Here is a 112984-nt window from a genome sequence, read left to right as displayed (position 1 = left end):
GGCACCAACCGCATGAGCGCCCTGGCGCGCGACGGCGTGGTCAACAAGTGGGGGCAGACGCATGACATCAAGAACCTGTTCATTTCGGACGGCAGCCAGTTCACATCCAGCTCCGCCGCCAACCCTACCTTGACCATCGTGGCGCTGGCGATCCGGCAAGCCGAATACATCGCCAGCGCCATGAAACGCAAGGAAATCTGAAGCACCCGCAGCACATATAACTATAACTGGAGACAAGCATGAATCATCATATCAAGCGCCGTGCCACGGCGGCGGCGATCTGCTGCGCGTTCAGCGCCGGCGCATCGGCCGGCGTGGGTTTCGACACGGCCGACGGCTGGAAATACAGCACCGACGGCTGGGTCATCCTGCAGGCCCACAAACAGAACGGCGACAGCCCGGACACCACGGGCTTCCGCATGAGCTCGGGCACCACGCCCAGCCTGATTGCATTCAACGTCACCGCGCCCACGGTGGACGGCATGACGCTGAGCAGCCGCGTGGGCCTGTACATCAACGCCCAGTCGGGCGAGGGCAATTTCCGCAACGCGGGCAATGTGGGCAACACCGGCTCCAAGTCGCTCGATCCGCGCGAGATCTGGGCCAAGCTGTCGGCGCCGTGGGGCGAGCTGGTGTTCGGCAAATCCTACAGCATCTACCAGGGCGAGCCGGTGCTGGCCGACGCCTCGGTGCTGGCCGGCGGGCTGACCGGCTACGACAACGTCAACACCACCAACGCGCTGGCCGCCACCTTCAACGCCGGCTATATGTACACCAACTTCAACGCCGGCCTGCGCTACAACTCGCCGCAGGCCGCGCCGCTGACGTTCTCGGTGGGCGTCTACGATCCCAGCCAGGTGCGCAACGTGTTCGCCGGTTCCGGCGCCGACCGCACCAACTCGCCGCGCGTCGAAGGCGGCGTGTACTACCGCCACGAAGGCGGCGGCATGAAGCTCAAGCTCTACAGCGACTTCACCTGGCAGCGCGCCAGCCATTGCCTGACGGCGGCGGGCCTGCCCTGCATGGGCGACAAGGTGAGCACGCGCGGACTGTCGGCCGGCGCCACCGCCGACGCGGGGCCGTTCAACCTGCACCTGTCCGGCTTCAGCGGCGAGGGCCTGGGTTCGGTGCTGATGCAGGACCTGGACGCGCTGGACGCGGACGGGCGCGCGCGCAAGAGCCGGGGCATGTTCGGCCAGCTGGTGTACCGGCCCACGGCGGCGCTGTCGCTGCGCTACAGCTACGGCCGCACCCGCGTCGACGACACGGCGGCCACGCTGGGCCACCTGGCGCAGTCGCATATCGCCGGCGCCTACTACGCCGTCAACCGCTACCTGACCGTGTACGGCGAACTGGCCAACTCGCGCTTCAGCTACAACCCCGTGTTCCAGCACCGCACCGATACGGACTATGCCACCGCCGGCGTCCGCTTCATGTGGTAAGCCGCCCATAACGACAGGAGAACTCACCATGAACAAGCATCCACAGCGCCGTGCCGGCGCCATCGCAGCCTGCCTGGCCGCAGCCGGGGCGGCCATCGTGTCCGCCATGCTGGCCGCCACGCCGCCCGCCTACGCGGTGGCGCCGCCCATCGCCGGCCCGGCCGGAGGCGAGGCCGATCCGAACAACTGGACCCAGTACCACCGCACCTCGAACGCCTGGCGCTACTCGCCGCTGGAGCAGATCAACAAGGACAACGTGCAGCGCCTGAAGGCGGCGTGGATACACCAGCCGGGCGACATCACGGCCGGCCTGATCTCCACCCCGCTGGTGAAGGACGGCGTGATGTACTACGTGGCGCCGAATAACAACGTGTTCGCGCTGGACGCTGCAACCGGCCAGGCCAGGTGGCACTACCAGCCCAAGCTGGCCGCCATCGCCAGCCAGAGCTTCTACGCTACGCTGAGCCGCAGCCTGACCATGGGGCACGGCCATATCTACCTCGGTACGCTGGATGGACGCTTCGTCGCCATCGACGACAAGACCGGCAAGGAAGCCTGGTCCACCCAGCTGACCGATTTGAAGACTTGCTTCGGCTGCCTGTTCTCGTCCTCGCCCATCCTGGCGGGCGACGTGCTGATCGGCGGCAGCACCGGCGGCGACCAGCCGCAGCGCGGCAAGGTGTATGCCGTGAACGCGCTCACCGGCGAAAAGATGTGGACCTTCGACACCATCAAGGACGATCCCAAGAGCTGGCCGGACGGCACCGGCCAGGTTGGCGGGGGCGGCGCCTGGCTGCCCGGCACGTACGACGCGGCGTCGGACACGGTGTTCATCGGCACCAGCAACGCCGCGCCGGATTTCTACGGCGACGCGCGCAAGGGCGACAACCTGTACACGGCCAGCCTGCTGGCGCTGGACCCCAAGACGGGCAAGCTGAAATGGCACCGCCAGGAGATCCCGCACGACACCTTCGATTACGACTCGGCCTACGAGGCGCTGATCGTGAAGAAGGACGGCAAGGACGTCATCGTCCACCTGAACAAGAGCGGTTTCGTGTTCGTGATGGACAAGGCAGACGGCAAGCTGGAGAACGTGTGGCCGCTGAGCCAGACCTATAATTTCGTGCAGACTATTGATCCGAAAACGGGAGAGCTGGTCGGCCGCAAGGCCATGCCGGCCGGGCAGGAGACGCTGCTGTGCCCCTACCTGCTGGGCACGCGCAGCTGGAACCCCGGCGCCTACAATCCGAAGACCCGCCTGTGGTACACCAACGCGATGGAAGTGTGCCAGCGCGTGGTTCCGTCGAAGCAGGAGACCAAGGGCATGGGCATCGCCAGCCTGTACCTGGGCGTGGACAAGCTGGAAGCGGTGGCGCCGCCGGACCGTCCCGCAGAAGGCCGCCTGGACGCGCGCGACCCGCTCACGGGCAAGCTGAAATGGAGCGTGAACTACGCCATTCCCGGCCTGGGCGGCGTGCTGACCACGGGCGGCGGCCTGGTGTTCAACGGCGATCCGTTCGGCTATGTGCACGCCTATGACGCGGACGACGGCAAGGAGCTGTGGAAGTTCCAGACCGGCTCCGGCATCCGTGCCGGCATCATCAGCTACGCGGTCAACGGCAAGCAGTACATCGCCGTGCCCAGCGGCTGGGGTTCGCTGGCGCCGGGCTTCATGGCCAGCGCCTTCCCCAAGATCAAGGACCTGACCGGCGGCGCCGCAATGGTGGTGTTCGCCCTCGATTGAACGATTAGACCAGTGGAGACCCGTATGCACAACACCGTCATCCCCATGCTGTTCCTGCTGTCCGGCCTGGCCTGGGCGGCGCCGCCGGCCGACTTCGAAGCGCCGGCCACCATCGCCGCAGGGCAGAAGCGCTTCAACCAGAACTGCGTGTACTGCCACGGCAACGCCGGTTCGGGCGGCAAGGGCGCGCCGCTGCAGGGACGGGACGACCTGCCGCCGCAATACCTGTTCGACACCATCAGCAACGGCAAAACGCGCGGCGCGCTGCAGATGCCGCCGTGGAAGGAGGCCTTTTCCGCGCAGGAGATCTGGGAGCTGAGCGCCTACATCCACTCGCTGCGCGCGCGCACGCCGGCGCGCTGAGACCTCAGGGCAAGGTCAGGCGCCCGGTATGGAAGTCGTACTCGTAGATTTCGCCGTAGCGCCCCCATTCCACGGCGATTTCCAGCGTGCGCTTGGCCTTGTCGGCTTTCAGCATCTGTTCCAGCAGTGCGAGGATGGGTTCCTCGGGCACGGAGCCGTCGTCCGCCTGCACCAGCTGCGCGCGGATGCGCGCTGCCAGCGGCACGTGCTTGAGCAGCTGCTGGCCGAACAGCTCCTGCCGCAAGGCCTGGTCTGCGGCGGCGTAGCGCATGCCCAGCGCGGTGAGGGCGATGTCGCCTTTTTCCACCACGGCCAGGTCCAGCATGGCCAGCGCATCGCAGGTCGGGAACAGTTCCTCGTCCGGCAGCTCGGTTTCCTCGGCCAGCTGCGGCAGGTCGGCGCGGCCGCTGAAAGGCGCGGCGGCCACCAGTTCCAGCACGGACTCGATACGGCTGATGTCCGTCTCCGGCAGGCGGTAGTCCGGCTGCGCCGCCGGTGCAGCGGGCGCGGCGGCGGGCGCGGCGCGCATCGTCATCAGGCCGTACACTTCGTCGATCAGGGCACGCACCTCCGGCGAATCGGCGTTGCGCGGGCGCGGCAGGCCGATGGCGATTTCGTGCCGCACGCGGCCCGGATCGCTGGACAGGATCACGATGCGGTCCGACATCATCACCGCTTCCTCGATGTTGTGCGACACCACCAGGATGCCGCGCGTGGGGATGCGGCCGCTGTCCCACAGGTCCAGGATGTCGTTGCGCAGCGTTTCGCCGGTCAGCACGTCCAGCGCGGAGAAGGCTTCGTCCATCAGCAGCACGTCGGGGTTGGTGACCAGTGCCCTGGCGATGCCCACACGCTGGCGCATGCCGCCGGACAGTTCGCGCGGCAGCGCGCCGCCGAAGCCGGCCAGGCCGATCAGCTCCAGCATGGCGTCGGCGCGGCGCTCGCGCTCGGCGGGCGGCACGCCTTGCGCCTCCAGCCCCAGTTCCACGTTCTGCTGCACCGTCAGCCACGGGAACAGCGCGAAGGACTGGAACACCATGGCCACGCCGCCGGCCGGCCCGTCGATCTGCTCGCCGCGATAGCCCGCGCGGCCCTTGTCGGCCGCTATCAGGCCCGCCATGATGCGCAGCAGGGTGGACTTGCCGGAACCGGACTTGCCCAGCAGCGCCACGATCTCGCCCTTGCGCAGCGCGAAGTCCACGCCGTCCAGGATCACGCGCGGCGCGCCGTCCGCCTTGCTGAAGGATTTGCCGACGCCGGTCAGCTCCATCAGAATATGTTCAGTCATGCCAGCCTCCTTACAGTCCACGGTCTTCGGCCAGCCGGTACAGGCGGTTCCAGAAGAATCGGTTCAATACCATCACGAATATGCACATCACGCCGATGCCGAGCGCGATGCGGTGGAAGTCGCCCGCGTCCGTCATCTGCTTGATGTAGCTGCCCAGGCCATCGGCGGCCAGCGTGGTGCGGCCCCAGGTGACGTATTCGGCCACGATGCTGGCGTTCCACGAGCCGCCGCAGGCGGTGATGGCGCCGGTCAGGTAGGCGGGGAACACGGCGGGCAAAAATACGCGCTTCCATTTCAGCCAGCCTTTCAGGCCCAGGTTGTCGGCCGCCAGGCGCAGCTCGTTCGGGATGGAGGACGCGCCCGCCACCACGTTGAACAGGATGTACCACTGCGTGCCGAACACCATCAGGGGACTGAGCCAGATGTTGGGATTGAGCCTGAAGGCTACCATCAGGTAGACCACCACCGGGAACATCAGGTTGACCGGGAAAGCGGCCAGGAACTGCGCCACGGCCTGCACGCCCTGTGCCCACTGCGGGCGCAGGCCTATCCACACCGCCACCGGCACCCACAGCAGCGAGGCGAGCGCGATCAGCACCATCACGCGCAGCAGCGTAATCATGCCCAGCCAGCCGACGTGCGCCACTTCAGGCCAGCCCACGGTGCCGTGCACGAAGGCGGCCAGCTGCCACGCCGCCAGCAGGGAAGCCAGCACGATGGCGGCGTCCCAGATGCGGGGCGCGTGGCGGGCCAGCGGCCCGCTGCGGGCGCTGCCGGCGTTGCGGCTATGGCGGACCTGTGCCGCGAACGATGCAAGGGGGGCCAGCGCGGCCAGCGCGGCCATGCAGCGGCTCAGGGCGGAGGCGGCACGGTCGTTTTTGCGCGCGCGCGCTGCCGCCGGGCCGCTGGGGAACCAGCCCAGCGTGCCGCGCATGGCGCGCCAGAAGTGGTCGGTCAGCCTGCGCAGCCAGCGGCTGCGGCGGCCCCAGTCCAGCAGCCAGGAACGCTGCGCGGTGTCGCCCTGGGTGTCCTCGAAGCGGAACTTGTCCGCCCATGCCAGCAAGGGGCGGAAAAACAGCTGGTCGTACAGCACGATCCCGGCCAGCATGGCGGCGATGGCCAGTGCGATGGCGCGCCCGTTCTCGGTCTCGATGGCGACCGCGATGTAGGCGCCGATGCCGGGCAGCTTGATGTCCTGGCCGGCCACCGAGATCGCCTCGGCCGCCACCAGGAAGAACCAGCCGCCGGACATGGACATCATCATGTTCCACAGCAGGTTGGGCATGGCGTAGGGCAGCTCCAGGCGCCAGAAGCGCTGCCAGCCGGACAGGCAGAACACGCGCGCCGCCTCGTTCAGCTCCGCCGGCACGTTGCGCATGGACTGGTACAGGCTGAAGGCCATGTTCCAGGCCTGCGAGGTGAAGATGGCGAAGATGGCCGCGCATTCCACGCCCAGCAGGTTGCCCGGGAACAGGGCGATGAAGGGCGCGATGGCGATGGCCTGGAAACCGAGGATGGGCACGGACTGCAGCACGTCCAGCAGCGGCAGCAGCACTTTCCCGGCGGGGCGGTACTTCGCTGCCACCGACGCGAACACAAAGGCGAACAGCAGCGAACAGCCCAGCGCCATGAACATGCGCAGCATGGTGCGCAGCAGGTAGTAGGGCAGCCAGGCCGCGTCCAGCGCGATGGCGGTGGGCTGGCCCAGCGTGAAGGGGCGCGCCATCTGCATGGCGCCGAAACCGGCGGCAGCCAGCACGGCCAGCACCAGCGGCAGCAGCACCCAGTCCCAGCGGTTGGGGCCGGACGCCGACGCCGGCGCGGCGGCGGTCGGTGCGGTGGCGGCCGCACCGGCGCGGCGGGGGAGGAACAATTCGAACATAGGCATTCCCGGTACAGGCTGCGCGGCGCAGCCGGGTTCCACGGCGCATGCGGCTGGCCGCTGCGCGCGCGGGCGCACTGCGGCATGGCAGGACATGCGGTCAAATTTCTGTATGGGGAAAGTCCCGCGCCGGATTGCCTCCGGGCGGAAAAGACACCATCATCCGCCGGAGGCAGGATGACGGCAGGGGAAGCCTGCGTTATCTTGCCGGGGCGGAGCCAGGGCGCGCCTGGCTACAACTACCACTCGAACAAGTGCCCATGAAGGGGCTCCATAAAAACGTAAACAGGGCGAGTGTAGGCAGACACTTGCGGCTAGTCAAGATATTCGGCGCAGCCTAAGGTGGTTCTAAGGCCTTCTTAACGTCTTCTTAACATTCTTCGCATTCCATTCGTAACTTCCGCGCGTGCCGCCGCAGACTGTTGCATTCTCCCCAATCGCTGGCGCAAATAGTTGCGAACTTGCAAATCGAACAGGGCGGTCCGTAGGGAAATGTTTATAATCTTTTCAGAGCAGCCACCAGAGAGACGGGTTATGCCCCTACGCGCCAACCGCAGCACGTTCCTGCCCTTGCTTCTCGCGGGCAGCGCCGCCAGCGCCGCCGCCTTGCCGGACAGCGATCTGGCCGACCTGTCCATCGAACAACTGAGCAACATCGTCATCACCTCGGTGTCGCGCCAGGATGAGCGCCTGAACAACGCGGCCGCGTCGGTCTTCATCATCACCGGCAGCGAACTACGCCGCAGCGGCGTGCGCTCGCTGCCCGAAGCGCTGCGGCTGGCGCCCAACCTGCAGGTGGCGCGCATCGATGCGCGCAACTACGCGGTCACCGCGCGCGGCTTCAACAACGCCTTTGAAAACAAGCTGCTGGTGCTGATCGACGGCCGCAGCATCTATACGCCCTTGTTCTCCGGCGTCTTCTGGGATGCGCAGGACGTGGCGATGGAGGACGTCGAACGCATCGAGGTCATCAGCGGCGCGGGCGCCACCATCTGGGGCGTGAACGCGGTCAACGGCGTCATCAACATCATCACGCGCTCGGCCAAGGACACCCAGGGCGGCCTGGCCAGCGCCGTGGCCGGCGCGGACGAAAGGGATGGCACGCTGCGCTACGGCGGGCGCATGGAGAACGGCGGCCACTACCGCCTGTATGCGCGCTATATGGACGTGGACGACACGGAAACGGCGGCCGGCGCCAGCACGCGCACCGGCATGCGGCGCCGCCAGGCAGGCTTCCGCGCCGACATGGACTTGCTGCAGGGCGGCTTCATGATGGCGGGGAATGCCTACCAGGGCGCGCTCGGCCAGGCCGGCACGCGCGACATCCGCATTTCCGGCGCCAACCTGGTCAACCGCTACACCGGCAAGCCCAGCGACGACTCCGAGCTGCGCCTGCAGCTGGTGCTGGACCACACCGAGCGCAACCAGCCGAACAATTTCATCGAGCGGCTGGACACGCTGGAGCTGGAGGCCCAGCACGGCGTGCGCTCCGGCGCGCACAGCCTGGTGTGGGGCGGTGGCTACCGCCACAGCTGGGACGACGTCACTCCGATCGGCTTCGGCTTCCTGCCCGGCAAGCTGGCCCTGCATTGGGGGAATTTGTTCGCGCAGGACGAAATCACCCTCGCGCAGCAGCTCAAGCTGACCGCCGGCCTGAAGGTGGAGCACAACAACTACACCGGCGCCGAGTACCTGCCCAGCCTGCGCATGGCGTGGGCGCCGGACGCGCGCCGGCTGGCGTGGGCCAGCGTGGCGCGCACCGTGCGCGCGCCGTCGCGCGTGGACCGCGACTGGTACCTGCCCGCCACGCCGCTGATCATCGCCGGCCAGCCGCGCTTTCTGGTCGGCGGCGGCAAGGACTTCGTGTCCGAGGTGGCCAATGTGGCCGAACTGGGCTACCGCGCCCAGCCGACCGCGCGCTGGAGCTATTCGGGCACGCTGTTCTACGGCCATTACGACAAGCTGCGCACTGCCGAACCGCTGCCGGTGCTCGGCTTCGAGTTCCGCAACCTGGGCATGGCCACCACGCGGGGCCTGGAGCTGTGGGGCCGCTGGCAAGCCACGCCGGCCTGGCGCCTGAGCGGCGGGCTGCTGGCGCAGAAGGTCAAGCTGGGACTGAAGCCCGGCAGCGGGGACAGCTTGACCAATGGCCTGTTCCTGGCCAACGACCCGCGCCTGAACTGGCAGCTGCGCTCGTCCTACGATGTCTCCGACGCCCAGCAACTGGATCTGACGCTGCGCTACAATGGAAGGCTGCCGCATCCGGTGGTGCCGTCCTATTACGAGTTGGATATGCAATGGCTGTGGCGTTTGCGGCCGGACCTGGACGTGGCCCTGATAGGCCAGAACCTGCTGCACGCCGCGCATCCCGAATGGGCCGCCGCGCCGGCGCGCAGCGTGTACGAGCGTAGCGCATTGCTGAAAGTGACATGGCGATTCTGATCCCTGCCGGCGCCGCCGGCCTGCTCCTGCTGCCTTCCGCGCGCCGCGCCTGGAGCGAGTCCATGCGCGCGCGCTGGCTGACGCTGGCCTGCTATCTGTGCCTGGCCCTGAGCTGCCTGGCCAGCGGCGCCGACGCGCCGGTGGCGGTGCCTGCCGGCGTGGAACGCAACGTGAAGGCGGCCTTCCTCTACAAATTCCTCGGCTACGTCGAATTCAGCAACGGCCAGGAAGCGGCCGGGCCGCTCACGGTGGGCGTGATGGGCGCCGACGACATCGCCGCCGAGCTGTCCCGCATCACCGCCGGGCGCACCGTGGGCGCGCGCGCCGTGGCCGTGCGCCAGCTGCGCGAGGGCGAGGCGCTCACCGGCCTGCACATGGTGTTCATCGACAGCGACGTGGCGCGCCCGCTGGCGGTGCTGCGCGCGGCCCAGCAGGCCGGCGTGCTCAGCGTGACCGACACCGACGACGGCCTGCAGCAGGGCAGCGTCATCAACTTCCGCCTGGTGGAAGACCGCGTGCGCTTCGAGGTGTCGCTGCCGGCCGCCGAGAAAAGCAATCTCAAACTCAGTTCGCGCCTGCTGTCGGTGGCCTACCATGTGAAAAAAGGCGGTTCGTGATGCTGGCCAGCCTGAAGCCAGGCACGGTACGCGGCAAGCTGATCCTGATGGCCCTGGCAACCACCTTCGCGGCGCTGGTGGCCTCGTCGGCGGCCATGCTGCTGTACGACCTGGACTCGTTCCAGCAGTACTGGGTGGACGACATGACCACCCAGGCGGAGATCGTGGCGGCGGTCAGCACCTCCGCGCTCAGTTTCAACGACCAGACGGCGGCGCGGCAGAACCTGTCGCTGCTGCGGGTGCGCCCGCAAATCCAGGCCGGCGCCATTTACGCCGCCAACGGCGCGCTGTTCGCCGCCTATGCGCAGTCGGTGCAGGATACGCCGGTGTTCCCGGCCAGGCCGGGCCGGCCCGGTTACGCCATCGAGAGCGGGCGGCTGGTGGTGAACCATCCCATCATGGAAAACGGCGAAGTGATCGGCACGGTCTACCTGAGCGCGCGCTACCGGCTGATCGAGCGGGTGCGCAGCTACGCGGCCATCCTGGGCGCGGTGATGGTGTTCAGCCTGCTGCTGGCGGCGCTGGTGGCGAGCCGGCTGCAGCGCGGCATCACGCAGCCGCTGGCGGCGGTGACCGGCGTGGCGCAGGAGGTGATGGAAAAGCGCGACTTCAGCCTGCGCGTGCCGCTGTCGGGCAGCGGTGAAATCGGCACCCTGGTGGCCGCGTTCAACAATATGCTGGCCGAAGTGGGCCGGCGCGCCTACGCGCTGCAGGAGGCCAACCAGACGCTGGAACATGAGATGAAGGTGCGCCAGGGCGCCGAGCGCGCGCTGTTGCAGGCTGACCGCCGCAAGGACGAGTTCCTGGCCACGCTGGCGCACGAGCTGCGCAATCCGCTGGCGCCCATCCGCACCGGCCTGGACATCATGCGCGTGAACCCCGACGACCAGGCGGCTGGCAACAAGGCCCGCGTCATCATGGAACGCCAGCTGAAGCAGATGGTGCGGCTGGTGGACGATTTGCTGGACGTCTCGCGCATCAACACCGGCAAGCTGACGATACGTCGCGCGCCGCTGCAGCTGCATTCCGTGGTGGGCGACGCGCTGGAGCTGGTGAAGCCTTATCTGGCCTCGCTGGGACACCAGCTGGAGGTGGAGCTGCCGCCGCCCCCGGTGTACCTGGACGGCGACGCCACGCGCCTGGCGCAGGTGCTGTCCAACCTGCTGAACAACGCCGCCAAGTACACCGACCGGGGCGGCAAGCTGTCGCTGCGCGCAGCGCTGGAGCAGGACGTGCTGAAGATACGCGTGCGCGACAACGGCATCGGCATCGCGTCCAATATGCTGGGCGAGATCTTCGACATGTTCGTGCAGGCCGACACCTCGCTGGAGCGCAGCACGGCGGGGCTGGGCGTGGGCTTGTCGCTGGCGCGCAAGCTGGCCGAACTGCACGGCGGCAGCATCGAGGCCAGCAGCGCCGGGCTGGGGCAGGGCAGCGAATTCACTCTGACCCTGCCGCTGATGGCGGCGCCGGCCGACAGTGCCACGGCGGCGCCCGGCGCGGGCGGCGAAGGGGCGCGCTGCCGGATACTGCTGGTGGACGACAACGCCGATTTCGTCGACGGTATCGGCGGCCTGCTGCGCGCTGCCGGCCATACGGTGCGCGTGTGCCACGAGGGCATGGAGGCACTGGAGGTGGCGGAGCTGTTCGCGCCGGACTTTGCCTTCCTCGACATCGGCCTGCCGCAGTTGAACGGCTACGACCTGGCGCGCGCGCTGCGCCGCCTGCCCGGGCTGCGCGACACGGTGCTGGTGGCCGTGACCGGCTGGGGCCAGCAGAAGGACAGGCAGCTGGCGTTCGAGGCGGGCTTCCAGAGCCACCTGGTGAAGCCGGTCGGCTTCGAGCAGATCGTGGCCATCCTGGACAGCGCAAAATGCGGTTGCTAAAGTTTATCCATTCGGCAATACTGGCGCTGTCCAATTTAATAACTTTGTCATGCTGAAAAAATCCCTGTGTGCTGCGGCGCTCGCGCTGGCTACCCTGCAAGGCGTGGCGGCTGCCGAGCTGCCTTCCTATCCCTTCATCCACGCGCGCGGCACCGGTTTCATGTACGTGCAGCCGGATATCGGGGAGATCGATTTCGACGTGTCGGCTTATGACGCGAACGCGGAAGCGGCGGTGGCGGTGGTGCAGGAGCGGGTGCTGGAGATCCGCGCGCTGCTGGCGGAGCAGGGCGTCCCGGACACGGACCTGGAGGTGCGCGACATGCGCCGCCAGATCCGCAAGGCCGGCGCGGCGGTTTCGGAGCCTGAGTACGACATCAAATGCTCCATCCATATCGTGGTGCGCGAGCTGGGCAAATGGCGCGAGATCATGATGCCGCTGCTGAAGAAGCAGAACCTGGACGCCTTCGCCGCCACCTTCGGCGTGAAGGAGCGCAGCAAGGTGGAGGCGGAGCTGATGGAGCAGGCGGTGCGCGAGGCGACCGCCAAGGCGGACGCCATGGCCAAGGGTTTCGGCAAGCGCGTGGGGGCGGTGCAGGGCGTGTCGTCGGACGAGATCAAGAACCTGACCCGTTCCATCGGCCTGGCGCCCGCGGACTGGCCGCGCACCAGCAACAGCGCGAACACCAGGCGCAACGAGCAGGACCCGGCGGACCTGCTGATGGTGAGCGCGCTGAAGATGGCGCAGTCGGTCGACGTGCTGTTCCGCTTCAAGTAAGGACCATGGCGCGCAGCAGGGCTGTCGCCATCGCGCGCGCCGCTGCGCCCCCCGGGGCGCGGGCTTTGGTGCTGGCGTCCCTGCTGGCGCTGGTCCTCGGCGGCTGCGCAGGCGGCCTGTCCGGCGCCAGGCGCCCGGCCGCCAAGGACGCCGCAGCGGTGCCCGGCGCCGCAACCTTGGCGGCCAGGGCCCAGCAGCCTGGCGCGGCGGCAGCCGCTTCCCGCGCGGCCGCAGGCCCTGCAGCGCAGCCCCGCGCCGCTGCGCCCGGCAACGCCTCCCGGCCCGCGCAGGCCGGGCCGTCCGCCGACCTGCCTGCGCCCGGCGCCGTGGCAGTGTGGCTGACCACCGGCGACCAGGCCCGCCTGCTGCAACGCCAGCCGGACCTGACGCTGGGAGAGCTGCCGCGCGCGCTCACGCCCTGGTCGCCCGGCGTGGAGACGGCCGGCCCGCTGCCGGCCGCGCCGCTGGCGATCGACATCGACCGCAGTGCGCGCCGCCAGCAAATGTCCGGCTTCGGCGCCGCGCTGAGCGCCTCGTCCGCGTGGCTGCTGGCGGAAAAGCTGGACGCCGCGCAGCGCCGCTCGCTGTTGGCCGAACTGTTTGGCCCACCGCCGGGCATCGCCCTCAGCGTGGCGCGGCTGCCGCTGGGCGCCAACGAATTCGCGCCCAGCCAGTACAGCTACGACGACCTTCCCCCCGGCCAGACCGACGACGGCCTGGCCCAGTTCTCCATCGACCCGGACCGCGCCTATCTGCTGCCCCTGGTGCAGGACGCGCTCGCGCAGAACCCCGGGCTGGAACTGATCGCCAGCCCCTCCAGCGCCCCCGCCTGGATGAAGACCAGCGGCAGCCTGCTGCAAGGCACGCTCAAGCCCGACGCCTTCGACGCCTACGCCCGCTACCTGAAGCGCTACGTGGACGTGTACCTGGAAGAAGGCATCCCCATCCACGCCATCACCGTGCAGAACGACCCCGGCGCCGAACCGGCCGACACCCCCGGCATGCGGCTGGACGATGCCGCCCGCGCGCAGCTGATCGGCAAGCACCTCGGCCCGCTGCTGGAGGACGAAGGCCCGCTGATCCTCGAATGGGACGGCAACCGCGATACGCCGCAGTCCGCGCTCAAGGTACTGGCCGACAAAGCCGCCGGTCCCTACGTGGCCGGCGTGGCGTGGCACTGCTACGCCGGCGGCGTGGACGCCCAGGCCGGCGTGGCCGCCGCCCATCCCGGCAAGGACAGCTACCTCACCGAATGTTCCGGCGGCGCCTGGGCGCCCGCCTGGCGCGACAACCTCACGCACTTCGGCCGCACGCTGGTGCAAGGCGCCGCGCGCGGCGCGGCCAGGGGCATCCTGTTCGGCAACCTGGCGTTGGACGGGCAGGGTGGCCCGCGCATCGGCGGTTGCCGCGGCTGCCGCGGCGTGGTCACGGTGGACGGGGGCGCCGTCACGCGCAATCCCGAATACTACGCCCTGGCCCACGCCAGCCGCTTCGTGCGCCCAGGCGCCTGGCTGCTCGGCGGCGCCCAGGCCAGGGACGGCCTCGACACTGCCGCCTTCGAGAACCAGGACGGCAGCCTGGTGCTCATCGCCGTCAATTCCGCCGCCGAAGCGCGCACCTTCACCGTCCGCGCCGCGCCGCAAGCCTACAGCGCCACGCTGCCGCCGGCCAGCATCGCCACCTATGTCTGGCGGGCTCAACCTTAGCTCCCCGCACAGCGGCAGGACGTGATTCGGCGTAGAATCGGCGCTTAGCCCAGAGGAGCGCCATGCTGTTCGATTTGACCGACTTACGCCTGTTTATCTGCATCGCCGAACTCAAAAGCCTCACCCGCAGCGCGGAGCGCATGCACATGTCGCTGGCGGCGGCCAGCAACCGCGTCAAGGAGCTGGAGGCGCGCTTCGGCACGCGGCTGCTGTACCGCGAGAACAAGGGCGTGCAGCTGTCGCCGGCCGGCGAAACGCTGCTGGCGCACGCGCAGCAGTTCATGCAGCTGGTGGAGCGCCTGAAAAGCGAGATGCAGCAATACAACAACGGCATCAAGGGCCACATCCGCATCTTCGCCAACACCACCGCCGTCACCGAATTCATGCCGGAAGTGCTGGGCCGCTTCCTCGGCGTGCATCCGCAGGTGAACGTGGCGCTGGAGGAAAGGCTGAACCAGGACATCATCCGCGGCGTGCAGGAAGGCACGGCCGACATCGGCATCGCGGCCGGGCCGGTGCAGGGCGCGGGGCTGGAGATCATCCCGTTTTCCACCGACCGCCTGGTGCTGGCCACGGCGCAGGACCATCCGCTGGCCGGGCGCGGCCAGATCGGCTTTGCCGAAACGCTGGACTACCAGCACATCGGCCTGCACGAAGGCAGCACCTTGCAGCACTTCCTGGCGCGCGCTGCGCACGAGGCGGGGCAGCGCCTCCAGCTGCGCATCCAGGTGCGCGGCTTCGAGGCCATGTGCCGCATGGTGGAGAACAATGTGGGGATAGCGATCCTGCCGCATTCCTCCGCGCTGCGTCTGAGCCGGGGCATGAAGCTGGCGCTGGTGGAACTGACGGAACCGTGGGCGGTGCGCGAACGCAGCGTAGTGGTCCAGAAGCTCGACGCGCTGCCGCTGTATGCGCGCGAGCTGGTGGATTTCATTTGCAACATGGAGCCTGCGGACGGCGGCTTGCGCGGCGATGCCGCTAACCCGCCCTACGCAAACGAAAACGCGAACGCGAACGCGTAGGGCGGGTTAGCCGCAGGCGTAACCCGCCGGCGCCCCCGCGCCTTACTTGCCTTCGGCGGCAGCGGCTTCCTTGTTGAAGGTCGCGATCAGCTCCTTGCCGATGCGGTCTTCCATGGTCTTCTGCACCGGCAGCAGGGCGGCGCGCCAGGCGGCCTTTTCCTGCGGCGTCAAGGTGTACACCTCGGTCTTGCCGGACTTGCGGATGGCGTCCAGCGCGGCGTCGTTCTCCTTCTGCGCGATGTCGTTGGCGTACTTGGTGGCTTCCTTCATGGCGCCGTCGAGCGAGGTGCGGATGTCGGCCGGCAGCGCGTCCCAGAATTTCTTGTTCACGATGACGGCGTAGCCGATGTAGCCGTGGTCGGAGACGGTCAGGTGCTTCTGCACCTCATGCACCTTCTGGGTGTAGATGTTGGACGGCGTGTTCTCGCTGCCGTCCACCACGCCGGTCTGCATGGCCTGGTAGACCTCGGAGAAGGCCAGCACCTGCGGATTGGCGCCCAGCGCCCGCATCTGCGCGTCCAGCACCTTGGACGACTGGATGCGCATCTTGGTGCCCTTGAAATCGGCCGGCGTGCGCAGCGGCTTGTTGGCGGTCATCTCCTTGAAGCCGTTGTCCCAGAACGCCAGGCCGACGATGCCCTTCGATTCCAGTTTCTTCAGCAGCGACTTGCCGACCGGGCCTTCGTTCACGCGCGCCAGGGCCGCCTTGCTCGGCAGGATATAGGGCAGGTCATAGACTTCGAATTCCTTCACCCCCAGCGGGCCGAACTTGGACAGCGAGGGCGCCAGCATCTGTACCGATCCCAGCTGCAGCGCCTCGAGCTCCTCCTTGTCCTTGTACAGCTGGCTGTTCGGATACAGCTCGATCTTCACGCGGCCCTTGGTGGCCGCTTCGGCCAGCTCCTTGAACTTCTGGGCGCCTTTGCCTTTCGGCGTATCGGCTGCGACAACGTGGCTGAACTTGATGACGATGGGGTTTTGCGCGTAGGCGCTGGCCGCAAAGACGGTAACGGCGGCGAACAGCAGGGATTGCAGTTTCATGGTATCTCCTTTGATGAAGGGCTCTTGATGGCCCTTTGCGGGTTTTAATGCGGGGTTAGTGCAAATTCTTTCGCGCCGCCTCGGAGGCGATGCGCTGCGCCAGCAGCAGCACTGGCTTGTCTATCATCTTGCCGTCCACGGCCACCGCCGCGCCGCGCGCGCTTTCGGCGGCCGACAGCACGCGCTGCGCCCATGCCACTTCCTCGCCGGACGGCAGGAAGGCGCGGTTGACCGCGTCCAGCTGGCCGGGATGGATGCACAGCTTGCCGCCGAAGCCCATGCGGTGCGCGTGGCGCGCGTCTTCCTCGGTGGCGCCGCCCTCGATGGCCAGCGTCACGCCGTCCACCGGCGCGCGCAGGCCGGCCAGGCGCGAAGCGAGCACGATCTGCGAACGGAAGAAGGTCAGCTCCTCGCGGTCGCCGTGGATGCCCATATCCAGCTTGAAGTCGATGGAGCCGAACAGCAGGCGCTGCACGCGCGGCGCGGTGACGATCTGGCTCATGTTGGCAAAGCCGGCGGCGGTCTCGATCAGCGGGAACAGCGGCGCGCTGGACGAGGCGCTGGCCACGTCGGCCACGCGCTCGGCCTTGGGCAGCACGATGCCGGCGATGCCGGGGCGGTGGCACAGGATCAGGTCGTCGCCGAAGCAGCCGGAGTTCACGCAGTTCACGCGCACCAGCACCGGCACGTGCGGCGCGCGGCCTTCGGGGCTGGACAGCCAGTTCTCCAGCGCGTCGCGTGCCGCGCCCTTGGCGCTGGGCGCTACCGCGTCTTCCAGGTCGATGATGACGGCGTCCGCGCCCGAGGCGCAGGCCTTGGCGAAACGGTCGGGCCGGTCGCCGGGGACAAACAGGAAAGAATGGGCCAGGGCCAGCCTGGCGTCGGGTGGGGCAGCATGTACGGCAGTGCTCATAACAAGTCTCCCATATCGGTAATGCGGCTTATGGACCAGATTTTGTCGGCCAGGGCGGCCATTTCAGCCGGCGTGGCGGCCCCGCTGAAGGCGGCCAGGCGCGCGGCTTTATCTTCCAGCTCGGTGCGGCTCAGGGTGTTGCCGGGGTCTCCTTTGGGTTGGTCAACGCGGCCGGGCAGCATGCGGCCGTCCGTGGTGTGCACGATGACCTTGCCTATCCAGCGCGCCGGGTAGGCCTGGTCAACCTCCGTGTCGAGCACCATGTGTACTTTGCCACGGAATTGGACAACGCGCTGGGCATTGAAGCTGGTATCGAACTCGGTCAGCCCGGCACTGCCGAATTCGGCGATCAGGCCCAGCACCGTGCCCATGGAGAATTTGGCCTGGTGCACCGTTTGCGGGTTCACCACGGGTCCCAGCACGTCGATGGCGCCCTGGTGCACCAGGCAGTCGACGCGGGAGATCTGGTCCGGCGCCAGGCCGTGCTCGCGCATCACCAGCTGCAGCGCGTCGGCGGCCGGATGGGTGTGGCGGCAGCTGGCGTGGAACTTGAACGAGGTTTCGGCCAGCGTCCAGCGGAAGCCGAGGCGGTCGATCAGCCTGGCCGGATCGGCGCCCTGCGTCATGCCGGCGCCCATGCCCTGCGCGCCCTCCAGGATGCGGCGCGCGCCGGTAAAGCCGGCCTGTGCCAGGTAGGCGGACATCAGGCCGTCGCTGGCGGCTTTGGCGGTGTGCAGCTGCTTGGAGTCGGCGGCGTCGCGCAGGAATTCCCATAAGCCGGCCGCTTGCGTGCCGGCCGAGCCGAAGGCGTGCAGCATCTGCTCCGGCGTGAGCTTGAGCAGGCGGCCGGCTGCGGCAGCGGCGGCGATGGTGCCGGCGGTGCCGGTGGTGTGGAAGATCTTGTAGTGCGGGCGGCCGAGGAATTCGCCGACGCGGATGCCCACCTCGTAGCCCGCCACCACGGCGGTCAGCAGCTCGCGGCCCGAGCTGCCCAGCGACTGCGCCACCGCCAGCGCGGCCGGAAAGACCACGGCGGCGGGGTGGAACACGGAGCCGTTGTGGACGTCGTCCTGCTCCGCGTAGTGGGAGGCGGCGGCGTTCACCATGGCGGCGAACATGGGCGTGGCGTGGGTGCGGGAGATCAGGATTTCGCATGGGCCGGCGTTGGGTGCGCCGCCCATCTGTTCGGCGTAGCGGGCGATGGTTTCAACCGGACGCGCGCCCTTGCCGGCCAGCGCGGAGCCGGCCCAGTCCAGCATCAAGTCCTCGGCGCGGCGCAGCACGTCGTGCGGAATGGTTTCGAATTGCAGCGTGGCGGCGAAGGTGGCCAGGGCCAGGCTGGGGTGGTTGATGGCGTTCATGGTGTCTCCGGTGTTGGCGGGTTACGCTTCGCTAACCCGCCCTACGTGCTGTCTGTTGTCGCGAAAAATCCGTAGGGCGGGTCAGGCGCCAGCCGTAACCCGCCGCTTTAGACGGCGTGGGCGGCATGCAGGGCGGCGATGGCGTCGGCGCCATAGCCCAGCTTCGCCAGGATCGCGTCCGTGTGCTGGCCCAGGGCCGGCACGGCATCCATCCGCGCCTCATAGGTGTTCGGCACGCCGGGCGGCAGCAGCGCGGGCATGGGGCCGGCCGGCGTGCCGACTTCCACCCAGCGCTCGCGCGCTTTGAGCTGCGCGTGCTGCCACAGGTCGTGCATGTCGTTCATGTGCGCGTTGGCGATCTGCGCGCTGTCCAGCCGTTCGATCACCTGCTCGGCCGTCAGCCTGGAGAACACGTCGACGATCATCTGGCGCAGTTCCTGGCGCGCCGCCGTGCGCACCGCGTTGGACGAGAAGCGCGGGTCTTTCGCCAGTTCCGGCTGCAGCAGCACCTTGGTGCAGAACAGCTCCCACTCGCGTTCATTCTGCAAGCCCAGCATCACGGTCTTGCGGTCGCCGGCGGGGGAAGGGGCCGTAGGGATAAATGGTGGCGTGCGCGGCGCCGGCGCGTGGCGGCGGCGAAGCGCCGTCCATCGCGTAGTACAGCGGATAGCTCATCCACTCGGCCATGCTCTCGAGCATGGACACGTCGATATTGCAGCCCTGGCCGGTCTTGCCGCGCTGGATCAGCGCCGCCAGGATGTTGGTATAGGCGTACATGCCGGCCGCGATGTCGGCGATCGAGCAGCCGGCCTTGGCCGGTTCGTCCGGCGAGCCGGTGATGGACAGGAAGCCCGACTCGCTCTGGATCAGCAGGTCGTACGCTTTCTTGTCGCGGTAAGGGCCGTCCGCGCCGTAGCCGGAAATGTCGCACACGATCAGGCGCGGATACTTGTCCTTCAGCGCGTCGTAGGACAGGCCTAGGCGCGCGGCAGCGCCGGGCGCCAGGTTCTGCACCAGCACGTCCGCATCGGCCAGCAGCTTGTCGAGGATGACGGCGGCCTCGCCGTGCTTCACGTCCAGTGTCAGGCTCTCCTTGGAGCGGTTGGTCCAGACGAAGTGCGAAGCCAGGCCGCGCGCGCGGGCGTCGTAGGCACGGGCAAAATCGCCCACGCCGGGGCGCTCGACCTTGATGACGCGCGCGCCCAGGTCGGCCAGCTGGCGGGTGCAGAACGGCGCGGCAATCGCGTGTTCCAGCGTGATGACGGTGATGCCGTCGAGTGGACGCATGGTGCTCTCCTCAGAACGAGCGTGGCATGCCGAGCACGTGCTCGGCCACGAAGGACAGGATCAGGTTGGTGGAGATCGGCGCCACCTGGTACAAGCGCGTTTCGCGGAACTTGCGCTCCACGTCGTACTCGTGGGCGAAGCCGAAGCCGCCGTGGAACTGCAGGCAGGCGTTGGCCGCTTCCCAGGAGGCGTCGGCCGCCAGCATCTTGGCCATGTTGGCCTGCGTGCCGCAGGGCTGGTGCGCGTCGAACAGCTCGCAAGCCTTGTAGCGCATCAGGTTGGCCGCTTCCAGGTTCACATAGGCTTTCGCGATCGGGAACTGCACGCCCTGGTTCTGGCCGATGGGGCGGCCGAACACCACGCGCTCGTTGACGTACTTGGTGACCTTGTCGATGAACCAGTAGCCGTCGCCGATGCACTCGGCGGCGATCAGCGTGCGCTCGGCGTTCAGCCCGTCCAGGATGTACTTGAAGCCCTTGCCTTCCTCGCCGATCAGGCTGTCGGCCGGGATTTCCAGGTTCTCGAAGAACAGCTCATTGGTTTCGTGGTTCACCATGTTCAGGATGGGCACCACCGACATACCCTGCGCCATGGCGTCCTTGATGTCCACCAGGAAGATGGACATGCCTTCGGACTTCTTGGTCACTTCGGCCAGCGGCGTGGTGCGCGCCAGCAGTATCATCAGGTCCGAGTGCTGCACGCGCGAGATCCACACCTTCTGGCCGTTGATCACGTAGCGGTCGCCCTTTTTCACGGCCGTGGTCTTGATCTTGGTGGTGTCGGTGCCGGTGGTCGGTTCGGTCACGGCCATCGACTGCAGGCGCAATTCGCCGCTGGCGATCTTGGGCAGGTAGAACTCCTTCTGCGCCTTGGACCCGTGCCGCAGCAGCGTGCCCATGTTGTACATCTGGCCGTGGCAGGCGCCGGAGTTGCCGCCCGAGCGGTTGATTTCTTCCATGATGACGGACGCTTCCGTCAGCCCCAGCCCGGAACCGCCGTATTCCTGCGGGATCAGCGCGGCCAGCCAGCCCGCCTTGGTCAGCGCGTCCACGAAGGCTTCCGGATAGCCGCGCTGCTCGTCGATGTCGCGGAAGTAGGACGACGGGAACTCGGCGCACAGTGCGCGCACGGCGTCGCGGATGTCCTGGTGGTCCTGGATGGGGGTGTGCATGGTGTCTCCTCTTGTACTTTCAATTCAAGCTAGTTTGGCTTCGGCCTGCATGGCCAGCTCGCCCTTGCTGTTGGCTGCCCACAGCGTGACGGTGCCGTCGCCGTTCTGGCGGCCGTTCACGGTGAACGGCGCAATGTCGAACAGCGGCGAGACGGCGCGGAAGCTGAACGCGGCCACGCGCGCCTGCGGCAATTCGGCGCGCAGCAGTTCCATCAGCAGCGTGGCGATCAGCGGGCCGTGCACGATCAGGCCAGGGTAGCCTTCCACTTCGGTGACGTAGCTGCGGTCGTAGTGGATGCGGTGGCCGTTGAAGGTGAGGGCGGAGTAGCGGAACAGCAGCACCGGGTCCGGCGTGATCTTGCGCGTCCACTGCGCTTCGCCCGGCGGCATTTTCGGCGCGGGGCCGGCGCTGCCGGGGGCGGGCATGTCGCGGTAGACGATGTCGTGTTCTTCCGTGATGGCCAGCTGGCCGTCATGGCGGATGTCGTGGCGCACGGTGACGAAGGTAAGCTGGCCGCCCGCGCCGCTCTTCTGCGCCACGTCCAGGATGGTGGAGGTGCGGCTGATGGCGGCACCCACCGGCACGCTGCCGGGGAAGGTGAGGCGGCCGCCGGCCCACATGCGGCGCGGCTGCGGCACCGGCGGCAGGAAGCCGCCGCGGCGCGCATGGCCGTCCGGCCCCAGGCCCGATTGCGGCGCGATGGTCCAGAAATTGATCCAGTGCCATAAAGGCGGCAAGGGTGCGCCGTGCTGCGGCGCGCTCGGATAGTCTAGGGTGGCAGCCAGCGCGGCTACCGCCTCGGGCCGCACCACGTCATGCAGCGTTTCCGTTTTGCCAGTCCACTGCTGCAGCAAGGTAATGTCGTTGGTGTCCGGTTTCATGGTGGGCTCGTCAAGATTGAAGCGATGAGCCAGTGTAGGCCGTGCCCCGGGTAGCCACAATTTGCCATTTCGGAAGGGGGGCTTCGTTTCTGCTTGAGGCGTGCCGCCCGCTACAGGAAAAAGAGGAGAACGCCATGAGCCGTATCGTCAGCGCATTTATCCGCGCCCACACCACGCCGGAACCGGACGTGCCGCCGCCGGAGCCGGAAAAAGACCCGCCGCCGGACAACACGCCCTTGCCGGAAACGCCGCCCATAGAAGAGCCCACACCGAAGCAGCCCCCGATGAAGGCCGGCTGAAGCGGGGCGCCGCCGGGCGCGCGGGCGCTTGGGCCGGTGAGCCAGCGCCGGTGAGCTTACTCCGGTGAGCCTACTCCGGTGCGCTCTTGCCGGGCTTGGGCGGCACGGTCTTGATCTGTTCGTCAGTGTCGCGCTCGGCCGGGGTTTTCTCGCCGCTGCCGATGTCCGATTCCTCCGTCATGTGGCTGCCGCCGCGTTCCGCATCGCCGCTGCCGGGCTTGGGTGGGGTTTGTTGGTTCATTTTGGCCTCCCGTTGTCAGTGGCTTAGCCTATCAGGCAAGGCGCCCTTGCGGCGCGCCGTAGCGTGACGGTCAACATTGGCCGGCGAGAAACGCCGTTGCTGGCTAGCTACATATTTCGGTGTTTGTGCCCGCCGTCACAGTACGGTCACGAATCTGTTCATATAATGAATCATCGACATTCGGTTTATTGATCTCGGAGGCCATCATGGGCAATTCCTTACACAATAAAATTTATCTTGGCCGCCGCCATGTTGCCCTGAATGCCCTGAGCACCAAGCGTGTACAGGCGCTGTTGCTGTGCACCGCAGTGGCTTGCGCTGCCGTGGCATGGTTCGCCGTCCAGGTACTGAAGTAAGCAAAGCCTGCTGAACAGGGTCGCCGGGCGCAAGTCCGGGGCCGCATTGCCTTGCCCTGAAGCTACAGGGCGCGTACCATGAGGGCCGCAAGTCTCTTTTGGAATTTAGGCAATGAAAAACGAAAAACTCTCCGCCGATGAATACGACGCTCTGAAAGAGGTCGCACGCGGCCTCAAGCTGGGCGAGCGCGTCAGCGCATGCATCGGCCGCAACACCAAGCGCCTTGCCGGGCTGAAGATGTTCAGCATCGCCCGCAACGGCCATATCACCCTGACCGACAAAGGCCAGCAAGCGCTGTTCCTGCGCCGCTGCGTGCTCGGCCTGCGCGCGGTCGCGGCCGGCGGCGACGTCAAGCTGGACAACGATGTGGCCACCTTCCTCGGCAAGAAAGCCCACATAGTGGCGCGCGAAGGCGGCTACGACATCACCGACAAGGGCCGCGAGTCGCTGGCCGACATCGAAGCCCAAGGCATCTGATTCCTCACTCTGAAAGTTCGCAATGGATAGCGCAATGCACTGGTCGGCCCACGAGCTGACGATGACCGTTCTGATGACGCCCGACATGGCCAATTTTTCCGGCAATGTGCATGGCGGTACCATCCTGAAATACCTGGACAGCGTGGCCTACGCCTGCGCCAGCCGCTACTCCGCCAGCTATGTGGTGACGCTGTCGGTGGACCAGGTGATGTTCCTGCAGCCCATCCACGTGGGCGAGCTGGTGACCTTCCTGGCCTCGATCAACTACACCGGCACTACCTCGATGGAAGTCGGCATCCGCGTGGTGACGGAAAATATCCAGCAGCGCCTGGTGCGCCACGCGAACAGCTGCTACTTCACCATGGTGGCGGTGGACAAGGACCGCAAGCCGGTCGCCGTGCCGCCGCTGGTGCCCGAGACGGACGAACAGAAAGCCCGCTTCGAACAAGCCAAGCTGCGCAAGGCGGCACGCCAGCAGGTCACGGCCAAGCGCAAATAGCAGCAACCCGCCCGCCGTTTGCATTTCATCAATGCAGCATGGCCGGGCGCGGCACTAGACTGGGCGGATGCCGAACACCGCCCCGCCTGCCCGCTACGACTTGTCCTGGTCGCGTTGACGCATGCTTTCCGGCCCTTCATAACGTTCTTTTTCCCCCAACTCTGTAGCCAGATCGACTGGTCGGCACGGCCGCGTTTCCGCGACAAGGAGCTGGCGGCCGTCGGTGTCGGCGATGCGCCGGACGTCATGGTGGCCGACAAGCTGGTCGAAGTCGGATTGCATGGCGGCAGCGTGCAATGGGTGCTGATCCACATCGAGGTGCAAGCGCAACGCGACACGTCGCTGGCGAGCAGGGTGTTGAACTACAACTATCGCATCTCCAGATCGGCTCTACGCGGCCAAGTGGCGGTTGGCCAAGCTACTGTATGAACATGGCTGGAGCAAACGGCGCATAATCGTCTTGTTCAAGGTGATTAACTGGATGATGACCTTGCCCGAGCCACAGCAAGCGCGCTATTGGCGGGATGTCGTCCGGTTGGGAAAGGAGCGCAAAATGGAGCTCAACATGAAGCGTCCGCTCGAATGGGTGACGCCGTTGGAGGAAATGTTGATCGCGAAGGGAGTGAAGCAAGGGCTGGAACAGGGTCGGAAGGAAGGTGCTGCGGCGCTGCTGGAGCGCTTGCTCGCGCGGCGCTTCGGGCCGCTGCCGCGTACTGTCCGGAGCAAGCTGGCCAAGGCCAGCCAGGAGCAATTAGCAGCCTGGAGCGATGCGCTGGATGAGGCGCAGTCATTGAAAGAGATATTTCACTAACTCAGGCGGCCAGCGTCGAACTTGCCGAGTCCAGGTGGCGGCCCTGGCGGGCCATTTGTTCGAACAGGTCCGGCGCCACCGGACGGCTGAAGTAGTAGCCCTGGATGGCGTCGCAGCCGTGCCGCTGCAGGAAGTCGAGCTGTTCGCGGCTCTCCACGCCCTCGGCCACCACGCGCAGTTGCAGGTTGTGGGCCAGCGCGATCACGGACACCACGATCGCCGCGTCGTCCGGGTCGGTGACGATGTCGCTGACGAAGGAGCGGTCGATCTTCAGCACGTCGATCGGGAAGTCGCGCAGATAGGACAGGCTGGAATAGCCGGTGCCGAAATCGTCGATCGACAGAGTCACGCCCAGCGCCTTCAACTGGTGCAGCAGGCTCACCGCCTGCGCCACATCGTTCATGAACAGGCTTTCGGTCAGCTCCAGCTCCAGGCAGGCCGGCGGCAGGCCGGTGTCGGCCAGCACGCCGGCAATCATCTGCACCAGGTCCGGCTGGCTGAACTGGCGCGCCGACAGGTTGACCGCCATCTTCATCGGCGCGTGGCCGTGGCTGTGCTCCAGCCATGCCTTCGCCTGCAGGCAGGCCGTGCGCAGCACCCAGGCCCCGATCGGCACGATCAATCCGGTTTCCTCCGCCAGGCCGATAAAGCGCGCCGGCGACACCAGCCCCAGTTCCGGATGCTGCCAGCGCAGCAGCGCCTCGGCGCCGATGATGCGCCCACTCTCCAGGTCCACCTGCGGCTGGTAGTGCAGCGCAAACTCGCCGCGCTCGAGCGCCTTGCGCAGCGCGTTCTCGATGCGCAGCCGTTCCTGCGCCTCCTCGTTCATGGCCGGCTCGTAGAACTGGAAGCTGTTGCGGCCCAGCTTCTTGGCGGCGTACATGGCAATGTCGGCGTGCTCGATCAGGTGCTGGGCGTTGCCGCCGCCATCGTAGGATGCCACGCCGATGCTGCAGGTGACGAAGAATTCCTTGCCTTCCAAAATGACCGGCTGCGCCACCGCCTGCATCACGCGCTGCACGATGTCCGGCGACAGCGTGGCCTCGTTCGATTCGCCCAGGATGGCGACGAACTCGTCGCCCGACAGGCGCGCCACGGTGTCGCTGCCGCGCACCGCCGCCTGCAGGCGCTCGGCCACGGCTTTCAGCAGCAGGTCGCCCGCCTTGTGGCCCAGGCTGTCGTTGACGAACTTGAAGCGGTCCAGGTCGATCAGCAGCACCCACATCGGATGGCTGCTGCGGTTGGCGTAGGCGATGGCCTGGCTCAGGCGGTCCTGCAGCAGCACGCGGTTGGGCAGGCCGGTCAGTTCGTCGTGGTGGGCGATGTGGTGGATACGCTGCTCGGACAGCTTGCGCTGCGTGATCTCGCTGCCCGTGCCGCGGTAGCCCTTGAACTCGCCGCGCGCGTCGTACACCGGTTCGCCGCTGGTGTTAAACCAGCGCACGATGCCATCGTCGCCGGTGATGGCGTATTCCAGGTTGGAGAAGGGCAGGCGCGCTTCCAGCTTTGCGATGTGGTCGCGCCCCCAGCGCGAGGTGAGCATCTCGGGCGTGCTGTCCCAGCGCGTGCGGCCGATGAAGCGGCCCGGGTTGATGTGGCCCTTCTCGAAGAAGCCGTCGGTGATGCTGGTGAAGCGGAAGAAGGCATCCTGCTCCCAGTACCAGTCCGAGGACAGCGCCAGCAGGCGGCGGAAGCGTTGTTCGCTGTCGAGCAGGGCACGCTCGGTGTGCTTGCGCATGGCCACGTCGGCCGCCAGGCGCTCGTTGGACTGGCGCAGCTCGGCGGTGCGCGCGTCCACCAGCATCTGCACGCGGCGCGAGCGCAGCACCAGGCTTTGCACCAGGGCCGCCATCAGCGCACTGAACAGCACGCCCCCCAGCAGCGTGCACAGGGAGCCCAGGTGGGTGTCGATGAAGGGCTGGGGCAGGGCGGTGACGCGCACTTCCCAGGGTTGGCCCAGTACGGTGTAGGTCTGGCGATACAGCGCATGCTGGTGGAAGGCGAACCAGCGCGCCAGCGGGTGGCTGGCTCCGGGCGGCTGCGGCAGCGCGCCGTGGCTGAACACCAGGTTGGACGCCTGCGCGGGCGCGCCGACGTAGACGCGCAGCGCCAAGCCGCTGTCCTGCAGCAGGCCGGCCGATTCCAGTATCTTGTTGACCAGCGATGGTGCGCGGATCACCGTGGCGGTGTCGCCCAGCCAGGCCGCCTTGCGCTCCATGGCGGTGTCGACCGGCGCGCCGGAACGGTACACCGGCATCATCATCACCAGGCCCGGCTCGTCGCCCTTGGACTGGGCCAGTTTGAGCAGGCCGGTGGAATGCGGCTGGCCGGTGGTGAGAATGTCGTCGATGGCCGGCGGCATTTGCGGGCTGTAAGCGGAGTCCAGGCCGAAGGCGCGCTCGTTGCCCTCCAGCGGCTCGAGGAAGTGCACCACGTCGTAGCTGGCGCGGTCGCCGGCCGGGCGCAGCTCGCCGCTGTCATGCTCGGTGATGGTAAACCCAGGGAATTCGCGCCGCATCTCCGCCTCGTACGCCGGGCGTTCGGCCTGGGTGACGACGCGGTGGTAATTGAAGGCCTGGATGAAGGGATATTGCTGCAGCAGCGGCGCGGTGAAGTTGCGGAACTGCTGGCGGCTGACGGGCGCGGCCGCGATAAACAGTTGGTTGGTCACTCTCAGCACTTGCACCGCGTCGTTCAGGCCGCGCTGGATGGCGGTGGTGCGCAGGTTGGCGCGCTGTTCGAAGTCGAGCTGCATCTTGCCGTATTCCAGCTCGCCGACCGCGCCGAACAGGATGCCGGAGATGACCAGCCCCGCGCCCAGGGTGCACGCCGCCGCGACGGTCAGGGTGGATTTGCGGCGACGTGTCATTGCTTGTTCCTGTACGGTGAATTCGGCGGGGGTGGGGCCGCCATTAGTTTGTCACAAAACTTGCCGTTCGGCATAATTTCGAACAAAATTAATTCTAAACGACAACGATTGTTTCTATTTGATAATGTTGTACTGGCGCTGACTACACGGCGCGCAGCCAGCGCAGGCGGAACACGGTCCAGTGCGCCAGCAGGCGGTGCGCCACGCCCCAGGCAGGGCCGCGCCGGTGGGCCGCCCGCTGCAGGGCGCGCTGGGCAGGCGTGGCCGTGGCGCCGGCAGGCTTGATGGCGAACAGCAGGCGGTTGTTGCCGGCGATGCCGTGGAAACTGCCCACGCGCTGCTGGAAGCAGGCGCGCAGCCGGCGCAGCACGGCGGGGTATTGTGGGTCGTAGCTGAATACATTGGCCACCAGCACGCCGCCCGGGCGCAGCGCGCGCCAGCAGTCGGCATAAAAAGCCGCGCTGCCCAGCGCGGGCGGCAGGCCGTCCTCGTCGAAGCCGTCCACCAGCAGCACGTCGGCGGCGCCGCGCAGCGTGGCCATGTAGCGGCTGGCGTCGGCGTGGACGACGCGCAAGCGCTCGTCGTCCGGCGGCACGGCGAACTGCTCGCGCAGCGCGATCACGTCGGCGCGCAGCTCGATCACGGTGATGCGGCTGTGCGGCAGGTAGCGGTGGCAGAACTTGGCCAGCGAGCCGCCGCCCAGGCCGACCAAGACGATGTGCGCCGGGCGCGGCTGGAACAGCACGAAGCACATCATGGCGCGCGCATAGCTGAGCACGAGCCGGTCCGGGTCGGCCAGGCTCATTTCGCTTTGTACCATGCCGGGCTGGAATTCGAGCGTGCGCAGGCCGCGGCGTGTGCTCACGCGCGGCGGTGCCGGCTCGGTGGCGGCTGTGTGGTGCAGAGTGGCGGGCATGGCTTGCTGGCCTTGTTGTCTACCGTCAAGTTCTGATAAGCTCAGGGGATTGTAGCGGAGAGCATGCGGCCGCGCATATTCATTTACACGCACACTAATTCTAGGTACATTGCCGACATAGGCAGCGGCCACCGTGGAGAGAGCACACCATGTTTTTAGATCACCCGACCATTACCGCCACAAACAGCTTCACCGAACCGGACCGCATCGAGCGCCTGGGCCGTGTTTATGGCTATGTGGCGGCGCTGGCCGATATCGCCGGCAAGTCCGGCTTCATCGAGAAGTTCACGCAAATCCATGACCACAAGGGCACCCTGATCGTGTTCTGGCACGACGCTCCCACCGAGGACGAGAAGGAATTCTTCTCCAAGGCCTGGGCCAGCAAGATCGGCGACGGCAGCACCAACGTCGAGCACGAAGTCTAAGCGGGGCCGCAGGCGCGGCCCGGTGTCCCCGACATGGATATAAAAACCTTGGTACTGGCGCTGGCGCTGGGCAATCTGAGCCTGTGCGCGGCGCTGTTCTTTTTCGAATACGAAAGCAAGAAGTCCCTCAGCCTGTCCACCTGGGCGGTCGCCAAGCAATTGCAGGCGGCGGCCTGGTTCCTGCTGTACTTCCGCGGCGTGCTGCCGGACATGCTGACCGGGCCGCTGGCCAATGTGCTGCTGTTTGCCGGCATGGCGCTGGACGCCGGCGCGCTGTGGGAAGCGGCCGGCCGGCCGGGCTGGCGCCGCCTGCTGCTGCCGGCGCTGGTCGGCGCGTCGTTCGTCTATCTGGCCTGCCATGTCATGGAGGTGGAGCCGGGCGCGCGCGCGGCCGCCGGCTTCCTCATTGTCAGCGGCTTCTTCCTGTCCGGCGTGGCCGCGCTGGCCGTGGCCTGGCGCGGCGGCTCCATGCTGCGGCGCTACCTGGTGGTGACCATGGCTGGCCTGAGCGTGCTGGTGGCCGGACGCGGCCTGCTGGCGGCCACCCATCCCGAAGGCTGGTCCTGGGTCGGGCCGCTGGTGCTGCAGGGCGTGGGCTTCGGCGCGCTGTACCTGATGATGCTGACCAATGCCTTCGGCTACCTGCTGCTGTCGCGCGAGAAGCTGCAATCGGAGCTGGCGCGCCTGGAAGTGATCGATGCGCTGACGGACGTGCCGAACCGGCGCGGCTTCTACCAGGCGCTGGCGCCGTGGATGGCGCTGGCGCGCCGTCCCGGCCTGCCCACCGCGCTGATCATCCTGAACCTGGACCAGTTCAAGCGCGTCAACGACAGCTACGGCCACACCGTGGGCGACGTGGTGCTGAAAGCCATGGTCGACATCTGCAAGAAGCAGCTGCGCGACAGCGACCTGATGGGCCGCCTGGGCGGCGCCGAATTCGCCATCCAGCTGCCGCGCACCTCGCAGCAGGACGCGGCCATGGTGGCCGAGCGCATCCGCGCCGCCATCGCCAGCCAGCCGGTGCGCGCCGACAAGGCCATGATCAGCCTGAGCGCCAGCATGGGCGTGACCACCATCCGCGCCGACGACAGCACCGTCACCCTGTTCAAGCGCGCCGACGGCGCCCTGCAGCAGGCCATGCTGGGCGGCGCCAACAAGGTGGTGGAAGCGCCGGACGTGACCATCGCCGAGGAAGTGTAGCCGCCCGGCCTCGCGCACGGGACAGACTGTCATCATCGCGTCACAATCGAGCCGTACTGTGGTAGCATTTTCATATAAACAGTATAAATCGATGCTGGAATCAATACACGGACCCACACCTGGAGCAAGTAGCATGTACGCAGCGGTAGACCTGGGTTCCAATAGTTTTCGGCTTGCCATCGGCAAGCATGACGGCGACGAGATCCGCGTCGTCAAATCCGCGCGCGAGCCGATCCGGCTGGCGGCCGGCCTGGACGCCTCCGGCAATCTGACCGAGGCGGCCATGCAGTCCGCCCTGGGCTGCCTGAAGAACTTCCGCCAGGTGCTGGCCGGCTACGACCTGGAGGCGGTGCGCGTGGTGGCCACCTCCACCATGCGCCTGGCGCGCAATTCCGCCGCCTTCCTGCCCGCCGCCGAACAGGCCATCGGCCACCCCATTGAAATCATCTCCGGCGAGGAGGAGGGGCGGCTGATCTACATGGGCGTGTCGAACGCGCTCAACCTGCCCGGCGAGCGGCGCCTGGTGATCGACATCGGCGGCGGCTCCACCGAGCTGATACTGGGGCGCGGCAGCGATATCGAGCGGGTGGAGTCGTTCTCCATCGGCAGCGTCAAGCAAAGCCTGTCCTTCTTTGTCGGCGGCCGGGTGGATGCGCCGTCGTTCGAGGCCGCCATCCTGTCGGCGCGCAGCCATTTCGAGGACGCCGCGCCGCCTTACCATCCCGAATACTGGAAAAAGTGCTATGGCTCGTCCGGCACCATCCGCGCCATCGCCGAGATCATCGAGAAGAACAAGCTGGGCAACGGCGTGACTGCGGTCAGCCTGGAGGCGCTGAAGAAGCGCTTCATCGCGGCCGGCCACGTGAGCAAGATCGACATGCCGGGCCTGCGCCCGGACCGCGCCAGCACCATCATCGGCGGCCTCGCGGTGCTGATCGCGCTGGTGCACGAGCTGGGCGTGTCCAGCCTGACCCCGATCGAGGCCGGCCTGCGGGTGGGCGTGATGTGGGATTTGCAGCTGCGTTCGACCAAGCGCGACCGCCGCGACCAGTCGGTGCGCGCCTTCCTGCAGAAATTCCAGGTGGACGAGGGCCGCGCCAACCGCGTGGCCGAATACGCCGTCGCGCTGTACGCGCAGATGAAGCCGCTGACCGACAACTACACCCGCTTGCTGTCCTGGAGCGCGCTGCTGCACGAAGTAGGGATGGTGGTGTCGCAGACCGGTTATCACAAGCACGCCTGCTACATGGTGGAAAACGCCGACCTGCCGGGCTTCACCACGCGCGAGCAGAAAACCATGGGCCGCCTGATCGTGGCGCAGAAGGGCAACCTGCGCAAGGTGGGCGACGCGCTGACCGACAGCGACTTCGCCAAGGCCGTGGTGGCGCTGCGCCTGGCCATCCTGTTCATGCACTCGCGCATAGAGATCGATTTCACGGAGCTGAAGCTGCGCATGAAAAACCGGATTGAACTGGAAATGCGGCGCGAGTGGGTGGCCGACCACCCCACGGTGTCCTACTGGATGGAAAAGGAGCAGGAGCTGTGGGACGAAGTGGGCGTGGACTTCAGCATACGGACCAACGCCTGACCATGGCGCGCCGCTACCGGGCCACCCGGGCCATCCGCTCCCTGGCCGTCCTGGCTGCCCTGGCATGCGGCGTGGCCTGCTTGCCTGCGCCCGCGCTGGCGCAGCCGGTGGAAACCGTCACCCTGTGCTTCGAGCGCGCCAACGTCGCGCCGTGGCGCACGGAGCAGCAGGGAGGCTTGAACTTCGAGCTGCTGCACATGGTGGAGCAGCGCCTCAATATCCGCTTCGATTTCCAGAGCGTGCCGTGGAAACGCTGCCTGGCGCAGCTGCAGGCCAACGCCTACGACGGCGCTTTCGCCGTCAGCTACATGCCGGAGCGGCGTGCGCTGGGCGTGTTCCCCGGCGCCGCAGGCAGCAGCACCAGCACCAGCACCAGCACCGGCGCCGACAGCGCCAGGCGCATGCACGTGGACCGCTACATGCTGTTGCGCCGCAAGGGCAGCGCCGTGGAGTGGGATGGCAAGGCGCTGCGCAAGCTGGACGGTCCGGTCGGCTTCCAGCTCGGCTACTCGGTGGGCGACGTGCTGCGCGGCCTGCGCGTGGAGGTGGACGAGGGCAGCCAGCGCGCCGACGAATTGGCGCGCAAGCTGATCGCTGGCCGGGTTGGCGCGGCGGCGCTGGGTGGCAGCGACACCGCCGCCGTCATGCGCGGCCCGATGGCGGCGCAGCTGGAAGTGCTGCCGCTGCCCCTGATCGAAAAGCCGTATTTCCTGGTGCTGTCGCACAGCATGGTCGAGCGCCGCCCGGCACTGGCGCAGCGCATCTGGAGCGCCATGGCGCAGGCGCGCAACAGCCCGGCCTACCGAAAGCTTGAGAAAGCCGCCCTGGAAGGCGGGGGCGGCTGATGCGCCAGCGCCTGCTCAAGGCCTGGCGCGAGGACATCCTGCTGCGGCTGGCGGTCGGCATTTTGCTGGCCGTGGCCCTGACCACCGCCCTCTACACCACCTACGCGGCCCACGTGCAGCGCGCCGAGGCCGAGCAGCACCTGCACGAGCGTGCCGAGCACCTGGCCAGCGTGCTGGCGCAGACCCTGGCGCGGCCGCTGTTCGACATCAATAGCGCGGCCGTGGCCAGCGTGGTGGACGCCATGCAGGCCACCCCGGAAGTGGTGATGCTGCGCGTGCTGGCGCCGGGCGGCGAACAGCTGGCCAGCTTCGACACCGAGCGCGCCGGCCGGGCGGCTCCGGCCGGCGGGGGCGCGGCGGCCGACGCCATCACCGTGCGCCGCAAGGTTGAATTCCGGGACGCCAGGCGCAGCTACCCGGTCGGCACGCTGGAGCTGGCGTTCTCGCGCCAGCAGGTGGACTTGCAGCTGCGGCGCCAGATCGCCCACAGCGTGATGGCCAACCTGGTGCTGGCGCTGGCCATCGTCATTTCCATCCTGCTGGTCGGGCGCAAGGTGATCCGGCCGTTCACCGACATCCAGAATGCGCTGGAAAAGCTCACCGAGGGCGACGTGGACATCACGCTGTCCGGCATCCAGCGGGTCGACCAGGTGGGCCGCCTGTCCAAGGCCGTGCACAGCTTCCGCGACACCCTGACCCGGCTAGGCCAGGCCGAGCACGAGCTGCGTGAGCTGAACAGCCACCTGGAGCACAAGATTGCCGAGCGCACCGCCGAGCTGACCCGCACCGCGCAACTGGCCAGCGACAGCCAGAAGCAGCTGGTGAAGGCCAACGAGCTGGCCGAAGCGGCCAACGTGGCCAAGTCCGAGTTCCTGGCCAATATGAGCCACGAGATCCGCACGCCGATGAGCGCCATCATCGGCATGGCCTACCTGGCGCTGCGCACCGGCCTGACGCCCAAGCAGCACGACTATGTGAACAAGATCCATCGCGCCGCCATGTCGCTGCTGGCCATCATCAACGACATCCTGGATTTCTCCAAGATCGAGGCGGGCCGGCTGGAAGTGGAGCAGGTGCCGTTCTTCCTGGACGACGTGCTGGCCAACGTGGCCAGCGTCACCAGCCAGCGCGCGGCGGACAAGCAGCTCGAATACCTGTTCCACGTGCCGCCTTCCATTCCGCGCCACCTGGTTGGCGATCCGCTGCGGCTGGAGCAGGTGCTGATCAACCTGGTCAACAACGCGGTCAAATTCACCCCGGCGGGGGAGCTGGAAATGAGCTGCACCCGGCTCGATGCGCCGCCGCCCGGCCGCCCGGACCATACGGCGCTGCTGCGCTTCTCCGTGCGCGACACCGGCATCGGCATGACACCGGAGCAAGTGGGCAAGCTGTTCCATGCCTTCAGCCAGGCCAACGGCTCCACCACGCGCGAGTATGGCGGCACTGGACTGGGCTTGTCGATTTCGCAGCAGCTGGTGGAGCTGATGGGCGGCGAAATCACGGTCGAAAGCACGCCGGAGCGGGGTTCCGTCTTCCGCTTCGACCTGGAGTTCCCGCTCACCGTGCAGGGCGAGCGTGCCGTGGCGGTGCCGGCTACGCTGAGCGGCGTGCGCCTGCTGCTGGTGGACGACAGCCCGGTGGCGCTGGAAATCCTGGCCGAAGCCATGCGCGCGCTACCGCTGCGGACCGACACGGCAGCCAGCGGCGCCGAGGCGCTGGCCTGCATCGCGGCGGCCGACAGCGCGGGCGATCCGTACCGGCTGGTGCTGAGCGACTGGAAGATGCCGGACATGGACGGCATTGAGTTGTCGCGCCGCGTGCAGCAGGATGGCGCGCTGACGGCGCGGCCCGGCATGGTGCTGGTGACGGCCTTCGGGCGCGAGGAGGTGCAGCCGGAGGCGGAAGCGGCGGGCGTGATCGGGTTCCTGTTCAAGCCGATAGGGCAGTCGGCGCTGGTGGATACGCTGGTGACGCTGCTGGCGCCCGGTTTCAAGCAGCGCGGCGGCGAGCGGCGTTCGGACCTGCCGCGCCGCATCGGTCCGCGCCGGCAGGCGGAGCAGGCCGACAGCGAAGCCGTGCCGGGCCAGCGCTACACCGCGCGCGTGCTGCTGGTGGAGGATAACGCGGTGAACCAGCAGATCGGGGCCGAGCTGATGGCGACGCTGGGCATCTGCGTGGACATGGCCGGCAACGGCGAACAGGCCCTGGAGATGCTGCGCGAGGGCGGCCCGGAGGCCTACGCCATGGTGCTGATGGACCTGGAAATGCCGCTGCTTGACGGTCATGCGGCCACGCGGCGCCTGCGCCAGGACAAGGCGTTCGACGCGGTGCCCGTGGTCGCCATGACCGCGCACGCGTTGCCGGACATCCGCGAGCGCTGCTTGGCCGAAGGCATGCAGGATTACATCACCAAGCCGGTCGAGCCGGAGCGGCTATATGCCGTGCTGGCGCGCTGGCTGGGCATCGCGCGCCTGGCGCCGGCCCAGGCGCCGTCGCCCGAACCCACCCTGGCCCCCGGTGCCGCCCAGCGCTACCGGGCAGCCGGTGCGGGGGCCGCAACCGCGGCCACAGCCACAGCCACGGCCACGGCAGCCGCCGCAGCGGCCGGTGCGCCCGGTGCCGCCCCGCAGGCTGCCGTACCGCAGCTCGAGGGTATCGACTCGGCGCGCGGCCTGCACTACGTGGCCGGCAACGCCGCGCTCTATCTGCAGCTGCTCGACAGCTTCCGCCAGAACCAGCGCAGCGCGGCCGAGGACCTGCACGCCGCCGTGGCGCGCGGCGACGCAAGTGCCGCAAGTGCCGCCGCCCACAGCTTGCGCGGCGTGGCCGGCAATCTCGGCGCCACCGTCCTCGAGCGCACCGCCCGCGATCTCGAGGCCGTGCTGGCGCAGTTCGCCCCGGTGCGCCGGCCGGCACCGGGCCACCCGGCGCCGCCCGCCGCCGCGCCCGCTGCGTCCATCGATTTCGCTGCCGTCGCCCCCATGCTGGCCGCCGTGGAACGTGCGCTGTCCGGCGTCATCCACGCGCTGGACCGCCATTTTGAATCAGCCCCGCTCGTCCGGCCGGCAGGCGCCGGGGACGCGGCCGCCGGCCAGGACGCGGCGGACGCCATCGCGGCGCTGCGCAAGCTCCAATCCCTGCTCGCCGAATTCAACGGCGACAGCACCGACTACTTTGATAGCAGCCGTCCCGCCCTGGCCACGCTGCTGTCAGCGGCAACAATGGACCGCCTGGCCGGACACATGGCACACTATGACTTCGCCGCTGCCAGCCAATTGCTGGCCGCCGCCGTACAACAACTGGACCCTGCATGAATACCAAACAGACCGCCCGCCAAACCATCCTGATCGTCGACGACACGCCCGACAACATCACGCTGCTGTCCATGCTGCTGAAGGACAAATACAATACCAAGGTTGCCAAGGACGGCGCCACCGCGCTGCAAATCGCGGAGACCTCCACGGTCGACCTGGTGCTGCTGGACGTGATGATGCCCGGCATGGACGGCTACGAAACCTGCCGCCGCCTCAAGCAGAACCCCGCCACCGCCGACGTTCCGGTGCTGTTCCTGACCGCCAAAAGCCAGCCTGAAGACGAAGCGCTCGGCCTGCGCCTGGGCGCGGTCGACTACCTCACCAAGCCGGTCAGCCCACCTATCCTGTTTGCGCGCGTGGCCACGCACCTGAAGCTGCGCGCCGCGAGCCAGCAGCAATCCGGCCAGATGTCGCTGATGCAGGACGCCACCATCATGGCCATGGCCACCATGGCCGAGACGCGCGACAAGGAGACCAGCAACCATATCCGCCGCACGCAGAACTACGTGGCCGCGCTGGCGCGCAAGCTGCAAAGCCACCCGCGCTTTGCGGCCGAACTGACGGACGAGAACATCACGCTGCTGTACAAGTCGGCGCCGCTGCACGACATCGGCAAGGCCGGCTTGCCGGACAGCATCGTGCTCAAGCCGGGCAAGCTGGATCAGGATGAATTCGAAATCATGAAGCTGCACGCGGTGCGCGGACGGGGACACGATACGCCAGGTGGAGGAGTACATTGGCGGCAGCAACGGCTTCCTCACTTATGCCCGGGAGATTGCGCACTCGCACCAGGAGAAGTGGGACGGCTCGGGCTACCCGGAAAAACTGGCGGGTGAGGCGATTCCCCTGTCGGCGCGCCTGATGGCGGTGGCGGACGTGTACGACGCGCTGATCTCCAAGCGCATCTACAAGCCGCCGTTCAGCCACGCCGAGGCGGTGGCGGTCATGCAGGATGGACGCGGCACGCATTTCGACCCCGATATCCTGGACGCGTTCGTGGAGATTGCCGGCACTTTCGCGGAGATTGCCAGCAAATTCACGGACGCGGAAGAAGTTGCGGATGAGCAGGCTCCTTAAAAATAGTATATATTGTTTATATTGTTCAAAATCCAGGAGTGAAAATGAGTAAAACCCTTAGCGCAGCCAAACCGGCCGCACGCACTGCAAAAGCCGCCGCGCCAGCCGCCGCTGCGCCGAAAGCCGCCGTCGCCAAGGTCAACGGCGCCAAGCCAGCCGCGCCGCGCGCAGCGGCAGCCAAGGTCGCCGCACCGAAGACTGCAGCCGTGAAAGCCGCCGCGCCCAAGACCGCTGCCGCACCGAAGGCCGCAGCACCGAAGGCAGCCGCACCGAAGGCAGCAGCACCGAAGGCCGGCGCCAAGGCCGCGCCATCCAAGGCCGCCGCGCCGAAAGCCGCTGCTGTACCGAAAGCCGCCAAGCCTGCCGCACCGAAGACCGCCGTGAAAGCCGTTGCCCCTAAAGCTGCCGCCCCTAAGGCCGCCGCCAAGCCCGCCGACCCCGCCAAGGAGAAAGCCCGCAAGGAAAAGCTGGTGCGCGACAGCTTCACCATGCCGGAAGCCGAATACGCCGTGCTGGGCCAGGTGAAAAAGGCCGCCCTGAAAGCCGGTTTCGAGATCAAGAAAAGCGAACTGCTGCGCGTTGGCGTCGCCCTGATCAGCAAAATCGACATGGCCACGCTGAAAAGCGTGCTGGGCTCGCTGCCGCAGCTGAAAACCGGCCGTCCGAAAAAGGCCTGAGCCGTTGTATGTAACCAAAGTGACATGACTTTGTCACGGTCCTGAAGTATTCCCGGGCTACGCTTGCTTCGTCTCAACTCACAAGGACGAAGCATGCAACAGCCTATCTTACAGACGGAAATCCGCACTGCCTCCGCCAAGCTGTCGCTCAGCATGGCCAGCACGGCCGAGGAACTGCGCGAAGTGCAGCGTCTGCGCTACAAGGTCTTCATCGAAACGATGGGCCTGACCGCGCTGGCCAGTGAAGACGGGTTGGACAGCGACGAATTCGACGAACACTGCGATCACCTGATCGTGCGCGACACCAACACCCTGAGCGTGGTCGGCACCTACCGCCTGCTGAGCGCCGCGCGCGCCCACAAGCTGGGCCGCGTCTATTCCGAAAACGAATTCGACCTCAGCCGCCTGAACAATGTGCGCAGCCGCATCGTGGAAGCGGGCCGCGCCTGCATCCACCCGGACTACCGTGGCGGCAGCGTCATCATGCTGCTGTGGTCCGGCCTGGCCGAATACATGCGCCGCGAGCGCTGCGATTTCCTGGCCGGCTGCGCCAGCATCAGCCTGGCGGACGGCGGCCACAATGCGGTGGGCGTGTACAACGCGCTGGCCGCCAAGCACATGGCCCCGGCCGAGTACCGCGTCACGCCGCACCTGCCTTTCCCCTACAGCAAACTCGAAGCGGCCCAGCATCCGCAAGTGCCGCCGCTGCTCAAGGGTTATATGCGCTCGGGCGCGTGGATCTGCGGCGAACCGGCCTGGGACCCTGATTTTGAAAGCGCCGACCTGTTCCTGCTGATGCCGCTGGCGAACCTGGACAGCCGCTACGCGCGCCACTACGGCGTGGAAGGCTGACCGGTGGACCAGGCAATCAGCCTGCGCTGCGCGGTGCTCAGCGTGAGCAGCCAGCACGGCGCCGTGCGGGACGGGGCAGGGGAACTGCTGGCCGCGCGCGCCGAAGCGGCCGGCCACCGCGTGGTGCGCCGCGTCTGCATGGGCGACGGCGTGCACGAGGTGCGGCAAGTGCTGAGCGACTGCATCGCCGACCCCGAGATCCAGGTGGTGCTCAGTTCCGGCGGCAGCGGCTTCGTACGCCGCAACGCCGTCCCGGATGCGGCCGCTAGCCTGCTGGAGCAGGAAATACGCGGCTTCGGTGAATTGCTGCAGCACTTGGCCTACAGTGCGGTCGGCAGCACCATCGTGCAGTCGCGCGCGCTGGCCGGCTATGCCAATGGCACGCTGATCTTCTGCCTGCCCGGCGTGGTGGGCGCCTGCGCGCTGGCCTGGGACCGCATCATCGGCGCCCAGCTTGCCGTGCCGCCTCGAAAAAAGTGCTTGCAGACGGCCTGATCAAGGATTATAGTGATTGTACTGATCGGTACATAGGGTACCGATCGGAACAACCTCACTACAGAAAGGTCTGCCATGTCCACTCGTCCCCCACTGCCGCCGTTCACGCGTGAAACCGCCATAGAAAAGGTCCGCCTTGCCGAAAACGGCTGGAATACCCGCGACGCCGAAAAAGTCGCGCTCGCCTATACCGAAGATAGCTGGTGGCGCAACCGGGGCGAATTCGTGCAGGGCCGCGCGGCCATCATCGGCCTGCTCAAGCGCAAATGGACGCGTGAACTGGACTATCGCCTGGTAAAAGAATTGTGGGCGCACGACGGCGCCCGCATTGCCGTCCGCTTCGCCTACGAATACCATGACGACTCCGGCCAGTGGTTCCGCGCCTACGGCAACGAAAACTGGGAATTCGACGAGAACGGCCTGATGCACCACCGTCACGCCAGCATCAACGAAGCGCCGATCAAGGAGTCCGAGCGCAAGCTGCGGTGGGACGCCAGCGGCCCGCGCCCGGCGGACTATCCCAGCCTGACCGAGCTGGGCTTTTAATCGAGAAGGAATGCAATGGCAAGAATGATCGCAGAACGGGCCGACGTGGTGCCGCTGCTGGCGGAAGTATTCCGCGCTTACGGCTTTGAAGGGGCCAGCCTGGCCCGGATAACCGAAGGTACCCGGCTGGGAAAGGGGAGTATTTACAACTTCTTTCCGGGCGGCAAAGAGGAAATGGCGGACGCCGTGCTGGGCGAAATCGACGCCTGGTTCCGCCTGCACGTGTTCGAGCCATTGCAGGAGAGCGCCGACGCCGGCGCCGGCATCGCCAATATGTTTGCCGAGGTGGAGCGCTATTTCCTGTCCGGGCGCAAGGTATGCCTGGTGGGCGTGTTCGCGCTGGGCAATGAGCGCGATCGTTTCGCCGTCAAGGTGCGCGACTATTTCGCGGCCTGGATAGACGCGCTGTCCAGCGCGCTGGTGCGCACGGGAAAAAGCGGTCCCGAGGCGGCCGCGCTGTCCGAAGAAGTGGTGGGCGGCATCCAGGGCGCACTGGTGCTGGCGCGCGCATTCGACCGGCCGGACGTGTTCCTGACGACGATGCAACGCCTGCGCATGCGGCTGAGCAATTGAAGTTATGCAAGAATCGGGAATTGGACAAACAGGAGGGGTAACAGCAGGGGCTGGGCTGTTGGTTGGCGCCGGTGACCGCGATGCCGGCGCCTGGCATTGCACGACTGGAGCTGAGTCAGTGCATCGAGGCAGTCGATAGATCTTTCAGCTCACGTATGCTTAATTCTGATTTCTCGTGCATACGCAGCAAAATGGTCGCTCCAACCGCCAGTTTTCGGTGGCGGATTTTGCTGATGATGGGAGGCTGCACTTCGAGGACGCGGCACAGTTCGGCGTCATTTTTGAGGTGCATCTTCTCAATCAGCGTATCGAGCAGCTTGTTGGGAACGAAGCTGGAGGGTTCCAAAGCTCTGGCTCGATTCATTGCTTCGATCAGTTCCAGTTTTTTTTGCCGCACGCTCATTTTTTCCTCCTTAGTTAGAAAAACGTGGATAGATTGGCGTCTCCTGGCTTGTGTTTTACCGCCCAAACGGCGTAAACATGGCGGATCAACTCAACTATTAATAACCAAGCAAGTTGTATGTATGATACTGCAACGGTAGATTATTGGTAGGTCTAGGACAAAAAAAATTCTTGTTTATTGCGCAAACCGGTTGACGGATGTTGTTTCTTGTAGTCCCGAGCTGGTCAGCACGAGCGTGCGGTCGGCCATGGCGGCGGCGGCGTGGGAATGGGTCACCATGATCGTGCAGGCGCCGCTGGATTTGATCTCATTGCGCAGCAGCAAAAGTATGCCGTGCGCGGTGTCGGGATCGAGGTTGCCGGTGGGTTCGTCGGCCAGCACCAGCCCGGGCCGGTGCACCAGTGCGCGCGCGATCGCCACACGCTGCAGCTGGCCGCCGGACAGCTGGTGCGGGTAATCGCTGCCGCGTCCCTGCAGGCCGACCGCGTCCAGCATCTCCAGCGCGCGCTGCTGCGGCTGGCCGTTCAGGAGCAGCGGCAGGGCCACGTTTTGCAGCAAGGTCAGGTGCGGCAGCACGTGGAAGGCCTGGAAAATAAAGCCCATCTTCCGGCGCCGCAAGCGCGTAGCGGCGTCGTCGTCCAGCGCGGACATGGCCACGCCGTCAAGCACGATGGGCGGCGCGGCGGTGGCATCCGGCTGGTCCAGCCCGGCGATCAGGTTCAGCAAGGTGGACTTGCCGACGCCTGATTCGCCCATGATGGCCACGAACTCGCCCGCGCGGAAAGTCCAGCTCAGATTGGCCAGCACAGGGCGGCCGGCATAAGTCTTGGACAGGTTGCGCAGGACGAGCATGGATTCCTTGACAGTAAGCCTAACGGGTGAGGGCGCGCCGGGTGGCGAAGCTGGCCGCATCCACCAGCGCCACCAGCAGCAGCATGGCGATGATGACGGTGGCCGCCGCCTGCATCTGGAACAGCGACAAATGGTATTTCAGCATTTGCCCCAGGCCGCCCGCGCCCACCACGCCGAGGATGGCAGCGGCGCGGATATTGTTCTCCCACCGGTACAGCGTGTAGGACAGCATCTGCGGCAGCGTTTGCGGCAGCGTGGCGTAGAAAAAGGCGGCCATCGGCGAGGCGCCGTTGGTGCGCAGGCTTTGCTCCGGCAGCGGGGCGGCGTTTTCCAGCGCGTCCGCGAACAGCCGTCCCAGCACGCCGGCGGTGTGCGCGGCCAGGGCCAGCGTGCCGGCGAACGGCCCCAGGCCGGCGGCAATCATCAGGATGGACGCCCACACCAGCTCCGGCACCGAGCGCAGCACGTTGAGCATCACGCGCACGGCGGCGCGCGCGGGCCGGCCGAAGCGGCCGGCGCCGGGCAGTGCGAGCAGCAGCCCGCCCGCCACCGCCAGCAGGGTCCCGAGCGCGGACATGGCCAGGGTTTCCAGCGTGGCGTTGGCGGTCTTGATCAAAAAGGGCACGGCCAGTTCCGGCGGCGCGAAGCCGGCCAGGAATTCGCTGCTGCTGCGCAGCGCGTCCGCGCTGAACAGCGCGGACCACTTGAGCGGCAGCGTGGCGAAGCTCGCTGCCACCAGCACGGCCAGGGCCAGGGCCATCAGCCAGCCGGACCAGGAGCGGGCCGGCGCGGCCGGCATGTTCAGGGGCGCGTCCATCATCCGAGTCGCCTCCGCAGGTATTTCGACACCAGGTCGGCGGCCGCCACCAGCAGCACGAACACCAGCAGCATGGACGACACCTCGCCGCCGGACAGCATCTTCATCGATTCGTCCATGCGCTGGCCCAGGCCGCCGGCGCCGACAAAGCCCATCACCACCGAGCCGCGTATCGCGCATTCCCAGCGGTAGACGGTATAGGACACCAGCTCGGACGCCGCTTCCGGCAGCGCGCCGTACAGCAGCGCGGCCAGCCTGCCGCTGCCGTTGGCCAGCAGCGTGTCCGCCGCGTGGGCTTCGGACGATTCCAGGATTTCGGCGTACACCTTGCCCAGCATGCCGCAGTAGGTGAGGGCGATGGCCAGCACGCCGGCCGTCGGCCCCAGGCCGACGATGCGCACGAACAGCAGCGCCCACACCAGTTCGGGCACGCTGCGCAGCAGAATCAGCAGCCAGCGCACGCCCTGGCGCAGCAGGCGCGAAGGCAGCGCCATGCGGCCGCTGCCCAGGCGCGAGATGGACAGGCGCTCGGTCACCAGCAGGGTGGCGGGAACGGCGCCGATCAGCGCGAGCGTGAGCCCGGCGGTGGCGATGGCGATGGTCAGCCAGGTCTCGCGCAGCAGCATGGCCAGGAATTCGGCGTCGTGCGCGGGCGGCACGAAACCGGCCAGGAAGCGGCCGGTGGCGCTCAGGCTTTGCCAGTCGAACAGCAGCGAGGGCTTGAATTCGCTGGCGACGACCATAGGCCACAGCACGATGAGGGCCACCACGGCCAAGGTCACCCGGCCGCGCCAGGCGGGGTCGGGGTGGCGCTCGGAATAGGGAACAGCGGGAATATTGCGCATACAGGCTTTACAGGCAGGCGCCGATGGCCAGCTTCTCCGGCGATTCGTGCACCGAGGGCGCGTTGGCCGGCGGCTGCTCGCCCAGGTACAGTTCGGCGATCATCGCTTCGGTGACCTGCTCGCGCGGCAGGTCGAAGGCGACGCGGCCCTTCTTCAGCGCCACGATGCGCGGGAAATTGGCCAGCGCCAGGTCCACCTGGTGCAGGCTGCACACCAGCGCGGCGCCGCGTTCGCGGGCTTCCTGCTGCAGGGTGGCCAGGGTGAGCTGCGACAGGGCCGGGTCCAGCGCGGACAGCGGCTCGTCCACCAGCAGCGCTTGCGCGTCCGACAGCATCAGGCGCGCCAGGCCGCAGCGCTGGCGTTCGCCGCCGGACAGGCGGTCCACGCGGCTATACAGCTTGTCGCCCAGGTTGAAGCGGGCCAGCGCGCGGTAGGCCGCCTCCGGATCGACCGGTTTGAACAGCGAGCGCAAGGCGGTCCACAAGCTCCAGTGCGGCAGGCGCGCGGCCAGCACCGCCGTCACCACGCGCTGGCGCGGCGGCAGCGGCGGCGTTTGCGGCGCCAGGAACAGGCGCGCGCGCAGGCGGTGGCGGGCCGCATTGTCCAGCGCCCACGGGTCGGTGCCAAAGGCCGTGTAGCGGCCGCCGTCGTCCGACTGGGGCTGGTGGTTGCACGCCAGCGTGGCCAGCAGCGTGGTCTTGCCGGCGCCCGAAGGGCCGATCAGCGCAAGCTGCTCGCCCGGCGCTATGGCCAGGTCGATGGCGTGCAGCGCGGGCGCGCTGGCGGCGCCGAAATGGCGCACCGTCAGGCGCTCGAGCAGGTACAGGGGAGATGCCATGAGTCGTTTTTTTAGCTTACTTTTTCAGCAGGCCCGCGTTGACGGCAGCCGCTTCGATAGCGGTGTAGTTCTCGGCCTTGGTCGGGATGAATTTGGATGCGCGCTGCAGGTCCAGGATGGCCTTGTCTTCAGGCTTGGACGGGTCCAGCGCCAGGAAGGCTTCGGTGATCTTCTTTTTCATTTCCGCCGGCATGTCGGCGCGCACGGTCCAGTTGTAGTCGAAGTAGCCCGGCGTGGTGTAGAACACGCGCACGGCGCTCGGGTCGACCTTCTTCTCGGCCACCAGCTTTTCCCATACGGAGATGTTCAGCGCGCCCGCATCGACCTTGCCGCCGGCAACAGCGGCCACGGTGGCGTCGTGCGCGCCCGAGAAGGCGATGCGCTTCATGTCGGTGTCCGGGTTGATCTTGGCCGCCAGCAGGAAAGAGCGCGGCATCAGGTGGCCGGAGGTGGAGGACTCGGAACCGAAGCTCAGGGTCTTGCCTTTCAGGTCATCCAGCTTGTTGATGGACTTGTTGGTGGTGACGAACACCGAGCGGAATTTCTCATCTTCGGCGCGCTGCACCAGCGGCACGACCTGGCCCTTGCTGCGGTCCTTGGCTTGTACGAAGGTGAAGCCGCCGAACCATACCATGTCCAGCTTGTGGTTGATCAGGCCTTCCACCGAGGCTGCGTAGTCGGTCACCGGGGTGAACTCGACCTTCATGTTGAGCTTTTTCTCCAAGTACTCGCCCAGCGGCTTGAACTTGCGCTGCAGTTCGGTCGGCGCTTCGTCCGGAATGGCGGAGACGCGCAGGACCTGCTGGGCAGGCGCCTGGGCGGCGGCGAACAGCAAGCCGGCGGCCATCAGGGATTTGACGAGGTTCAGCGGAGAAAATTTCATCGGGAAGGTCCTATTTTCAAATTTGTTAAGTAGATAACGCAAGTATGCACGGCTGGGGCGCCGCGGCGCCTGAAATGTGATATTCAGCTATGATAGCAAAACTGTCATCGGCAGCAGGCCCGGTGATGGCCGACCAACTTGACTGAGCACACTATGCCTATGTCCCGTACTGCGACGATCCGCGTGATTTCGCCTGATGTTCCCAGCCGGCCAGCCAGCGTTCCGCAGGGCAGCCCAGCCACCGTCGCCGAGATCAGCACCGGCTTGCTGGCGCAGCGGGCGTACACGTCGCCCAAGTATTTATACGATAGCCTGGGCTCCAAGTTGTTCGAGGCGATTTGCGAGCTGCCCGAATACTATCCCACGCGCACCGAAGCGTCCATCTTTGAGCGCCACGGCGCCGAGATTGCGCTGGCGGTGGGCGCCGGTTCCACGCTGATCGACCTGGGCGCGGGCAATTGCGCCAAGGCGGCCAGCCTGTTCCCGCTGCTGCACCCGGCGCAATATGTGCCGGTCGATATCTCGCGCGATTTCCTGCTGGAGGCGGTGAACCGGCTGCAGCAGCGCTTCCCGCATATTGAAATGACGCCGCTGGGGCTGGATTTCTCGCGCAGCTTCCATTTGCCGGTGAGCGTGCGGCCGGAGCGGCGCGTGTTCTTTTATCCAGGTTCATCGATTGGCAACTTTGCGCCGCACGAGGCGATCGCCTTCCTGCGCCGCATGCGCGCCAACGAGCAGGGCGACGGCGGCCTGCTGATCGGCGTGGATCTGATCAAGGACGGCGCCGTGCTGGATGCGGCGTATGACGACGCGATCGGCGTCACCGCGTCCTTCAACCTGAACATGCTGCGCCACCTGAACCACCTGATCGGCGCCGACTTCGACGTGGCGCAGTGGCAGCACCGCGCCTTCTTCAACGCCGAGGAGAGCAGGGTGGAGATGCACCTGGAGGCGCGCGAGGCGCTCACCGTGAACTGGCAGGGCTACGAGCGCAGCTTTGCGCGCGGCGAGCGTATCCACACGGAAGACAGCTACAAATACACGCGCCGCAGCTTCATCGACCTGCTGCAGGAAGCGGGATTTGCCGCCACGCGCACCTGGACCGACGACGCGGAGTGGTTCGCCGTGGTGCATGCCCGCGCCATCGGCGACTGAGGCGGATAAAACCATGCACATGACCGACCCGGCGCACTGGATTGCGCGCTACAACACGGTGCGCGAGCGTTCGCTGGCGCTGGCGGCCCCCTTGTCGGACGAGGACTGCGGCGCGCAGTCGATGCCGGACGCCAGTCCCATCAAATGGCATCTGGCGCATACCACCTGGTTCTTCGAGACTTTCATCCTGGAACGCATGGAAGCGGATTTCGCGCCCTTCCATCCGGCGTTCAGGGTGCTGTTCAATTCCTATTACAACGGCATCGGCGAAAAGCATCCGCGCCCGCAGCGCGGCTTGCTCACGCGGCCCGGACTGGCGGAGGTGAAGGCCTACCGCGCCAATGTGGACGTGCGCATGGCGCGCCTCTTCGCAGGCGAGCTGCCGGCGCCGCAGCGCGAGCAGCTCGAGATGCTGGTCACGCTGGGGCTGGAGCACGAGCAGCAGCACCAGGAGCTGATGCTGACCGACGTGAAGCACCTGCTGGCGCAGAACCCTCTGCATCCGGCCTACGTGGCGCGTGCCGCCGCGCCGGCGGGCCTGGCAGTGGCCGCAGCCGGCGGCGCCGCGCCCGAATGGGTCGCCTTCGACGGCGGCTTGACCGAGATCGGCCACGCCGGCAATGGCTTCTGTTTTGATAACGAGTTGCCGCGCCACCGCCAGTACGTGGCGCCGTTCGCGCTGGCATCGCGCCTGGTGAGCAATGGCGAGTACCTGGCTTTCATCGAAGCGGGCGGCTACCAGACGCCGTCGCTGTGGCTGGCCGAGGGCTGGGATTGGGTCTGCACGCAAGGCGTGCGCAAGCCGATGTATTGGCAGCAGGACGAGGCAAGCGGGCGGTGGTCTGAGTTCACGCTGTTTGGCATGCTGCCATTGGACCCGGAAAGCCCGGCCACGCATTTGTCGCTGTTCGAGGCCGACGCCTACGCGCACTGGCGCGGAGCGCGCCTGCCCACGGAAGGCGAGTGGGAGTTTGCGGCGCAGCAGCTGGCGGTGGAGACCGGCGAACTGCATCCGGCGGCGGCGCGAGTGGGCGCAGCGTCCGCGTCCGGCACCGCGCCGGCGGGCGGCCTGCTGCAGATGTTCGGCCACTGCTGGCAATGGACCAGCAGCAGCTATGCGCCTTATCCCGGCTATGAGACGGCGCCGGGCGCGCTGGGCGAGTACAACGGCAAGTTCATGTTGAACCAGTACGTGCTGCGCGGCTCGTCGTGCGTGACGCCGGCCGGGCATGCGCGCGCCAGCTACCGCAATTTCTTCCCCGCCGGCGCACGCTGGCAATTCACCGGCATCCGCCTGGCGCGGCGTTAGCCGGGCATGGCGGGTTACGGCGTTTCGCCTAACCCGCCGGCAGTCACGCGGCGCGCCGCTCCAGCAGCGCGCGCTCGGGCTGGCGCACGGGCACGTGCACAGCCGCTTCCTCCAGCCGGAACTGGCTCACCACTTCCTGCAACGCCCCCGCCTGATCGTGCATGGCCGCCGCCGCCGCTGCGGCTTCTTCCACCAGCGCCGCATTCTGCTGCGTAGTCTGGTCCATCTGGCCGATAGCCACGTTGATCTGCTCAATCCCGTCCGTCTGCTCGTGATTGGCCAGCGTAATCTCGCCCACGATATCGCTGACCCGCTGCACGCTCGCCACCACCTCATCCATGGTGCTGCCGGCCTGCTCAACCAGGCGTGCCCCCGCGTCCACCTTGGCCACCGAATCGGCGATCAGCACCTTGATCTCCTTCGCCGCGCTGGCCGAACGCTGCGCCAGGTTGCGCACCTCGCTTGCCACCACCGCAAAGCCGCGTCCCTGTTCACCCGCGCGCGCCGCTTCCACGGCCGCATTCAGCGCCAGGATATTGGTCTGGAAGGCGATACCGTCGATGACGCCGATAATGTCCGCAATCTTGCGCGAGGACGCGTTGATCGACCCCATGGTATCGACCACCTGCGACACCACGCTGCCGCCGCGCAGCGCCACTTTGGACGCGCTCTGCGCCAGCGCATTGGCCTGGCGCGCGTTGTCGTTGTTGTTGCGCACCGTCGTGGTCAGTTCTATCATCGACGACGCGGTTTGCTCCAGCGCGCTGGCCTGCGCCTCGGTGCGGGACGACAGGTCCATATTGCCGCTGGCGATCTGGCTGGAAGCGCTGGCGATGGCGCCGGTGCCGCTGCGCACCTGCCCGACGATGCGCGCCAGGCTGCCGTTCATGTCGTCCAGCGCCTCCAGCAACTGGCCCGCTTCGCATCGCGTTTCGGCCTTGATCCGCGTGGTCAGGTCGCCCGCCGCCACGGCGCGCGCCACTTGCAGCGCATGGCCTATCGGCGTGGTGATCGAACGCGTGACGCGCCAGGCGAACGCCACGCCCAGCAGCAGTGCCAGCGCCCCCAGCGCGGCGATTGTCTTCCCGGCCGTGTCGATATAGTCCTTCACCTGCCCGCCGTGTTCAGTGACGATGCCGCGCTGAAGGTCGTTTAACTGCTTGACGCTGGCTTGCAGCGTGGCCAGCAGCGGCAGCGTTTCGCGCGACATCAGCTGGGCAGCTTCGTCGCGCTGGCCGGCGGCGATCAGCTTGCCCACCTTGCCGAACGATTGCACGTACTGCACGCGGTGCGTCCGCACGCTGGCCAGCAGGGCTTTGCCTTCGGGGAGATAGACCAGCTGGTCCAGCAGTTCCAGCGCGTCGGAAATGGTCTTCTTGTTGGCGTCGATCTCAGCGTAGATGCGCGCTTCGGCCGCCTTGTCCGTGGTGATGAAGAGTTCCAGCACCAGCGCCGAGTTGGCGCGCGTGGTGGCGGCAATGGTGGCGGCGGCATCGGCCTTGCGCCAGTCCTTGTCCACCATGGTGGCATTCAAGTCCCCGATCTGCCAGAGCCGTTGCAGCCCGATCCCGATCAGCGCCACCATCAGCAGGAGGACTACGCCAAATCCCAGTCCAAGCCGGGCGCCGATCTTCAGATTCGCCAGTTTCATGCCGTCCCCTCCCCGAAATGTTGCAGTGCAAAAATAGTATAACAACAAAAGCGCGGGGCGGCGGGGGGCCAAATGGGAGAGCTGTGGCGGCGGAGCCTCAGGGCTGTTGCTTGTCCAGCACTTCGGTGATGGCGGCGAGAACGGCTTCCGGCTGCGAGAACAGGATGGGCAGGCCGGCGTCCGGCAGCGCGCGGCTGCTGCCGCGTGCGGACAGGGCGGCCAATTGCTGCGCCCGCGCCGTGGCGGCGTCGGTGGGCAGGCCGCGCGCCAGGACTGCCAGCGGCATGTCGCCGTAGGGCTTGCGCGCCGCGCGCAGTTGGCTGGCGCTGGCGGCCAGGTTGTCGATTTCCGAGGCGCGCGCGCGCCAGTAGGCGGGGTTGGCCACTTGCGCGGCCTGCGCGGCGGCCAGTTTGGGGCCGGTTTCGCCGCCCGGTGCATAGGCGCATGCCGGGCTCGCCCCCGCCTTGCCGGCGTTGGCTGCCTGCAGGCAGGCGAGGGCGCCGTCCAGCGCTGCCGCCAGGCCGGCCGGTTCCTCGTCCGCCGGCGGCTCCACCAGGACCAGGCCGGACAGGTTGCCGCGTCCGCGCGCGGCGAACTGCTGCGCGATCATGGCGCCGAAGCCGGCGCCCACTACGACGAAGGGACCATCCATGCGCGCGTTCTTGAGCAGGAAGTGCAAATCCTTGGCGGCGTTGCCGACGCTGGCGGCGCGCGTGGGCGGGTCGCTGAAGCCCATGCCGGCGCGGTCGTAGACGCAAGCGCGGGTGCGCTTGGCCACTTCCGGCTGCACCGCCGACCAGTCCCAGCCGGCGCGGCCCACGTCCGCTTCGAACAGCACCGTGGGCGAACCTTTGCCCATGCAATACATATTCAGCTTGCGGTCGCCCACGTCCACCTTGACCTGGCCGCTGGCGTAAGCATCCTGCCCCGCAGGCGGGGCGGCGTGGGTGCTGGCGGCGGCGAGCAGGAGGGCGGCCGCAGCCGCCTGGCGGATCGTGGGCGCGCGCATTATGCCGTGGCGTCCGCGCCGGCAGGCGCGGCCGCCGCTTCCTTCTGCTTGATCTGGCGGTTGACGGCGCTCAGCACGGCCTTGAAGGAGGCGGTGACGATGTTGCTGTCGATGCCGGCGCCGAACAGGGTCGGGCCGTTTTCCAGGCGCAGTTCAACGTAGCAGGCCGCCTTGGCGTTGGCGCCGGAGCCGATCGAGTGCTCGTGATAGTCCATCAGCTTGATGTCCAGGCCGAGCGCGTCGACGAAGGCGTCGATCGGACCATTGCCGCCGCCTTGCAGCGCCATGCTGGCGCCACGGTGGCTGAGGGCGATGTCGATCTGCACCGGCTCGTCGCTGGTGGTGTCTTCCTGCATCTTGTGTGAGCTGTAGGCGTAAGGGGCGGTCTGCTCCAGGTATTCGCGGCTGAAGATCTCGTGGATGCCTTCCGAGGTGATCTCCAGGCCGGTCTGGTCGGCCACGGCCTGCACGGCGCGGCTGAATTCAATCTGCAGGCGGCGCGGCAGCACCAGGCCGAAGTCCTGTTCGAGCAGATAAGCCATGCCGCCCTTGCCGGACTGGCTGTTTACGCGGATCACCGCGTCGTAGCTGCGGCCCAGGTCTTGCGGGTCGATCGGCAGGTAAGGGATCTCCCAAGGCGCGTCCGGCTGCTGCTTGGCGAAGCCTTTCTTGATCGCGTCCTGGTGCGAGCCGGAGAAGGCGGTGAAGACCAGGTCGCCCACGTAAGGGTGGCGCGGGTGCACCGGCAGTTGGTTGCACTCTTCCACCAGCTTGCGCACGCTGTCGATGTCGGAGAAGTCCAGGCCGGGATGCACGCCTTGGGTGTACAGGTTCAACGCCAACGTCACCAGGTCCACGTTGCCGGTGCGCTCGCCGTTGCCGAACAGGCAGCCTTCCACGCGGTCCGCGCCGGCCATCACGGCCAGTTCGGCGGCGGCAATGGCGGTGCCGCGGTCATTGTGCGGGTGCACGGACAGGATCAGCGAATCGCGGCGCTCCAGCTTGCGCGACATCCATTCGATCTGGTCGGCATACACGTTGGGCGTGCTGCACTCCACGGTCGAAGGCATGTTGATGATCATTTTCTTCTGCGGGGTCGGCTTCCAGATGGCGCTCACGGCGTCGCAGATATGCTTGGAGAAATCCAGTTCGGTGGTGGAGAACGACTCCGGCGTGTATTCAAAGCCCCAGTCGGTTTGCGGATGCTGGGCCACCAGCTCTTTCACCAGCGTGGTGCCGGTGGTGGCGATGTTGGTGATCTCTTCGCGCGACATGCCGAACACCACCTTGCGGAACACCGGGGCCACCGAGTTGTACAGGTGGACGATGGCGCGCTTGGCGCCGGCAGCCGCTTCCACGGTGCGGCGGATCAGTTCTTCGCGCGACTGCGTCAGCACGATGATGGTGACGTCGTCCGGGATGCGGTCTTCGTCGATCAGCTTGCGCACGAAGTCGAAGTCGGTCTGCGACGCGGAAGGGAAGCCCACTTCGATTTCCTTGATGCCGATCTTGATCAGCATTTCAAAGAAGCGCAGTTTCTTCTCAGGGCTCATCGGCTCGATCAGCGCCTGGTTGCCGTCGCGCAGATCGGTGCTCATCCAGATAGGCGGCTTGCTGATGATGGCGTTCGGCCAGGTACGGTCGGTCAACTGGACAGCCGGGAAGGCGCGGTATTTCGCTGCTGGGTTCTGCAACATCATGGTGGTACTCCTGAGTCTTCTAAATTTTGGAAAGCCCGGTGTCGGGCGCATGCGATGTGGCGAGGGCTGCCGGGCGGGCCACGAAGACGCTAGGCCAGGCAACCGATCGGTAGCGATAGCAGTAGCGGCGCAGGCGCAACGGCGTTGGCGGTGCGTGCGGTGCTACGGTGCGTGTGGATAGCCGTGGTGAACATCGGTGCAAACTTTCCTGGTTTTGGGGAGACTTGCGCAGCTTGTGGCCGGCGCAGGGGTACAACTTGAAACGCGATTTAAGCGCGTGCTAGTAGGCGCGGCGCTAGCGATAGGGCGCTAGGAGCCGGCAGCAGGAAAGCGGATAGGTGCAGATGCGGGAACATGGGCTTTAATGTACGAGATCGATAGCTGGGCTGTCAAGGAAATGTTGCGTGGCGCAGTATTTGACTGCGCAAGGGCTTGTGCTTACGATATTGATAATATTTCGTTTAGGTAAAATTTCTATGGCCAAGATGGCGATTGATTTGCTGGAAAAGCTGCGCCAGGCAGGCCCGGGCGGCGTGCCGGCCGGCGAACTGAATGACTTGGCGGATGCTGCCGTTGTGCGTGGCGGCTGGGACGGCAGTGTCGAGCGCGCGAGGGGCTATTTGCGTTCGCTGCTGGAGGACATGGTGCAAGCCGGCATGGTGCGGATTGCCGGCGGCGGCGCTGGGGACGACCAGCGCTGGGCGCTGGACGCGGGGTGGTTCGCGCGCGGTCCCGGCCGGATCGACGGTCCGCCGCCACCGCCACCGGACATACCGGGAGGTAACGGCAACGACGGCGGCGGCCTGCGGGAAGTGCTCGGCCACAGCCTGCTGTTCTCGCTGCCGCCGGATGAATTCGACGCGGCCATCCTGCGCGCGCTGGGAGGCGAGTGATGAGCTATTCCGCGTCAACTGTAGCCGGCGCCATGCCGGAAAAAGACACGCTGTCCTTGCTGGCGCTGAAGGTCGCGCCCAATGTGTTCGATTTGTCCAGCGGCCAGCAGCACGTCAGCATCCGCGACCAGATTATCCGCGCGCAGATGCTGGTGCGCGACTTGTGCGAAGCCGATCCGCTGGCCCATCGCATCCTGGTGGTCGGCGCGGGTATCGCCGGTGTGACGGCTGCGCTGGAAGCGGCGGCCCTGGGCAAGACCGTGGTGGTGGTGGATACGGCGAAGGAGCCGTTTTCCCTTCAGCGTAATGCGCCGCAGCGCTTTGTCGGGCCGTTCATGTACGAGTGGCCTTCCTCTTTCTTCGACGACCAAAGCTACCCACCCAGGAACAGCAGCGACTGGGGGCGGGCGTCGCCCATTACGCCGGCGTGGTCCAGCAGCAAGCCGCTCTCGGGCACGGAACTGGCCGGCCAGCTGACCGGGTGGCTGAACGGCATCAAGGGCAGTGCCGCCATGCTGGCCGCGCACTATCCCCTCTGGACGGCGCCCGACTGGTGGATGGAGGCGAGTGCCGCGAGCGTGGCCGCAGCCGTTCGGCGCTATGCCGCGCAAACCGGTGAAGCAGTGCAAAGGCGCATCGACGGCCTCGGCGGCGGCCATGTCGATGCTTGCACTATCGATCTTGTGCGGGCGGGACATGTCGAGACGCGCCATTTCATGCCGGACTATATTCTTCTCGGCGCCGGACTGGGGGAAGAAAACGTCGCGTTGCCGGACATTCCGATTACGGCAACCGGGCCGCAGCCGGTGCAAGGTCCGCGTTTCTGGGGCGCCGATCGCCTGCTGGACGCCGGCACGCCGAACCAGTGCGTGGGCGTATTCGGCGGCGGCGACGGCGCCCTCCAGGACGCGCTGCGCGCGCTGACAGGACTGGGGCATCCGCTGGACATGATCTGGCAAATGGAAAAGGATGCGGACGTGAAGCGGCTGCTGCTGAAGGCCAGGGAGCGGCTGCTCGCGATGGAGCAGCAAAGCCGCCTGATCGCCACCTGGACGGCGGGACAAGGCGCCTACGCCGGACTGGATCGCGCTTGCCGCGCTCTCGCCGTGCAGCTATGCAGGAAGCCGGCGATGCGGCGCGCGCTGCTGGCTTGTGTGCGAGCGGGCACCGGGACCTTGTACCAATTCGTGCGGGAAAGCCATTTCGGCAAGGCCTACCTGCTGAACCGTTTCCTGATGCATTTGCTGATCGCTTGCAGGGCGCGCGCCGGCAAGGCGGAGTGGCGCGGACGCATGGGCTACGAATGCCATTTCGGCGCCGAGGCCGCGCACAGTACCACGCCGCTGAGCGGCTACCGGTTCCGCACGGACCTGAAGCCCTTGCCCGGCCAATACGAAAATGCCACTTGCGGCCCGCTTATCCCGCCCTCGGGGCGGAGTTACGATTTCCATGAAGTGGCGGTGCGCTTTGGCATCACGCGCGGCACCACGCCGGGCAGCCAGATGGTGACGCTGACGGGCAAGGGCCTGACCACGCGTACCAGCCTGGCCAGAATCCCCGTGCCTTTCGTGCTGCCGCGATAGCGCGAAGTCCGCGCGGCAGCGGCAGGGGGACTCTTCAGGCCACCGTCACGCGCGCTGCGCCGGCGGCGGTGCGGCCGATGACGGCGGCGGCTTCGAAGCCTTCGCGCGCGAACAGGGCCAGCACCTCGTCCACGCTGGCCGGGTCGCAGGCCACCAGCAGGCCGCCGGAGGTTTGCGGGTCGGTCAGCAAGGCTTGCTGCGCCGGGGTGATGGCGGCCGACAGCGCCACGTCCTTGCCGTAGGCGTCCCAGTTGCGGCCGGAGGCGCCTGTGAAGTAGCCGTCCGTGGCCAGCTGCTCCACGCCGGGCAGCAGCGGAATGCTGGCCATGTCCAGCTGCGCTTCCAGGCCGGCGCCGCGCGCCAGTTCCAGCAGGTGGCCCAGCAGACCGAAGCCGGTGACGTCGGTCATCGCGTGCACGCCCGGCATGGCGGACAGCGCCTGGCCGGGTTTATTGAGCTTGGTGGTGTTGGCGATCATGGCGGCGTAGCCGTCGGCGTCCAGCTTGTCCTTCTTCAGCGCGGCCGACAGCACGCCCACGCCCAGCGGCTTGCCCAGCACCAGCACGTCGCCCGGCTGCGCGCCGGAGTTGCGCTTGACCTTGGACGGATGCACCAGGCCCAGCACCACCAGGCCGTAGATCGGCTCCACTGAATCGATGGTGTGGCCGCCGGCGATGGGGATGCCCGCTTCGGCGCAGATCGATTCGCCGCCCTTGATGATCTGGCCGATGGTTTCGATCGGCAGCTTGTTGACCGGCATGCCGACCAGGGCCAGCGCCATGATGGGCGTGCCGCCCATGGCGTACACGTCGGAGATGGCGTTGGTGGCGGCGATGCGGCCGAAGTCGAACGGATCGTCCACGATGGGCATGAAGAAGTCGGTGGTGGCGATCAGCGCCTGCTCGTCATTGAGCTTGTAGACTGCCGCGTCGTCCGACGTTTCGATGCCGACCATCAGTTCCTTGGGAACCGGGAAGCCGTGGGTGTTTTTCAGGATTTCCGACAGCACGCCAGGGGCGATTTTGCAGCCGCAGCCGCCGCCGTGGGAAAAGGAGGTGAGTTTGATAGGTGTCTGCATAATGCCCGCCACAATATCACAAGGGCGCCATGGCTTGCAGGCGGCCGCCGTCGGTCCCGCTTCGGTTACAATCGGCCATGAGTTCACTTCATGCATCATTCCGCAACGCCCGGCCGGAACAACTGGCGGACGCTTTGCAGCATGCCAGGGCTTACACGCTGGCGCTGTTCGACTGCGCGGCGGCGGCCGGGCTGGACGCTGCCGTCCGCGTGCCGCAGCTGCGCAGCCTCAACCCGCCGCTGTGGGAGCTGGGCCGCACGGCCTGGTTCGCCGAATGGTTCATCCTGCGCCAGGCCTCTTCCAGCCACCCGGCCGACGCCGAACCGAACGCCTTGCTCAGCAAGGGCGACGACTGGTTCGACGCCAACACCGTGCCGCACGGCGCGCGCTGGAACCTGGACCTGCCCAGCCCCGGTGCGCTGAAAACCCTACTGCCACGAAGTGCTGGACCGCGTGCTGGACCAGCTCTCGCGCTGCGGGAGCAGCGACACCGAGCTCTATCCCTACCGGCTGGCGCTGGCCCACGAGGACATGCAGGGCGAGGCCATGCTGTCGGCCCTGCAGACGCTGGGCGTACCGGTGCCGCCGGAGCTGGCGCGCGACGAGCCGTCGTGGCCGCAGCAGTCCGAGATCGGCTTCCCCGGCGGCACGCTGCAAATGGGCAGCCCCGGCGGCGGGGGCTTCGTGTTCGACAACGAGCTGCGGTCCCACGCCTGCTACGTGCCGCCGTTCCGCATCGACTCGGCGCTGGTGAGCAACGCCCAGTACGCCGACTTCGTGGCCGACGGCGGCTATGAGCGGCGCCAGTTCTGGAGCCCGGCCGGCAATGCCTGGCTGATGCGCCAGGAACGCTCGGCGCCGCGCTACTGGCAGCGCGACGGCGGCTTCTGGCGCACCATGCGCTTCGGCCACTTGAGCACGCTGTCCGGCCCGGAGCCGGTGCGCCATATCAGCCTGTTCGAAGCGCAGGCCTATTGCGCCTGGGCCGAGCGGCGCCTGCCCACCGAGGCCGAATGGGAATATGCGGCGCTGTCCGGCCATCCGGCGTTCCGCTGGGGGCCGCTGTGGGAATGGACCGCCAGCCCGTTCGAACCTTATCCCGGCTTTGAACCGGGGCCGTGGCGGGAATATTCGGCCCCGCATTTCGCCACCCACCAGGTGTTGCGCGGCGCCTCGTTCGCCACGCCGTCGCGGCTGGGATCGGCGCGCTTCCGCAACTTCCACCTGCCGGGCAGGGACGACATCTTTGCGGGCTTGCGCACCTGTAGCTGGTAACTGCATACTGCTGTTTTTCATAACATGGGAAACAGCATGAAACAGAAGCTTATCTTGGCCGCTGCGGCAACTGCCGCCACGCTGGCCGGCGCGGCCCACGCCCAGCCGGCCCATGCCCAGCCGGCCAATGTGGTCGCCATCAAGGCCGGCCGCCTGGTGGACGTGGTCAACGGCACCGTGCTGAAAGACCAGACCATTATCGTCAATGGCGAACGCATCGCCTCCGTCGGCCCGAGCGCGTCGGCCAAGGTGCCGGCCGGCGCACGGGTGATCGACCTGTCGGCGCAGACCGTGCTGCCAGGCCTGATCGACATGCACACCCACCTCACCAGCGACCCGCTGCAGCACGGCTACAAGGCGCTCGGCGTGTCCGACGTGCGCGCCGCGCTGTACGGCGTGCGCGCCGCGCGCCTGACGCTGGAAGCGGGCTTCACCACGGTGCGCAACGTGGGAGGCGAGGGCTTCGGCGACATCGCGCTGCGCGACGCCATCAACGACGGCGACATCATCGGCCCGCGCATGCGCACGGCAGGCTACGCCCTCGGCATCACCGGCGGCCACTGCGACAACAACCTGCTGCCGCCCGAGTACAAAGTGACCGGCCAGGGCGTGGCGGACGGCCCGTGGGCGGCGCGCGCCAAGGTGCGCGAGATGGCCAAGTACGGCGCCGACGTGATCAAGATCTGCGCTTCCGGCGGCGTGCTGTCCAAGGGCGACGAGCCGGGCGCCCAGCAATACACGCTGGAAGAAATGAAAGCCATCGTCGACGAAGCGCACAAGCTGGGCCGCAAGGTGGCCGCGCACGCGCACGGCGCCAGCAGCATCCGCGAATCCATCCTGGCTGGCGTGGACTCGGTCGAGCACTCCAGCCTGATCGATGACGAAGGCATCAAGCTGGCGCGCGAGAAGGGCACCTGGCTGGTGATGGACATCTACAACGACGACTACATCCTGCAGGAAGGCGAGAGGGCCGGCATGCTGCCCGAGTCGATAGAAAAGGAGCGCGTCATCGGCCAGACCCAGCGCGACAACTTCAAGAAGGCGGTGCAGGGCGGCGCGAAGATGGCCTTCGGCACCGACGCCGGCGTCTATCCGCACGGCGACAACGCCAGGCAGTTCCACTACATGACCAAGTACGGCATGACTTCCATGCAGGCGATCCAGGCCGCCACCATCAACGCGGCCGACCTGCTGGGCTGGAAGGACCGCGTCGGTTCCATCACCGCCGGCAAATACGCAGACATCATCGCCGTCAAGGGCGACCCGGCGGCCGACGCCAGCCTGCTGACCAAGGTGAGCTTTGTGATGAAAGGCGGTTCGGTCGTCAGCTCGAAAGATTGATAAAATCAGAACTTGATTTGACAATTGCGGAGTGAAGTATGAAACGTGCGTTAACCTGGCTGCTGACTGCGCTGACAGGCGTCGTGCTGGCCGTGGTGCTGCTGGTAACGCACACTTCGCACTTCAAGCCGCTGCGGCTGGACTGGTTCTACACGCGGGTATTCGCCACCTTCGCCATGGACAGCCCGGAGCTGCTGTCTTCCCTCGGCATGCTGCCGTCCTGGCTGGACTTCTACAGCGGCCGGCTGGACAACGCCTCGCCTGCCCATGCGCGCAAGGTGCTGGCGCAGATGCGGGACGACCTGGCCGTGCTGGAGAGCTACGACCGCGAGGACCTGGACCGCGAAGGCAAGCTGTCCTACGACACGCTGCACTATTTCATGAGCATGCAAGTGGAAGGCGAGCCGTATCTGTCGCATGCCTTCCCCATCAACCAGCTGGACGGCATCCAGGCCACGCTGCCCGACTTCATGGTGCAAGTGCACCGTATCGCCAGCGTGGCCGATGCGGACAGCTATAACGCACGCCTGCGCAAATTCCCCGTCAAGTTTGGCCAGGTGCTGGAGCAGCTCAAGCTGAGCGAGCGTAAAGGCATCGTCCCGCCGCGTTTCACGGTCGAGAAAGTACTGCAGCAGCTGCAGGCTTTCATCGCCACGCCGCCGCAGCAGCACCGCCTGTACCTCAATATGCGCGACAAGCTCGCTGCGCTGCCGGCCGGGAAGGTGGACGAGGCCGCGCGCGCCAGGCTGCTGGCCGATACCGAAGCGGCCCTGCGGGACAAGGTGTTCCCCGCGTACGGCAGCCTGATCGCGCATTTTAGCTCCTTGCAGGGCGAGGCGCTGACAAACGACGGCGCCTGGAGCCTGCCGAACGGCGAGGACTACTATGCCTGGGCCGTGCGCATGCATACCACCACGGACTTCACGCCGCAGCAGGTGCATAGCCTGGGCCTGGCCGAGGTGGCGCGCGTGGGCGCGGAAATGGATGCCATCCTGCGCGGGCAGGGGCTGAGCGAGGGCAGCCTGGGCGAGCGCGTCATGGCGCTGTCGGCGCGGCCGGAGCAGCATTATCCGGATACGGCGGAGGGCCGCAAGGCCATGCTGGCGGAATACCGGGCCATCATCGACGAAGCGCGCAAGGGACTGGGCTCGGCCTTCAGCATGCGGCCACGCCTGGCGCTCAGCGTCGAGCCGGTGCCGGCCGCGCTGCAGGCCACGGCGCCGGGTGCCTATTACCAGCCCGGCGCGTTCGACGGTTCGCGGCCCAGCGTGTTCTTCGTGAACATGCGCACCATGGGCGAGACGCCGAAGTTCTCCATGCGCACGCTGGCGCACCATGAGGGGCTGCCGGGACACCATCTGCAGATCGCGGTGGCGATGGAGCTGGATGACGTGCCGTTTTTCCGCAGGGTGATTCCGTTCAGCGCTTACCAGGAGGGCTGGGCGCTGTACGCCGAGCGGCTGGCGAGCGAACTGGGTTGGGAGAAAACGCAGCTGGACAAGCTGGGGCGCCTGCGCGACGACATGCTGCGCGCCACGCGGCTGGTGGTCGATACGGGTATTCATTACAAGCGCTGGACGCGCGAGCAGGCCATTGCTTACATGCTGGAGAATACCGGCATGCCTGAGGATGACGTGACGGCGGAGGTGGAGCGCTATTTCGTGTCGCCGGGACAGGCGCTGGCCTACAAGGTGGGCATGCTGACCATGCTGTCGCTGCGCGAACATGCGCAGAAGGAGCTGGGGGACAAGTTCGACCTGAAGGCATTCCACAGCGAGGTGCTTACGCATGGCGCCGTGCCGCTGAAGGTGCTCGAGCACGTGGTCAGCGACTGGGTGGCGATGCGCAAGCGGAGCTGAGTTTGGCGGGTTACGGCTTCGCCTAACCCGCCCTACGAGGGGCGTAGGGCGGGTTAGGTGCGAAGCACCGTAACCCGCCGCACTCAGATCAGCGATTCGCCCAGCTTGGCCAGGTGCGCCGCGTAGGCTTCAGCGTCCAGCTCCTTGCGCGCCACGCCGCTGCGGAAGGCGGCTTGCGCGATCTTCGGCGTCACGCCGACCAGCAGGCGCGGGTCCAGCAGGCCCGGCACCACGTAGTCCTTGCCGAAGCGCTCGTCGCTGCGGGCCATGCCGGCCAGCGCCACCACGCAGGCGATCTTCATCTCCTGGTTGATGGTGGTTGCGCCCGAGTCCAGCGCGGCGCGGAACAGATAAGGGAAGCACAGCGCGTTGTTGATCTGGTTCGGGTAGTCCGAGCGGCCGGTGGCGATAATGGCGTCCGGCGCCACTTCGCGCACCAGTTCAGGACGCAGCTCAGGCTCCGGGTTCGCCAGCGCAAAGATAATGGGCTGCCTGGCCATCGATTTCACGTCCGCCTGCGACAGCAAGCCCGGGCCGGACAGGCCCAGGAACACGTCCGCGCCTTCGATCACTTGCGACAGCCTGGTCGCCTGCGTGTCCTGCGCCCAGGCCTTCTTTTCGCCGTCCAGTTCGCGCGCGGTGGTCAGCACGCCCTTGCTGTCGCAGACGAAGATGTTCTCGCGGCGCGCGCCCAGCGACAGCACCAGTTCCAGGCAGGCGATGGCGGCAGCGCCCGCGCCCGAGCAGACGATCTTGATGTCGGCGATGTCGCGGCCGGTCATTTCAACGGCGTTCAGCAGGCCGGAACCGACCACGATGGCGGTGCCGTGCTGGTCGTCGTGGAACACCGGAATCGACAGGCGCTCGCGCAGCTTGCGCTCGATGTAGAAGCACTCCGGCGCCTTGATGTCTTCCAGGTTGATGCCGCCGAAGGTCGGGTGCAGCGAGGCGATAATGTCCACCAGCTTGTCCGGATCGGTTTCGTCGATCTCGAGGTCGAAGGAATCGATGCCGGCGAACTTCTTGAACAGCACCACTTTGCCTTCCATCACAGGCTTGCCGGCCAGCGCGCCGATGTTGCCCAGGCCCAGGACGGCGGTGCCGTTGGTGATGACCGCCACCAGGTTGCCCTTGGCGGTGTACTCGTAGGCCAGGGCCGGATCGCGCTGGATTTCCACGCAAGGCACGGCCACGCCGGGCGAGTAGGCCAGCGACAGGTCGTCCTGGCTGGCCACGCTCTTGGTGACGGAGATGGCGATTTTGCCTGGGGCGCCGGCCTTGTGATAATCCAGTGCCTTTTGTTCGAAAGTACTCATGAAACCAATCCTTTAATATGCGAAAAACGCCTGCCCGAGCATAAGCCAGGGCAGGCGTGATAATGACTGAATGCGGCTAATAACTGATATTACCAACACTATCCGCGTGTGCGGCGTGCTTCCGGCCTGTGGATTTCACTTACTCAGCGTGCTGCTCAGCGTGTTGATCAAGGATACAGGCCACGTACTTCACGCGCTTGCAGCACGCGGGTGCAGGCCAGGATGAAGGTCGCGGTACGCAGCGTTACCTTCTTCTCTTGCGATACTTCCCAAACTGCGTTGAACGCTTCCTGCATGATGCGCGTCAGGCGTGCATTGATTTCGTCCTCGCTCCAGAAGAAGGAGGAGAAGTCCTGCACCCACTCAAAGTATGACACGGTTACGCCGCCGGCGTTGGCCAGCACGTCCGGCACGATCAGGATGTCCTTGTCGGACAGGATGTCGTCAGCTTCCGGCGTGGTTGGGCCGTTAGCGCCTTCGAGGATGATTTTGGTGCGGATCAGCGGCGCGTTGGCGGCGGTGATCTGCTGTTCCAGGGCGGCAGGAATCAGGATGTCCGATTCAATGCCCCAGAATGCATCGCGGTCCATGAACTGCTCGATGCCTGCAAAGCCTTTCACGCCGCCGGTTTCGGCCACGTGCTTGTGCAATTGCGCCACGTCCAGGCCGCCCGAGTGCACCACGGTGCCGGTATGGTCCTGCACTGCGATGACCTTGGCGCCTGCTTCGGCGAACATGGTTGCCGCCACGCCGCCGACGTTGCCGAAGCCCTGGATCGCCACACGTGCGCCCTGGATCGCCACGCCGCGCTTGGCCGCTGCCGCCTGGCCAACCACGAACACGCCGCGGCCGGTTGCTTCGCGGCGGCCCAGCGAGCCACCCAGCGAGATCGGCTTGCCGGTCACGACGCCGGTCGACAGGTTACCTTCGATCATGGCGTAGGAGTCCATCATCCAGGCCATCACCTGTTCGTTGGTGTTCACGTCCGGTGCCGGAATGTCCTTGGTCGGGCCGATGATCAGCGAGATCTCGCTGGTGTAGCGGCGGGTCAGGCGCTGCAGTTCGCCACGCGACAGGGTTTTAGGGTCGACGCGGATGCCGCCCTTGGCGCCGCCGTATGGCACGTTCACGGCTGCGTTCTTCACGGTCATCCATGCCGACAGGGCCATCACTTCGGACAGGGTTACGTCCTGGTGGAAGCGCACGCCGCCTTTGCCCGGGCCGCGCGACATGTTGTGCTGCACGCGGTAGCCTTCGTAGTGGGCGATGGAGCCGTCGTCGCGCTCGATAGGCACGTCAACGGTCAGGATGCGCTTCGGGCGCTTCAGCGTTTCTACCCAGCGCGACAGGCTGCCCAGGTGCGGGGTGACGCGGTCGATCTGCTTCAGGTACTGGCCCCATGGACCGAGGTCTTCTGGATTGAGGTAGGACGGCAGTGCGTGTTGGGTAGTCATGCTGTTGGCTCCTGGTTTTCTGAATTCACTTCGTTTGGTCGCGGTGCTTGTGGCGTTGCGGTTAGCGAAGCGAATCATAGGCCGGCGCCCTGCAAGGCGGCTAATGCTGTATGCGCATCCGTCTATGCAAAAAATGCATAACGTTACAATCGTTGAGTAAAAATTAACGTTCGGAGGCGGTCACGCGGCTGCGTTTGCCGGAGGTCTTTTGCTGGCTTTCGAGGTAGTCCCACAGCCGTGAAACGATGAATTTTCCGGGCCGCGACGGCGACGGCCGTTCGCGGTACAAACGGATTTCCATTTCGATCTGCCAGTCCTGCACGCCGCCGTCGGCGGGCGCCAGCAGCTTCTGTTTCAGCTCGCGCGTGACGGCCGATTCGGGCAGGAAGGCGATGCCGCGGCCTTCCAGCGCCATCATTTTCAGGCCTTCGGCCATGTCGGTTTCGTAGTGGTTCTCGAGATGCAGCGCGGTCTTGGTGTCGGCCAGTATCAGCTCCACCATGCGGCCCAGGTAGGCGTTGTTGGTGTAGGAGAGGAAGGGCAGCGGGTCCTTCTTGGTGCCGGGCAGCGTGAATTCGGGCGTGCGCGTCTTGTCGCAGCGGGCGTAGGCGCGCATGGCTTCGCGGCCCAGCACCAGCATGTCGTAGCGGCCGGGGTCGAGCTGCACCGGCTGGCGCGGATGGTGGTAGCACAGCAGCAGGTCGCAGCCGCCTTCCACCAGTTGCAGCACCGCGTCGTGCACGTTGAGCGCCATCAGACGGCTGTTGATGGGCGCGAAGTCCGTCTCCAGCTGCGTGATCCATTTCGGGATGAAGGTGAGCGAGAGCGTGTGCGGCACTGCCAGGTCGATGCTGTTCATGGCGGCCGCACGCTTGTTGCGCAGCAGTTCGCGCACGCCGTTGATCTGCCCCAGCATTTCCAGCGCCTGCTCGTAGAACACCAGGCCGGCCGGCGTCAGGCGGGTGGGGTAGGAGGTGCGGTCCACCAGGTCGGTGCCGAGCCAGTTTTCCAGCGACTGGATGCGGCGCGAGAAGGCCGGCTGCGTCACGTGCCGCTGCGAGGCGGAGCGGCTGAAGTTATTGGTTTCTGCCAGCGAGATGAAGTCTTCCAGCCATTTTGTTTCCATGCTTGATCCGCCGCAAATCGAGAAGTAGGGATTCTCTCATTTCTTGCCTTTTTTTCGCAATGCAGCATATACTAGATTAAGTCATACGACGACTGATCACTTGTTGTTTGTATAAATATCACCAACCTTTCTAAGGAGCAGTGGCATGAGCAAACGGATCAATCACTTCAAGCGGGCGCTGAAAAGCGGCACCCTTCAAATCGGCCTGTGGTCCGGGCTGTCGAGCAATGTGACGGTGGAGGTGCTGGCCAATGCGGGTTTCGACTGGCTGCTGCTGGACATGGAGCATTCGCCCAATGAACTGCCCATGGTGCACTCGCAGCTGCAGGCCGTGGCGCAGGGCACGGCGCAGCCCATCGTGCGTCCGCCGTGGAACGACACCGTGGTGATCAAGCGCCTGCTGGACGTGGGCGCGCAAACGCTGCTGATTCCCTTCGTGCAGAACGCCGAGGAGGCGCGCCAGGCGGTGGCCGCCACGCGCTATCCGCCGCTGGGCGTGCGCGGCTTCTCCACTGCGGCGCGCGCCTCCGACTATGGCCGCGTGGCCGACTACTGGGCCACCAGCAGCGACGATATCTGCGTGCTGCTGCAGGTGGAAACGCCGGAAGCGATCGCCAATATCGAGGAGATCGCCGCCGTCGATGGCGTGGACGGCATCTTCATCGGCCCGGGCGACCTGGCCGCGTCCATGGGCCACCTGGCCAATTTAAAGCACCCGGAGGTGGTGGCCGCCATTGAAGGCGCGGTGCGCCGCATCGTCGCCACCGGCAAGGCGGCCGGCGTGCTGATGGGCGACGAGGCGCTGGCGCGGCGCTACATCGCGGCCGGCTGCACCTACACGGCGGTGGGCAGCGACATCGGCCTGCTGGCGCGCGGCGCCGAGGCCCTGGCTGGAAAATTCAAGAACGCCGCCTGAGCGCGGCCATCAACGAGGAGAAAAACATGAGTAAAGTTGGCTTTATCGGTCTCGGCATCATGGGCGCGCCGATGGCGGCGAACCTGCTGAAGGGCGGCCACCAGCTGTTCGTCCTGCAGCGCAAGGCGCTGCCGCCGCAGCTGGCGGAACTGGGCGCGGTCGCCTGCGCCAGCAGCAAGGAAGTGGCGCAGCAGGCCGACATCATCATCACCATGGTGCCGGACACGCCGCAGGTGGAGGAGGTGCTGTTCGGCGAAGGCGGCGTGGCGCAGGGCCTGAGCGCGGGCAAGACCGTGGTGGACATGAGTTCCATTTCGCCGATCGAGACCAAGAAGTTCGCCGAGCGCATCAACGCGCTGGGCTGCCAGTACCTGGACGCGCCGGTGTCCGGCGGCGAAGTGGGCGCCAAGGCCGCCACGCTGACCATCATGGTGGGCGGCAGCGAGGAAGCGTTCAACGCCGTCAAGCCGCTGTTCGAACTGATGGGCAAGAACATCACGCTGGTGGGTGGCAATGGCGACGGCCAGACCACCAAGGTGGCCAACCAGATCATCGTGGCGCTGAACATCGAGGCGGTGGGCGAGGCGCTGCTGTTCGCCTCGCGCATGGGCGCGGACCCGGCCAAGGTGCGCCAGGCGCTGATGGGCGGCTTCGCCGCGTCGCGCATCCTGGAAGTGCACGGCGAGCGCATGATCAAGCGCACTTTCGATCCCGGCTTCCGCATCGAGCTGCACCAGAAGGACTTGAACCTGGCGCTGAGCAGCGCGCGCGCCATCGGCGTGAGCTTGCCCAACACGGCCACGGCGCAGGAACTGTTCAACACCTGTTCGGCGCACGGCGGCAAGGCATGGGACCACTCGGCGCTGGTGCGCGCGCTGGAGATCATGGCAAACTACCAGATCGGCGCCAAGCTACCCGAATAAGGCTACCCATGACATTCCAAGCTACTCTGTTGCGCAGCATGTTCGATGCCGCCGTGGCGGCGGCGCAGCCGTCGCTTTGCCTGCCGGCGCACCTGCCCGAACCGCCGCGCGGACGCACGCTGGTGATCGGCGCGGGCAAGGCCTCGGCCGAAATGGCGCGCGTGCTGGAACAGCACTGGCAGGGCGAACTGCGCGGGCTGGTGGTGACGCGCTACGGCTATGCGGTGCCGTGCGAACGCATCGAAATCGTGGAGGCGGCGCATCCGGTGCCGGACGAAAACGGCATGACGGCGGCGCGCCGCATATTGGGCATGGTGCAGGGACTGACGGCCGACGACCTGGTGATCTGCCTGATTTCCGGCGGCGGCTCGGCGCTGTTGCCGCTGCCCGACCCGGCGCTGGACCTGGCCGTGAAGCAGGAGATCAACCGCGCGCTGCTGCAAAGCGGCGCCACGATCGGCGAGATGAACTGCGTGCGGCGCCACCTGTCGGCCATCAAGGGCGGGCGGCTGGCGGCGGCCTGCCACCCGGCGCGCGTGGTGACGCTGCTCATTTCCGACGTGCCGGGCGATAACCCGGCCGACATCGCATCCGGCCCCACCTGCGGCGACGTTACTACCTGCGCCGACGCGCTGGCCATCCTGAAACGCTACGAGATCCAGGTGCCGGCGGCGGTGACGAAGCTGCTGGAATCGGGCGCCAGCGAGAGCGTCAAGCCGGGCGATCCGCGCCTGGCGCGCAGCGAGGTGCGCATCATCGCCGCGCCGCAGATCGCGCTGGAGGCGGCGGCCGAGGTGGCGCGCAAGGCGGGCATTACGCCCTACATCCTGGGCGACAGCATTGAAGGCGAGGCGCGCGACGTGGGCATCGTGATGGCGGGCATGGCGCGCCAGGTGGCCACGCGCGGGCAGCCGTTCGCGGCGCCGTGCGTGCTGCTTTCCGGCGGCGAAACCACGGTGACGGTGCGCGGCAAAGGCCGGGGCGGGCGCAACGTGGAGTTCCTGCTGTCGCTGGGCGTGGCGCTGAACGGCCATCCCGGCATCCACGCCATCGCCTGCGACACGGACGGCGTGGACGGCCAGGAGGAAATCGCCGGCGCCATCCTCGCGCCGGACATGCTGGAACGCGCCTGGAGCCTGCGCATCAATCCGCGCCTCAGCCTGGCCAACAACGACGGCCACAGCTTCTTCCAGGCGCTGGGCGCCTCCGTGGTGTGCGGGCCGACGCTGACCAACGTGAACGACTTCCGCGCCATCTACGTCGAGCCGCAGCCTTAGCGCGGGAGCGGCTTAGAAGTGATACTCCGCGCGTACCATCGGGGTACGCGCGGTAGCGCCCGGATTGCCCCGGTCGCTGTTGCCGAACTTGTTCTTCCAGAACTGGTACTCGATGCCGACCTTGAAGGTGTTCTTGGCGGCGCCGACGGCTGCGCTCATGTCGTACATGACCTGCATGTCGATATTGGTTTCGGGCTTGGTGCCGCCGCCGAATTCGTCCTTGCCTTTGCTGCCGATGAAATTCGCATAGCCTTCGAAGGACAGCGGCACGCCGGCGTTGAAGGGAATGCCCCACACCAGGTTCAGCATGGGATGCACATCGTAGTCGTAGCGCGGCGTGCTGGTTTTCGAGAAGCCGTTATAAGGCGCATTGCTTTCCCACAGGGCCAGCAGGCTGATGTCGAGGAAGCCCGGCACGTCCAGGTTGAGCGTGGGGCCGGCGACGAACATGCGCTTGCGCGAGTTGTAGCCCGCGTCGTGCTTGACGTTGAAGTCGAAGCCGGCGGTCAGGCCCAGGCCGCGCATGGCGCCCATCTTGAAATCCTTGCCGGTGACCTTGCCCAGGTCCAGCGTATGGCGGTACAGCACGTACAGTTCGCGCGCACCGTCGTCCGATCCCACGCTTTCCGGGTCGGTTTTATCGGACAGCAGCAGGTCGGCGCTGATGAAGTTCTTGCCGTAGGCGTAGCCGTTGACGTGGCTGAGGTTGAGGATGTTCTTCTTGATATCCGCCGGGTTGAACGGCTCGGCGAAGTGCGTGCCGTAGCGGTAGCTCAGCGCCGTGTCGCTCCAGTCCACCGCCTGCGCGGCGCCGGCGCCCAGCAGGGCGAAGGTGGCATAGGCGGCGAGGATGGTGTTGTTCATGAATTTCTTCTGCATGCTTCGGTCTCCCCGGGTGTGATGCACACATTGTGTACGAAAAGGCGAGCCCCGGGGAGGAAGCGTGGTTAAAGCGAGACGCCGCGTAGGCGCACACCGTAGGGCGGGTTAGCGCTCCGCGCGTAACCCGCCGGCGCCGATGCTGGCCATCGGCGTCAGCATCCACGCCAGCGCGCTGATCGCCAGCAGCAGCGCGCCGCCACCGACAAACAGCTGCGCCAGCGTGATCACCTTGAGCAGTGCGCCAATGGCCGCAGCCGACAGCGGCGCCAGCCCCATGAAGATAAACATAAAGATGCTCATCGCGCGGCCCAGCATGCGCGGCGGCACGCTGCCCTGTATCCAGGTGAAGACGGCAATCTGCATGAAGCCCGCCAGCGTGCCTGCCAGCAGCAGCAGGACCGCGCCTTGCCAGGTGGCGGTGATGGCGCCCAGCGGCGCCAGCAGCAGCGCGACGATGGCGTCGATGGCCAGCAGCGTGGCGCCGAAGCCGCCGAAACGCAGCTTCACGCCTGCGCTCGACAGCGCCATCCCCAGCAGCATACCGGTGCCGTGCGCGCCGCTCAGGATGCCGAGCGAGCCGGCGCCGTGCAGGTGCTGGCTGGCCAGCAGCGGCAGGGCCACTTGCATGGCGCCGCCGACGAACACCGCCACCAGCGACCAGTAGATGAAGCAGGTGCGCAGGGCCACGTCGCGCCATACCGTCAGCAAGCCTTCGGCCACCGAGCTGAAGATCGACTGCGGCGCGCCGGCCGGCGGCGCTGCGGCCGCGCGCATGCGCACCTGGACCAGCGTCCAGGCGGTGAACAGGAAGGTAAAGCAGTCGAACGCGAAGGCCAGGCCGATGCCGAGCGCGCCGGCCGGTGCGTGCGGCGCCGCGCCGGCTGCATGACCCGCGCCGTGCGTGGCGGCCGTGCTGCCATCGCCGGCCAGGGCGATCAGCAGGGCGGCGATGACCGGGCCGGCCAGCATGGTGAGCTGGCGCATGCCCATCATGGCGCCGTTGGCCGCCTGCAGATGCTCGGGCGGCACCACCTGCGGCATGATGGACGTGCCGGACGGGATGGCAAACGCTTGCGCCAGCCCCAGGCCGAGCGCCAAAGCGTACAGCAGCGGCAGCGACAGCAGCGCGGGCGCAAACAGCACCAGCCCGGCCAGCGCGCCGAGCAGCGCGGCGTTGGCGTACTTGGTCAGCATCAGCACGCGCTTGGGCGAGTAGCGGTCCACCAGCGCGCCGCCCACCAGCATGAACACCGCGCGCGGCACGCTCATGATGGCGATGGCCGCGCCCAGCGCGAGCGGGTCGCCGGTCATGGTGAGGACCAGCCAGGGCAGGGCGATCATGGTGAAATGGTCGCCGAAGCCGGAGATGACGCCGCCGCTGAGCAGCCAGCGGAAGTTCTTGTCGCGCAGGATGGGCGAGCGCGGGGAGCGGGGCTTGTTCATGGCTTGCGTGCCTTTCTAGCTATTGGTGAGGTTCATGCCGGCCACGCTGCCCAGCACCGCAGCCAGCGCGTCCAGCTGCGCCGGGTCCGAATTGCGTAGCAGTTCGGCGCTCACTTCGCGCGCGGTGACCAGCGCGTTGTCCAGCATCTCGTGGCCGGCGGAGGTGATGACGGCGTAACCGACGCGCGCGTCGCGCGGGTCGGGCTGGCGCGCCACCATGCCGTTCTTCTCCAGCGGCAGCAGGGTGCGCGTCACGCCGGAGGCGGTCAGGCCCTGGCGCTCGGCCAGGTCCACCCGGCGCAGGCGGCCGCCGGGCGCCTTGGCCAGGTGGTTGAGCAGCATGAAGTCGCTGAAGCTCAGGCCAAAGTGGCCGCCGAGCGCCGCGTCCAGGCGGCGCACCATGGCCGCTTGCGCGCGCGCCAGGCGCAGGCAGAAGTCGAGGGCGGCATCGCCGGTGATGTGTTCCATGATCAGTCCTTGAGTATTAATTGAAAAGTGCTTGAGTGAGCAAGTATGTGGCCGGGACGAAAAAAAAGCCACCGATATTTCGGTGGCTTTTCATTTTTTAGCGATTAACGGTCGCCGTAGCTGCGGCGGGCGCCGTCGGAACGGCCCTTGTAGCCGCCGCCGTCGCGGCTGAAGCTGCCGCCTTCGCGGTTGTAGCCGCCGCCGGTGCTGGCGCCTTCGCGCGGGTAGCCGCCCGAACCGGCTTCACGCGGGTAGCCTGCGCCTTCCTTGCGCGGTGCGCCCGGCTTGCTGAAGCTGCGCTGGCCCGGCTTGGCGCCGCGGTTGTCGCCCGGTTTCCAGCCGCCTGGACGGGAAGCCGAACGCGGAGGCGCCGTGCGCTTGGGCTCGAAACCTTCGATCGTGGTGACAGGGATCAGCTGCTTGGTGAAACGCTCGATGCGCTTCACGTTCATGCCTTCGGCGTGGTTCACCAGCGAGATCGCCAGGCCATTGCGGCCGGCACGGCCGGTGCGGCCGATGCGGTGCACATAGTCTTCAGCGAACTTCGGCAGGTCGTAGTTGAACACGTGGGTGATGGTAGGAACGTCGATGCCGCGTGCTGCGACGTCGGTTGCTACCAGCACCTTCACCTGGCCGCGGCGCAGGCTGTCCAGGGTGCGGTTGCGCGCGCCCTGGTGCATGTCGCCGTGCAGCGCGGCAGCCGAGAAACCGGCGATGTTCAGGCGGTCGGCGATGGTGTCGGCGTCACGCTTGGTGGCGGTAAACACCACGGCCTGGTCCATCGTGTCGTCGCGCAGCAGGTGGTCCAGCAGGCGGTTCTTGTGCGACAGGTCGTCCACGAAGTGCACGCGCTGGGTGATGTTCTCGTGCTTGTTGGCGGCGTTGACGATCTGGATGATCATCGGGTCCTTGGTGATGCGGCGGGCCATATTGCCCACCACGCCGTCCAGGGTGGCCGAGAACAGCATGGTCTGGCGGCTGTCCGGGGTCGCTTCGACGATTTTTTCGATGTCGTCGATGAAGCCCATGTCCAGCATGCGGTCGGCTTCGTCCAGCACCAGGATCTGCAGCTGGGAGAAATCGATCTTGCCCGATTCCATATGGTCGATCAGACGGCCCGGGGTCGCCACCAGGATTTCCGGATTGCGCGACAGCAGCTGCATCTGTTTAGGGTAAGGCATACCGCCAAGGATGGACACGGCCTTGATGCCGCGCAGGTTCACTGCATACTTGTCGGTATTGGTGGTGACTTGCAGGGCCAGTTCGCGGGTTGGGGTCAACACCAGCATTTTTGGCTGTGCAGGCTTGAAACGTGGACGCTCGCCGCGCGCTTTGGCGGCTTGCATTTCCTGATTAGGGGTCTTGCCGGCTGCAGCCGGCGGCAGTGCGGCCAGACGGGTCAGCGACGGCAGCATGAAAGCTGCGGTCTTGCCGGAACCGGTCTGGGAGGATACCAACAGATCCTTGCCTGCGATAGCGGCAGGCACAGCTTGCTCCTGCACAGGCGTAGGCTTGGTGTAGCCGGCGTCGGTCAGGGCTTTGAGTACGGACGTGTTGATACCAAGTGCTTCAAAAGTCATTCTTATCTTTCGTAAAAATCAGCGTTCATGCAAAAACGCAGAACGCAAAATAGCAACGCCAACCAAACGAAATGACTCTAACAAACTAGATTAGAAATTTCGGCACAAAAGCTTTGCGCCGGGACGGTGTCTTATTCGACACACAAGGCGGGGGGCTTTATAAGCGTCATCAGGGACGATGCGCTAAGGCTTGCGTAGCTGCTGTTATTCTAAGTGCCAACTGCAGTGTTGCAGCGCACAAGCAGCTACTATAACGCATTTCCGCCGTTCCTGCACGCTTATCTGACCTGTTTGGTAGCAAGCGCATAATTTTTGTCCGGATTTAACCCCTTTTCTTCGCCCGCTTCGTTCCACTCCTGATACCGGCCGGTCCGGGACCAGGAGAATAAGATGATGAAGCGACTTTTTGCCCTGCTGGCGCTGCTGCCGCTGGCCTTCGCCGCGCTGGCGGCCACGCCGCCGCTGATGGAGACCCTGAACGGCGAGCGGCCGGTGCGACTGCAAAGCCTGAGCATCGCCAGCGCCGTCAGCGGCGGCATGGCCGAGACCACGGTGCGCATGGTGTTTTTCAATCCGAACAGCCGCGCGCTGGAGGGCACGCTGCATTTCCCTTTGCAGGACGGGCAGCAGATCGGCGCCTTCGCGCTGGATATCGACGGCAAGCTGCGGCCGGCCGTGCCGGTGGAGAAGAGCCGGGGCCGCGAGATCCTGGAAGCGGTGGAGCGGCGCGGCATCGATCCCGGGCTGCTGGAGCGCACCGAGGGCAACAACTTCCGCTTGCGCGTCTATCCCATCCCGGCGCAGGGCACGCGCACCGTGGAGCTGAAATATGCGGAGACGCTGGCGCGCGACGGCGCGGGCTGGGTGTACCGGCTGCCGCTGGCTTACGGCGAGCGGGTGCGGGATTTCGATCTGAATGTGCAGGTGAACGGCGCTGCCTCGGCGCCGCGCAGCAGCGGCGCGCTGGGCGAGCTGAATTTCAGCGGCATGCGCAGCGGCTACCATGCGCGCCTGGCGAAGCAGGACTTCGCGCCGGGCGGCGCAGGCGGAAGCCAGGGCACGCTGGTGCTGCGCGTGCCGGCCAGCGTGCAGCCGCAGGCCTACCTCCAGGAGTTTGCGGGCGAACGCTATTTCGTGGCCGAGATCCCCGTGGCGGCGCGGCGCGCGGCGCGCAAGCTGCCGAAAGTTGTCGGGCTGCTGTGGGACAGCTCCGGTTCCGGCGCGAACCGCAACACGGATGCCGAACTGGCGGAGCTGGACCGGTATTTCAAGGCGCTGGGCCAGGCCGAAGTGCGGCTGCTGCGCCTGCGCGACCGTCCCGAGGCGAGTGCCGCTTACCGCGTCGAGCGCGGCGACTGGAGTGCGCTGCGCAAGGCCTTGCAGTCCACCGTGTACGACGGCGCCAGCGCGCTGGCGGACTGGCGGCCGCAGGCCGACGTGCATGAATACCTGCTGGTGAGCGACGGCTTGCTGAACTATGGCAGCACCAGCTTTCCCGTGCTGGCTGCCGGGCAGCGCCTGTACGCGCTCAATTCCTCGGCCAGCGCGGACACGGGCCGGCTGGCGGCGCTGGCCGAACGCAGCGGCGGGGCGCTGGTGCAGGTGCGGGCCGACCGTCCCGGTGCGGCGGCCGAGATGCTGCTGACGGACGGCCCGCAGTTGCGCAGCCTGCGCGCGGACGGCGCCAAGGATCTGGTGGCCGATCTGTCCGGTGCGCGGCAAGGCGTGCTGCGCGTGGCGGGCAAGCTTGCGCAGCCGTCGGCGCAGCTGGCGGTCACGCTGCTGCAGCAGGGCGTGGCAACGGATATCAGGCTGCCCATCGCGGAAGCGGCGCCGGTGCATCCGCAGGCGGCGCTGATGTGGGCGGGCTACCGGCTGCGCGACCTGGAGGCAGACTTCGAGCTGCACCGCGGCGCCATCCGCCGCCTGGGCGCCCAGTTCGGCCTGCCGACGCGCGAAACCTCGCTGCTGGTGCTGGAGCGCCTGGACGACTACGTGCGCTATGACGTGGCGCCGCCCGCCGAGCTGTTGGCGGACTTTGAAAAAGCGAAGGCGCGCTACGGCGCCATGCTGGCGCAGCGGCGCGGCAAGCAGCTGGATACCGTGGTGCGGCGCTTCGAGCAGAAAGTGGCATGGTGGAGCGTGGATTATTCCAAAGGCACGCCAGGCAAGCCTGCACAGGTATTGCAGCGCGCGGACGATGGCGCGGGCCGCACCTCCGTCAAGGTGACGGGCAGCAGCATAGCCAGGGTAACGGATGTCATTGTCGCGGAGGACGCTCAGGCGATGCCAGCGCCACCGCCGCCGCCGCCACTGCCTCCCGCTCCGGCGCCTGCACCGGCCCCGGCGCCGGCGGCGAAATCCGTCATTGCCAATGCCACCAATGCGGCGCCTGGCGCCGTGGGCGCCATTGCGATGAAACGGTGGTCGTCGAATGCGCCCTACATCGCCCGCATGAAAGCCGCCAGCAGCGAGCAGCTGTACGCCGTCTATCTTGACGAACGGCCGTCGTGGAGCGGCAGCAGCGCTTTCTACCTGGACGTGGCGGACATGCTGTTCGAGCGGGGCCAGCGGGACCTGGGCTTGCGCGTGCTGTCCAACCTGGCGGAACTGGAGCTGGAAAACCGCCATGTGCTGCGCATCCTGGGCTATCGCCTGCTGCAGGCGGGCGCGCCGCAACTGGCCGTGCCGGTGTTCGAGCAGGTGCTGCTGCTGGCCGGCGAGGAGCCGCAGTCCTACCGCGACCTCGGCCTGGCGTATGCCGCCGTGGGCAAGCACCAGCAGGCGGTGGACCAGTTATACGAAGTGGTGCTGCGCCCATGGGATGGGCGCTTCGCCGATATCGAACTGATTGCGTTGGCCGAAATGAACGCCATCATTGCCAGGGCGCCCAAAGGATCGGTGGATACCAGCCGGATCGACTCGCGCCTGCTAAAAAACCTGCCGCTGGACCTGCGCGCCGTGCTGACCTGGGATGCGGACAACAGCGACATGGACTTGTGGGTGACGGACCCGAACGGCGAGCGCTGCTACTACGCGCAGGCGGCGACCACGCAGGGCGGCCGCATCTCGCGCGATTTCACGGGAGGCTACGGGCCGGAGGAATTCTCGCTGCGCAAAGCCAAACCGGGCAAGTACCAGGTGCAGGCCAATTTCTTTGGCCATCGCCAGCAACTGGTGGCGGGGGCGACCACGGTCCAGCTGCGCCTGACCACGGGCTTCGGCACGCCGGCCGCGAAGGAGGAGATGATCACGGTGCGCCTCACCGGGCGCGGCAACACGGTGCTGATGGGGGAATTCGAGGTGCCCGGCAGCTAGTTCGCGGGGGGAGGGAAATTGGACGACAGCTTATCCGGCACCGGATAGGCGGGATACGCGGCGCGGAACTTCTGCCATTCGGCGAGGGCCGCGCCGCGTTCGTTTGCCTGCAGTAGCGCTTCGATCTTTTGCAGCCATGCCGCTGGCGGGGTCTCATGCGGCGCCAGGATGCGCGAGCCGGTAACGGAAACCGTGCGCGCAGGCGCGGCCAGTTCCGCAGGCCTGGCTGGTTCGGCCGGCGCAGCTTCGACTACCGGAGCCATGGGCGCGAACGCCAGCGGTGCGGGTGCGGGGGCCGGCGCCGGCGCCGGCACGGCGCGCGGAGCGGAGCGGCGATCGGTCCCGGCGTTGGCGGCCCTCTCCGATGCCGGCAATGGCCATTGCTGCGGGGATGGACGCACATTGGTGGCGTTGGCAATTACGTTGCCGGCCAGTGAGTCCGTTGCCACGGCTGCGCTTTGGGCTGGGGCTGGCTGCCCGACTGGTGCCGGCGCCAGCGGTGGCGGAGGCGGTGCTGGTGGTGCTGGCGGCGGTGCCGGGGCCGGGGCCGGGGCTGGCACTGGCGCAGGCTGCATTGCCGCCGGTGGCGCGCGCCCAACGTCCTCCGCAATCACGGCGTCTGCCAGGGCGGTTTTCGGCGCGGTCGGCGGTACGGGCTTGGCTGCATGCCGCGCGGAGCGGGGCGGGCTCGCGGTGGCGTCGCTGCTTGGCGGCGCTAGCTCAGGAGACGCCGCAGCGGGCAGAGTTTTTTGCTCGGGAGCGGGCGGGGCCGGCGGAATGGGCGACGCGGCCGGAGCGGCCGGAGCGGCGGGCGCGGCTGCGACCATGGACTCGGTCACCGGATCGTGGGTCTGCCACAGCGGCAGGGCGACGGAAATGGCGGCGACGCCGGCGGCGAGCGCAAGAGGCAGCTGCCAGCGCGATTGCCAGCGTTGCCCGCCTCGGACGCCGGCGGTGGCACCCGCTGCTGCTGCTACCGTAGTACCCGCTGCTGCTGTAGTACCGGCTACAGTGGAAGCACTGACTGGCCCGGTGGCGGGGGCGGCCGCCGGATCGTTCGCGGCAGGCAGTCCCGCCAGCTTCTCGGCGGCCAGTGCGGCAGCGATGCGGGCGTGGATCGCGGCATCCAGTGCGGGCGGCGGGGCAGGCTGGTCCAGCGCGGCCAGATCGCGCGCGAGCGCATCGTCGCCTTGCAGGAAGGCTGCGAATTCCGCATCATCGAACTGATCGTGGTCTTTGCCGCTCATGCCTGTTCCTCCTGCGCATACTGCTCGCGCAATTTCTTCATCGCATAGCGCAAGCGGCTCTTCACGGTTTCCACCGGCGCCGCCACCAGCTGGGCGATTTCCTCCAGCGACATGCCGCTGAATTGTTGCAGTATAAGCGCTTCCTTCTGTTCGGCGGGCAGTGCCTGGATGGCCGCGTGCAGTGCGCTGTTCTGCTGGCGCGACTCCATCGCCCTATCCGGCGCGGCGGAAGCGTCCGCGGCCGTTGGCGGCAACTCGTCCTCGGCCACCGCTTGCGGCTGGCGCAGCAGGTCGATCAGGCGGTTGCGGGCGATCTGGTACAGGAAGGTGCGGAAAGTCGCTTGCGGGGTATAGCTGGCGCGCGTCTGGTGCAGGCTGAACCAGCTGTCCTGGGCGATTTCATCGACCCAGTCGCGGCGCGGCGAGCGCCAGCTCAGAAAGCGGTACAGGCCGCGGCTATGGCGGCCATACAGCTCCTGGAAGGCGGACAGATCGCCTTCGCAGTAGCGCAGCATCAGGGCCTCGTCGGAAAGATCGCTCATGCCGTGCTGTGTCCTAAGCGACCTGAGCCGCATTCGGGGTCTGACCCCGAATGCGGCTCAGGCTGCTTGATGGGAGGCAACTTATTGGTAGTCGCTGGCGTTCAGGCCCATGACGTGCGAGAAGCCGCCGTCGACGTAGGTGATTTCGCCGGTGATGCCGGAGGCCAGGTCGGACAGCATGAAGGCGGCGGTGTTGCCCACTTCTTCAATCGTCACGTTGCGGCGCAGCGGCGCGTGCGAGGAGGCGAAGCCCAGCAGCTTGCTGAAGTCCTTGATGCCGGAGGCGGCCAGGGTCTTGATCGGGCCGGCCGAAATGCCGTTGGCGCGGATGCCCATCTGGCCCAGGTTTTCCGCCAGGTAGCGTACCGACGCTTCCAGCGAAGCCTTGGCCAGGCCCATGGTGTTGTAGTAAGGAATGGCACGCACGGCGCCCAGGTAGGACAGCGTCAGCACCGACGAGCCCGGCTTGAGCAGCGGCAGCGCGGCCTTGGTCATGGCCGGGAAGCTGTAGGCCGAGATGTCGTGCGCGATGCGGAAGTTTTCGCGCGTCAGGCCGTCCAGGAATTCGCCGGCGATCGCTTCGCGCGGGGCGAAGCCGATGGCGTGCACCAGGCCGTCCAGCTGGCTCCACTCTTTGCCCAGGTCGGCAAACAGGGCTTCGATCTGTTCATCGCTGGAGACGTCGCAATCGAACACCAGCTTGCTGCCGAATTCGGCGGCGAACTCGGTGATGCGGTCCTTGAAGCGCTCGCCAACATAGGTGAACGCCAGTTCCGCCCCTTCGCGCTGGCAGGCCTTGGCGATGCCGTAAGCGATGGACCGGTTGGACAGCAGGCCGGTGATGAGGATTTTTTTGCCTTGCAAGAACGCCATATTCACTCCAATTGCTACTGCTGCGATGGCACGCGCGCCCAGGGGGCGGCGTTAGCGACAGTATGGGTTGTTTATTCTAGTGATGGGTGGGAGACCCGATACCGTAAGACCGAGATTGTAGGGCGTAGCTGCCGCCACCGCAACTTTTCGTGGCTGGCATGGCGGGTTACGCGCTGTGCGCTAACCCGCCCTACGATGTCACGGCTTGCGTGGGGCGGGGACGCGCATGGCGCGTAACCCGTCCTCCGCGCTTAATTTTGCTTGGTCTTTTTCTTGCCGGCGGCGTCGCGCGAGACGCGCGCTTTCACCAGCGACACGGGGGCGTCCTTGACGGTGCCGCCCTTGGCTTGCTTGTAGTTGCTGTTGCGCTTGCCGGTGCCGCGGTCGGCTTCGAAGGCCACCACGGCGTTGTCCGCCACTTCCGGCGCGATGTCCATGTGCAGCGAGGACGAGGTTTTCGGCACCAGGATGGTGGAGCCGGCCTTGAGCACCGATTTGCTCGGGATATTGTTGGCCTGGCGTATCACTTCGGGCGTGGTGTGGAACTTGGACGCCAGCGTCTCGATGCGCTCGCGCGCGCTGGTGATCTTGTGCGTGGTCCAGCTCGACAGCGCGCGGCCCCACTGCGCCAGGTTCAGGTTGAACTTTTCGGCATTGGCTTTCGGCAGCAGGATCTGGGTCTGCTCGCCGCCGGTGATCACCGGGCGGTTGAACTGCGGGTTGAGCGCCTTGAAATCGTCCACCGACATTTCCGCCAGCTGGGCGGCGATGGCCAGGTCGATGTCGCTGGTCTTGTCGACGGCGGTAAAATAGGGCTGGTTGTCGATCACCGGCAGGTGCAGGCTGAACTGGGCCGGATTGGCCACGATGTTCTTCACCGCTTGCAGTTTTGGCACGTAATTGCGGGTTTCCGCCGGCATCAGCTCGGCCAGGCTCTCGAAATCGGTGGGCTTGCCTGCGGCCTGGTTGCGCTTGATGGCTTTCTGCACATTGCCTTCGCCCCAGTTGTAGGCGGCCAGGGCCAGCTGCCAGTCGCCGAACATGTCGTACAGGCGCTGCAGGTAGCTCAGGGCGGCGTCGGTCGAGGCCAGGATGCCGCGCCGTTCGTCCTTGAACGCGTCCTGCTTCAGGTTGTAGTCCTTGCCGGTGCCCGGCACGAACTGCCACATGCCGGCCGCGTTGGCGCTGGACAGCGCTTGCGGGTTGAAGGCCGATTCGATGAAGGGCAGCAGCGCCAGTTCGGTCGGCATGTTGCGCTTTTCCAGTTCGGTGACGACGTGGAACAGGTAGCGCGAGGCGCGCTGGGTGGTGCGGGCGATGTAGTCCGGACGGGTGCTGTACCAGGTGACGTGCTTGTGCACCAGTTCGTTGTTAATATCGGGAATGGCGTAGCCGGTGCGGATGCGGCCCCAGACGTCGGTTTCCTTGAACGCGTCTTCGCTGACGGCTGGCTTGGCTACAACTTTGGATACGGGGAGCAGTTCGGTGGTCGGCAGCTTGGCCGTGGCGGGCGTGGACAGCGGGATCAGCGGCAGGGAGCTCGACGCGGCCGCAGCGGGCGCGCTGTCGAGTGCCTGGCTGATCGCCGGTGCCAAGGTCATCAGCGCCGCCAGCAAGGAGGTGGACTTGATTCGTGCTTGCATAGTATTCCATTGTTGTCGTCGAGAAACACCGACGAACCATGAATAATGGGGCAGTGTACGTAGGTTGGCCCGGCTGAGTCAAGAAATATGTCGCCCGGATGACAGTTTCTTTGATGTAATGATGTCGGCAAATATATCGACGTTGACAGAAGTAGACGGCATTTTGCCGGAGTGCGTACAATGCGCCCTCGCCGCAAGCATTTACAAGGAAAGACCCTATGAGCAAGCCCATCGCCGACCATGACGCCGTCATCGCCCTGACCCAGAAATGGCTGGAGAAGGCCGTGATCGGCCTGAACCTGTGCCCCTTCGCCAAGGCCGTGCACATCAAGAACCAGATCCGATACGTGGTCACCGAAGCGAGCACCGACGAGGAGCTGATGGCGGTGCTGATGGAGGAACTGGAGCTGCTGGCCGAGACCAGTCCGGCCAAGATCGACACCACGCTGATCATCCACCCGCAGGTGCTGAACGATTTCGAGGACTATAACGACTTCCTCGACGTGGCCGACGCGGCGCTGGAGGAAATGGACCTGGACGGCATCCTGCAGGTGGCCAGCTTCCATCCGGACTACCAGTTCGCCGACACCGACAAGAACGATATCGGCAACTACACCAACCGCTCGCCGTACCCGACGCTGCACCTGCTGCGCGAGGACAGCGTGGACCGCGCGGTGGAAGCCTTCCCGGAAGCGGAAGACATCTTCGAGAAAAACATCGAGACCATGGAAAAGCTGGGTCACGAAGGCTGGGACGCCCTGGGCCTGCAGGTGAAGGAATGACGGAAATGGAACTGAAGCGCATGGCGGCGGCGGTGCACGAGGCGGCAACGCCGTCCGCGCCCCCGGCGCAGCGCCCGGACACGCCCTGCGTGGCCGTCTGTTCCACCACCTTCGACGACATCTGCCGCGGCTGCGGCCGCACTTATATAGAGGTGGCGCACTGGGTGTCGATGTCGGAGGCGGAGAAAGAAGTGGTCTGGCAGCGCATCACGGCGCAGGGCTACCCGCGCCGCAATACGTGAAGGCGGATTAATACGTGCCGATGTAGTCCTTCTTGCCGATTTCCAGGCCGTTGTGGCGCAGGATGTCGTAGGCGGTGGTGGCGTGGAAGAAGAAGTGCGGCAGCGCGTAGTGCAGCAGGTAGGTGCTGCCGGTGAAGTGCTTGGTCTTCTCGCCGCTGCCGGTGGTGATGGCGCGGTCTTCGGCGCCGCCGAAATCGGCCGCGTCCAGGCTGTCCAGGAAGGCGATGGTCTTGGCGATGCGCGCCTTCAGCTCGGCGAAGGTCTTTTCGGTGTCTTCGTACGGCGGCACTTCCTGGCCGGCCAGGCGCGCGCCGGCGCCCTTGGCGAAGTCGGTGGCGATCTGGATCTGGCGCGCGAATGGCAGCATGTCCGGGAACAGGCGGAATTGCAACAGTGCGTTGGCATCCAGTTTCTTGTCGGTCACATGGGCTTCGGCCTTGTCGAGGATGACCAGCAGACTGTTCAGAATCTGCTTGAACACTGGGATGGATGCGGTATAGGTATTAAAAGTCATTGCGGGCTCCTCGTTGAAAGAGTGGCGATGATAGCAAGCTTGTGGCATTCCTGCTCGCGGCGGCGGCGCGCACCAGAGGTATTCAGGTGACTTGCTTGCTTGTTTGCGTGCATAATTGTTGCAAATGAATAATTCCTGAATGCGCGCCCATGCGCGAGTCCCAAGTCCCGTGGTGAATGATTAGTTCTTTATACAGAAGGATGCGTTCCCGTCTGAGCGCGCTGTACGGCCTCTCCATCTACGGCGCGCTGCTGCTGGTGGTGTTTGGCGGCCTGGTAATCCCTGCAATTATCGGCAGCTATCTGCTGATCGGCGTGCACGAGCAGCAGTCGGCCAAGACAGCGCTGAACGAGTCGCTGCAGCGCAATGCCGACATCCTGGCGCTGGGCATGCAGGAATCGCTGTGGAACATGAATGCCGAATCGGCCCACTCGCTGGTGGAGTCGGTGATGCGCGACCGCTCGGTCTTGCAGGTGCAGGTCACCGGCCAGGCTGAAACGCAGTTCATGCACGTGCAGTCGCCGCGCCGGCAGATCGGCAACGTCTACCGCGCCGAGCGCGAGATCCTGGTGCGCGGCGAGAAGATCGGCCGCATCCTGGTGGAGATGGACGACGCGCGCAGCCAGCAGGAGCTGCGCGAGAAGCAGTTGTCCTATGTGTTCGTGCTGGCGGCGCAGCTGACCGTGTCGCTGCTGCTGATCGTGCTGTTCCTGAACAAGCGCCTGCTCAAGCCGCTGCGCAAGCTGATGCGCTTTTCGGACCGCCTGTCGCACGGTGACTTTGAAACCCGGCTGGAACTGACCGGCAGCGACGAACTGGGGCGCCTGTCCGGCCAGCTGGAGCAGATGCGGGTGGCGATCAAGCACCTGTTCGAGGACATCGGCCAGCGCGAGGAGCGCTTCCGCACCATCGTCACCCAGGTGCCGGGCGCGGTGTTCCGCTTCCGCCCGGACGGCCCGGTCGATTTCGTCAGCGACGCCATCGAGGACATTTCCGGCTATTCGGCCGCGCAGTTCATGCGCAGCACCAGCCATTCCTGGGCCAACCTGATCTGCCCGGAGGATCGCCGCATGCAGCGCCGCGTGGTGAGCCAGGCCATCCGCGACGGCCGTCCGTATTCGGTGGAGTACCGCATCATCGACGCCAGCGGCACCGAGCGCTGGGTAGCCGAGAACGGCCAGCCTCAGGTGGCCGAACGGGGCGACAACGCGCCCTGGGTGGACGGCATCATTTCCGACATCAGCCAGCGCAAGCACAACGAGATGCGCATCGAGGCGCTGCTGGCCGAGCAGAGCGCCATCCTGGACAACGTGATGTTCGGCGTGATGTTCGTGCGTAACCGCCAGATCGTGTCGGTCAACCGCCGCTGCGAGGAACTGTTCGGCTACGAACCGGGCGCCATGGCCGGCGCCTCCACCGCCATCGTATTCCCCACCGCCTTCGATTTCGAATCGGCCGGCGCGCGCCAGTATCCGACCCTGTCGGCCGGCGAGTATTTCAGCGAGGAGCGCCACTACCGGCGCCAGGACGGCACGCTGTTCTGGTGCATGGTGAGCGGCTGCGCCATCGACCAGAGCCGCGCCAACGAGGGCAGTATCTGGGTGTACGCCGACGTGACCGCGCGCAAGGAGGCGGAAGAGAAGCTGCGCCTGTCGGCCACGGTGCTGGAACACATCGCCGACGGCGTGATGGTGATCGACGCGCAAGGCGCCATCGTGGCCGTGAATCCGGCCTTCACGCAGATCACCGGCTACAGCGAGGAAGAAGCGCTGGGCAGGGACCGCGCCCTGACGCGCTCCGGCCGCCACGAGGATGGCTTCTACCAGGCCATGTGGCAGGAGCTGGAGACCACCGGCTTCTGGCGCGGCGAGATCTGGAGCCTGCGCAAGACCGGCGAACTGTATCTGGAATGGCTGACCATGAGCGCGGTGCGCGACACCCACGGCATCACCACGCACTACGTGTGCGTGTTCAGCGACATCACGCTGGTCAAGCAGTCGCAGGAGAAGCTGGACCACCTGGCGCACCACGACCCGCTGACGGCGCTGCCGAACCGCCTGCTGTTCCACGACCGGCTGCACCACGCGCTGCAGCGCGCCGCGCGCGAGCAGGAGCAGCTGGCGCTGCTGTTCATCGACCTGGACCGCTTCAAGAACGTCAACGACACGCTGGGCCACCACATTGGCGACGAACTGCTCAAGCAGGTGGCCAAGGCGCTGCAGGACAAGCTGCGCGACGGCGACACCCTGGCGCGCCTGGGCGGCGACGAATTCATCGTGCTGCTGGAGAACGTGGACGGCCAGTACGGCGCCACGCTGGTGGCGGAAAAGCTGGTCGGCATGTTCGAGCAGCCCTTCATGGTGGCCGGGCACGAGCTGTTCGTCACCTGCAGCGTGGGCATCAGCCTGTTCCCGGCCGACGCCACCGACCTGAATATGCTGATCCGCAACGCCGACGTGGCCATGTACCAGGCCAAGGCGCGCGGCCGCAACGGCTACCGCTTCTACGCGCCGTCCATGTCGGGCGAGGGCGTGGAGCGCCTGCGCCTGGAGACCTTCCTGCGCCGTTCGCTGGAGAAGGACGAGATGTTCCTGAACTACCAGCCGCAGGTGGAAATCGACACCGGCCGCCTGGTGGGCGTGGAGGCACTGGTGCGCTGGAACCACCCGGAACTGGGCCTGGTGCCGCCGAACCGCTTCATCTCGCTGGCGGAGGACACCGGCTACATCAACCAGCTGGGCAAGTGGGTGCTGTACCAGGCCTGCCTGCAGATGGTGCGCTGGCAGGAAGCCGGCCTGTGGGTGCCGAAGATAGCGGTCAACCTGTCGGCCAAGCAGTTCGAGCGCGGCAGCATCGCCTCCATGGTGGGCGACATCCTGCGCGAGACCGGGCTGGAGCCGCACCGCCTGCAGCTGGAAGTGACCGAATCCGTCATCATGAACACCGGCGACGCGCTGGTCTTCATCAACGATTTGCACTCGATCGGCGTGGGCCTGGCAATCGACGATTTCGGCACCGGCTATTCCTCGCTGGCCTACCTGAAGCAGATGCCGGTGCAAACCCTGAAGATCGACCGTTCCTTCATCAAGGATATTTCCACCGACGTGAACGACGAGGCCATCGCCATCGCCATCATCCAGCTCGGCAAGAGCATGAATCTGTCCGTCATCGCCGAGGGCGTGGAGACGGACGAACAGGCCGCCTTCCTGCTGCGCCATGGCTGCAATCTGGCGCAAGGCTATTTCTACAGCCGCCCTGTGCTGCCGGACGACCTGCTGCAGCGCTGGAAACCTTGATCCATCCAACCGAAAGGACGTTATGAAGTTGTCGCGCCGCCGTTTTCTGCTGAGCGCCACCGCGGTGGCGGGCGCCATGGTGGTAGGTTGGGGCGCGCTGCCGGCGCGCCAGCGCGTGCGCGGCAAGACGCCGCTGCCGCTGTCCGGATCGTCCGGCGCGGTGGCGCTGAACGGCTGGGTCGCCATCGCGCCGGACAATACCGTGACGGTGGCGATGGCGCGCAGCGAGATGGGGCAGGGTGTGCACACCGCGCTGCCCATGCTGCTGGCCGAGGAGCTGGATGTGCCGCTGTCGCGGGTACAGCTAGTGCAGGCGCCGAACGACAAGATCTACGGCAACGTCGCCATCCTGGCCGACAGCCTGCCGTTCCACCCCGACGATGAGGGGCGCGGCAAGCGCCTGGCGGGCTGGCTGGTGTCCAAGGCGGGGCGCGAGCTGGGCATCAATATGACGGGCGGCTCGTCCAGCGTGAAGGACTTGTGGCTGCCGATGCGCCAGGCCGGCGCCACCGCGCGCGCCTTGCTGATCGAGGCCGCCGCGCGCGAGTGGAAGGTGCGGCCGCTCGAGTGCTTTACGGAAGCGGGCATGGTGGGGCATCCGAACGGCAAGCGCGCCACTTACGGCAGCCTGGTGGCCATGGCGGCCGGCATGACGCCGGGCGAGGTGCAACTGAAATCCGTCGGCCAGTTCCGCCTGATCGGCACTGCCGCGCCGCGCCGCGACGCGCCGTCCAAGGCCAATGGCAGCGCCCGGTTTGGGCTGGACGTGCGGCCCCCGGGCATGCTGTACGCTGCGGTGAAAATGTCGCCGGTGCTGGGCGGTTCCGTGGCCAGTTTCGATGCGCCGGCCGTGCTGCACATGCCGGGCGTGGTGCGCGTGGTGGATTGTTCGTCGGCGCTGGCCGGGAAGACCGGCGCGGGCGCCGGCGTGGCCGTGGTGGCGGCGCAGTACTGGCAGGCCAAACAGGCCGCAGCCGCGCTGCCGGTAAGCTGGCACGAAGGCGTGAACGGCAAACTGTCGAGCGCGGACATCTTCAGGCATTTTGCGCAGCAGCTGGACGATGAGGACGGCCACGCCTATTACGAGGTGGGCGAGGTGGACGACGTGGCCAAGGCGCGCGGCGCGGTGAAGACGCTGAAGGCAGAGTATCGCGCGCCGTTCCTGGCGCATGCCGCCATGGAACCGCTCAACTGCACCGCCCAGGTGAAGGATGGCAAAGTGCGGCTGTGGGTGTCGACGCAGGCGCCCACGCTGGCGATAGAAACGGCGGCCAGGGTAGCGGGCGTGAAGGCGGCGGACGTGGCGCTGGAAATCACGATGCTGGGCGGGGGCTTCGGGCGCCGGCTGGAAACGGACTTCATCGCCCAGGCGGTGGCGGTGGCCAAGGAGTGCGACGGCGCGCCGGTGCAGCTGATCTGGTCGCGCGAGGACGATACCACGCACGACGTGTACCGCCCGGCGGCGCTGGCGCGCTTTGCCGCCAGCCTGGACTCGGCGGGCAATATCGCGGCATGGGACAGCAAGTCTGTCAGCGGCTCGATCGGACACCAGTTCTTCAAGCGCAATCTCGGTCTGCCGGGCGCAGGTCCGGACAAGACCACCGCCGAGGGCGAGTTCGACATGCAGTACGAAATTCCGAACCAGCGCGTCCGCCACGTCACGGTCGATAGTGCCGTGCCGATCGGCTACTTCCGCTCGGTGGGGCACTCGCACAACGCCTTCTTCAAGGAGAGCTTCATCGATGAGCTGGCGCACGCGGCGGGCCAGAGCGGCGCCGGTTTCCGGCGCGGCCTGCTGAACCGCCATCCGCGCCACCTGGCGGTGCTGAACGCGGCGGTGGACAAGGCCGGCCAGCCGCCGGCCGGGCGCGCGCACGGCGTGGCGCTGCACCAGTCCTTCGGCACCATCGTGGCGCAGGTGGCGGAGGTGTCGGTGGTGGACAAGCAGATTATCGTGCACCGCGTGGTGTGCGCGGTGGACTGCGGCATCGCGGTCAACCCGGCCATCATTTCGCAGCAGGTGGAATCGTCCGTGGTGTTCGGCCTGTCGGCGGCGCTGAGCGGGGAGATCACCATCAAGGACGGCAAGGTGGAGCAGACCAACTTCCACCAGTACGAGGTGCTGCGCATGAATCAGACTCCCAAGGTGGAAACCATCATCATGCTGAGCGCCGAACCGCCCGAAGGCATGGGCGAGCCAGCGGTGCCGCCGGTGGCGCCGGCCGTGGCCAACGCGGTGTTCGCGCTGACCGGGCAGCGCCTGCGCAGCTTGCCGCTGCGGCTGGCCTAGGAGGCGCCGAGCAGCGTGCGCAGATTGCAGTCGCGCTGCCAGTGACGGCGCTCTTCGCTGCTCTGCGCGTAGCGCGCCAGTTCCGCGTCGTCCATGCTCGCCTGCGCCAGGATCAGGCGGTGCGCCACGTTCGGGTCCGGCAGCATGGTGCCAAAGAAGGCCACATCCTCGTGGCGCTGGATCAGCAGGGTAGGGAAGTTTTCCACATCGAGGTCGCCGACGATGTCGGCATGGTCCTCGATATCGACCCACAGGAAGTACTTGTCCGGGTGGCGCGCAGCCAGTTCGTCGAAGGTGGCCCGGTAGCCGGCGCAAGTGCCGCACCAGGCTGCGCACAGGCAGGCGACGATCCAACGGTCTTGCGCCAGTGCGGCCGCGACATCGCCGCGGTTATCTGTATGTAAGGTAGTGCTATGCATGCGCCGTATTGTACCCTGATGTACCGGGAGCCGCGCAGGCCGGCTTGGGCAGGTTAAAATACGGCATGGCTACCATACTTGCAATTGAAACATCCTCTGAAACGGCTTCCTGCGCACTGCTGCGCGGCGAGGCGCTGTATACCCGTTCGTCGTCCGGCGTGCGCACCCATTCGCAGGCCATCCTGCCGATGATCCAGGAATTGCTGGCCGAAGCCGGCGTGGCGCTGCGCGAGTGCGACGCCATCGCCTACGGTTCAGGCCCGGGCTCCTTCACCGGCGTGCGCACCGCCTGCGGCATCGCCCAGGGCCTGGGCTACGGCGCCGGCCTGCCGCTGGTGCCGGTGGTGACGCTGGACGCGATGGCGCTGGCCTGCCACCAGCAGCATGGCGGCAGCGACATCCTGACCGTGCTGGACGCGCGCATGAGCGAAGTCTATTGGGCGCAATACCGCTTCGACAGCGGCACGCAGGCTCCGCAGGCTGTGCTGGCGCCTGCGCTGTCGGCGCCGGACGCCGTGGCGCCGCAAGGCGAGGTGACGGCCTGCGGCAACGGCTTCGCGGCGTATGCCGAAGCGCTGGCCGGCAAGCCTTTTGCCGCCGGTGCGCACGCGGACGTCATGCCGCACGCGGCGCAGATCGCGCAGCTCGGCCGCATCGCCTTTGCCGCCGGGCAGGGCGTGCAGGCAGCCGACGCGCAGCCGCTCTACCTGCGCAACAAGATCGCCTACACCAGCGCCGAACGGCGCGAAATCAACGCCGCAAAGGCCGCCGCATGAAGCCTGTGTGGGATCTGGCGCGGCTCAATTACGAGCCGATGCAGGAAAGCGATATCGACGAAGTGGTGGCGCTGGAGGAGAGTGTTTATCCCTATCCCTGGAGCCGGGGCAATTTCGCGGACTCGCTGGCCAGCGGCTACCATGCCTGGGTGCTGCGCAACCAGTCCATGCAGCTGATGGGCTATTTCCTCGTCATGCAGATGGTGGACGAGGCGCACCTGCTGAACGTGGCCGTGGCGCAGGAGTGGCAAGGGCAGGGGCTGGGACGCTTCCTGCTGAACCAGTCGGTGGCCTGCTCGCGCGGGCTGGGGCTGGAATCGATGCTGCTGGAAGTGCGGCCGTCGAACACGCGTGCGCTGGAATTGTACGAGCGCTATGGATTTGAACAGATCGGCCGCCGCAAGGGCTACTACCCGGCAGGCGGCCAGCAACGCGAGGACGCGATCGTCATGCGTTATATGTTATGAACCGCAATGAAGTGTTCCTGCAGGAGATCGGCGTGGGCGTGCAATGGCGCTTGCGCAACCGGCCGCCCGGCGCCGTAGAGGCCTACGACGAAGCCGGCACGTCTGCGCTGCTTTCCGATCCGGCACATGAGCAGGCGGACGGGCCGGCATACGAATCGGCATACGAACCGGCATACGAGCCGGAGCGTGCGCCGGCCGCCATGCCTGCGCCGCAGTACGCCGAGCCAGCGACGTCCTCGCCGGCGCCCGCTGCTGCGCGCGCGCCGGTTGCGGAGGCCGCCGCGCCGCTGGCCGCCGTGCAGGCTACGCAGCCGCCGCCCGCCCGCCCGGCGCCAGGCGCCGCCGCAGGCGAAGACACCAGCTGGTTCGACGACACGCCGCTGCCCGCCACGCCGCCGCCGACGGTCACGAAATCGCCTGCCAAGCCGGTGCAAGCCGCGCCATCGCGCCCGTCCGCAGCCGGCGCGGAGGAACCTGAATCGACCGCCTGGTTCGACGACGTGCCGGTTCCCGCCGCCAGCGCCGCACCGGCGCGCGCGCAGCAGGCCGGCCAGCAGATCGCCGACATGGACTGGGAGACCTTGCAAGCGGCCGTCACGGCCTGCACGCGCTGCGACCTGTGCCACAGCCGCGTGGCCGCCGTGCCCGGACGCGGCGACCCGCACGCGCAATGGCTGGTGCTGGGCACCGCTCCCACCGCCGCCGACGAGCAGGAAGTGCGCTCGATCACCGGCGAGCCGGGCCAGCTGCTGGACAATATGCTGAAAGCCATCGCCCTCACGCCGGAGGAGGATGCCTACGTCACCACGCTGGTGAAATGCCGCCCTCCCGCAGCGGACGACGGCAGCGAAGGCTTGCCCAACGCCGAGCAGCTGGCGGCTTGCCGCCCCTACCTGCAGCGCGAGCTGGAGCTGGCCGGCAGCCGCATGGTCCTCACGCTGGGCCACACGGCGGGCAAAGGCCTGCTGGGCGCCGCCGCGCGCGGCAAGGTGCTGCGCTACGACGGCATCCCCACCATCGCCACCTACCACCCGGCCGACCTGCTGCGCAAGCCGGCGGACAAGGCCAAGGCCTGGTCCGACCTGTGCCTGGCGAAAGCCGCCCATGCCGGCCGCGCCTGACGCAGCGCCCAAGCCCGAGCCGGGCGCTGCGCCGGCCACCGCAGCCGGAAGCGCGCACGATGGAGTGTGCGGCCCGGCGCCCACCGACAAGCCCGGCCCCGCCTGCCACGCCGGCACCGGTGTCGCCTCCGGCGGCGGCGTGGCAGGCGCCGAAACCTACCAGACCCGCTTCGAACGCACCTGGGGCCACCTGACCCGTCCCCACGTGCGCGCGCTGGCCTGGCTGCTGGACGCCCCCGACCTGCTCGACCCCGATTCCCCGCACTGGCAAAACCGCATCGCCACGCTCGGCCCCGTGCATGCTGCCGCCGCCGACTGGCTGGCCGCGCTGGAGCGCGATCCCGCGCCGCTGGAGGCAGCGCTGGGCGGCCGCTTCTATTCGCGCCTCGGCCTGTACGCCGAAAAGCTGATGGCCTTCTATTTTGAGCAGCATGGCACGCTGGTCGCGCATGGCCTGCAAGTGCGCGCCAACCGCAACGACACCGTGGGCGAATTCGACTTCCTGCTGCGCCACGGCAGCGAACTGCTGCACTGGGAGTTCGCCACCAAGTTCTACCTGCTGGACGACACGGCCGGCGCGGCCAGCTTCAACCATCTGGTCGGCCCCAACCTGGCCGACACGCTGGGCGTCAAGATGCGCAAGACCTTCGCCAAGCAGCTCGAACTGGCCTACCACCCGGCCGCGCAGCCGCTGCTGCCGCAGCCGGTGGACAAGGCGCAGGCCCTGGTGAAAGGCTGGCTGTTCTATCCCCAAGGCTCGCCGCACGCGGTGGCGGGCATCTCGCCCAGCCATTGCCTGGGCTACTGGAGCACGCTGAGCGAGTTCGCCAGCGGCCGCAATGGCGCGGCGCAGCCCGATCAGCAATACGTGGTGATGCCGCGCCTGCAATGGCTCGCGCCGCTGAAAGTGCGCGCCATGGCTGCCGGGGCAGGCGAGGCCGCGCCCGTGGCGCATGGCGCGGCGGCACACCCGGCGCCCGCCGGCGGGCCGCCCCGCATCAATTCCATCGCCGCCGTGGACAGCGCGGTGCCGCTGGGCGCCGCCCAGGTGGTGCAGGCCGTGCTGGCGCGCTTTGAACAGGAGATGTCGCCGGTGATGGTGGCGTCGGTGGTGGAGCGGGATGGCTGGCTGGTCGAGCGCGAAAGGGGTTTCGTTGCGCCGGACGACTGGCGCGCGCGGGCCGCTGCGCGCCGTGAACAGGGGCTGCTGCCCCCGTAAAGCTTAGTGCTTGGCTTCGCCGATCAGCGCAAGCGAATCATGCTCGCGCTGGTTGGCCTTGTGCAGCCACATGATGCACAGCATGATGCCGGCAATGAACAGGCCGAACAGCACGATGATGGTATTCAGGCCCAGGTGCAGGCGTATCATCAGCGAATACATGGCCAGCATGGTCAGGATGGACAGATTCTCATTGAAGTTCTGCACCGCGATCGAGTGGCCGGCGCTCATCAGCACGTGGCCCCGGTGCTGCAGCAGCGCGTTCATCGGCACTACGAAGAAGCCGCCGATCGCGCCGATGATCACCAGCAGCGGATAGGCCAGATAGGTGGAATATACCAGCGTCATGCCCATCACGATGACGCCCATCAGGATGCCCAGCGGGATCACCGACAGCGACTTGCGCAGCGTGATGAAGCGCGCCGACATGATGGCGCCGAAAGCGATGCCGATGGCCACCATGCCGACCATGCTGGTGGCCTGGTCGTAGCGCATGCCCAGCGAGCGCTGCGCCCATTCCAGCACGATCAGCTGCAAAGTCGCGCCGGCGCCCCAGAACAGCGTGGTTACCGCCAGCGAGATCTGGCCCAGCTTGTCTTTCCACAGCAGCGTGAAGCAATTCGAGAAATCGACGATCAGCTTGACCGGATTGCGTTCCTGGTGCGGGTAGACGCAGCCGGTGTCGGGTATGCGCAGGTTGAAGATGGCGGCCAGCACATAGGTCAGGCCCAGCACGCACAGCGCCGCTTCGGTGCTGGTGTCGATGCCGGTGTCGATCAGCGGCACGTCGATATTGAGCAGCATGGTCGACAGGCGGCCGGTCACCAGTGCGCCGCCCATGACGGTGCCCAGGATGATGGAGGTGACGGTCAAGCCTTCGATCCAGCCATTGGCGGCCACCAGTTTCTCGGCCGGCAGCAGTTCGGTCAGGATGCCGTATTTGGCGGGCGAGTACACCGCCGCGCCGAAGCCGACCACGGCATAGGCCAGCAGGGGATGAACGTGGAAGAAGATCATGGCGCAGCCCAGGATCTTGATCATGTTGGCGATGAACATGACCCGGCCTTTGGGCAGGGCATCCGAGAAAGCGCCGACGAAGGCGGCCAGCAGCACGTAAAACAGCACGAACGACAATTTCAGCAGCGGCGTGAGCCACGCCGGGGACTTCATGGAAATCAGCAGGTCGATGGCCACAAACAGCAGTGCATTGTCTGCCAGTGACGAAAAGAACTGCGCTGCCATGATGGTATAAAAACCACGATTCATACTGGAAGGCCTGGAAACTTATCTCGGCTTGCTTTATACCATGAATAACTGGTATTCCCAAGAAATCAACCGGATGTATGAAAAGCCCCGGAAAGCCCATACCTTCAATATTTCCGCATGGAAATTACTGATGAGTTACGGCTGCTTTTGCTCCAAGGCGCGGTGGCTGGTTCCGGTAGAATACCGGCTTCGTTCAACCGCCAAGATTTCACACCATGCCAAGGCCGATCGTCGCAACTATTCATATAGAGAACATGAAACACAACCTGGCCCGTGCCAAGGCTTGCGCACCGGGCAGCAAGGTGTGGGGCGTGCTGAAGGCGAACGGCTATGGCCATGGCCTGGAACGCGCCATGCGCGGCTTTGCCGATGCCGACGGCCTGGCCCTGATCGAGCCGGACAACGCGCTGCGCCTGCGCGAGCTGGGCTGGACCAAGCCCATCCTGCTGCTGGAAGGCGGCTTCGACGCGGCCGACGTTGCCATGATGGCCGAGCACGGCATCAACGGCGCGGTCCACTGCGAGGAACAGCTGGCGCTGATCGAGGCGGCGCAGCTGCCCGCGTCGGCCCGTCCGCTGAACCTGCACCTGAAAATGAACACCGGCATGAACCGCCTGGGCTTCAAGCCGGAACAGTTTGCCGCCGCGCACGCGCGCCTGCGCGCGCTGCCGCACGTGGGCGAGATCACCCTGATGACCCACTTTGCCAACGCCGACGAGACGGCGCACCCGCGCCTGCCCATCCGCGAGCAGATCCGCCGCTTCAACGCCGGCGCGGCCGGCTTGCCTGGCCCGGTCAGCCTGGCTAATTCGGCCGGCATACTGCAGATGCCGGACGCGGAGAAGACCCTGGGCGCCGAACTGGTGAGCGACTGGATACGTCCCGGCATTATGCTGTACGGCGGTTCGCCGGGCGGCAAGAGCGCCGGGGAGTTCGGTCTGCTGCCCACCATGACGCTGGCCAGCGAGCTGATCGCCGTGCAGGACATCGTGGCAGGCGACTGCGTGGGCTACGGCAGCCGCTTCCAGGCCGACGGCCCGATGCGCATCGGCGTTGTGGCCTGCGGCTATGCCGACGGCTACCCGCGCCACGCGCCGCAGGATACGCCCGTGCTGGTGGACGGCGTGCGCACCCGCATCGTCGGCCGCGTGTCGATGGACATGCTGACCGTGGACCTGGGCAGCCTGCCCAACGCGCGTGTCGGCAGCAAGGTGGTGCTGTGGGGCGAGGGCATGCCGATCGACGAGGTGGCCACGTCCGCCGGCACCATAGGCTACGAGCTGATGTGTGCGCTGGCGCCGCGCGTGCGCGTAGTGGAGGGCTGATCCGTGGCCAAGGCGAAAACCAATTACACCTGCAGCGAATGCGGTGGCACCAGCAGCAAGTGGACCGGCCAGTGCGGCGCCTGCCAGCAATGGAACACCATGGTGGAAACCGTGATGGAGTCCGGCGCCGGCAATAACCGCTATTCCAATCCGCAGCACCTGTCGCTGGCGCAGACCGCGCCGGTGCTGTCGCTGCAGGACATCGAGGCGCTGGACGTGCCGCGCTTCCCCACCGGCATCGAGGAGTTCGACCGCGTGCTGGGCGGCGGCCTGGTGGCCGGCGGCGTGGTGCTGATCGGCGGCGACCCCGGCATCGGCAAGTCGACGCTGCTGCTGCAGGCGCTGGCCCATATGTCGCACGCGAAAAGCGTGCTGTATGTGAGCGGCGAGGAATCCGGCGCCCAGATCGCGCTGCGCGCCAAGCGCCTGGCGATCGACGCGCGCGACCTGAAGCTGCAGGCCGAGATCCAGCTTGAGAAGGTGCTGGGCACGCTGGCCGAGCTGAAGCCGCAGGTGGCGGTGATCGACTCGATCCAGACCATGTATTCGGATGCGCTGAGCAGCGCGCCCGGCTCGGTGGCGCAGGTGCGCGAATGCGCGGCCCAGCTGACCCGCATGGCCAAGCAGAGCGGCATCACCATCATCCTGGTGGGCCACGTGACGAAGGAGGGCGCGCTGGCCGGCCCGCGCGTGCTCGAGCACATCGTGGACACGGTGCTGTACTTCGAGGGCGACAACCATTCTAGCTACCGCCTGGTGCGCGCCATCAAGAACCGCTTCGGCGCCGTCAACGAGCTGGGCGTGTTCGCCATGACGGACAAGGGCCTGAAAGGCGTGTCCAACCCGTCCGCGCTGTTCCTGTCCCAGCACGACAACCAGGTGCCCGGCTCCTGCGTGATGGTGACGCAGGAGGGTACCCGCCCGCTGCTGGTGGAAATCCAGGCGCTGGTGGACGCCAGCCATTTGCCGAACGCGCGCCGCCTGTCGGTGGGCCTGGAGCAGAACCGCCTGGCCATGCTGCTGGCCGTGCTGCACCGCCACGCCGGCATTGCCGCCTTCGACCAGGACGTGTTCATCAACGCCGTCGGCGGGGTGAAGATCACCGAACCGGCGGCCGACCTGGCCGTGCTGCTGGCGATTAACTCGTCCATGCGCAGCAAGGCGCTGCCGCGCGGCTTCGTGGTGTTCGGCGAAGTGGGCCTGGCGGGCGAAATCCGGCCGGCGCCGCGCGGCCAGGAGCGCCTGCGCGAGGCGGCCAAGCTGGGCTTTTCGATCGCCATGATCCCGAAGGCGAACGCGCCCAAACAGGCCATCGAAGGCATGACCATCGTCGCGGTGGAGCGGATTGACGACGCCTTCACGAAGTTGCGTGAATTGCAATGACTTTCGGCGTGAAAGTTTATCTGCACGGCAATGTGCCGCCTGCATAAATGATGAATGCGCAGTAGAATGGCGCCTTGTAGAGCGCTACCAGCGATGCGCTCTTATCAGGCAATCACGTTATTCAGGAAGCATAGAGTGCTAGTAGACCAAAGGCAGACGACCCGTAAGATTCTGCGCGCAAAAGCAGTGGTGGTGATGGATGGAGCCAAGCCGGCGCCGGCCCGCACCATCGACGTTGGCCCGACCGGGATGTCGGTTACCATGGGGCACATGGTGCCGTCCGGCCAGATGGGGCAGATATCGTTTGAAATGTTCGTGGAGGGCAAGCCGGTGGTTATTAGCTGCCGTTCAAAAGTAACATATTGCATCTTTAGCGGCGACGACGTAAAAGTCGGCCTACAATTCATCAACCCAGACGCGGCCGCCGTTGCCGCCATCGGCAAGTTCATGCGTTAAAACGGCCGCTTTTTACCATGCTGTTTGCCGCATGAAGGGATAGTCGAAGACCTTATCATGTCTTCCACATTGATCGGATGACACAAAATGGCAAATACGAGCATCGGTAACTACGGCAATCTGACCGGCACGGCCGCCTACGGCGGCACCAGCACGCCCTCGGCCTCGGTCCTGGCCAAGGTGGAGCGCACGCTGGCCAGCCAGGCCGGCTCCGTCGCCAGACTGAATACCAGCCTGGTGCGCGACCAGACCAAGCTGTCCGGCCTCGGCCAGCTGCAAAGCGCGCTGACCGGCCTCCAGTCTATCGCCGAGCGCCTCGCGGGCAGCGGACTGAGCACGTCGGCCACCTCGTCCGGCAAGGGCGTGCTCACCGTCAGCGCGGGCGGCAGCGCCAAGCCCGGCACCTACGCGGTGGACGTGAAGCAGCTGGCGCAGGGCCAGATCCTCAATAGCGACCAGCAAGCGTCGGCCAGCGCCAAGATCGGCACCGGTTCGCCGGCCACCATCAAGGTCGAATTCGGCACCACCGGCGATGACAAGTTTACGCCAGGTAAAACGGCCGCCAAAACCATCACCATCGACAGCAAGAACAATACGCTGGACGGCATCGCAGCCGCGTTCAAGGATGCGGGCATCAACGCCAGCGTGGTCAAGAGCGGCACCGGCTATGCCTTGCAGATCAAGGGCGAGAACGGCGAGGCGAGCAGCATGCGCATCAGCGTGAGCGGCGACGCGGCTGTGAAGAGCCTGGTTTCCTACAACCCGGCCGCCAACAACAGCCCCACCACGCAGGGCCTGACCCAGGCGCAGGCCGCGCAGGACGCGCTGGCCACCGTGGACGGCAAGGAAGTGAAAAGCGCCGGCAATACGCTGAAGGACGCCATCGACGGCGTCGGCGTGACCTTGACCGGCACCGGCAAGACCGACGTCACGGTGAGCCAGGACAGCGCCCAGATCGCGCAGAACGTCACCAATTTCGTTAACGCCTACAACGACCTGAACAACAAGCTGACCGCGCTGCAGAAAGGCGACCTGAAGTCCGACCAGGCGCTGGGCCAGGTCAGCCGCGAGCTCAATGCGCTGGTGCAGGGCGCCGGCGGCGCCTCCAAGTCCGCGCTGGCGGCGGCCGGCGTGACGGTCGACAGCAGCGGCAAGCTGGTGCTGGACGATAAAAAGCTGAAAAGCGCCATCGCGGCCGATACGGCCGGCGTGGCCAAGCTGTTTACCAACGACGGCAAGGGCCTGGCCGACCAGTTCGACGCGAAGATCGATGCGCTGACCGGCAAGAACAGCAGCATCCAGCGCGAAGCGCAGCAGGTGAGCAAGGAAATCGGCACGCTGACGGCGAAAAAGGCCGACCTGGCCAAGGCGCTCACCACCCAGGCCAATGCGCTGGTGGCGTTCTACACGCAGCAGGAGCAGGCCGCCGCCAACGAGGCGCTGCCGGGCTACACCGGGGCGCGCTCGCTGTTCGACTTCCTCGTCTGAGGCTTGCATTCAGCGCCGCAATGCCTGATCATCTCGCGTTCTGAGGATTCTTCTTTTATTGGAGGCAGGCATATGGCGGGGAAGCGTTGGGGTAAGTTGGTGATGGCGGCTGCATGCGCGTTCGCGGCGGCTGCCGTCGCTGGTCAGGCACAGGCGCAGCAGGAAGAAAAAGTCCTGAACATCTACAACTGGTCGGACTATATCGCGGAAGACACCATCAAGAACTTCGAGAAAGAGACCGGCATCAAGGTTCGCTATGATGTTTTTGATAACAACGAAATCCTGAACTCCAAGCTCGCTGCCGGCAAGTCCGGCTACGACATCGTGGTGCCGACCGCGCCATGGGCCAAGCTGCAGATCGACGCCAAGCAGCTGCGCAAGCTGGACAAGTCCAGGCTGCCCAACCTGGCCAACCTGGACCCGCAGATCCAGGCCAAGCTGGCCAAGATCGACCCCAACAACGAATACCTGGTGGACTGGCTGTGGGGCTACGCCACGGTGGGCATCAATGTCGGCAAGGTGAAAGCCGCGCTGGGCAGCGAACCGATGCCGGACAACGCCTGGGACCTGATCTTCAATCCGAAATACGCGGCCAAGCTGAAGTCCTGCGGCGTGTCCTTCCTCGATTCGCCGTCCGAAGTGCTGCCGGCGGCGCTGCAGTACATCGGCAAGCCGGCCTACTCGGCCAAGGCGGCCGACTACGCCGAAGCGGGCAAGGTGCTGACCGCCATCCGTCCCTATGTGACGCTGTTCAGCTCCTCCGGCTATATCAACGACATGGCCAACGGCGCCATCTGCGTGGCCTTCGGCTGGTCCGGCGACATCAACATCGCCCGCCAGCGCGCCATCGACGCCAAGAACGGCAACCAGATCCAGGTGCTGGTGCCGAAGACGTCGGCCGCGCTGGTGTTCGACACCATGGCCATCCCGGCCGACGCGCCGCACCCGAACAATGCGCACGTGTTCATCAACTACATCCTGCGCCCCGAAGTGCACGCCAGCCTGACCAACAAGGTGTTTTACGCCAATCCGAACAAGGCCGGCATGAAGTTCGTGCGCAAGGATATCGCCGAGAACAAGACCGTGTTCCTGCCGCCGGCCGACATGCAGCGCATGATCGCCCCGGAAGCGGTGCCGGCCGACGTGCGCCGCTCCATCACCCGCATCTACACCAAGTTCAAGACCGGCATGTAAGCGGGAATCTAAGCCACGCCGTAAACGGCAAAGGCGCCTTAAGTGGAAGCTTAAGGCGCCCGGTTCCGCGTTGCGGCAGGCTATTCGTGATAGCGATCGGATAGTTTGTGATGACTCCCACTCGACTCCTGGACCAGCTCATAAACGACCAGTGCGATCATGCCGCCAAAAATGCCGATGGTGAGGAGGGTAAACATATGTTTTCAACCGCCTTTGGACGGCTGCTCCCTAGAGTTGATACAACTAAACTGTAGCAGAAGCGTTACGCTTTTCAAGTCCCGTCATTTGACGACCAGGTCGGGCGCCATCACGGCTTTCAGATAGAGGCTGTCCGGGTCGCCCGGCTCGCGCTGCGCGAACCACCAGGCGCTGGCCTTGCGGATGTCCCAGTCCTGGTCGTCGCCCGTCATCAGCAGCGCCGCCGCCTGCCCCAGCGTGGGCTGGTGGCCCACCACCAGCACGCTTTCCTTGGCGCCCGGCCAGTTGGCCGCCTTCAGCACGTCGGCCGCGTCCGCGCCCGGCGCCAGGTCGTTGTGGATCTTGAATTTGCGGCCCAGCGCTTCCGCCGTCTGCAGCGTGCGCAAGGCGGGGCTGGACAGCACGCGGCAGCTGTCCGGCAGCTGGGAATCCAGCCACTGGCCCATGCGCCGCGCCTGCTTCTGGCCCTTGGCGGTGAGGGCGCGTTCCAAATCCGACTGGCCGGGCGCCGCTTCTTCGGCCTCGGCGTGACGCCACAAGATCAGGTCCATCGTCTTCCCCTTCGCAGTTGTGTTCCCGATTAATCGTCCACCTCGCCGCCCGGCGTGCCCAGGGTGTGCATCAGGTACTGCTGTCCGCTGAACAGGGATTGCTTGCCGCGCGGACGGCGGCGCTGGTAATGGCCGGTCGGTTCCAGTTCCCAGGCGTTGCTGTTGTCCTTCAGGTACGGGTTCAGGCCTTCCGCGATCACGCGCCGCTTCAGCGAACGGTCCAGGATGGGGAAGGCCACTTCGATGCGGCGGAACAGGTTGCGGCTCATCCAGTCCGCGCTGCCCAGGTAAACGTCGTGCGTCAGGTCGTTGCGGAAGTAGTAGATGCGGCTGTGCTCCAGGAAGCGGCCGATGATGGAGCGCACCCGGATATTCTCGGACAGGCCCGGCACGCCCGGCTTCAGCGTGCAGGCGCCGCGCACGATCAGGTCGATCTTCACGCCATCCTTGGACGCCGCGTACAGCGCCCGTATCACCGACTCGTCCACCAGTGCATTCATTTTAGCGATAATCCGGCCGGGACGCCCGGCGCGCGCGATCTTCGCTTCGTTGCGGATGGCCTTGATCACCTCGTTCTGCAGCGCGAACGGCGCCAGCCACAGGTGGTTCAGCTTTTGCGGCTTGGTCAGGCTGGTCAGGTGCATGAACACTTCGTTGACGTCGCGGCCCAGCTCCGGATTGCTGGTCAGCAGGCCGAAGTCGGTGTACAGCTTGGTGGTGGTGGGGTGGTAGTTGCCGGTGCCGAGGTGCGAGTAGAAGCGCAGACCGCCTTCCTCGCGCCGTATCACCAGCGCCACCTTGGCGTGCGTCTTCAGGCCCACCACGCCGTAGACCACCTGTGCGCCGGCCTGTTCCAGCTTGTCGGCCCAGTTGATGTTGGCTTCCTCGTCGAAGCGCGCCATCAGTTCCACGATCACCGTCACTTCCTTGCCGGCGCGGGCGGCCATGATGAGCGACTCCATCAGGTCCGAGTTCATGCCGGTGCGGTAGATGGTCTGCTTGATGGCCACCACGCCCGGGTCCAGCGCGGCCGCGCGGATAAAGTCGATCACGGTCTGGAAGGACTGGTAGGGGTGGTGCAGCAGGATGTCCTGCTGGCGCAGCGCGCCGAAGATGTCGGCGGTGGCGGTCTTGTGCGCCACGCCAGGGAAGAAGGGCGGGAAGCGCAATTCCGGGTGGGCCACGTGGTTGATGATCTCGGTCAGGCGCACCATGTTGACCGGGCCGTCCACCTGGTACAGCCGGCTGTTGTCGAGCGCGAACTGGTCGAGCAGGAATTGGGACAGCTCGGGCGGGCAGTTCTTGGCCACTTCCAGCCGTACCGAGGTGCCGAACTGGCGGCCCTGCAGCTCGCCCTTGAGCGCCTGGCGCAGGTTTTTCACTTCTTCCTCGTCCACCCACAGGTCGGAGTCGCGCGTGACGCGGAACTGGGAATAGGCGATCACTTCGCGGCCGGCGAACAGGTCCGAAATGTGCGAGTGGATGATGGAGGACAGCAGGCAGAACGACACGCCGCCGGCGTCCGACAGCTCGTCCGGCAGGCGGATCACGCGCGGCAGCACGCGCGGCGCCTTGACGATGGCGATGGCGGTGCCGCGGCCGAAGGCGTCCTTGCCGGTCAGCGAGACGATGAAATTGAGGCTCTTGTTGACCACCTGCGGGAAGGGGTGGGCCGGGTCCAGGCCGATCGGCGTGAGCAGCGGGCGCACTTCGCGCTCGAAATACTGCTTGACCCAGGCGCGCTGCGCCTCGTTGCGCTGCGTGTGGCGCAGCAGGTGGATGCCGGCCGCCTGCAGCTGCGGCAGCACTTCGGTATTCAACAAGTCGTATTGCAGCTTGACCAGCTCGTGGCACTCGTCGCAGATGCGGCGCAAATTGGCGGCCAGGGCAGGGTGCAGCGCGCTGGCGCTGCCGTCGGTGGCGGCGGCCGCCAGCAGGCTGGCCACGCGCACTTCAAAGAATTCGTCCAGGTTGCTGCTGACGATGCACAAATAGCGCAGCCGCTCCAGCAGCGGCACCGTGGGATCGGCCGCTTGCGCCAAGACGCGGCGGTTGAAGGCCAGCTGGGACAGTTCGCGGTCGAGGAAAATACCGTGCTTGTTTGTTTCTGAGCGCAGGTCGGGCTTCATGATGTTGTCTGTCACCTTATCTTTGCAGATGGTTAATTCTAGCCCACTTTGGACGCGGCCCAGTGTAGATGTTAATTGTGACAACTCCATGACAAAAGGATGACAAGCGGCCTGTCACGCTTGTCATATTTCAGAAAAATCGCGGTACTATCCCCTCTGAAGAAGGTGTTCTCATTATTTTTTCACATGTCATAAAGCTGTCATATTGGCTCGGTAGACTGCGCAGCATTCAAACCGTCACAACCCCTAAGGACATTGATATGCGTATGAAACAGTTGTTCACCTCCCTGGTTATCGGCGCGACCGCTGCCGTGGCCTTCTCCACCGCCTCCGCTGCGGACATGACCGGCGCAGGCGCAACTTTCCCTTATCCGATCTACGCCAAGTGGGCTGAGGCTTACAAGGCCGCCACCGGCAACGGCCTGAACTACCAGTCCGTCGGCTCCGGCGCCGGCGTCAAGCAGATCAAGGCCAAGACGGTGGACTTCGGCGCCACCGACAGCCCGCTGAAAGGCGAAGAGCTGGACGCGGAAGGCCTGACCCAGTTCCCGGCCATCATGGGCGGCGTGGTCGCGGTGGTGAACCTGGACGGCGTGGCGCCCGGCGCGATGAAGCTGACCGGCCAGGTCATCGGCGACATCTACCTGGGCAAGATCACCAAGTGGAACGCGGCTGAAATCGCGTCCCTGAACCCGGGCCTGAAGCTGCCGGCCGACGAAATCACCGTGGTGCACCGCGCCGACGGTTCGGGCACCTCCTTCCTGTGGACCGACTACCTGTCCAAGACCAACCCTGAGTTCAAGACCAAGGTTGGCGCCGGCACCGCCGTGAAGTGGGTGGTGGGCGTGGGCGGCAAGGGCAACGAAGGCGTGGCCGCCAACGTGCAGCGCATCAAGGGCGCCATCGGCTACGTGGAGTGGGCTTTCGCCAAGAAGAACAAGATCGCGCACACCCAGCTGAAAAACAAGGATGGCCAGTTCGTGCAGCCTGACGACGACAACTTCAAGGCCGCCGCCGCCAACGCCGAGTGGACCAAGACCCCGGGCTTCGGCGTGGTGCTGACCGACCAGGCCGGCAAAGCTTCCTGGCCGATCACCGGCGTATCCTTCATCCTGATGCACAAGACCCAGGCTGACGCAGCCAAGGGCAAGGAAGTGGTGAAGTTCTTCGACTGGGCCTTCAAGAACGGCGGCGCCGCTGCTGCCGACCTGGACTACGTACCGCTGCCTGCTTCGGTGGTGAAGCTGGTGCAGGACTCGTGGAAAGCCAACCTGAAAGACGCTTCGGGTAAAGCCATCTACTAATCCGATCGGCCTCCTCGGCACGCTGAGGAGGCTAGCCGGGGACGCTGCGGAGACTGACTCCGCGGCGCACCCGGCTAGCCCACATCCAGAACAAGACCACTCTATGAGCGCAGACATCACCTCCACGCCGATCACCCTGTCGGAGCCCGCCATGACAGAAGTGTCCAATGCCGCCATGCTCTCGACCATGCGCAAGCAGCGCATCCAGGACTTCATCTTCCACAAGGTGACCATGACGTTTTCCCTGTCGGTACTGTTCGTACTGGTGGGGATCATCATTTCGCTGATACTGGGCGCCATGCCGGCGCTGCAGCACTTCGGCCCGGCCTTCATCACCACCGTCGAATGGGACCCCGTCAACGACAACTACGGCGCCCTGATCGCCATCGTCGGCACCCTGGCCACGGCCGGCATCGCGCTGCTGATCGCCTTCCCGGTGAGCTTCGGCATCGCGCTGTTCCTGACCGAGATCTGCCCGGTCTGGCTGCGCCGCCCGCTGGGCACGGCCGTCGAGCTGCTGGCCGGCGTGCCGTCCATCATCTACGGCATGTGGGGCCTGTTCGTGTTCGCGCCGCTGTTCGGCGACCACGTGCAGCCCTTCCTGAAAGCCACGCTGGGCCAGCTGCCCGTGATCGGCGCCTTCTTCAGCGGCCCGACCATGGGCATCGGCATCCTGACCGCCGGCCTGATCCTGGCCGTGATGATCATCCCCTTCATTTCCTCCGTGATGCGCGACGTGTTCGAGATCGTGCCGGCGGTGCTGAAGGAATCGGCATACGGCCTGGGCTGCACCAAGTGGGAAGTGGTGCGCAAGGTGGTGCTGCCGTACACCAAGAGCGGCGTGGTCGGCGGCGTGATGCTGGGCCTGGGCCGCGCGCTGGGCGAAACCATGGCGGTGACCTTCGTCATCGGCAACGCCAACAAGCTGTCCTGGTCGCTGTTCGCGGCCGGCAACTCGATCGCCTCCACACTGGCCAATGAATTCGCCGAGGCGGAAAGCACGCTGCACGTGTCCTCGCTGTACGCGCTGGCGCTGATCCTGTTCGTCATTACCCTGATTGTTCTGTCCGCCGCCAAGCTGATGCTGGCCGGCATGTCTCGCAAGGAAGGCGTGAAATAATGTCGCAAGCTACCCCCATGAATGCGGTCTACCGCAAGCGCCTGCTGGTGCACCGTGTCGGCATCGCGCTGTCGGTGATGGCCATGTCGGTCGGCCTGATCGTGCTGCTGTGGATCCTTGCCACGCTGCTGATCAACGGCTTCTCCGCGCTGCACTACACCATGTTCACCGCCAACACGCCGGCCCCTGGCAGCGAAGGCGGCGGCCTGCTCAACGCCATCGTCGGCAGCCTGATGATGGTGGGCGTGGCCACGCTGGTGTCCACCCCGATCGGCATCCTGGCCGGCATCTACCTGGCCGAATACGGCGAAGAGAACAAGATGGCGCAGGTGACCCGCTTCGTCACCGACATCATGCTGTCGGCGCCGTCCATCGTGATTGGCCTGTTCGTCTACGCGCTGTACGTGGCCAACGTGAAGCACTTCTCGGGCTACGCCGGTTCCATCGCGCTGTCGCTGATCGCCGTGCCGGTGGTGGTGCGCACCACCGACAATATGCTCAAGCTGGTGCCCAACAGCCTGCTGGAAGCGGCCTTCGCGCTGGGCGCGCCGCGCTGGAAAGTGGCCATGATGGTGCGCCTGCGCGCCGTCAAGGCCGGCGTGGTGACCGGCGTGCTGCTGGCCGTGGCCCGCATCTCCGGCGAAACCGCGCCGCTGCTGTTCACCGCGCTGAACAACCAGTTCTTCAGCGCCGACATGAATGCGCCGGTGGCCAACCTGCCGGTGGTGATTTACCAGTTCGCCATGAGCCCCTACGACAACTGGCGCTCGCTGGCCTGGGGCGGCGCACTGCTGGTGACTTTCAGCGTGCTGGGCCTGAACATCCTGTCGCGCACCGTGTTCAGCCAAAAAGCCCCGAATTAATTCGAAAAGATACCTACTGATGAATACGCAAATGAGCAACGAAACCAAAGCCGCCAAGCGCAAGACCATCGAAATCTCGGGCCTGAATTTCTTCTACGGCAAAACGCAGAGCCTGCACAACGTCAACCTGGACGTGCACGAGAAGCAGGTGACGGCCTTCATCGGCCCGTCCGGCTGCGGCAAGTCGACCCTGCTGCGCACCTTGAACCGCATGTACGACCTGTACCCCGGCCAGCGCGCCGAAGGCTCCATCATGTATCGCGGCCGCAATATCCTCGAGCCGGGCCAGGACGTGAACATGCTGCGCGCCAAGGTGGGCATGGTATTCCAGAAGCCGACCCCGTTCCCGATGTCGATCTACGACAACATCGCCTTCGGCGTGCGCCTGTACGAGGACCTGTCCAAGGGCGAGATGGACGAGCGCGTGGAATGGGCGCTGAAGAAGGCCGCGCTGTGGGGCGAGGTGAAGGACAAGCTGACCAAGAGCGGCCTGTCGCTGTCCGGCGGCCAGCAGCAGCGCCTGTGCATCGCGCGCGGCGTGGCGGTCAAGCCTGACGTGCTGCTGCTCGACGAGCCGACCTCGGCGCTGGACCCGATTTCGACCTCGAAGGTGGAAGAGCTGATCAGCGAGCTGAAGCAGGACTACACCATCGCCATCGTGACCCACAATATGCAGCAGGCGGCCCGCTGCTCCGATTACACCGCCTATATGTACCTGGGCGAGCTGGTGGAATTCGGCGAAACCGACCAGATCTTCATGAACCCTGCCCGCAAGGAAACCCAGGACTACATCACCGGCCGCTTCGGCTAAGCTGGCGAATTAAGAGAGAGAATAATTATGATGGGCGAACATTCATCCAAGAAGTACGACGAAGAACTGGAAGCGATCCGCTCCAAGGTGCTGCTGATGGGCGGCATCGTCGAAACGCAATTCCTCGACGCCATGACCTGCTTCCGCATCGGCAACCTGGAACGCGCCGAACGCGTGATGCGCGAAGACGATACCGTCAACCAGCTGGAAGTGCAGCTGGACGACGCCTGCAGCCACCTGATCGTGCGCCGCCAGCCCACCGCCAACGACCTGCGCACGGTGATGGCCACCATCAAGGTGATCACCGACCTGGAGCGCATCGGCGACGAGGCCACCAAGATCGCGCGCACCGCGAAAAGCCTGCACAGCCGCGGCGCCGTCACCGTGAGCCACTACGAGATGGTGCGCAGCATCGCCAACGCCACCAGCGACATGCTGCACGACGCCCTGGACGCCTTCGCCCGCAACGACGGCAAGCAGGCGCTGCAGCTGATCGCCCAGGATGCCGTGATCGACCACGAGTTCCGCTCCATCATGCGCAATCTGATCACCTTCATGATGGAAGATCCGCGTACAATCTCCGCCGCGCTGGACACTCTGTGGGTGGCCAAGGCCATCGAGCGCATCGGCGACCACGCGAAGAACATCGCCGAGTACGTGATTTACGTGGTGGAAGGCAAGGACATCCGCCATACCAAGACCGTTCCGCTGCCGGACGATCTCCCAGAATAAAGTAAAGCGGTACCATGGCATCTGACAAAACGACTGTATTGATAGTGGAGGACGAGCCGGCGATCGTCGAACTGGTGACGTTTTCGCTGCGCGACGCGGGCTGGAACGTATGCGCCGTCTCGACCGTGGGCGAGGCCTGGGATTTCATCACCAAGCGTACCCCGCAGCTGCTGCTGCTGGACTGGATGCTGCCCGACCAGACCGGCTTGCGCCTGCTGTCGCGCATCCGCTCGGACCGCCAGTTCCAGGACATCCCCATCATCATGCTCACCGCCAAGAGCATGGAAGAGGACAAGCTGGCCGGCCTGAACAGCGGCGCCGACGATTACATCACCAAGCCGTTCTCGCCGCGCGAGCTGCTGGCGCGCGCCAAGGCGCTGCTGCGCCGCAAGAGCCCGGAACATGCGCAGGCCGCCATGAACGTGGGCGGCGTGACGCTCGATCCGGTGTCGTGCACGGTGTCGATGAACGAGCAGAAGATCGACATCGGCCACGCCGAGTACAAGCTGCTGAAATTCTTCATGGCCCATCCGGAGCGCGTGTTCTCGCGCAGCCAGCTGCTCGACAAGGTGTGGGGTGACCATGTCGTGATCGAGGAGCGCACGGTGGACGTGCACGTGCTGCGCCTGCGCAAGGCGCTGAAGGAAGCCGAGCATTTGATCAAGACGGTGCGCAGCGTCGGCTACATGCTGTCCGAAAAATAGAACTATGAATCCAAAACTGGTGTTCTGGGTGCCGGCGGCGCTGCGCATGGGCTTGATCCTGGCGGGCGTCGGCATCGTGTGGTGGCTGTTCGGCGCCATGACGGCGCTGGGCGCCGGCTTCGTGGCGCTGGCCGCCATGGTGTTCGCGCAGCTGAACTATCTGTATCAGCTGAGCGACTGGCTGGACGATCCGCAGAGCGCCAAGCTGCCCGACGGCTGGGGCGCGTGGACCGGCATCTTCTCGCGCCTGTACCGCCTGCGGCGCGACGATGAGAAGAACCAGGCCGAGCTGACCGAATGGCTGGCGCGCTTTCGCCAGGCCATGCATTTGCTGCCGGACGGCGTGGTCATCATGGATGACGTGCTGTTCCTGGAATGGTGCAACCCGGCCGCAGAGGCCCACCTGGGCCTGCGCAACGAGCGCGACAAGGGCATGCGGGTGACCAACCTGATCCGCAGCCCGGAATTCATGGATTACATCATCCTGGGCCGCTACGACCAGCCGCTGACGCTGACCTTCCGCGAACGCAAGCTGATCGTGCACATCATCCCGTTCGAGAACCGGCGCCAGATCCTGGTGACGCACGACGTGACCGAAACCGAGCGCACCGAGATGATGCGGCGCGACTTCATCGCCAACGCCTCGCACGAGCTGCGGACGCCGCTGACGGTGATCGTGGGCTTCCTGGAAATTGCCGCTTCCGAAGACCTGGACCCCGCCACCCGCATGGCGCACCTGAAGCTGATGACGGAGCAGGGCCACCGTATGCAGCACCTGATCGAGGACATGCTGACCCTGTCGCGGCTGGAGTCGGTGGACCATCCGCTGCGGCCGGAGAAGATCGACACCCGCGCCTTGCTGGAACAGGTGCTGCGCGACGCGCGCGCGTTGTCGGCCGGCAAGCACGAGATCACGCTGGAGATGGAGGACGTGGCGGTGCAGGGCAATTACGACGAGCTGCACAGCGCCTTCGGCAACCTGGCCTCGAACGCGGTGCGCTACACGCCGGCCGGCGGTTCCATCCGCCTGAGCTGGGCCGATAGTGAAAAGGGTGCCAAGTTCATCGTGGAAGATACCGGCATCGGCATCAACCCCGAGCATATTTCGCGGCTGACCGAGCGTTTCTACCGCGTCGACAAGAGCCGTTCGCGCGAAACCCAGGGCACCGGCCTGGGCCTGGCCATCGTCAAGCATGTGCTGCTGCGGCACGGCGGCAATCTGTCGATCAAGTCCGAGGCGGGCAAGGGCAGCAGTTTCACGGTGTGCCTGCCCAAAGCCTGATGCCGATCTGAGTGCCGTTTTGGGGCCGCGGCCCGGCTTGCGTTACAATCTGCCCGCTTCAACTGTGCAGATAGTAAATACATGTCCCTGAAACGTTTATTCGCCTCCGTCCTGGCTGCCGCTGCGCTGGCCGGATGCGCTTCCACTCCGGTGGCCCCGCCGGTGGTGCCCGCCACGCCGGCCGCCACCGTGGTGACGCCGGCCGTCATCCCGGTCAATCCCCTGGCCCCGCCCGTGGTGGCGGCGCCGCCCCAGCGCAAGATCAAGATCGGCCTGGCCCTGGGCGGCGGCGCCGCGCGCGGCTTTGCCCATATCGGCGTGATCAAGGCGCTGGAGGCGCAAGGCATCTACCCTGACGTGGTGGTCGGCACCAGCGCCGGCAGCGTGGTCGGCGCGCTGTACGCGGCCGGCAATTCCGGCGTCGCGCTGCAGAAGATGGCGTATGAAATGGACGAAGCCGCCATTTCGGACTGGGCCATGCCGCTGTTCGGCAAGTCGTCCGGCGTGCTCAAGGGCGAGGCGCTGCAAGCCTACGTCAACAAGGCGGTGCACAACCGTCCCATGGAAAAACTCAAGATTCCCTTCGGCGCGGTGGCGGCCGACCTGAAAAACGGCCAGCCGATGCTGTTCCAGCGCGGTAACACGGGGATGGCCGTGCGCGCCAGCTCGTCGGTGCCGGGCGTGTTCCAGCCGGTGGTGATCGGCAGCCATACTTACGTGGACGGCGGCCTGGTGGCGCCGGTGCCGGTGCGCTTCGCGCGCGAAATGGGCGCCGACTTCATCATTGCCGTCAATATTTCGACCCAGACCGATTCCCAGGCGGCCATCAGTTCGCTGGAGGTGATATTGCAGACTTTCAGCATCATGGGGCAGCGCATCAACCAGTACGAGCTGAAGGACGCCGACATCGTGATCCAGCCGCCGCTGGGGCGCATGGCCGGCAACGATTTCGGCAACCGCAACAAGGCCATCCAGGCCGGGGAGCGCGCCACCAATGCCATCATGGCGCAGCTGAAGCAAAAGCTGAAAGCCATGCGCGAGCAGTAAGCTTGTCTTTTAAATATTCTTAATCAGGAAGTTCCATGCAAACCAAACCAGTGCTGACCCTCGAAGACGTGAAGAAAATTGCCGCTGCTGCCGAAGCCGAGGCTGTCGCCAACAAGTGGGCGGTATCGATCTCCATCGTGGACGACGGCGGCCACTCGCTGTGGTTCCAGCGCCTGGACGGCGCCGCGCCGATCTCGTCGCACATCGCCCCGAAGAAGGCGCGCGTCGCCGCGCTGGGCCGCCGCGAGTCGCGCGTGTACGAGGAAATGATCAACAACGGCCGCGTATCGTTCCTGAGCGCACCGGAGATGGAAGGCATGCTGGAAGGCGGCGTGCCGGTCATCGTTGACGGCCACGTGGTTGGCGCGGTGGGCGTGTCGGGCGTGAAGTCGAACGAAGACGCGCAAGTGGCCAAGGTCGGCATCGCCGCGCTGGGTTAATCCCGGTACGCGGGACCGAGGCTGCGATGGCGCTTCAGTAGTGCTCGGTAGTGGGCGAGTGGCGGCAGGCGGCCGAGCCGGCGGTCCAGCGGCGGCCATGTGGCGGTCCAGCGGCGTCTGGCTGGTGTTCGCTCAGTGGCGCGGCAGGACGTCGTCCAGTGTGCGTGCGTCCAGCGCCGCCTCGGCCCATGCCTGCAGCTGATGCAGATCCGCTGTGGCGATCCGCGCCTGGGCATCTGGCGGCAGCGGGCCGAAGCGCTTGACTAGCAGCCTCGTCAGCAACGCGGCCTGCCCCTGCCTTAGCCCGTCTGCAAGCCCTTCCTGCCGGCCTTCTTGACGGCCTTCTTGACGGCCTTCTTGACGGCCTTCTTGACGGCCTTCCTGCCGGCCTTCCTGACGGCCTTCCTGCAGGCCCTCCTGATGCCCTGCAAGGAGCCCGTCAAAAAGACCTTGCTGCAGGCCTCGCGCCTTGCCATCCTCCCAGCCTTTGCGCTGTCCCTCCAGCCAGCCTTCCCGTTGCGCTTTCTCGCGCGCCTCGTTCAGTTCGCGCATCATCGCTATGCGTGCGCCGCGCGGAACGTATGTGTCCATGGCTTTCCTCCCTTCCAGGTCGATGATGTCCTGCCATAACTGGTCCTCCAGCTCTTTTGGCAGCCGCATGATCCAGTCTATGACATGAAATAAGTTTATGATGCGCTGCCGGTCCCAGTCACGCGCAAACAGCAAGCGTGCGAGCTTCCATTTGGCGGCGTGGCGCTGCTGTGGCTGCCCGCGCGTTTGCTGGGTGAGCAGGTGGGCCGCCGTGAGCAGCGCGAAAGGATTGTCCTGATGCTGCAAGCGCCCCAGCCGGCGCGCGTAGTCTCGCAGCTTGACGCAGCGGAAGTCGGTCCGGGCGCCGCAGCCGTGCCAGCGGTAGCTGAAGCGCGATGGGCGCCAGTGGCGGCCGCGGTCGGCCAGCACCACCAGGCAAGCAACAGGATGCCGGAAACGGTCATAGATGCGGTACTGATAAACGTGCATGCGCTCAGGCAGGCTGCCATCGTGCTGCGCCTGCACCTCGATGTGGATCAGCATCCACTGTTTGCCACCGTTCCGCGTATGAATCTGCACCAGATGGTCGGCCAGGCGCGTGCCGAGCGCGGCATCGCGCGTTAGCCGGCCCAGTTCCTTGTCCAGGAAAACCGGAGGGCGCGACCAGTCGATGTCGGTGGCCATGTCCGGAAAATAGAACGCCATGAAATCGCTGAAATAGGCGGCCAGCGCGCCTTTCCAGGGCGCGTCGTAGGTTTCGGGCGGCAGGGGCAGGGGAATGACGGGCATCGGCCCAGTCTAGCGGACTGGACAAAGCGCCCTTGGATCTGGCGCAAACAGGACGGCTTTATGGCGGCGGGACTTTGTGACGGCATTGCCGAACGGCGATCTTTGGGTTATAATTCAAAGGTTTAGCCAATCTCACATCTACCGTAGCGACTACCACTCATCCATCATCAATCTGACCTGCAACCCCGGCGCACAGCCAGGGATTCTGTTGGTCGTCTGACGTGGCGCAGCTACGGTAACTTTATCAGGAGTTGCCCTTGCCGCCATTTTTTTCTGGCCCTGCCGTCCCAGCCATCCTGGCTCTTGCTGACGGAACTATTTTCAAAGGTTTTTCCATCGGTGCTGTCGGTCACACGACGGGCGAAGTGGTTTTCAATACTTCCATGACCGGTTATCAGGAAATCCTGACCGACCCCAGCTACTGCCGCCAGATCGTCACCCTGACGTATCCCCACATCGGCAACTACGGCGTCAATCCTGAAGACGTCGAATCCACCAAAGTCCACGCCGCCGGCCTCATCATCCGTGACCTGCCGCTGCTGGCCTCGAATTTCCGCTCCACCCAGTCCCTGTCCGATTACCTGAAGGCCGAGAACATCGTCGCCATCGCCGGCATCGACACGCGCAAGCTGACCCGCATCCTGCGCGAAAAAGGCGCGCAGGGCGGCGCCATCCTGACCGGCACGCAAGGCAAGGAACCGTCGGTCGAGCAGGCGCTGGAACTGGCGCGCTCCTTCCCCGGCCTGTCCGGCATGGACCTGGCCAAGGTGGTGTCGGTGAAGTCCACCTACGAGTGGACCGAAGCCGAATGGACCCTGGGCGAAGGCTACGCCAAGCTGACCGATCCGAAGTTCCACGTGGTCGCCTACGACTTCGGCGTCAAGCGCAACATCCTGCGCATGCTGACTGCGCGCGGCTGCAGGGTGACCGTGGTGCCGGCCCAGACCAGCGCCGAAGAAGTGCTGGCCATGAATCCGGACGGCGTGTTCCTGTCGAACGGCCCCGGCGACCCTGAGCCATGCGATTACGCGATCGCCGCCACCAAGGTGTTCATGGCGAAAAAGCTGCCGGTATTCGGCATCTGCCTGGGCCACCAGATCATGGCGCTGGCTTCCGGCGCCAAGACGCTGAAGATGAAGTTCGGCCACCACGGCGCCAACCACCCGGTGCAGGACCTGGACAGCAAGCAAGTGCTGATCACCTCGCAGAACCACGGTTTCGCGGTCGATGCCGACACGCTGCCGGCCAACTGCCGCGTCACCCACAAATCGCTGTTCGACGGTTCGCTGCAGGGCTTCGCCCGCACCGACACCCCGGCCTTCTGCTTCCAGGGCCACCCTGAAGCATCGCCTGGTCCTACCGACGTCGCCTACCTGTTTGACCGCTTCATCACCATGATGGCAGCGGTGGAGAAATAATAAGATGCCAAAACGTACAGACATTAAAAGTATTCTGATCATCGGCGCCGGCCCCATCATCATCGGCCAGGCCTGCGAGTTCGACTATTCCGGCGCCCAGGCCTGCAAGGCCCTGCGCGAGGAAGGCTACAAAGTCATCCTGGTCAACAGCAATCCCGCCACCATCATGACCGACCCGGAAATGGCCGATGTCACCTACATCGAGCCGATCACCTGGCAAGTGGTGGAAAAGATCATCGCCAAGGAAAAGCCGGACGCCATCCTGCCGACCATGGGCGGCCAGACCGCGCTGAACTGCGCGCTGGACCTGCACCGCCACGGCGTGCTGGACAAGTACAAGGTCGAGTTGATCGGCGCCACCCCGGAAGCCATCGACAAGGCCGAAGACCGCTCCAAGTTCAAGGACGCGATGACCAAGATCGGCCTGGGCTCGGCCCGTTCCGGCGTGGCGCACTCGCTGGAGGAATCGTGGGCGGTGCAGCGCGAAGTGGGCTTCCCGACCATCATCCGTCCATCGTTCACCATGGGCGGCAGCGGCGGCGGCATCGCCTACAACGAGGAAGAATTCGAGGCCATCTGCAAGCGCGGCCTGGAAGCCTCGCCGACCAACGAGCTGCTGATTGAAGAATCGCTGCTGGGCTGGAAAGAGTACGAGATGGAAGTGGTGCGCGACAAGGCGGACAACTGCATCATCATCTGCTCGATCGAAAACCTGGACCCGATGGGCGTGCACACCGGCGACTCGATCACCGTGGCGCCGGCGCAGACGCTGACCGACAAGGAATACCAGATCATGCGCAACGCCTCGCTGGCCGTGCTGCGCGAGATCGGCGTGGACACCGGCGGCTCCAACGTGCAGTTCTCGATCAACCCGAAAGACGGCCGCATGATCGTCATCGAGATGAATCCGCGCGTCTCGCGTTCCTCCGCGCTGGCATCGAAAGCAACCGGCTTCCCGATCGCCAAGGTGGCGGCCAAGCTGGCCGTCGGCTTCACGCTGGACGAACTGCGCAACGAGATCACCGGCGGCGCCACCCCGGCCTCGTTCGAGCCTTCGATCGACTACGTGGTGACCAAGGTGCCGCGCTTCACCTTCGAGAAGTTCCCGACCGCCGACCACCACCTGACCACCCAGATGAAATCCGTCGGTGAAGTGATGGCCATCGGCCGCAACTTCCAGGAATCGTTCCAGAAAGCCCTGCGCGGCCTGGAAGTGGGCGTGGACGGCATGAACGAGAAAACCCGCGACCGCGAGAAGATCGAAGAGGAACTGGGCGAGCCGGGTCCCGAGCGCATCTGGTACGTGGGCGACGCCTTCGCGCAAGGCTTCACGCTGGAAGAAGTGCACAACCTGACCAAGATCGACCCATGGTTCCTGATCCAGATCAAGGAAATCGTGGACCTGGAACTGTGGCTGGACACGCAGAAGCTGGAAAACATCGACAAGACCACGCTGTACAAGCTGAAACAGAAGGGCTTCTCGGACCGCCGCCTGGGCTTCCTGCTGCAGACCACCGACACCGCCGTGCGCAACAAGCGCCACGAGCTGAACATCCGTCCGGTGTACAAGCGCGTGGACACCTGCGCCGCCGAGTTCTCGACCGACACCGCTTATATGTACTCGACCTACGACGAGGAATGCGAGTCCAACCCGTCGGACAAGAAAAAGATCATGGTGCTGGGCGGTGGCCCTAACCGTATCGGCCAGGGTATCGAATTCGACTACTGCTGCGTGCACGCCGCGCTGGCCATGCGCGAAGACGGCTACGAGACCATCATGGTCAACTGCAACCCGGAAACCGTGTCGACCGACTACGATACCTCGGACCGCCTGTACTTCGAATCGCTGACGCTGGAAGACGTGCTGGAAATCGTGGCGCTGGAAAAACCGGTGGGCGTGATCGTGCAGTACGGCGGCCAGACCCCGCTGAAACTGGCGCTGGACCTGGAAGCGAACGGCGTGCCCATCATCGGCACCTCGCCGGACATGATCGACGCCGCGGAAGACCGCGAGCGTTTCCAGAAGCTGCTGCAGGAACTGGGCCTGCGCCAGCCGCCTAACCGTACCGCGCGCACCGAAGCCGAGGCATTGACCTTGGCGCAGGAAATCGGCTACCCGCTGGTGGTGCGTCCTTCCTACGTGCTGGGCGGCCGCGCGATGGAAATCGTGCACGAGCAGCGCGACCTGGAGCGCTACATGCGCGAAGCGGTCAAGGTGTCGAACGATTCGCCGGTGCTGCTGGACCGCTTCCTGAACGACGCCATCGAGTGCGACGTGGACTGCATTTCCGACGGCACCACGACCTTCATCGGCGGCGTGATGGAGCACATCGAGCAAGCCGGCGTGCACTCGGGCGACTCGGCCTGCTCGCTGCCGCCTTACTCGCTGTCGCAGGACACCATCGACGAACTGAAGCGCCAGACTTCGCTGATGGCCAAGGGCCT

The 112984-nt window shown here is 66.1% G+C and carries 99 protein-coding genes and 2 pseudogenes (2 of these 101 cut by a window edge); 62 read left to right on the top strand and 39 right to left on the bottom strand.

From position 1 onward, the window contains the following. The 4 genes in view from ACFJI2_RS16760 to ACFJI2_RS16745 are tightly spaced (at most 38 nt apart) and all read left to right on the top strand, a layout consistent with a single transcriptional unit that may run on beyond the window. Positions 1–201, top strand: the end of a protein-coding gene (locus ACFJI2_RS16760; RefSeq protein ID WP_377701037.1) for a GMC family oxidoreductase. It extends 1374 nt beyond the left edge of the window; only the last 201 of its 1575 coding nucleotides appear in the window; its start codon lies beyond the left edge, outside the window; the stop codon is at positions 199–201. Positions 202–239: 38 nt separating this feature from the next. Continuing rightward, positions 240–1442, top strand: coding sequence for a hypothetical protein (locus ACFJI2_RS16755; RefSeq protein ID WP_377701036.1), 1203 nt, complete (start codon positions 240–242; stop codon positions 1440–1442). Positions 1443–1470: 28 nt separating this feature from the next. Beyond that, positions 1471–3186 (top strand): pyrroloquinoline quinone-dependent dehydrogenase, encoded by a 1716-nt coding sequence (locus tag ACFJI2_RS16750; RefSeq protein ID WP_377701035.1) that lies wholly within the window; start codon positions 1471–1473, stop codon positions 3184–3186. Positions 3187–3210: 24 nt separating this feature from the next. Continuing rightward, positions 3211–3549, top strand: coding sequence for a c-type cytochrome (locus ACFJI2_RS16745; RefSeq protein ID WP_377701034.1), 339 nt, complete (start codon positions 3211–3213; stop codon positions 3547–3549). Positions 3550–3553: 4 nt separating this feature from the next. Here ACFJI2_RS16745 and ACFJI2_RS16740 read toward each other — a convergent pair whose 3' ends face one another. Continuing rightward, a complete protein-coding gene (locus tag ACFJI2_RS16740) occupies positions 3554–4837 on the bottom strand; it encodes a nitrate/sulfonate/bicarbonate ABC transporter ATP-binding protein (RefSeq protein WP_377701033.1) in 1284 nt (427 codons plus the stop codon). A 10-nt stretch (positions 4838–4847) separates the two neighbouring features. Beyond that, on the bottom strand, positions 4848–6719 hold the full coding sequence (locus ACFJI2_RS16735) for an ABC transporter permease (protein WP_377701032.1): 1872 nt from the start codon (positions 6717–6719) through the stop codon (positions 4848–4850). A 534-nt stretch (positions 6720–7253) separates the two neighbouring features. On the opposite strand from ACFJI2_RS16735, the gene ACFJI2_RS16730 reads away from it, so the two are divergent. From ACFJI2_RS16730 to ACFJI2_RS16705, 6 genes are all read left to right on the top strand, one after another. Further along, complete coding sequence (locus tag ACFJI2_RS16730) at positions 7254–9161, top strand: TonB-dependent receptor plug domain-containing protein (RefSeq protein ID WP_377701031.1); 1908 nt, start codon at positions 7254–7256, stop codon at positions 9159–9161. Further along, positions 9149–9778: a YfiR family protein gene (locus ACFJI2_RS16725; RefSeq protein ID WP_377701030.1), complete on the top strand. Its 630-nt coding sequence runs from the start codon at positions 9149–9151 to the stop codon at positions 9776–9778. Before ACFJI2_RS16730 ends, ACFJI2_RS16725 begins: the two co-directional genes overlap by 13 nt. Beyond that, the gene (locus tag ACFJI2_RS16720; protein WP_377701029.1) at positions 9778–11664 is read left to right on the top strand and encodes an ATP-binding protein; all 1887 of its coding nucleotides are present in this window, start codon (positions 9778–9780) and stop codon (positions 11662–11664) included. Before ACFJI2_RS16725 ends, ACFJI2_RS16720 begins: the two co-directional genes overlap by 1 nt. Before the next feature lie 49 nt (positions 11665–11713). Beyond that, positions 11714–12439, top strand: coding sequence for an SIMPL domain-containing protein (locus tag ACFJI2_RS16715; protein WP_377701028.1), 726 nt, complete (start codon positions 11714–11716; stop codon positions 12437–12439). 5 nt (positions 12440–12444) lie between these two features. After that, positions 12445–14145: a glycoside hydrolase family 30 beta sandwich domain-containing protein gene (locus tag ACFJI2_RS16710; RefSeq protein WP_377701026.1), complete on the top strand. Its 1701-nt coding sequence runs from the start codon at positions 12445–12447 to the stop codon at positions 14143–14145. Positions 14146–14207: 62 nt separating this feature from the next. Beyond that, entirely contained in the window at positions 14208–15167 is a 960-nt protein-coding gene (locus ACFJI2_RS16705; RefSeq protein WP_377701025.1) for a LysR substrate-binding domain-containing protein, read from the top strand. A 42-nt stretch (positions 15168–15209) separates the two neighbouring features. Here ACFJI2_RS16705 and ACFJI2_RS16700 read toward each other — a convergent pair whose 3' ends face one another. From ACFJI2_RS16700 to ACFJI2_RS16675, 6 genes and pseudogenes are all read right to left on the bottom strand, one after another. Then, positions 15210–16208 carry a TRAP transporter substrate-binding protein gene (locus ACFJI2_RS16700; protein WP_107870604.1) on the bottom strand — a complete coding sequence of 333 codons (999 nt, stop codon included), beginning with the start codon at positions 16206–16208 and terminating at the stop codon, positions 15210–15212. A 55-nt stretch (positions 16209–16263) separates the two neighbouring features. Beyond that, positions 16264–17121, bottom strand: coding sequence for an HpcH/HpaI aldolase/citrate lyase family protein (locus tag ACFJI2_RS16695; protein WP_377701024.1), 858 nt, complete (start codon positions 17119–17121; stop codon positions 16264–16266). Next, positions 17118–18482, bottom strand: a complete 1365-nt coding sequence (locus tag ACFJI2_RS16690) for an MmgE/PrpD family protein (protein WP_377701023.1) — start codon at positions 18480–18482, stop codon at positions 17118–17120. Before ACFJI2_RS16690 ends, ACFJI2_RS16695 begins: the two co-directional genes overlap by 4 nt. Before the next feature lie 107 nt (positions 18483–18589). Then, positions 18590–19769: pseudogene (locus ACFJI2_RS16685) on the bottom strand (CaiB/BaiF CoA transferase family protein). Positions 19770–19779: 10 nt separating this feature from the next. Further along, the gene (locus ACFJI2_RS16680; RefSeq protein ID WP_107870597.1) at positions 19780–20940 is read right to left on the bottom strand and encodes an acyl-CoA dehydrogenase family protein; all 1161 of its coding nucleotides are present in this window, start codon (positions 20938–20940) and stop codon (positions 19780–19782) included. Positions 20941–20964: 24 nt separating this feature from the next. Next, positions 20965–21822: a MaoC family dehydratase N-terminal domain-containing protein gene (locus ACFJI2_RS16675; protein ID WP_377701022.1), complete on the bottom strand. Its 858-nt coding sequence runs from the start codon at positions 21820–21822 to the stop codon at positions 20965–20967. A gap of 134 nt (positions 21823–21956) precedes the next feature. Between ACFJI2_RS16675 and ACFJI2_RS16670 the strand changes: the two genes are divergently transcribed. After that, complete coding sequence (locus tag ACFJI2_RS16670) at positions 21957–22121, top strand: hypothetical protein (RefSeq protein ID WP_165930460.1); 165 nt, start codon at positions 21957–21959, stop codon at positions 22119–22121. Positions 22122–22191: 70 nt separating this feature from the next. Here the strand turns inward: ACFJI2_RS16670 and ACFJI2_RS16665 are convergent, their stop codons facing one another. Further along, on the bottom strand, positions 22192–22362 hold the full coding sequence (locus ACFJI2_RS16665; RefSeq protein ID WP_377701021.1) for a hypothetical protein: 171 nt from the start codon (positions 22360–22362) through the stop codon (positions 22192–22194). 206 nt (positions 22363–22568) lie between these two features. Between ACFJI2_RS16665 and ACFJI2_RS16660 the strand changes: the two genes are divergently transcribed. From ACFJI2_RS16660 to ACFJI2_RS16640, 5 genes are all read left to right on the top strand, one after another. Next, positions 22569–22718 carry a hypothetical protein gene (locus ACFJI2_RS16660; RefSeq protein ID WP_377701020.1) on the top strand — a complete coding sequence of 50 codons (150 nt, stop codon included), beginning with the start codon at positions 22569–22571 and terminating at the stop codon, positions 22716–22718. A 112-nt stretch (positions 22719–22830) separates the two neighbouring features. Then, positions 22831–23196 carry a hypothetical protein gene (locus tag ACFJI2_RS16655; RefSeq protein ID WP_107870591.1) on the top strand — a complete coding sequence of 122 codons (366 nt, stop codon included), beginning with the start codon at positions 22831–22833 and terminating at the stop codon, positions 23194–23196. Between the two features lie 34 nt (positions 23197–23230). After that, positions 23231–23695 (top strand): acyl-CoA thioesterase, encoded by a 465-nt coding sequence (locus ACFJI2_RS16650; protein ID WP_377701019.1) that lies wholly within the window; start codon positions 23231–23233, stop codon positions 23693–23695. Between the two features lie 18 nt (positions 23696–23713). Beyond that, positions 23714–24124 carry a hypothetical protein gene (locus ACFJI2_RS16645; protein ID WP_377701018.1) on the top strand — a complete coding sequence of 137 codons (411 nt, stop codon included), beginning with the start codon at positions 23714–23716 and terminating at the stop codon, positions 24122–24124. Further along, positions 24105–24506 carry a DUF4351 domain-containing protein gene (locus tag ACFJI2_RS16640; RefSeq protein WP_377701017.1) on the top strand — a complete coding sequence of 134 codons (402 nt, stop codon included), beginning with the start codon at positions 24105–24107 and terminating at the stop codon, positions 24504–24506. The genes ACFJI2_RS16645 and ACFJI2_RS16640 overlap by 20 nt, the downstream gene beginning before the upstream one ends. A 1-nt stretch (position 24507) precedes the next feature. Here ACFJI2_RS16640 and ACFJI2_RS16635 read toward each other — a convergent pair whose 3' ends face one another. Both ACFJI2_RS16635 and ACFJI2_RS16630 read right to left on the bottom strand, forming a co-directional pair. Then, positions 24508–27375, bottom strand: a complete 2868-nt coding sequence (locus ACFJI2_RS16635; protein ID WP_377701016.1) for an EAL domain-containing protein — start codon at positions 27373–27375, stop codon at positions 24508–24510. Between the two features lie 142 nt (positions 27376–27517). Continuing rightward, the gene (locus ACFJI2_RS16630) at positions 27518–28291 is read right to left on the bottom strand and encodes a transferase spermidine synthase (protein ID WP_377701015.1); all 774 of its coding nucleotides are present in this window, start codon (positions 28289–28291) and stop codon (positions 27518–27520) included. 149 nt (positions 28292–28440) lie between these two features. On the opposite strand from ACFJI2_RS16630, the gene ACFJI2_RS16625 reads away from it, so the two are divergent. The 11 genes and pseudogenes from ACFJI2_RS16625 to ACFJI2_RS16575 all read left to right on the top strand — a co-directional run bounded on the left by ACFJI2_RS16625 (position 28441) and on the right by ACFJI2_RS16575 (position 39883). Further along, positions 28441–28716, top strand: coding sequence for a hypothetical protein (locus ACFJI2_RS16625; RefSeq protein WP_107870582.1), 276 nt, complete (start codon positions 28441–28443; stop codon positions 28714–28716). A 33-nt stretch (positions 28717–28749) separates the two neighbouring features. Further along, positions 28750–29916 (top strand): GGDEF domain-containing protein, encoded by a 1167-nt coding sequence (locus tag ACFJI2_RS16620; protein ID WP_377701014.1) that lies wholly within the window; start codon positions 28750–28752, stop codon positions 29914–29916. A gap of 133 nt (positions 29917–30049) precedes the next feature. Further along, on the top strand, positions 30050–31504 hold the full coding sequence (locus ACFJI2_RS16615) for a Ppx/GppA phosphatase family protein (protein ID WP_107870576.1): 1455 nt from the start codon (positions 30050–30052) through the stop codon (positions 31502–31504). A gap of 2 nt (positions 31505–31506) precedes the next feature. Then, positions 31507–32349, top strand: a complete 843-nt coding sequence (locus ACFJI2_RS16610) for a substrate-binding periplasmic protein (RefSeq protein WP_377701013.1) — start codon at positions 31507–31509, stop codon at positions 32347–32349. Next, entirely contained in the window at positions 32349–35663 is a 3315-nt protein-coding gene (locus tag ACFJI2_RS16605) for a response regulator (RefSeq protein WP_377701012.1), read from the top strand. The genes ACFJI2_RS16610 and ACFJI2_RS16605 overlap by 1 nt, the downstream gene beginning before the upstream one ends. Beyond that, positions 35660–36740, top strand: a pseudogene (locus ACFJI2_RS16600) (two-component system response regulator). Before ACFJI2_RS16605 ends, ACFJI2_RS16600 begins: the two are co-directional and overlap by 4 nt. 44 nt (positions 36741–36784) lie before the next feature. Further along, positions 36785–37417, top strand: a complete 633-nt coding sequence (locus tag ACFJI2_RS16595; protein ID WP_377701011.1) for a hypothetical protein — start codon at positions 36785–36787, stop codon at positions 37415–37417. Positions 37418–37510: 93 nt separating this feature from the next. Beyond that, a complete protein-coding gene (locus tag ACFJI2_RS16590) occupies positions 37511–38269 on the top strand; it encodes a GNAT family N-acetyltransferase (protein WP_377701010.1) in 759 nt (252 codons plus the stop codon). A gap of 3 nt (positions 38270–38272) precedes the next feature. After that, on the top strand, positions 38273–38764 hold the full coding sequence (locus ACFJI2_RS16585; protein ID WP_377701009.1) for a molybdenum cofactor synthesis domain-containing protein: 492 nt from the start codon (positions 38273–38275) through the stop codon (positions 38762–38764). A gap of 75 nt (positions 38765–38839) precedes the next feature. Beyond that, the gene (locus tag ACFJI2_RS16580; protein ID WP_377701008.1) at positions 38840–39310 is read left to right on the top strand and encodes a DUF1348 family protein; all 471 of its coding nucleotides are present in this window, start codon (positions 38840–38842) and stop codon (positions 39308–39310) included. Between the two features lie 15 nt (positions 39311–39325). After that, positions 39326–39883 (top strand): TetR/AcrR family transcriptional regulator, encoded by a 558-nt coding sequence (locus ACFJI2_RS16575; RefSeq protein WP_377701006.1) that lies wholly within the window; start codon positions 39326–39328, stop codon positions 39881–39883. Positions 39884–39998: 115 nt separating this feature from the next. Here ACFJI2_RS16575 and ACFJI2_RS16570 read toward each other — a convergent pair whose 3' ends face one another. The 6 genes from ACFJI2_RS16570 to ACFJI2_RS16545 all read right to left on the bottom strand — a co-directional run bounded on the left by ACFJI2_RS16570 (position 39999) and on the right by ACFJI2_RS16545 (position 44521). Next, the gene (locus ACFJI2_RS16570) at positions 39999–40286 is read right to left on the bottom strand and encodes a hypothetical protein (protein ID WP_056404796.1); all 288 of its coding nucleotides are present in this window, start codon (positions 40284–40286) and stop codon (positions 39999–40001) included. A gap of 174 nt (positions 40287–40460) precedes the next feature. Then, complete coding sequence (locus ACFJI2_RS16565; protein ID WP_377701005.1) at positions 40461–41138, bottom strand: ABC transporter ATP-binding protein; 678 nt, start codon at positions 41136–41138, stop codon at positions 40461–40463. Positions 41139–41157: 19 nt separating this feature from the next. Further along, the gene (phnE, locus tag ACFJI2_RS16560) at positions 41158–41955 is read right to left on the bottom strand and encodes a phosphonate ABC transporter, permease protein PhnE (protein ID WP_377705855.1); all 798 of its coding nucleotides are present in this window, start codon (positions 41953–41955) and stop codon (positions 41158–41160) included. Further along, on the bottom strand, positions 41955–42800 hold the full coding sequence (locus ACFJI2_RS16555; RefSeq protein ID WP_107870559.1) for an ABC transporter permease: 846 nt from the start codon (positions 42798–42800) through the stop codon (positions 41955–41957). Before ACFJI2_RS16555 ends, phnE begins: the two co-directional genes overlap by 1 nt. A 7-nt stretch (positions 42801–42807) precedes the next feature. Beyond that, on the bottom strand, positions 42808–43638 hold the full coding sequence (locus ACFJI2_RS16550; protein WP_107870557.1) for an ATP-binding cassette domain-containing protein: 831 nt from the start codon (positions 43636–43638) through the stop codon (positions 42808–42810). A gap of 16 nt (positions 43639–43654) precedes the next feature. Next, positions 43655–44521 (bottom strand): putative selenate ABC transporter substrate-binding protein, encoded by an 867-nt coding sequence (locus tag ACFJI2_RS16545; protein WP_107870554.1) that lies wholly within the window; start codon positions 44519–44521, stop codon positions 43655–43657. 153 nt (positions 44522–44674) lie between these two features. Here ACFJI2_RS16545 and egtD point away from each other — a divergent pair, with 153 nt between their 5' ends. Beyond that, positions 44675–45676 carry an L-histidine N(alpha)-methyltransferase gene (gene egtD / locus ACFJI2_RS16540; RefSeq protein ID WP_377701003.1) on the top strand — a complete coding sequence of 334 codons (1002 nt, stop codon included), beginning with the start codon at positions 44675–44677 and terminating at the stop codon, positions 45674–45676. Between the two features lie 13 nt (positions 45677–45689). After that, a complete protein-coding gene (gene egtB, locus ACFJI2_RS16535; RefSeq protein ID WP_377701001.1) occupies positions 45690–46985 on the top strand; it encodes an ergothioneine biosynthesis protein EgtB in 1296 nt (431 codons plus the stop codon). A 43-nt stretch (positions 46986–47028) separates the two neighbouring features. On the opposite strand, the gene ACFJI2_RS16530 is transcribed toward egtB, so the two are convergent. The 3 genes from ACFJI2_RS16530 to leuA form a co-directional block, all read right to left on the bottom strand. Next, positions 47029–48636: a methyl-accepting chemotaxis protein gene (locus ACFJI2_RS16530; RefSeq protein WP_377701000.1), complete on the bottom strand. Its 1608-nt coding sequence runs from the start codon at positions 48634–48636 to the stop codon at positions 47029–47031. A 97-nt stretch (positions 48637–48733) separates the two neighbouring features. Then, a complete protein-coding gene (locus ACFJI2_RS16525) occupies positions 48734–49645 on the bottom strand; it encodes an alpha/beta fold hydrolase (protein ID WP_377700999.1) in 912 nt (303 codons plus the stop codon). Then, the gene (gene leuA / locus ACFJI2_RS16520) at positions 49645–51345 is read right to left on the bottom strand and encodes a 2-isopropylmalate synthase (protein WP_377700998.1); all 1701 of its coding nucleotides are present in this window, start codon (positions 51343–51345) and stop codon (positions 49645–49647) included. Before leuA ends, ACFJI2_RS16525 begins: the two co-directional genes overlap by 1 nt. A gap of 476 nt (positions 51346–51821) precedes the next feature. Here leuA and ACFJI2_RS16515 point away from each other — a divergent pair, with 476 nt between their 5' ends. After that, positions 51822–52238 carry a hypothetical protein gene (locus ACFJI2_RS16515; RefSeq protein WP_377700997.1) on the top strand — a complete coding sequence of 139 codons (417 nt, stop codon included), beginning with the start codon at positions 51822–51824 and terminating at the stop codon, positions 52236–52238. After that, entirely contained in the window at positions 52238–53821 is a 1584-nt protein-coding gene (locus ACFJI2_RS16510) for an FAD-binding protein (RefSeq protein WP_377700996.1), read from the top strand. The genes ACFJI2_RS16515 and ACFJI2_RS16510 overlap by 1 nt, the downstream gene beginning before the upstream one ends. Before the next feature lie 34 nt (positions 53822–53855). Here the strand turns inward: ACFJI2_RS16510 and selD are convergent, their stop codons facing one another. Further along, positions 53856–54899 (bottom strand): selenide, water dikinase SelD, encoded by a 1044-nt coding sequence (gene selD, locus ACFJI2_RS16505; RefSeq protein WP_377700995.1) that lies wholly within the window; start codon positions 54897–54899, stop codon positions 53856–53858. 151 nt (positions 54900–55050) lie between these two features. Then, a complete protein-coding gene (locus ACFJI2_RS16500; protein WP_377700994.1) occupies positions 55051–55266 on the bottom strand; it encodes a hypothetical protein in 216 nt (71 codons plus the stop codon). A 74-nt stretch (positions 55267–55340) separates the two neighbouring features. On the opposite strand from ACFJI2_RS16500, the gene ACFJI2_RS16495 reads away from it, so the two are divergent. From ACFJI2_RS16495 to ACFJI2_RS16485, 3 genes are read left to right on the top strand one after another with little or no spacing between them, the layout of a single operon-like run. Then, positions 55341–56174: an SUMF1/EgtB/PvdO family nonheme iron enzyme gene (locus ACFJI2_RS16495; protein ID WP_377700993.1), complete on the top strand. Its 834-nt coding sequence runs from the start codon at positions 55341–55343 to the stop codon at positions 56172–56174. Between the two features lie 36 nt (positions 56175–56210). Further along, complete coding sequence (locus ACFJI2_RS16490; RefSeq protein ID WP_377700992.1) at positions 56211–57515, top strand: amidohydrolase family protein; 1305 nt, start codon at positions 56211–56213, stop codon at positions 57513–57515. A gap of 38 nt (positions 57516–57553) precedes the next feature. Beyond that, on the top strand, positions 57554–59374 hold the full coding sequence (locus ACFJI2_RS16485) for a DUF885 domain-containing protein (protein ID WP_377700991.1): 1821 nt from the start codon (positions 57554–57556) through the stop codon (positions 59372–59374). Positions 59375–59457: 83 nt separating this feature from the next. Here the strand turns inward: ACFJI2_RS16485 and ACFJI2_RS16480 are convergent, their stop codons facing one another. The 3 genes from ACFJI2_RS16480 to ACFJI2_RS16470 form a co-directional block, all read right to left on the bottom strand. Further along, positions 59458–60690, bottom strand: a complete 1233-nt coding sequence (locus ACFJI2_RS16480) for a malic enzyme-like NAD(P)-binding protein (protein ID WP_377700990.1) — start codon at positions 60688–60690, stop codon at positions 59458–59460. A 167-nt stretch (positions 60691–60857) separates the two neighbouring features. Beyond that, entirely contained in the window at positions 60858–62144 is a 1287-nt protein-coding gene (locus ACFJI2_RS16475) for a Glu/Leu/Phe/Val dehydrogenase (protein WP_107870530.1), read from the bottom strand. Positions 62145–62307: 163 nt separating this feature from the next. Then, positions 62308–63270, bottom strand: coding sequence for a LysR family transcriptional regulator (locus ACFJI2_RS16470; protein WP_377700989.1), 963 nt, complete (start codon positions 63268–63270; stop codon positions 62308–62310). A gap of 145 nt (positions 63271–63415) precedes the next feature. Between ACFJI2_RS16470 and ACFJI2_RS16465 the strand changes: the two genes are divergently transcribed. Genes ACFJI2_RS16465 through ACFJI2_RS16455 form a run of 3 tightly spaced genes read left to right on the top strand, consistent with a single transcriptional unit; the run spans position 63416 to position 66386 of the window. Next, a complete protein-coding gene (locus ACFJI2_RS16465; RefSeq protein WP_377700988.1) occupies positions 63416–64186 on the top strand; it encodes an aldolase/citrate lyase family protein in 771 nt (256 codons plus the stop codon). 26 nt (positions 64187–64212) lie between these two features. Beyond that, the gene (glxR, locus tag ACFJI2_RS16460; protein WP_107870524.1) at positions 64213–65109 is read left to right on the top strand and encodes a 2-hydroxy-3-oxopropionate reductase; all 897 of its coding nucleotides are present in this window, start codon (positions 64213–64215) and stop codon (positions 65107–65109) included. 8 nt (positions 65110–65117) lie between these two features. Next, on the top strand, positions 65118–66386 hold the full coding sequence (locus tag ACFJI2_RS16455; RefSeq protein ID WP_377700987.1) for a glycerate kinase: 1269 nt from the start codon (positions 65118–65120) through the stop codon (positions 66384–66386). Positions 66387–66398: 12 nt separating this feature from the next. Here ACFJI2_RS16455 and ACFJI2_RS16450 read toward each other — a convergent pair whose 3' ends face one another. The 4 genes from ACFJI2_RS16450 to ACFJI2_RS16435 all read right to left on the bottom strand — a co-directional run bounded on the left by ACFJI2_RS16450 (position 66399) and on the right by ACFJI2_RS16435 (position 70759). After that, on the bottom strand, positions 66399–67265 hold the full coding sequence (locus tag ACFJI2_RS16450; RefSeq protein ID WP_377700986.1) for an outer envelope protein: 867 nt from the start codon (positions 67263–67265) through the stop codon (positions 66399–66401). A gap of 108 nt (positions 67266–67373) precedes the next feature. Continuing rightward, positions 67374–68711, bottom strand: coding sequence for an MFS transporter (locus tag ACFJI2_RS16445; RefSeq protein ID WP_377700985.1), 1338 nt, complete (start codon positions 68709–68711; stop codon positions 67374–67376). 15 nt (positions 68712–68726) lie between these two features. Next, on the bottom strand, positions 68727–69179 hold the full coding sequence (locus ACFJI2_RS16440) for a MarR family transcriptional regulator (RefSeq protein ID WP_107870517.1): 453 nt from the start codon (positions 69177–69179) through the stop codon (positions 68727–68729). Positions 69180–69283: 104 nt separating this feature from the next. Then, positions 69284–70759, bottom strand: a complete 1476-nt coding sequence (locus ACFJI2_RS16435) for a DEAD/DEAH box helicase (protein ID WP_107870515.1) — start codon at positions 70757–70759, stop codon at positions 69284–69286. A 390-nt stretch (positions 70760–71149) separates the two neighbouring features. Here ACFJI2_RS16435 and ACFJI2_RS16430 point away from each other — a divergent pair, with 390 nt between their 5' ends. After that, the gene (locus ACFJI2_RS16430) at positions 71150–74077 is read left to right on the top strand and encodes a VIT domain-containing protein (RefSeq protein ID WP_377700984.1); all 2928 of its coding nucleotides are present in this window, start codon (positions 71150–71152) and stop codon (positions 74075–74077) included. Here the strand turns inward: ACFJI2_RS16430 and ACFJI2_RS16425 are convergent. The 4 genes from ACFJI2_RS16425 to ACFJI2_RS16410 form a co-directional block, all read right to left on the bottom strand. Beyond that, entirely contained in the window at positions 74074–75324 is a 1251-nt protein-coding gene (locus tag ACFJI2_RS16425; RefSeq protein ID WP_377700983.1) for a hypothetical protein, read from the bottom strand. The two genes, ACFJI2_RS16430 and ACFJI2_RS16425, sit on opposite strands and share 4 nt — an antisense overlap. Then, positions 75321–75866: a sigma-70 family RNA polymerase sigma factor gene (locus ACFJI2_RS16420; protein WP_377700982.1), complete on the bottom strand. Its 546-nt coding sequence runs from the start codon at positions 75864–75866 to the stop codon at positions 75321–75323. Before ACFJI2_RS16420 ends, ACFJI2_RS16425 begins: the two co-directional genes overlap by 4 nt. An 81-nt stretch (positions 75867–75947) precedes the next feature. Next, entirely contained in the window at positions 75948–76739 is a 792-nt protein-coding gene (gene fabI, locus ACFJI2_RS16415) for an enoyl-ACP reductase FabI (protein ID WP_107870509.1), read from the bottom strand. A gap of 251 nt (positions 76740–76990) precedes the next feature. Next, the gene (locus tag ACFJI2_RS16410; RefSeq protein WP_377700981.1) at positions 76991–78382 is read right to left on the bottom strand and encodes a transglycosylase SLT domain-containing protein; all 1392 of its coding nucleotides are present in this window, start codon (positions 78380–78382) and stop codon (positions 76991–76993) included. Positions 78383–78600: 218 nt separating this feature from the next. On the opposite strand from ACFJI2_RS16410, the gene ACFJI2_RS16405 reads away from it, so the two are divergent. Both ACFJI2_RS16405 and ACFJI2_RS16400 read left to right on the top strand, forming a co-directional pair. Then, positions 78601–79164 (top strand): DUF1415 domain-containing protein, encoded by a 564-nt coding sequence (locus ACFJI2_RS16405; protein WP_377700979.1) that lies wholly within the window; start codon positions 78601–78603, stop codon positions 79162–79164. 20 nt (positions 79165–79184) lie between these two features. Next, the gene (locus ACFJI2_RS16400; RefSeq protein WP_377705854.1) at positions 79185–79406 is read left to right on the top strand and encodes a DUF1289 domain-containing protein; all 222 of its coding nucleotides are present in this window, start codon (positions 79185–79187) and stop codon (positions 79404–79406) included. A 7-nt stretch (positions 79407–79413) separates the two neighbouring features. Here ACFJI2_RS16400 and ACFJI2_RS16395 read toward each other — a convergent pair whose 3' ends face one another. Then, positions 79414–79920 carry a DUF1993 family protein gene (locus tag ACFJI2_RS16395; protein WP_377700978.1) on the bottom strand — a complete coding sequence of 169 codons (507 nt, stop codon included), beginning with the start codon at positions 79918–79920 and terminating at the stop codon, positions 79414–79416. Positions 79921–80096: 176 nt separating this feature from the next. Between ACFJI2_RS16395 and ACFJI2_RS16390 the strand changes: the two genes are divergently transcribed. Then, positions 80097–83216, top strand: coding sequence for an EAL domain-containing protein (locus ACFJI2_RS16390; protein ID WP_377700977.1), 3120 nt, complete (start codon positions 80097–80099; stop codon positions 83214–83216). 22 nt (positions 83217–83238) lie between these two features. Further along, the gene (locus tag ACFJI2_RS16385; protein WP_377700976.1) at positions 83239–85506 is read left to right on the top strand and encodes a molybdopterin cofactor-binding domain-containing protein; all 2268 of its coding nucleotides are present in this window, start codon (positions 83239–83241) and stop codon (positions 85504–85506) included. On the opposite strand, the gene ACFJI2_RS16380 is transcribed toward ACFJI2_RS16385, so the two are convergent. Next, a complete protein-coding gene (locus ACFJI2_RS16380) occupies positions 85503–85925 on the bottom strand; it encodes a thioredoxin family protein (protein ID WP_107870497.1) in 423 nt (140 codons plus the stop codon). The genes ACFJI2_RS16385 and ACFJI2_RS16380 overlap by 4 nt on opposite strands. Before the next feature lie 65 nt (positions 85926–85990). Between ACFJI2_RS16380 and tsaB the strand changes: the two genes are divergently transcribed. From tsaB to ACFJI2_RS16360, 4 genes are read left to right on the top strand one after another with little or no spacing between them, the layout of a single operon-like run. Continuing rightward, the gene (gene tsaB / locus ACFJI2_RS16375; protein WP_377700975.1) at positions 85991–86701 is read left to right on the top strand and encodes a tRNA (adenosine(37)-N6)-threonylcarbamoyltransferase complex dimerization subunit type 1 TsaB; all 711 of its coding nucleotides are present in this window, start codon (positions 85991–85993) and stop codon (positions 86699–86701) included. Continuing rightward, positions 86698–87168, top strand: coding sequence for a ribosomal protein S18-alanine N-acetyltransferase (gene rimI / locus ACFJI2_RS16370; protein ID WP_107980640.1), 471 nt, complete (start codon positions 86698–86700; stop codon positions 87166–87168). The genes tsaB and rimI overlap by 4 nt, the downstream gene beginning before the upstream one ends. Beyond that, positions 87165–88289, top strand: a complete 1125-nt coding sequence (locus ACFJI2_RS16365) for a uracil-DNA glycosylase (protein ID WP_377700974.1) — start codon at positions 87165–87167, stop codon at positions 88287–88289. Before rimI ends, ACFJI2_RS16365 begins: the two co-directional genes overlap by 4 nt. Continuing rightward, the gene (locus tag ACFJI2_RS16360) at positions 88273–89508 is read left to right on the top strand and encodes a DUF1853 family protein (protein ID WP_377700973.1); all 1236 of its coding nucleotides are present in this window, start codon (positions 88273–88275) and stop codon (positions 89506–89508) included. Before ACFJI2_RS16365 ends, ACFJI2_RS16360 begins: the two co-directional genes overlap by 17 nt. 3 nt (positions 89509–89511) lie before the next feature. Here ACFJI2_RS16360 and lplT read toward each other — a convergent pair whose 3' ends face one another. Beyond that, positions 89512–90774 carry a lysophospholipid transporter LplT gene (gene lplT / locus ACFJI2_RS16355; protein WP_377700972.1) on the bottom strand — a complete coding sequence of 421 codons (1263 nt, stop codon included), beginning with the start codon at positions 90772–90774 and terminating at the stop codon, positions 89512–89514. 215 nt (positions 90775–90989) lie between these two features. Between lplT and alr the strand changes: the two genes are divergently transcribed. The 5 genes from alr to ACFJI2_RS16330 all read left to right on the top strand — a co-directional run bounded on the left by alr (position 90990) and on the right by ACFJI2_RS16330 (position 96620). Continuing rightward, entirely contained in the window at positions 90990–92099 is a 1110-nt protein-coding gene (alr, locus tag ACFJI2_RS16350; RefSeq protein ID WP_377700971.1) for an alanine racemase, read from the top strand. Between the two features lie 3 nt (positions 92100–92102). Further along, complete coding sequence (gene radA, locus ACFJI2_RS16345) at positions 92103–93482, top strand: DNA repair protein RadA (protein ID WP_107870482.1); 1380 nt, start codon at positions 92103–92105, stop codon at positions 93480–93482. A 135-nt stretch (positions 93483–93617) separates the two neighbouring features. Further along, positions 93618–93938: a PilZ domain-containing protein gene (locus ACFJI2_RS16340; RefSeq protein ID WP_377700970.1), complete on the top strand. Its 321-nt coding sequence runs from the start codon at positions 93618–93620 to the stop codon at positions 93936–93938. 87 nt (positions 93939–94025) lie between these two features. Further along, positions 94026–95426 carry a flagellar filament capping protein FliD gene (fliD, locus tag ACFJI2_RS16335; protein ID WP_377700969.1) on the top strand — a complete coding sequence of 467 codons (1401 nt, stop codon included), beginning with the start codon at positions 94026–94028 and terminating at the stop codon, positions 95424–95426. Between the two features lie 102 nt (positions 95427–95528). Beyond that, the gene (locus tag ACFJI2_RS16330; protein ID WP_377700968.1) at positions 95529–96620 is read left to right on the top strand and encodes a polyamine ABC transporter substrate-binding protein; all 1092 of its coding nucleotides are present in this window, start codon (positions 95529–95531) and stop codon (positions 96618–96620) included. A gap of 281 nt (positions 96621–96901) precedes the next feature. Here ACFJI2_RS16330 and sixA read toward each other — a convergent pair whose 3' ends face one another. Both sixA and ppk1 read right to left on the bottom strand, forming a co-directional pair. Continuing rightward, entirely contained in the window at positions 96902–97369 is a 468-nt protein-coding gene (gene sixA, locus ACFJI2_RS16325) for a phosphohistidine phosphatase SixA (RefSeq protein WP_377700967.1), read from the bottom strand. A 29-nt stretch (positions 97370–97398) separates the two neighbouring features. After that, positions 97399–99498 (bottom strand): polyphosphate kinase 1, encoded by a 2100-nt coding sequence (gene ppk1 / locus ACFJI2_RS16320; RefSeq protein ID WP_377700966.1) that lies wholly within the window; start codon positions 99496–99498, stop codon positions 97399–97401. A 266-nt stretch (positions 99499–99764) separates the two neighbouring features. Here ppk1 and pstS point away from each other — a divergent pair, with 266 nt between their 5' ends. From pstS to ACFJI2_RS16275, 9 genes are all read left to right on the top strand, one after another. Next, positions 99765–100802: a phosphate ABC transporter substrate-binding protein PstS gene (gene pstS, locus ACFJI2_RS16315; protein WP_377700965.1), complete on the top strand. Its 1038-nt coding sequence runs from the start codon at positions 99765–99767 to the stop codon at positions 100800–100802. A gap of 151 nt (positions 100803–100953) precedes the next feature. After that, a complete protein-coding gene (gene pstC / locus ACFJI2_RS16310) occupies positions 100954–101922 on the top strand; it encodes a phosphate ABC transporter permease subunit PstC (RefSeq protein ID WP_377705853.1) in 969 nt (322 codons plus the stop codon). Continuing rightward, positions 101922–102785 carry a phosphate ABC transporter permease PstA gene (pstA, locus tag ACFJI2_RS16305; protein WP_056404704.1) on the top strand — a complete coding sequence of 288 codons (864 nt, stop codon included), beginning with the start codon at positions 101922–101924 and terminating at the stop codon, positions 102783–102785. Before pstC ends, pstA begins: the two co-directional genes overlap by 1 nt. A gap of 19 nt (positions 102786–102804) precedes the next feature. Then, on the top strand, positions 102805–103596 hold the full coding sequence (gene pstB / locus ACFJI2_RS16300) for a phosphate ABC transporter ATP-binding protein PstB (RefSeq protein ID WP_056404703.1): 792 nt from the start codon (positions 102805–102807) through the stop codon (positions 103594–103596). A gap of 27 nt (positions 103597–103623) precedes the next feature. Next, positions 103624–104328: a phosphate signaling complex protein PhoU gene (gene phoU / locus ACFJI2_RS16295; RefSeq protein ID WP_057155568.1), complete on the top strand. Its 705-nt coding sequence runs from the start codon at positions 103624–103626 to the stop codon at positions 104326–104328. 14 nt (positions 104329–104342) lie between these two features. Continuing rightward, on the top strand, positions 104343–105032 hold the full coding sequence (gene phoB / locus ACFJI2_RS16290) for a phosphate regulon transcriptional regulator PhoB (RefSeq protein WP_107870468.1): 690 nt from the start codon (positions 104343–104345) through the stop codon (positions 105030–105032). A gap of 4 nt (positions 105033–105036) precedes the next feature. After that, the gene (gene phoR, locus ACFJI2_RS16285; protein WP_377700964.1) at positions 105037–106314 is read left to right on the top strand and encodes a phosphate regulon sensor histidine kinase PhoR; all 1278 of its coding nucleotides are present in this window, start codon (positions 105037–105039) and stop codon (positions 106312–106314) included. An 81-nt stretch (positions 106315–106395) separates the two neighbouring features. Beyond that, positions 106396–107361, top strand: coding sequence for a patatin-like phospholipase family protein (locus ACFJI2_RS16280; RefSeq protein WP_107870463.1), 966 nt, complete (start codon positions 106396–106398; stop codon positions 107359–107361). A gap of 35 nt (positions 107362–107396) precedes the next feature. Next, on the top strand, positions 107397–107801 hold the full coding sequence (locus tag ACFJI2_RS16275) for a heme-binding protein (RefSeq protein ID WP_377700963.1): 405 nt from the start codon (positions 107397–107399) through the stop codon (positions 107799–107801). Positions 107802–107933: 132 nt separating this feature from the next. On the opposite strand, the gene ACFJI2_RS16270 is transcribed toward ACFJI2_RS16275, so the two are convergent. Beyond that, entirely contained in the window at positions 107934–109121 is a 1188-nt protein-coding gene (locus tag ACFJI2_RS16270; protein ID WP_377700962.1) for an Rpn family recombination-promoting nuclease/putative transposase, read from the bottom strand. 257 nt (positions 109122–109378) lie between these two features. Between ACFJI2_RS16270 and carA the strand changes: the two genes are divergently transcribed. Next, positions 109379–110539 (top strand): glutamine-hydrolyzing carbamoyl-phosphate synthase small subunit, encoded by a 1161-nt coding sequence (gene carA / locus ACFJI2_RS16265; protein ID WP_377700961.1) that lies wholly within the window; start codon positions 109379–109381, stop codon positions 110537–110539. Between the two features lie 4 nt (positions 110540–110543). Further along, positions 110544–112984, top strand: partial view of a carbamoyl-phosphate synthase large subunit gene (carB, locus tag ACFJI2_RS16260; RefSeq protein WP_377700960.1) — the 5' portion only. 790 nt of this gene lie beyond the right edge of the window; the window shows 2441 of its 3231 coding nt (coding positions 1–2441); its start codon is at positions 110544–110546; its stop codon lies off the right edge, out of view.

The sequence above is a fragment of the Pseudoduganella sp. UC29_71 genome (genome assembly GCF_042693265.1).
Taxonomy (GTDB): domain Bacteria; phylum Pseudomonadota; class Gammaproteobacteria; order Burkholderiales; family Burkholderiaceae_D; genus Rugamonas.
Note: the sequence above shows the minus strand (reverse complement) of the source record. Positions and strands in the feature narration are given on the sequence as shown.

Excerpts from the sequence above, each read along its gene's own strand:
- ACFJI2_RS16755 (WP_377701036.1), top strand. The coding sequence starts at position 240 with ATGAATCATCATATCAAGCGCCGTGCCACGGCGGCGGCGATCTGCTGC.
- ACFJI2_RS16750 (WP_377701035.1), top strand. The coding sequence starts at position 1,471 with ATGAACAAGCATCCACAGCGCCGTGCCGGCGCCATCGCAGCCTGCCTG.
- ACFJI2_RS16745 (WP_377701034.1), top strand. The coding sequence starts at position 3,211 with ATGCACAACACCGTCATCCCCATGCTGTTCCTGCTGTCCGGCCTGGCC.
- ACFJI2_RS16740 (WP_377701033.1), bottom strand. The coding sequence starts at position 4,837 with ATGACTGAACATATTCTGATGGAGCTGACCGGCGTCGGCAAATCCTTC.
- ACFJI2_RS16735 (WP_377701032.1), bottom strand. The coding sequence starts at position 6,719 with ATGTTCGAATTGTTCCTCCCCCGCCGCGCCGGTGCGGCCGCCACCGCA.
- ACFJI2_RS16730 (WP_377701031.1), top strand. The coding sequence starts at position 7,254 with ATGCCCCTACGCGCCAACCGCAGCACGTTCCTGCCCTTGCTTCTCGCG.
- ACFJI2_RS16725 (WP_377701030.1), top strand. The coding sequence starts at position 9,149 with ATGGCGATTCTGATCCCTGCCGGCGCCGCCGGCCTGCTCCTGCTGCCT.
- ACFJI2_RS16720 (WP_377701029.1), top strand. The coding sequence starts at position 9,778 with ATGCTGGCCAGCCTGAAGCCAGGCACGGTACGCGGCAAGCTGATCCTG.
- ACFJI2_RS16715 (WP_377701028.1), top strand. The coding sequence starts at position 11,714 with ATGCTGAAAAAATCCCTGTGTGCTGCGGCGCTCGCGCTGGCTACCCTG.
- ACFJI2_RS16710 (WP_377701026.1), top strand. The coding sequence starts at position 12,445 with ATGGCGCGCAGCAGGGCTGTCGCCATCGCGCGCGCCGCTGCGCCCCCC.
- ACFJI2_RS16705 (WP_377701025.1), top strand. The coding sequence starts at position 14,208 with ATGCTGTTCGATTTGACCGACTTACGCCTGTTTATCTGCATCGCCGAA.
- ACFJI2_RS16700 (WP_107870604.1), bottom strand. The coding sequence starts at position 16,208 with ATGAAACTGCAATCCCTGCTGTTCGCCGCCGTTACCGTCTTTGCGGCC.
- ACFJI2_RS16695 (WP_377701024.1), bottom strand. The coding sequence starts at position 17,121 with ATGAGCACTGCCGTACATGCTGCCCCACCCGACGCCAGGCTGGCCCTG.
- ACFJI2_RS16690 (WP_377701023.1), bottom strand. The coding sequence starts at position 18,482 with ATGAACGCCATCAACCACCCCAGCCTGGCCCTGGCCACCTTCGCCGCC.
- ACFJI2_RS16680 (WP_107870597.1), bottom strand. The coding sequence starts at position 20,940 with ATGCACACCCCCATCCAGGACCACCAGGACATCCGCGACGCCGTGCGC.
- ACFJI2_RS16675 (WP_377701022.1), bottom strand. The coding sequence starts at position 21,822 with ATGAAACCGGACACCAACGACATTACCTTGCTGCAGCAGTGGACTGGC.
- ACFJI2_RS16670 (WP_165930460.1), top strand. The coding sequence starts at position 21,957 with ATGAGCCGTATCGTCAGCGCATTTATCCGCGCCCACACCACGCCGGAA.
- ACFJI2_RS16665 (WP_377701021.1), bottom strand. The coding sequence starts at position 22,362 with ATGAACCAACAAACCCCACCCAAGCCCGGCAGCGGCGATGCGGAACGC.
- ACFJI2_RS16660 (WP_377701020.1), top strand. The coding sequence starts at position 22,569 with ATGGGCAATTCCTTACACAATAAAATTTATCTTGGCCGCCGCCATGTT.
- ACFJI2_RS16655 (WP_107870591.1), top strand. The coding sequence starts at position 22,831 with ATGAAAAACGAAAAACTCTCCGCCGATGAATACGACGCTCTGAAAGAG.
- ACFJI2_RS16650 (WP_377701019.1), top strand. The coding sequence starts at position 23,231 with ATGCACTGGTCGGCCCACGAGCTGACGATGACCGTTCTGATGACGCCC.
- ACFJI2_RS16635 (WP_377701016.1), bottom strand. The coding sequence starts at position 27,375 with ATGACACGTCGCCGCAAATCCACCCTGACCGTCGCGGCGGCGTGCACC.
- ACFJI2_RS16630 (WP_377701015.1), bottom strand. The coding sequence starts at position 28,291 with ATGCCCGCCACTCTGCACCACACAGCCGCCACCGAGCCGGCACCGCCG.
- ACFJI2_RS16625 (WP_107870582.1), top strand. The coding sequence starts at position 28,441 with ATGTTTTTAGATCACCCGACCATTACCGCCACAAACAGCTTCACCGAA.
- ACFJI2_RS16620 (WP_377701014.1), top strand. The coding sequence starts at position 28,750 with ATGGATATAAAAACCTTGGTACTGGCGCTGGCGCTGGGCAATCTGAGC.
- ACFJI2_RS16615 (WP_107870576.1), top strand. The coding sequence starts at position 30,050 with ATGTACGCAGCGGTAGACCTGGGTTCCAATAGTTTTCGGCTTGCCATC.
- ACFJI2_RS16610 (WP_377701013.1), top strand. The coding sequence starts at position 31,507 with ATGGCGCGCCGCTACCGGGCCACCCGGGCCATCCGCTCCCTGGCCGTC.
- ACFJI2_RS16605 (WP_377701012.1), top strand. The coding sequence starts at position 32,349 with ATGCGCCAGCGCCTGCTCAAGGCCTGGCGCGAGGACATCCTGCTGCGG.
- ACFJI2_RS16595 (WP_377701011.1), top strand. The coding sequence starts at position 36,785 with ATGAGTAAAACCCTTAGCGCAGCCAAACCGGCCGCACGCACTGCAAAA.
- ACFJI2_RS16590 (WP_377701010.1), top strand. The coding sequence starts at position 37,511 with ATGCAACAGCCTATCTTACAGACGGAAATCCGCACTGCCTCCGCCAAG.
- ACFJI2_RS16580 (WP_377701008.1), top strand. The coding sequence starts at position 38,840 with ATGTCCACTCGTCCCCCACTGCCGCCGTTCACGCGTGAAACCGCCATA.
- ACFJI2_RS16575 (WP_377701006.1), top strand. The coding sequence starts at position 39,326 with ATGGCAAGAATGATCGCAGAACGGGCCGACGTGGTGCCGCTGCTGGCG.
- ACFJI2_RS16570 (WP_056404796.1), bottom strand. The coding sequence starts at position 40,286 with ATGAGCGTGCGGCAAAAAAAACTGGAACTGATCGAAGCAATGAATCGA.
- ACFJI2_RS16565 (WP_377701005.1), bottom strand. The coding sequence starts at position 41,138 with ATGCTCGTCCTGCGCAACCTGTCCAAGACTTATGCCGGCCGCCCTGTG.
- phnE (WP_377705855.1), bottom strand. The coding sequence starts at position 41,955 with ATGGACGCGCCCCTGAACATGCCGGCCGCGCCGGCCCGCTCCTGGTCC.
- ACFJI2_RS16555 (WP_107870559.1), bottom strand. The coding sequence starts at position 42,800 with ATGCGCAATATTCCCGCTGTTCCCTATTCCGAGCGCCACCCCGACCCC.
- ACFJI2_RS16550 (WP_107870557.1), bottom strand. The coding sequence starts at position 43,638 with ATGGCATCTCCCCTGTACCTGCTCGAGCGCCTGACGGTGCGCCATTTC.
- ACFJI2_RS16545 (WP_107870554.1), bottom strand. The coding sequence starts at position 44,521 with ATGAAATTTTCTCCGCTGAACCTCGTCAAATCCCTGATGGCCGCCGGC.
- egtD (WP_377701003.1), top strand. The coding sequence starts at position 44,675 with ATGCCTATGTCCCGTACTGCGACGATCCGCGTGATTTCGCCTGATGTT.
- egtB (WP_377701001.1), top strand. The coding sequence starts at position 45,690 with ATGCACATGACCGACCCGGCGCACTGGATTGCGCGCTACAACACGGTG.
- ACFJI2_RS16530 (WP_377701000.1), bottom strand. The coding sequence starts at position 48,636 with ATGAAACTGGCGAATCTGAAGATCGGCGCCCGGCTTGGACTGGGATTT.
- ACFJI2_RS16525 (WP_377700999.1), bottom strand. The coding sequence starts at position 49,645 with ATGCGCGCGCCCACGATCCGCCAGGCGGCTGCGGCCGCCCTCCTGCTC.
- leuA (WP_377700998.1), bottom strand. The coding sequence starts at position 51,345 with ATGATGTTGCAGAACCCAGCAGCGAAATACCGCGCCTTCCCGGCTGTC.
- ACFJI2_RS16515 (WP_377700997.1), top strand. The coding sequence starts at position 51,822 with ATGGCCAAGATGGCGATTGATTTGCTGGAAAAGCTGCGCCAGGCAGGC.
- ACFJI2_RS16510 (WP_377700996.1), top strand. The coding sequence starts at position 52,238 with ATGAGCTATTCCGCGTCAACTGTAGCCGGCGCCATGCCGGAAAAAGAC.
- selD (WP_377700995.1), bottom strand. The coding sequence starts at position 54,899 with ATGCAGACACCTATCAAACTCACCTCCTTTTCCCACGGCGGCGGCTGC.
- ACFJI2_RS16490 (WP_377700992.1), top strand. The coding sequence starts at position 56,211 with ATGAAACAGAAGCTTATCTTGGCCGCTGCGGCAACTGCCGCCACGCTG.
- ACFJI2_RS16485 (WP_377700991.1), top strand. The coding sequence starts at position 57,554 with ATGAAACGTGCGTTAACCTGGCTGCTGACTGCGCTGACAGGCGTCGTG.
- ACFJI2_RS16480 (WP_377700990.1), bottom strand. The coding sequence starts at position 60,690 with ATGAGTACTTTCGAACAAAAGGCACTGGATTATCACAAGGCCGGCGCC.
- ACFJI2_RS16475 (WP_107870530.1), bottom strand. The coding sequence starts at position 62,144 with ATGACTACCCAACACGCACTGCCGTCCTACCTCAATCCAGAAGACCTC.
- ACFJI2_RS16470 (WP_377700989.1), bottom strand. The coding sequence starts at position 63,270 with ATGGAAACAAAATGGCTGGAAGACTTCATCTCGCTGGCAGAAACCAAT.
- ACFJI2_RS16465 (WP_377700988.1), top strand. The coding sequence starts at position 63,416 with ATGAGCAAACGGATCAATCACTTCAAGCGGGCGCTGAAAAGCGGCACC.
- glxR (WP_107870524.1), top strand. The coding sequence starts at position 64,213 with ATGAGTAAAGTTGGCTTTATCGGTCTCGGCATCATGGGCGCGCCGATG.
- ACFJI2_RS16455 (WP_377700987.1), top strand. The coding sequence starts at position 65,118 with ATGACATTCCAAGCTACTCTGTTGCGCAGCATGTTCGATGCCGCCGTG.
- ACFJI2_RS16450 (WP_377700986.1), bottom strand. The coding sequence starts at position 67,265 with ATGCAGAAGAAATTCATGAACAACACCATCCTCGCCGCCTATGCCACC.
- ACFJI2_RS16445 (WP_377700985.1), bottom strand. The coding sequence starts at position 68,711 with ATGAACAAGCCCCGCTCCCCGCGCTCGCCCATCCTGCGCGACAAGAAC.
- ACFJI2_RS16440 (WP_107870517.1), bottom strand. The coding sequence starts at position 69,179 with ATGGAACACATCACCGGCGATGCCGCCCTCGACTTCTGCCTGCGCCTG.
- ACFJI2_RS16435 (WP_107870515.1), bottom strand. The coding sequence starts at position 70,759 with ATGACTTTTGAAGCACTTGGTATCAACACGTCCGTACTCAAAGCCCTG.
- ACFJI2_RS16430 (WP_377700984.1), top strand. The coding sequence starts at position 71,150 with ATGATGAAGCGACTTTTTGCCCTGCTGGCGCTGCTGCCGCTGGCCTTC.
- ACFJI2_RS16425 (WP_377700983.1), bottom strand. The coding sequence starts at position 75,324 with ATGAGCGGCAAAGACCACGATCAGTTCGATGATGCGGAATTCGCAGCC.
- ACFJI2_RS16420 (WP_377700982.1), bottom strand. The coding sequence starts at position 75,866 with ATGAGCGATCTTTCCGACGAGGCCCTGATGCTGCGCTACTGCGAAGGC.
- fabI (WP_107870509.1), bottom strand. The coding sequence starts at position 76,739 with ATGGCGTTCTTGCAAGGCAAAAAAATCCTCATCACCGGCCTGCTGTCC.
- ACFJI2_RS16410 (WP_377700981.1), bottom strand. The coding sequence starts at position 78,382 with ATGCAAGCACGAATCAAGTCCACCTCCTTGCTGGCGGCGCTGATGACC.
- ACFJI2_RS16405 (WP_377700979.1), top strand. The coding sequence starts at position 78,601 with ATGAGCAAGCCCATCGCCGACCATGACGCCGTCATCGCCCTGACCCAG.
- ACFJI2_RS16400 (WP_377705854.1), top strand. The coding sequence starts at position 79,185 with ATGGCGGCGGCGGTGCACGAGGCGGCAACGCCGTCCGCGCCCCCGGCG.
- ACFJI2_RS16395 (WP_377700978.1), bottom strand. The coding sequence starts at position 79,920 with ATGACTTTTAATACCTATACCGCATCCATCCCAGTGTTCAAGCAGATT.
- ACFJI2_RS16390 (WP_377700977.1), top strand. The coding sequence starts at position 80,097 with ATGATTAGTTCTTTATACAGAAGGATGCGTTCCCGTCTGAGCGCGCTG.
- ACFJI2_RS16385 (WP_377700976.1), top strand. The coding sequence starts at position 83,239 with ATGAAGTTGTCGCGCCGCCGTTTTCTGCTGAGCGCCACCGCGGTGGCG.
- ACFJI2_RS16380 (WP_107870497.1), bottom strand. The coding sequence starts at position 85,925 with ATGCATAGCACTACCTTACATACAGATAACCGCGGCGATGTCGCGGCC.
- tsaB (WP_377700975.1), top strand. The coding sequence starts at position 85,991 with ATGGCTACCATACTTGCAATTGAAACATCCTCTGAAACGGCTTCCTGC.
- rimI (WP_107980640.1), top strand. The coding sequence starts at position 86,698 with ATGAAGCCTGTGTGGGATCTGGCGCGGCTCAATTACGAGCCGATGCAG.
- ACFJI2_RS16365 (WP_377700974.1), top strand. The coding sequence starts at position 87,165 with ATGAACCGCAATGAAGTGTTCCTGCAGGAGATCGGCGTGGGCGTGCAA.
- ACFJI2_RS16360 (WP_377700973.1), top strand. The coding sequence starts at position 88,273 with ATGCCGGCCGCGCCTGACGCAGCGCCCAAGCCCGAGCCGGGCGCTGCG.
- lplT (WP_377700972.1), bottom strand. The coding sequence starts at position 90,774 with ATGAATCGTGGTTTTTATACCATCATGGCAGCGCAGTTCTTTTCGTCA.
- alr (WP_377700971.1), top strand. The coding sequence starts at position 90,990 with ATGCCAAGGCCGATCGTCGCAACTATTCATATAGAGAACATGAAACAC.
- fliD (WP_377700969.1), top strand. The coding sequence starts at position 94,026 with ATGGCAAATACGAGCATCGGTAACTACGGCAATCTGACCGGCACGGCC.
- ACFJI2_RS16330 (WP_377700968.1), top strand. The coding sequence starts at position 95,529 with ATGGCGGCTGCATGCGCGTTCGCGGCGGCTGCCGTCGCTGGTCAGGCA.
- sixA (WP_377700967.1), bottom strand. The coding sequence starts at position 97,369 with ATGGACCTGATCTTGTGGCGTCACGCCGAGGCCGAAGAAGCGGCGCCC.
- ppk1 (WP_377700966.1), bottom strand. The coding sequence starts at position 99,498 with ATGAAGCCCGACCTGCGCTCAGAAACAAACAAGCACGGTATTTTCCTC.
- pstS (WP_377700965.1), top strand. The coding sequence starts at position 99,765 with ATGAAACAGTTGTTCACCTCCCTGGTTATCGGCGCGACCGCTGCCGTG.
- pstC (WP_377705853.1), top strand. The coding sequence starts at position 100,954 with ATGACAGAAGTGTCCAATGCCGCCATGCTCTCGACCATGCGCAAGCAG.
- pstA (WP_056404704.1), top strand. The coding sequence starts at position 101,922 with ATGTCGCAAGCTACCCCCATGAATGCGGTCTACCGCAAGCGCCTGCTG.
- pstB (WP_056404703.1), top strand. The coding sequence starts at position 102,805 with ATGAATACGCAAATGAGCAACGAAACCAAAGCCGCCAAGCGCAAGACC.
- phoU (WP_057155568.1), top strand. The coding sequence starts at position 103,624 with ATGATGGGCGAACATTCATCCAAGAAGTACGACGAAGAACTGGAAGCG.
- phoB (WP_107870468.1), top strand. The coding sequence starts at position 104,343 with ATGGCATCTGACAAAACGACTGTATTGATAGTGGAGGACGAGCCGGCG.
- phoR (WP_377700964.1), top strand. The coding sequence starts at position 105,037 with ATGAATCCAAAACTGGTGTTCTGGGTGCCGGCGGCGCTGCGCATGGGC.
- ACFJI2_RS16280 (WP_107870463.1), top strand. The coding sequence starts at position 106,396 with ATGTCCCTGAAACGTTTATTCGCCTCCGTCCTGGCTGCCGCTGCGCTG.
- ACFJI2_RS16275 (WP_377700963.1), top strand. The coding sequence starts at position 107,397 with ATGCAAACCAAACCAGTGCTGACCCTCGAAGACGTGAAGAAAATTGCC.
- ACFJI2_RS16270 (WP_377700962.1), bottom strand. The coding sequence starts at position 109,121 with ATGCCCGTCATTCCCCTGCCCCTGCCGCCCGAAACCTACGACGCGCCC.